Raw genomic sequence first — 115,343 nt, 5'->3', positions numbered from 1 at the left:
CGACCAGATGGAACCGCGCGTCCTGGCGGCGATCTCCCGCGACCCCGGCCTGATGGAGGTCGCGGGCCGCGAGAGCGACCTCTACCAGTCGGTCTCCGACCACGCCTTCTCCGGCGACCGCGACCAGGCCAAGCTCGCCGTGCTCGGCGCGGTCTACGGCCAGACCTCGGGCGATGGTCTGAAGAACCTCGCCGCGCTGCGCCGCCGCTTCCCCAAGGCGGTGGCCTACGTGGACGAGGCCGCGCGCGCCGGCGAGGAGGGCCGGCTGGTGCGCACCTGGCTGGGCCGGACCTGCCCGCCCGCCGCCGGAGCGGGCGAGGACGCCGCGGAGGAAGCGGGCATCCCCGTCGGCGCGGACGACTCCGACGGCCGGGACGGACACGGGGACGGGCAGGGCGGGCAGGGGGACGGGCAGGCGTGGGTCCCGGGTTACGCGTCCACCAACTCCCGTGCGCGGGGCCGCTTCGCGCGGAACTTCGTCGTGCAGGGCAGTGCCGCCGACTGGGCCCTGCTGCTGCTCGCCGCGCTGCGCCGGGCCTGCGCGGATCTCTCGGCCGAGCTGGTCTTCTTCCAGCACGACGAGGTGATCGTGCACTGTCCGGCCGAGGAGGCCGACACGGTCGTACAGGCCATCAGGGAGGCCTCCGACCTCGCCGGGCGGCTGACGTTCGGCGAGACACCGGTGCGGTTCCCGTTCACGACAGCGGTGGTGGAGTGCTATGCCGACGCCAAGTGAGGAGTCGTGGCCAGGAGTTCAGCTCTCCAGGAGGGCCCGCAGTTCCTCCTGGAGAGCGTGCTCGTCCGTGCCGTCCAGCGCCGCGAGGGCCGCGCGCCAGGCCTCGTACGCCTCCGTCCGGCGCCCTTGCCCGCACAGCAGAAGACCGTGCTGGTGGCGGGCGAGACCGCCCATGTAGCGGTCGGCACGGGCGTCGGCGCGGCGCAGCAGCTCGGCGCACTCGCGGGCGGCCCGCTCGGACTCGCCCAGCTGCCGCAGCGCGCGGACCAGGCCGAGCCGGGTCTGGGACTCGCCGTGCCAGTCGCCGTGGCCGCCGAGAATGCGCAGGCTCTCCTCGAAGTGCTGGGCGGCGGCGCCCGGTTCGCCGAGGGTGAGGTGGGCGTAGCCGATGTTGCAGCGCGCCGAGTGCTGCACGATGACCGCGCCGATCGCGTCCCCGATCGCCAGCGAACGCCGGTGCTGCTCGATGGCGGCGCGCGGGTCGGTGTGCTCGTACAGGTTGCCGAGGTGGCTGTAGGTGACGGCCTCGCCGTAGGGGTCGTCGAGCTGCCGGGAGTACTCCAGGCTCTGCCGGAGCGCGGCCTCGGACTCCGCGAAGCGGCCGAGCCCCTCCAGCAGCAGTCCGCGGTTGTTCAGGCAGCGCCGGATCCAGGAGAGGTTGCCGAGCAGGCGCCAGATGTCCAGGGCCTGGTCGGTGAGGGCGAGGGCGTCGTCCAGCCCCTCGCGTCCGCTCACCGCGCGCAGCAGCGCCGCGCTGTCCTCCCCGGTCAGCGGGCCGAGCGGGAATCGGCGGGCGCCGTCGAGGGCGGTCAGCGGGGAACGGCTGGTGACGATCACCGCGCAGCCGGGGCCGGCCGGGAGCAGGGGCCGTACCTGCGCCGCGCTCGCCGCGTCGTCCAGGACCAACAGGACCCGGGCCGGGGCGAGCATCGAGCGGAGCAGAGCGGAGGCGGCGTCGGGGTGTTCGGGGATGGAGAGGGGTTCGACGCCCAGGTCGCGGAGGAGCGCGGAGAGTGCCTGGGTGGGGGTGAGGGGGGCGACTCCGGGGGTGGCGCCGTGCAGTTTCACGTGTGGGCCTCGCGGACTGCTGGGCGATCCGTTGGCGGGTCCTGATGTGATCATTCCATCGGATCTGGTCCGACGGCACGCGCGAATGTCGCGCAACTCGGGGGAGTGTCGCCGCAGACCGGATCCGGGGACGTCTTTTGGGCCCCGGTCGGCGGAGGTGAACGACCGGGGCCCCGTCCCGCACCTTCGAGTCCCTCTGTGTCCGTCAGATGACAGGCGGGCGTCCGAGACGGGTGAGGTGCCACACCGTCCGCCAGCGCATGGGGCGGCGCTCGCCGGCCGGCTCCCGCAGCCCTTCCACGAACCCGCCGAACCAGGCACGCAACCCCGCCGCCGACCGGGTGCGGGCGAGGGTGAGCAAGGTCCACACCGCGAGGTGCACCGGAACGAGCGGCAGGGGCAGCCGGCGCCGGACGAGCCAGACGCGGTTGCGGGCGTTGACGCGGTAGTAGATGGCATGCCGGGACGGTGAGGTCCTGGGGTGCTGGAGGAGCAGCTCGGGGACGTAGCGGATCTTCCAGCCGGCGTCGGCGGCCCGCCAGGCGAGGTCGGTCTCCTCGTGCGCGAAGAAGAACGCCTCGGGCCAGTCGCCGGTCTCGGCCAGCATCTCCATCCGGAAGGCATGACCGCCGCCGAGGAACCCGGTGACGTAGCCGCCGCGCATGGGGTCGGATCTGCCCACCCTCGGCACGTGCCGCTGCTGGGTCTCGCCGTGCTCGTCGGCGATGCGGAAGCCGACGATGCCGAGGCGCGGGTCGGCCGCGTACAGCTCGCCGACCCGCCGCAGCACGTCGGCTTCGACGAGCAGCCCGTCGTCGTCCAGCTCCACGACGACGTCGACGTCGCCGTACGCGCGCAGCCGGGCCAGGGCGACGTTCCGGCCGCCCGGACAGCCCAGGTTCTCCTCGACGTCGATGGTGGTGACCTCGCCGGGCAGGGAGAGCCGCCGCGCGAACTCGGGCAGCCGGCAGCCGTTGCCGACGATCACGATCCGGGAGGGGGCCACGTCCTGTTTGGCCACGGACTCCAGCAGGGCGTCGACCTCGTCGGGACGGTTGCCCATGGTCACCACGGCGACGGCGATCCTCGGCTGCGCCACGCCCCTCACCCCATCCGGCCGGCGGCGGCACCCTGCCCTGACCGCGGGGCGCCCACCGTTCACCAAGATGTTGCCTCAGATCCCTCGGTTCATCTGACGCTCATTCACTTGGACGCCCCTTTGCCGAGGTTTTGTCCACACCATTCCTTGCGGGGTCACCCGGATCGGAGCACCATCCTCGCTCCCCCGCCCGGACGCCCCTCCCCCGCCCCGCACGAAGCAAGTCCGGGAGCCTGCGCCCGCGTCACAGAACCGGTTCGGGAGCCGGTACCTCGTCGACGAAACCGTGCTCGGCGGGCCACGTCATCCGCGTCGCCCGCTGAGCGAGCCACCCCGAGACACGTGGGCCACCGTTGACCGCGACGCCCTCGCGCACCGTCCGCACGTGCTCGAATCCCTGGCGCCGGTAGTACGCCTGCAGCCCCTCGTTGGTCGTCCAGGCGTCCAGGCGGAGCCACTTCGCGCCTCCGTGGAAGGCCCGGTCGCCGGCCCAGTCCAGGAGCCGGCCGCCGAGGTTCCGGCCGGCGTGGGTGCGGGCCACGGTGAGCTTGTTGACGAAGAGGGACGATTCCCGGAGCTCCTGCTCGGACCACAGCCCGGCCTCCGCTTCCGGAGTCAGCGTGATCGTCGCGGCGGTGACGTCGCCGTCCCGCACCATGAAGACGGTTCCGGCCTCGACGGCCGCCAGCAACTTGGGGGCGGGGTAGGGACGCTGCCACTGATCCGTACCGAGTCGCGACAGCCAGGCCGCCGCCTCCTCGCGGAAGGCGAGCAGCGTGGAGACGTCCTCGGGGCGGGCGGGAAGGATGATCATCGGGGCTCGTTCTCACTGCGGGCGGACAGGTCGCCGATCTCGTAGTTCATGCGGTTCAGATCCCCCCGGAACGTGGTGACGGTGCAGCGGACCGGCCGGTCCGCCGAGTAGCCCGTGCGCGTCCAGAGCAGTACCGGGACACCGGCGCCGATCTCCAGCAGGCGCGCCTCCTCGGGCGTCGGCATGCGGGCGGCGATCTCGTCGAAGTACCCGATCTGCTCGATGCCCCGAGCGGCCAGATAACGCGTCGTGCCCTCGTCGATGTCGCCCGGTTCGGCGAGCCGGGGTGCCTCCTCCGCCAGCCACGACGGATAGAAGGTCGCCTGGGTGGACCAGGGGGCGTCGTCCACGTAGCGATGACAGAACCGCAGTACCGTCGTCGCCCCCGCCGGGATCTCGAGCCTCTCGGCCACCTCCTCGGAGGCCGGCAGCATCTCGACACGGAAGGTCTGATGCGGACGCCGGCCCACGTTCGTGACGTCCGTGTTGTACGCGTCGCCGTTCTGCGGGAACGTCAGGTTCTCGAACCGCGACGCGTTCAGCTCGAACACCTCGTGCGCCCTGACCTCGTAGCCCAGTCCCTGGCTCGACGTGATCAGGCCCTCGCCGACCAGCAGGCCCAGTCCGTTGCGGACGGTGTTGCGGGAGGCGTCGAAACGGTGCTGCAGCTCACTCTCGGAGGGCAGCCGAGATCCCGGCGCGTGCGTGCCGTCGGCGATCTCGCGCCGCAGGACGTCGGCCACCTGCCGGTACTTCGGCTGCGTGCTCATGTCGCCATCATGACCCACTCATGCAACTTGTTGGTACATGCGGTACGGAAATCCTTGACTCTCACTGTGCGTGGGAGCAGGATTACGGCATCAGCTTGTACCAACAAGCTGAGCGGGTGGTGCAACAGGAGGTACGACGCCTCCACGCGCGCCGCCCGCACCGACCAGAGGGAGCCACATGTCCACCGTTCAGTCCTGCTGCCGCAGCCGCGGCCGGCCCGAGCCGGCCGCCGCAGGATCGGACGCCCGTCGTATCCGCCGGGATTCCTTCGGAGTGATCACCGAAGGGTTCGCCCCGGCCGGCCGCACGGTCGAACCGTCCCTGAGGGGAGGTGCCGCATGAGTGCCACCTACCCGGACCCGTCCGCCGCCCACACCGAAGTGAAGGCGGAGATCGCGCAGACCGCCAGCAGGACCGCACCACCGCCGGCGCCCCTCGGGGCGGCGTCGACCGGTGCATGGCCGATCGCCCGCGACCTTCCGCCGACCCTGCCCGTCACCGCTACGAGCGGTGTCGGCATGGCCGTGCTGGTCGCCGCCGAGCCGCTTCCGCGCTCGCCGCGCCCGAACAGGGGCGACCGGCACGGCTCCCTGCTGTAGACCCCGTTCTAGGCCCCGTTCCACCACTTGGTGAGACCTTGGCGGACGCGCACTCGTACCCCGCTCCCGAAGAGGCGCTCGCCCGATCCCCCGGTTCCGCGCGACGGACCTGCCCTCCGGCCCCGTAGAGCAGACGACGGATTCACCCACGGAGGGGACGGCACAGTGACAGCGCGTGCGCTCAAGGGGGCACTGAGGGGTGCCAGGGGTACGGCGATCGCGGCGGCGGCGATGGCCGCGCTGACCGCGTCGCAGGCGCCGAGGGCGGTCTCGGTCGAGGCCGCGGAGCCCGCACGGAGGGCGGCACCCGCCGGGCACGACCTCAGCGTGTCCGGCGACACCCCGTACCGCACCGCTCTTCCCCCGCTGCGGACGCGGAAGAAGGGCTCCGCGCAGGGAGTCACGGGCGGCGGCGCCCTGCCCGCGAGCGTGTTCGCCGCGTACCGGCGTGCCGAGGAGGAGCTGGCACACAGCGCGCCACGCTGCCGGCTGCGTTGGCAGCTGCTGGCCGCGATCGGCCAGGTGGAGTCCGGGCAGGCGCGGGGCGGCCGGGTGACCCGGGACGGTACGACCGTGACGCCCGTCCTCGGCCCGCGGCTGACCGGCGGCGCCTTCGCCGTCGTGGCGGACACCGACGGCGGCGCGTACGACGGGGACGCGGTGTACGACCGCGCGGTCGGCCCGATGCAGTTCATCCCGTCCACCTGGGCTCGCTGGGGAGCGGACGGCAACGGCGACGGACGGACGGATCCGAACAACGTCTACGACGCGGCGCTCGCCGCAGGCCGCTACCTGTGCGCGGGCGGCCGTGACCTGTCGTACCCAGCCGACCTGGACCGGGCGATCCTGGGCTACAACCACTCGGACGTCTATCTGCGCACCGTCAAGGCGTGGTACGCGTACTACCTGACCGGGCACCGCGTGGTGCCGGACGTGTCCGACGGATCGCGGTCGGACCGGCCGAAGCGACCGAAGCCCTCGCCGCCGAAGCCGTCGGACGACCGGAAGCCCAGCCCTGGTCCTTCGCGCACGCCGTCGGCGCCGCCCACCTCACCCTCCCCCGGCCCGTCTCCCGAGGCCGGCGTCCCGGAGGAGTCCCGAACACCGCTGGTTCCCGTCCCCGAACCGACCCTCACGCTGCCCGGCGGCGGTGTGCTGTCCGACACGGGGCCGCTGACCACCGGCAACGGCTGGAACACGATGGGCGTCTCCCCCTCCACAACTGCCACTACTCGGCGGTAATGTCGCCACCGTCGGAAGCACGGGACCGGCGGGTGAGTGCGAAGGGGCTCTCATGGCGACGGACATGCCTGCGGACACAGCGGCCGCCGACGAGCGTTGGCAGCGCATGTGGAGCCATCGCGAGCAGCTGCTCAAGGTGGCCCGGCGGCGATCCATGAGCCCGGAGGACGCCGAGGACGCCGTTCACGAGGCGATGCTGCGAGCCGCGGAGCGCCCCGACCTCGACGACGACCGGCTCGGCGCCTGGCTGACGACGGTGACGATGCGGCTGTGTGTCGACCGGTACCGGCAGGTCAACCGCGAGGCCGAGGTGGGCAGCCGTCCCACACTCGTCGCGCCGGGCCCGGTACCCGTCGAGGAGGCGGTGTGCGACCGGGCCGAGGCGAAGTGGCTCGCCATGCGCAGCGGTGAGCTGCCCGCCCGGCAGGCGGAGGCGCTTCGGCTGAGGTCCGAGGACCTGGACGTGAGCCAGGTCGCGCTGCGGATGGGGCTCAGCTACCGGACCGTCGAGTCGCTGCTCGCCCGGGCCCGGCGGACGCTGCGCGCCTCGCTGGCCGGGACGCTCGGGCTGGCGCTGTTCCTGGTCGGGCGCGGGCGGCTGCGCGGGGGCGGCCATGCCCAGGCGGTCGCGGTCGCCTCGACGGCGGCGACCCTGGTGGTGGCGGGGTTCGTGCTGCCGTACGCGCTGGACGGGGGCGGAAACGGGAACGGTCCGGCACCGCGGCCGGCCGTATCCGGCGACGCGCAGGTCCTGGGCGGCGAGGCCACGGGTCGGGGGCGCGCCCCCGGGACGCGCGCCCCCTCGCCCCTGGCACCCGGGGCTCGGGGCCGGAAGCCCTCACCCACCGGGGGAACGTCCTTGCCGACGCGGGTGCCGGTGCCGTCCCTGCCGGAGGTGTCCGCGTCCCCGCTCCCGGAGCTGTTGGTGCCGCAGGTTCCACAGGTGCCCGAGGTGCCGAAGGTGCCGGGCCTGCCGACCGCCGTACCGGGCCTGCCGACCAACGTGCCGGGCCTGCCGACCGCCGTGCCGGATCTGCCGACCGCCGTACCGGGCCTGCCGACGAGGTCGTCCGCCTCGTCGGTCCCGTCGCCTCCCCCGACCTCGGCCGTACCGGCCGCTCCGCTCTCCGTCCCCGCCCCAGCCCCAGCCCCAGCCCCGGGGACGCCTTCGCGCACGCCGTCGCCGAAGCTGCCGTAGCGCCCCGTACACGCGTCCGCAAAAAATTCTGCGTCCGCCGCGACGGACGCCCCTCCCCTCCCCGTAGAGCAGATGTCGGAGCTGCTCCCTGGGCGAAGGACGGAATCGGATGGGTGTCGAGATCTGTGTGGAAGGGCTGACCAAGTCCTTCGGCCACCAGGTCATCTGGCAGGACGTCTCGCTGACGCTGCCCGCCGGTGAGGTCTCGGTGATGCTCGGCCCCTCGGGGACGGGCAAGTCGGTGTTCCTCAAGACGCTCGTCGGGCTGCTGAAGCCGGAGCGGGGCTCGGTGAGGGTCGCGGGCCGGGACATCACCCGCCTGCGCGAGCACGACCTGTACGAGGTGCGGAAGCTGTTCGGCGTGCTGTTCCAGGACGGCGCGCTGTTCGGCTCGATGAACCTGTACGACAACATCGCCTTCCCTCTGCGCGAGCACACCCGCAAGTCCGAGAGCGAGATCAAGCGGATCGTCCTCGAAAAGATGGACATGGTCGGGCTGATCGGCGCCGAGGGGAAGCTGCCCGGCGAGATCTCCGGCGGTATGCGCAAGCGGGCCGGGCTCGCCCGCGCCCTGGTCCTCGACCCGGAGATCATCTTGTTCGACGAGCCGGACTCGGGCCTGGACCCGGTCCGCGTGGCCTACCTCAATCAGCTCATCGTCGACCTCAACGCACAGATCGACGCGACCTTCCTGATCGTCACCCACGACATCGCCTCGGCCCGCCAGGTCCCGGACAACATCGGGCTGCTGTTCCGGCGCGAGCTGGTGATGTTCGGGCCCCGCGAGGAGCTGCTGGCCAGTGACGAGCCTGTCGTACGGCAGTTCCTCAACGGCCGGATGCAGGGGCCGATCGGCATGGCGGAGGAGAAGGACGCGGCCCAGGTCGAGCAGGAGCTGGCCCAGATCGACGAGGGCGGCCCGGCCGACGTGCTGACTCCCCGCCTGCTCCCCAGCCCCGGCATCACCCGCCCGCCCCGCTGGGAGGCGATCGCGAGACGCGAGGCAGAGCTGCACGGGACGGGGGTGACGGGCACATGAGGCTCTCCCCGACGGGTGCGCTCCGGCACTCGGGCAGCCTCTTCGCGATGGCGCTGGACGTCGTCCGGTCCCTCCCTCGACGGCCCTTCCAGGCGCGGGAGTTCATTCAGCAGGCGTGGTTCGTCGCGAGCGTCACGATCCTGCCGACGGCTCTGGTCTCGATCCCCTTCGGGGCGGTCATCGCGCTGCAGATCGGCAGCCTGACCCGGCAGTTGGGCGCGCAGTCCTTCTCCGGTGCCGCGTCCGTGCTCGCCGTGCTGCGGGAGGCCTCGCCGATCGTCACCGCGCTGCTGATCGCGGGCGCGGGCGGCACGGCGATCTGCGCGGACCTCGGGGCGCGCAAGATCCGGGACGAGATCGACGCGATGCAGGTGCTCGGCATCGACCCGATCCACCGGCTCGTCGTACCGCGGGTGCTGGCGTCGATGGTGGTGGCCGTGCTGCTCAACGGCCTCGTCTCGGTGGTCGGTGTCGCGGGCGGCTACTTCTTCAACGTCGTCCTCCAGCACGGGACGCCGGGCGCCTACCTGGCGTCCTTCACCACCCTCGCCCAGCTGTCCGACCTGTGGGCGGCCGAGATCAAGGCGCTGGTGTTCGGGGCCATCGCGGCGATCGTCGCCTCGTACAAGGGGCTGACGGCGCAGGGCGGTCCGAAGGGCGTGGGCGATGCCGTCAACCAGTCCGTGGTGATCACCTTCATGTTGCTGTTCGTGACCAACTTCGTGATGACTGCCGTGTACTTCCAGGTCGTCCCGCAGAGGGGTTAGCCGATGAGACCGCGAGAACTCCTCGCTCGCCCCTTGCGCTCACTCGAAGAGCTGGGCGCCCAACTGTCCTTCTACGGACGTTCTCTGGCCTGGACGAGCCGCACCCTGCGCCGCTACAAGAAGGAGATCCTGCGGCTGCTGGCCGAGGTGAGCTTCGGGCGTGGCGCGCTCGCCGTCGTCGGCGGCACGGTCGGCGTGATCGCGTTCCTGTCCTTCTTCACCGGCACCGAGGTCGGCCTCCAGGGCTACGCGGCCCTCAACCAGCTCGGCACATCCAACTTCGTGGCGTTCCTGTCGGCGTACTTCAACACCCGGGAGATCGCCCCGCTGGTGGCCGGACTCGCCCTGTCCGCGACGGTCGGCGCCGGGTTCACCGCGCAGCTCGGTGCGATGCGGATCAGCGAGGAGACCGACGCGCTGGAGGTGATGGGTGTCCCGTCGCTGCCGTTCCTGGTGACGACGCGGATGATCGCCGGCTTCGTCGCGGTGATCCCGCTGTACGTGATCGGGCTGCTGTCCTCGTACCTGGCCGCCCGCACCATCACCACCGGCTACTACGGGCAGTCGACCGGCACGTACGACCACTACTTCCACCAGTACCTGCCGCCCGTCGACGTGTTCTGGTCCTTCGGCAAGGTGATCGTCTTCGCCCTGCTGATCATCCTGGTGCACTGCTACTACGGCTACCACGCGAGCGGCGGCCCGGCCGGTGTCGGCGTCGCGGTGGGCCGGGCGGTGCGGACCTCGATCGTCGCCATCAACGTCCTGGACTTCTTCCTGAGCCTCGCGATCTGGGGCGCCAACACGACGGTACGGATAGCGGGGTGAGGGCGGTGCGCATGCACAGAATGAGACTCAGGCTGTACGGCATCGCGTTCCTCGCCGTGCTCACGCTGCTGCTGTCGCTCGCGGTGGCCGTCTACCAGCAGGTGTTCACCGCCGTCGTGCCCATCACTCTGGAGGCCGACACCCTCGGCAACCAGCTCGATCCACGCGCCGACGTCAAGCTGCGCGGGCTCCTGGTCGGCGAGGTGCGCGAGGTGCACGCCGACGGAACGAAGGCGACCCTCGACATCGCGCTCAAGCCGCAGTACGTGTCGTACATCCCTTCGGACGTGCACGCGCGGCTGCTGCCCAAGACGCTGTTCGGCGAGAGGTACGTCGACCTGGTCGCGCCCGCCGGCGCTGCGCACGCGTCGGCTCGGCCCATCCGTGCGGGCGACGTCATCACCCAGGACCGCACGAAGGTCGGCATCGAGGTGCAGCAGCTGATGAACGACCTGCTCCCGCTGCTTCGCACGGTCAGGCCGGGTGAACTCGACGCCACGCTCTCGGCGTTCGCCACCGCGCTGGAGGGCCGCGGCGACCGGATCGGCGACAACCTCACCCGGGTCGAGGGCTATCTGCGCCGCCTCAACCCGCACATGCCCTCCCTCAAGGAGGACATCACGCGGTTCGCGGACGTCGCCGAGGTGTACGGCGACGCCGCGCCCGACCTGATGCGGATCCTGCGCAACACGGTCACCACCAGCCGGACGATCGTCGAGAAAAGGGGCCAGTTGGCCTCGGCTCTGCGCGCGACCGCCTCCGTGGCGGACACGGCGAACGACTTCCTGTCCGAGAACGGCGACCGGCTGATCACCCTGGGCCGGGTCTCCCGCCCCACGCTGGAGCTGTTCGCCCGCTACTCCCCCGAGTATCCGTGCCTGTTCCAGGGCCTGGTCCGGCAGGAGGAGGCGTCGGAGGACGCGTTCCGGGGCGGCGAGATGCGGATCACCCTCGAGGTCGTCCGGCCGCAGGGTGCCTACCGGCCCGGTGAGGAGCCGTTGTACGGCGAGCGGTCCGGCCCGAACTGCCGCGGCCTGCCGCATCCGCAGGTGCCTGGGCCGAAGCCCCATCTCGACGACGGTACGTCGGCCGGAGGTTCCGGCGGCCCACTCCCCGGAGGTGTCGACGTGTCCGCCACCCGGGCCGAGCAGCGGGCCGTCGGCTCACTCGTGGCCCCCGTCATGGGCGTCCCCGCGGACCAGGTGCCGCCCGTGGCGACCCTGCTGTTCGGGCCGCTCGCGCGCGGAACGGCGGTGAGTGTCGTATGAGCAGGTCAGGAGCCCGGCAGGCCGCCGCCCCGCTGGTCAAGTTCAGCCTCTTCGCGCTGGTCACGATCGCGGCGACGGCGCTGCTCGCCGCCACCATCGTCAACTTCTCCTTCACCCCCAAGGACACCTATCACGCGGTGTTCACCGACGTCACCGGGCTGGAGACCGGCGACGACATCCGGGTGGCCGGAGTGCGGGTAGGGGAGGTCGAGGGCATCCGGATCAAGGACCGGACCCTGGCGGAGGTCACGTTCACCGTCAGCGCGGACCGACCGCTGCTCGCCGGGACCCACGCGGTCGTCCGCTACCGCAACCTGGTCGGGCAGCGGTACATCGCGCTCACCGAGGGCACAGGAGACGTCACCGCCAGGCTGCGGCCGGGCGGCACCATCCCGCTGTCCCGGACCCAGCCGGCGCTGGACCTCAACGCCCTGCTGAACGGCTTCAAGCCGCTGTTCGCGGCGCTCAGCCCGAGCGACGTCAACCAGCTCGCCACCGAGATCGTCCAGACCCTCCAGGGCGAGGGCGGCACAGTGAACAGCCTGCTCGCGCACACGGCCTCGCTCACCAGCACCCTCGCCGACCGCGACAAGCTGATCGGATCGGTGATCGACAACCTCAACACCGTCCTGGCGACGCTCGACAAGCGCGGCTCCCGCTTCTCCGGGCTGCTCACGCAGCTGCGTCGGGTGGTCTCGGGGCTGTCGGCCGACCGCAGACCCATCGGGGCGTCGCTGGTGAGCATCGGCGACCTCACGGACGTCACGTCGGGACTGCTGAAGGACGCGCGTCCACCTCTGAAGGACGACATCGCCGGGCTCGGCGATCTCACCGGAACGCTGAACAAGAACGAGAACACCGTGGAGGGCGTCCTGAAGCGGCTGCCGAACAAGCTCGAGAAGCTGACGGGGACCGCCTCGTACGGCTCGTGGTTCAACTTCTACCTCTGCGACTTCGACGGCCGGATCGTGCTGCCGAAGACCAAGCAGGTGATCACCCCGGAGCTGCACGTGGCGCGGGCGAGGTGTAACGGATGAGCATGCGCGTCAGACGGCGCGATGGCCGCCGCCCCGAGCCGCTGGTGAGGGTCCGGGTCCTGCCGCCCAAGCTGCCCAGACTCCCCAGGCTGCTGCCCAAGCGCAAACCCCGCCCCGAACCCCTCGTGAAGGTACACGTCCTGCCGCCCAGGCTGCCCAAACTCCCCAGGCTGCTGCCCAAGCGCAAACCCCGCCCCGAACCCCTCGTGAAAGTACGGGTCCTGCCGCCCAGGCTGCCCAGGATCCGGCTCAAGCGCCCACGCCTGAAGCCCTTCCGTGAGCGCGACCCGATCGTCGTCGGCGCCGTCGGCCTCACCGTCCTCGCACTGCTCACCGTTGCCGCCTTCAACGCAGACAGCCTGCCGCTGATCGGCGGCGGCGACACCTACAGCGCGGCCTTCTCCGAGGCCGGCGGGCTCAAGCCGGGCGACGAGGTACGGATCGCCGGGGTCAAGGTCGGCAAGATCGAGGGCGTCGACCTGGACGGCGACCACGTCAAGGTGACCTTCGAAGTGAAGGGCCACCCGGCGTTCGGTACCGACACGGGTGCGTCGATCCGTGTCAAGACGATCCTCGGCGCGAAGTACCTGGCCCTGTACCCGAAGGGGCCCGGCCAGTTGAAGCCGGGCAGCGAGATCCCGCTCCGGCGGACCGTGTCGGCGTACGACGTCGTCCAGGCCTTCAGCGACCTGACGACCACCACCGAGGAGGTCGACACGGACCGGCTCGCGAAGGCACTGGACACGATCTCCGTCACCTTCCAGGACTCCCCCGAGGAGGTGCGGGCGTCGGTCAAGGGACTGTCGCGGATCTCCCGGACCGTCGCCGCCCGTGACAAGGCGCTGCGTGGGCTCCTCGACCATGCGAACGGAGTCACCAAGGTGCTGGCCGGTCACACCAAGGACTTCTCCGCGCTGGTGAAGGACGGTGACGCCCTGTTCAAGGAGATCGGCAAGCGGCACGCGGCGATCCACAAGCTGCTCAAGAGCTCCGCACTGCTGGGCATCGAGCTGTCCGGCCTGGTCGACGACAACAGCAAGGAGATCGGGCCCGCTCTGAAGAACCTCAACACCTTCGTGACGATGCTCGAACGCAACCAGGCGAGCCTCGACCGCAGCGTCCGGCTGCTCGCCCCCTACGTACGGCTCTTCACCAACACCCTGGGCAACGGCCGCTGGTTCGACTCCTACGTCCAGAACCTGGTCGCCGCCCCGGTCACGCCACGGACGGGAGGCACCCGGTGATCCGCAGACTCCTGGCCCTGTTCACCGTGCTCGCGATCGTCGTCGGTCTCGCCGTCGTCCTCTGGCCGGGCCCCGGCCCCGTCCGCGTCACGGCGTACTTCCCGCGCACCGTCGGCATCTACCCCGGCTCCGACGTCCGCGTCCTCGGCGTCCGCATCGGCGAGGTCAGGAAGATCACGCCGGAGGGCGGCCGGGTACGGGTGGAGCTGGAATACGACCGGGGGCGCAAGGTCCCCGCCGACGCGCAGGCCGCCATCGTCAACTCCTCGGTGGTCAGCGACCGTTACGTGCAGCTGCTGCCGGTGTACCGCAAGGGCTCGGTGCTGCGGGACGGAGACGTCATCCCCGAGTCCCGTACGGCCGTCCCCGTCGAGCTGGACCGGATCTTCGACAGCCTGCACACCACCGCCGAGGCGCTCGGCCCGAACGGTGCCAACAAGAAGGGCTCACTGTCCCGGCTGCTCGGGGTGAGCGCGGACAACCTCCAGGGGCAGGGCGAGAACCTCAACCAGACGGTGGAGGACCTGTCCCAGGCGGTCACCACGCTGTCCGACGGACGCGGCGACCTGTTCGGGACCGTGCGGAACCTCCAGGTGTTCACGGCCGCGCTGGCGGCGGACGACACCAGCGTGCGGGCGTTCAACACCGATCTCGCCGACGTGGCCGGGCAGCTCGCCGGGGAGCGCAAAGATCTCGCGGCCGCGCTGAAATACCTTGCCGCCGCACTCGGCGACGTGTCCGGCTTCGTGAAGGGCAACAAGAAGGCGCTGACCTCGGACGTCAAGGGCCTGGCCAAGGTCACCAAGGTTCTCGTCACCCAACGGGACGCTCTGGAGGAGCTGTTGACCGTCGCCCCCACGGGCCTGTCGAACCTGCAGAACGCCTACAACCCCGCCGCCGGCACCCTCGACACCCGCAACAACGCGCAAGCCCCGCAGGATCCGTCGTCCCTTCTCTGCTCGATCCTGAAGACGGCCGGCGAGGACCACGACAACTGTGCCGGGCTGAAGAAGCTCTTCGACTCCCTGCCCAAGGTCCCGTCGGCCCCGGCCCCGGCGTCGACGGGCACGGTCGACAAGACCCTCGGCGGAATTCTGGGGGCACCGGCATGAGCGTGCGGCGCAAGGGGCGGGTGGCCGCCTGGACGGCGGTCGGCTCGCTGCTGCTGACCGGCTGCGAGTTCAACGGCTGGTACGACGTACCGCTCCCCGGCGGCGCCGCCTCGGACGGTCACGCCTACCACGTCACCGTCGAGTTCCGGGACGTCCTGGACCTGGTGCCGCAGTCGTCGGTCAAGGTCAACAACGTCACCGTCGGCGCGGTCGAGAAGGTGGAACTGGACGGCTGGCACGCCCGCGTGCGGCTCAGGATCGCCGACTCGGTGAAGCTGCCCGGCAACGCGGTCGCCGATCTGAGGCAGACCAGCATGCTCGGCGAGAAGTACGTCGCCCTGTCCGCGCCGGCCGGCACACGGCCCGTCGGACGGCTGCGCGACGGCGACCGCATCCCGCTGTCCCGCAGCGGCCGCAACCCGGAGGTCGAGGAGGTGCTGTCGGCCCTGTCCGCGCTCCTCAACGGCGGCGGGGTGGCCCAGCTGAAGACGATCACCGTCGAGTTGAACAAGGCCCTCAGCGGCCGCGAGGACCGGGTCAGGTCCCTGCTGAAGCAGCTCGACACGTTCCTCGGCGGTCTCGACGACCAGCGGGCGGAGATCGTGCGCGCGTTGAAGGGCGTCGACCGGCTCGCGAAGCGGCTGAAGAAGGAGAAGAAGACGATCGCCCTCGCCGTCGACACCATGCCGCCCGCCCTGAAGGCCCTCGCCGACCAGCGCAAGGACCTGACGAAGATGCTCACCGCCCTGTCCGGGCTCGGCAAGACCGGCACCAAGGTGGTGAACGCCTCCCGCGACGACACCGTCGCCAACCTGAAGAAGCTCCGGCCCATCCTGCAGGAGCTGAACAAGGCGGGCGACGACCTGCCCAACTCCCTCGAAATCCTCACCACCTACCCGTTCCCGCGCAACGCGACGGACGCCGTCAAGGGCGACTACGTCAACCTGAAGATCACCGCCGACCTCGACCTGGCGGACCTCTACGGCAACGTCACCGGCAAGCCCGGCAAGGGCGGGAAGTCCCCAGCCCCCGGGACACCGCGTCTTCCCGGCGTCCCCACCCCCACCCCCCTCCCGTCCGTCCCGTCCCTGCCGGGCACCCCGTCCGTGCCCTCCGCGCCCGCCGTGCCCTCCGCGCCCGCCGTTCCCTCGACGCCCTCCGACGGCAGCACGCTGCTGTGCCCGCCGGTGTGCACCGCCGCCTACGGCGCCGGGGGCGGCTCGCTTCGCCTCCCGTCAGGGGTCGATCCCGGCCTCGCCGAGCTGATGCTGAAGGGGATGCTGTCGTGATCACACGTACGGTCAGAGCCCAACTGCTCGCCTTCGCGACCGTCACCGCCCTCGGGGTGTCGTACGTCGGCGCCCGGTACACGGGCCTGGTGGACGACGTCCTGCACCGCGGGTACACCGTGCGCGCCGACTTCGCCGAGTCCGGGGGGGTCTTCCCCGGCGCCGAGGTCACCTACCGGGGGGTGCCGGTGGGCCGCGTGGGCGATCTGCGGCTTACCGGGTCCGGGGTCTCGGTGGCGCTGAAGATCGAGGACGGCGCCCCGAGGATCCCCGCCGACACGCTCGCGGTGATCGCCGACCGTTCGGCGGTGGGCGAGCAGTACGTCGACCTCCAGCCACGGCGGTCGGGCGGGCCTTACCTCATGGACGGCAGCCCGATCCCGCGCAGCCGCACCCGGACCCCGCTGCCGGTCACCGACCTGGTCCTCAGCCTCGACCGGCTGGTCAACTCGGTCGACAAGGACGATCTGCGGGTCACCGTCGACGAGCTGGGCAAGGCGTTCGCCGGCACCGGACCGAACCTGAGCCGGCTGGTGGACTCCGGCGACGCGCTGGTGGAGTCGGCATCCGAGTCGCTCCCCCAGACCGTCTCGCTGATCGAGGACTCGCGGAAGGTGCTCAGGACACAGGCCGACCAGGGCTCGGCCATCAAGTCGTTCTCCCGTGACCTGGCCACGCTGACCGAGCAGCTGAAGTCGAGCGACGGCGATCTGCGCCGGCTGATCGGCACCACCGCGCCCGCCGCGCAGGAGGTCAGCTCCCTGCTGAAGTCCACCCGGCCGCACGTGCCGGTCCTGCTGGCCAACCTCGTCAGCGGCGGCCAGATCACCGTGGCCCGGCTGCCCGGCGTCGAACAGGCCCTGGTCACGCTCCCGCTCAATGTCGCGGGCAGCTACACGGTCATCCCCGGCGACGGCACCACCCACTTCGGGCTGACCGTGAACGCCGAGGACCCTCCCGCGTGCACCCAGGGCTACGGCACCCAGCGGCGCGACCCCGCCGACACCGGCACGCGCCCCGCGAACACCGACGCGCGCTGCACGCTGCCGCGCGGCAGCAAGACCTCGGTGCGCGGAGCGCAGAACGCGCCCGGCGCGACAACCGGTCGGTACAGCGCCGACCAGGCGGCGTTCGTGGCCCCCTACGACCCGGAGACCGGCACCGTGACCGGCCCGGACGGAACGCCCGTCGAGATCGGCTCGACGGGCGGGGAACAGACCGTGTTCGGAAAGGAGTCGTGGCAATGGCTGCTCGTGGGACCGATGGCATGAGGGGCGGACGCATGAGGCTGCTGTCGGCGGGGCTCGTCGCCGCGACCGTGCTGACGACCGTGCCGTGCGTCTGGCTGGGCCTGAATCTGTCCGACCAGCGCGCGGCGGAGCAGCGCCGTCAGGACATCCTGGCGGCGGCCCGCCAGTCGGCGCTGAGCTTCACCTCGCTCGACTACCGGCACTACGACCGGGACAGTGGCAATGTGCTGAAGGGCGCCACCGGCGAGTTCAAGAAGGAGTTCGCCGCGCAGACCGCACAACTGACGAAGCTGGTCGCACAGAACAAGTCGGTGTCCGAGGGGCAGGTCCTGGAAGCGGGCATCGTGTGGTCCGACGCACGCTCGGCCCGGGTCCTGGTCGTGGCCGACAGCAAGGTGACCAACACCGCCGCGCCCGAGGGCCAGGCGCGCACCTACCGGCTCCAGCTCGACCTCGCGCGCGTGGACGGCCGCTGGCTGACCTCCGACGTCGCGTTCGTGGGCTGACCCTGAGGCCATCGATGAGGAGAGACACCGTGGCGAACCCGACCTCCCGCACCCGCGGCACCGGCTCGCCGGCCCGCCGCACCATGACCGCGGCCGCCCGAGCGGCAGCCAAGCGCGCCGGGCGGCCCGCGCGCCCCGAGCGCGGTGGCCACCAGGAAGAGCAGACTCTCTCCGGGCGCACCCTGCTCGTCGAGCCCCCGGCGAACGGCTGGGAGGACCCGCCGGAGCCCGAGTCGCTCGAATCGTTCGAGGGGGAGCCGGAGGACGGCGCGCCCCCGCGCAAGGCCGGGTGGAGCGTGCTCACCGCGGTGCTGGGCGTCGTCCTCGTGGCGGCCCTGGTCGCGGCCGCCGTACTCGGGTGGCAGTACCGGCAGGGGCGGCAGGCGGAGCAGGCCCGCGGCGAGGCCCTCGCGGCCGCGCGGAAGGCGGCGCCGGTCGTGCTGTCGTACGACTACCGGCACCTGGACCGGGACTTCTCCCGGGCCCGTGCCCTGCTGACCGGGCACTTCCGCGACCAGTACGGCAAGACCACGAAGGCGGTGGTCGCGCCGACCGCGACGAAGTACCACGGCGTAGTGAAGGCGACCGTGGCCACACCCGCCGACGGCGGCGCCCCGGCGGCCTCCGTCGTGTCGGCCACTCCGGATCGGGCCGTCGTCCTGCTCTTCGTCAACCAGGTCACCCGGAGCACTCAGGTCGCGGAGCCCCGGCTGGACCTGAACCGGGTGCGTATGACGCTCACCCGTACCTCCGACAGCTGGAAGGTGAGCGGCGTCGACGCCCTCTGACCAGGCCCCCGTAAGTGCCCTCGCGCAGTCGCGCGGGGGCACTTCTTCGTGGGGAGTGGGGATCCCCAGCCGTCCGACCGGGCCCTTGGCGGCCGGCCGTTCGGCGAGTGCCACCACGTCGACTCGGCCTGCTGCGAAAAGATTTCGGTTTCTCGCGACGGACGCCGCCTGCCTGCCCGTAGAGCAGACGAAGGCATCACCCTCACCGCCACACACCACCATCCTTCGTCCTACTCGCGAACCCACGAGGTACCTGTGGCTCTCCTCTCCGCACTCCGTCTTCACCACCACCCGCGGTCGCGGGCGCGTCTCGCCGTCGGGTTGCTGGCGCTCGTCGCCGGAACCCTGCCGAGTGTGGCTGCCGACGCCGCCACCCCACCCTCCGGATCGGTCAGCGGCACCGCGCCCACGACCACGTGGAGCGCCGGTCCCTTCGCCGTCCCGAATCTCTCCGGCACCGCCGGGACGGTGAGCTGCGGGACGGCGCAATCCTGCGACGACTACGCCCTGAAGGTGTCGGTGCCCGCGGGCTACGACGCCGGTCACAGCCTGCGCGTCGACGTCAGATGGCCGAACTCCGCCGCCGACTTCGACCTGTACGTCCTTGATGCGGACGGCCGAGAGGTGGCCGCCTCAGCCTCTTCCAGTGACCCCGAGACCGTGCTGCTTCCGGCGGTGTCGGCGTCGTACACCGTGCGCGTGGTGCCGTACGCGCCGCTCGGCGACAGCTTCACCGGCGCCGCGAGCCTGGTCACCGCTCCGCCCGATCCGCCGCCGAGTACGGCCACACCGCCGACGTACGCGAACTCCTGGGCACCCGACGGCATCACGGACGCGCACAACGCCGGTGAACCCTCGATCGGCGTCGACCGTGCGAGTGGCGCCGCGATGTTCCAGGCGTACACGTCGACGCTCAAGGTCACCTACGACAGCGCCGGTGCCGCCGCGTGGCAGGACAAGAGCGCGAGCGCGGCCAACGGCTGCCCCCAGGGCAGCACCACCAGCCTCGACCCGATCCTCTTCACCGACCCGGTCACCCACCGCACCTTCGAGTCGCAGCTCGCCGGCAAGACCGCCCTGACCTGCTACACCGACGACGACGGTGAAACGTGGACGCCGACGGGCGGCTCGGGCATCAACTCCGGTGTGGACCACCAGACCATCGGTGGCGGTCCCTTCGCCCCGGGTGGTCCGGGCGCCCTCACGCCGTACCCGAACGCCGTCTACTACTGCTCCCAGGACATCGCCGACGCCTCCTGCGCGGTCAGCCGGGACGGCGGTCTGACGTACGGGCCCGCCGTCCCGATGTACTCGCTGCTGGACTGCGGCGGCCTGCACGGCCATGTGAAGGTCGCCCCGGACGGCACCGTGTACGTGCCCAACAAGGGCTGCGGCGGCCATCAGGCCGTGGCCGTCTCCGAGGACAGCGGGCTGACGTGGACCGTCCGCGAGAACCCGTCCAGCACCCCCGGTGACTCGGACCCGAGCGTGGGGATCGGCGCCGGCGGGACTGTGTACATGGGCTACCAGAACAGCGACGGCACCGCGCGGATCGCCGCCAGCCACGACAAGGGCAAGACGTGGCTGTACGACCAGAACGTCGGCGCGCCCCTCGGCATCAGGAACATCGTCTTCCCAGCCGTGACCGCGGGCGACGACAACCGCGCCGCCTTCGCCTTCCTCGGCACCACCACAGGTGGCAACTACCAGGACACGGCCGGCTTCAAGGGCGTGTGGCATCTGTATGTGGCCACCACCTACGACGGAGGCCAGTCCTGGGTCACCGCCGACGCCACCCCCACCGACCCCGTCCAGAAGGGGTCGATCTGCACGGGCGGCACCACCTGCGGCCAGGACCGCAACCTCCTGGACTTCGCTGACGTCACCATCGACGCCCAGGGTCGCGTGCTCGCCGCCTACGCGGACGGCTGCACCGGCACCTGCGCGACCGGAGGGGCGCAGAACTACGACGCGCTGGCCTCCATCGCCCGCCAGTCCTCCGGCAACACGCTGTACGGCGCGTACGACGCCGTGGTCCGCGGCAAGCACAAGAAGCCCGAAGGAAGCCACTAGATGAAGCCATCGCCCTCGGCTGCCGTACTGGCAGGCGCGGTCCTCAGCCTGGCCGCGGTCACCGGATGCTCGGCGGCGGACAAGCACGCCGAGCGCCCGGAGGCGACACCGTACGCGGCGGAGCGGGCAAGCGATCCGCCGGCCGGGAATGCGGCCGGCGCCGCGCCGGGCGGCTGTCCCACCGCCGTCTCACTGCCGCTCCCCAAAGGCTTCCCGGAGAACCTGCCGGTGCCCGACGGCGCGGTCGTGACCTCGGTGGAGCACCGCACCGGCGGCCGGCTCGTCGTCGCCACCGTCGTACGGGGCGGCTTCGACACCACCCTGGCATTCCTGCACAAGCAGCTCCCCAAGGCCGGCTACATCCCCGGGGAGGGAGAAGTGGAGGAGGACGACGCCGAGTCGAACTTCTCCTCCACGACCGTCCGGGGCCGCTGGACCCTGCGGAAGATGTCCGACTGCAAGGGAGGGGTGTACCTGACGTACCTGACGTCCACCGTCTCCTGAACCCGGGCCGGCCGAGCCCTCTTCCCGGCCGGTGAAACTGCGAGGGGCCACCTTTCGTGACGAGCGGCACCACGTGCGCCGTTGACCCAAGGGTGGCCTCTCGGACGGGAAGACCCCTCACCCATGTTGGACCCAGGTTCGGACCCATCTGGCCGTTTCAGAGCTCGAACGACAAGTGGTTGAGACCAAAAGTCGATCAAGGGAACGACAGAAGACCAGGTCATGGGTTAACAGACCTGGTCTTCAGTGGAGCCGCTTTCGGGATTCGAACCCGAGACCTACGCATTACGAGGGTCTGCAAGATCGTGACGATGGATGCCGCGCCGTAGCACTGGATCCTGTTTTCGCTGGTCAGCGGCGTGCGACCGAGAGGCACGTGCTCGTCCTGTCCGACCCGTGCCACCCTGTCCGCTCACGCACGGCTCACGCACGCTGGTCGTTTCACCGCTTCGCCGCAGAGGATCTGGAACATCTGGGCCATCGTCGTTCTGTAGCCTTCCGGCTCGGAGAACTGGGATGATGGCACCCCACAGCACGCGACCGGGATGGGAGGCAGCAGATGGCGTACTCGACCCGCATGGCTGCCGCCCTCTCGGGAGCGACGGTCGGACAACTGCGCACGTGGCGGCAGGATCGTGGCAACGGGCCGATCCTCCAACCCGAGCTGGCGGCCAGGCCGGCCCTCTACTCCTTCCGTGACGTACTCGCGCTGCGGGCATTCGCCCACCTCCGCCAGGACGTGTCGCTCCAGAAGATCCGCGCAGCCCTGGCCACCCTGAGGAAGATCGGGGAGGTCGAGCACCTGTCCAGCTACTCCCTGGTGGCCGAGGGCGACTCCATCGTCCTCGCCGGCCACGATGACCATGGCACCGATCTGGTCAAACGCCCTGGCCAACGAGTGGTCGCCACCATGGCCGACATCCTGCAGGAGTTCGCTCCCAGAGCCGGCGTCGTCGTCCCCCACCTGCTCCAGCCGAAGCAGCACGTCACTGTCGACCCCGAGACCCAGGGCGGACAGCCCGTGATCACGGGCACGAGGATCCCCTTCGACACCGTCGCGGAGCTGATCGAGGACGGCATCCCGCCGGAGGAGATCGCCGACTACTACCCCGGCGTCACCGCTGACGCAGCGCGTGACGCTGCTTCCTTCGCGCTCTACGTGGACAGTTACAGCACGGGAGCGCGCGCTGCCTGATGCGGATCCTCATCGACGAGAACGTCCCCGTACAGGTGCTGGAGATACTCAGACGGATCCTGCCCGGACATGAGGTCAAGCACGTCAGCGAGATCAAGTGGGCGGGCAAGAAGGATCTCGCGCTTCTCCCCGATGCCGCGAGAAAGGGCTTCGACATCTTCCTGACCAGGGATGCCCGACAGCTGGAGGATCCGTCGGAGACGGAGGCCATCAAGAAGTCGGGCATGCACCACATCCGCTTCAGCCAGGCGCACAGGGGCATGGCCGGTCTGGGCCTGGCCATGGGTGCGGTGGTAGCGGCCATGCCCCTGATCGTCGGTGAGCTCAGCGAAGCAGACACCCAGCAGCTGATTCACATCAAGGGCTTGAACCCGGTGAGCAAGCACCGTTTCGAGCGTGTGGACCCGTCCGTGTCACCGCCGTCCTACTGGCCACGGTAGACGAGCGACGCTTCCCGCCGCATACCCGACGTGGCGGGAAGCCATGACGACCACCCGGCTCGGGGCCGGACGGCAATCCTTCTGGTGCAGAGCCGGCAGGAGGGTGCGTCAGTCGTCCGGCATACCGGGATGGTCGGCGCTCACTCAGTCTTCTTGTCGCCTTGCTCGTCGTTCCCGCGCAGACGACGCGCTCGCTCGGCGATACCGCTGGAGAGCTTGTTCTTCACCGAGTTGGCCCGGTCGAGGGTCTCGTTGCCAAGGCTTCGGGCAGCACCAACACCTTTTACTCCTGTTTCCAACGCTTTGTCCCTCACCTCCAGGGCAGCTTCCGCCCATCGCCTCGCCTCAGATGAGTCGCCACCGGACTCGATTCCGAGCCGCACGTGAAAGTCATGGACGCCAGTCGCGACCTGGTTGCTCGACTGGACCACAGCCGGGGACGTGGTCGGGTGCAGCAACACCTTGGCGTTGGCCACGCCAGCAGCGGCGTTCATCCTGGCCAGCAGAGTTTCGGTGCTCCGCGAGATGTGCTCCAGCCGGTCCTGCCGGGCGGCCTTCAGGCCGAGGCGATGCCCGTTGAGCTCATCGGGGGACGCGTCCAGCACCCTGTCGAGTTCCAGTACGGCGATCGCGTCCTGCAACTGGAAACAGCGAGCCAAAACGGCGAGCCATTCTCGAACGATGACCTCAGCCTCCTTGACCATCGTGGCGAGATCGCCGATCTTGGTCTGGCGCTCCATGTTCTCCGCGAGCGCGTCGAGTTGACGCAGCGCATACGCCTGCGTCTCCGCGATCGTCGCCGGCGCGGCGTGCACCTTCGACCAGGTGACCTCGTCGACCCTGCCCCGCTTCTCTCGGATGGTCATGGCTTCCTCGATCACGAAGCCCACTCCGATCATGCGGGCCAACACAGCGTCCTTCTGGGCACGCAGTACGTCGTCGACCTTCTTATCGATCGCGGCGAGATAGTCAGTGATCTCGTCCATGGTCTGTTGCATCGCAACCTGCGCCATGAACTTCCCGGCGTTGGCAAGAGTCGCCGGGTTGGACAGGAGCGATCGGGGCGCCTGCGCGAACTCGAGGAATCCCTTGATCTGACCCTTCTGCCCCTTCAGCACACCCGTGCTGAGCCCCGTCTTCGCTCTCTCCCTCAGGCCGTACTTCTTCAGAAGCAGCGCCGACTTCGGGGTCAGCTTCACCCAGTGAGCGGAGTTGGCGACGAACTCCGATCCTGCCTCTGCGACTGCAGCACCCGTAGCGATGACGGACTTGTACCATCGCGGTCCGAGGCTCTTGGACGGCAGTCCCTCCGAAGCTAGGAAGATTTCGACATCCTTCGCGCTCCCGATGACTGTCAGCCCATCCCCGTCGCTGATCAGCTGAATCTCGTTGTCCATGGTCCGCTCCTGAAGTGGCTTCTCGCCGTCGAAGGTGGTCGGGGTTCGCAGAGTGATCGCCGGGCCGCGGCCGAGGTCTTCCGAAGGCGGGAGACCTCGGCCCCGACCCGGTCGGGGCGGGTGCACTGCTCTTGCGCCGACGTGGCCGCGCGGGCTCAGCTGTCCGGCATACCGGTGGTGGCCCACTCGTCGGCGAAGTGCTCCATCTGCTTCAGGACCAGCTTCACCGCCTCCGCACGGCGGTCTGGCGGGTAGCCGTGGCGGGCCAGCAGGCGCTTGATGGCGCTGCGGAGCCCGGCACGGACCGGCTCGCGGGCGATCCAGTCCGGCTTGAGCTTCTTCTGGACCTCCGCGACGAGGTCACGGGCGATGCTCGCCAGAACCTCGTCGCCCATGAGCTCCTGAGCCGAGTCGTGCTCTGCGACGGCGTCGTAGAAGGCGAGCTCACGCCAGTTCAGCGGCGGCTCGAACTTCTCGCCGCGCCTGGCGTCTTCGACCACTTCCTTGGCCATCTCGACGAGCTTGGCGATGAGTTCGGCGCTCGTGTACTGCTGCCGCGTGTACCGGATCATGAGGTCCTGCAGGCGGTCCGAGAAGGCCGTGCGGCGGACGATGTTGTGACGCGTGACCTCGCGCATCTTCTGCTCGATGAGCCGCCGCAGTGCCTCCGCCGCGAGGTGGGGAGTGTCGCTGCCCTGGAGCTTGGCGACGAGCGCGTCATTGAGGTGCGTCAGGTCGGCCATCTCCAGGCCGGCCTCGGCGAACAGGTCCGATATCCCGCCGGTCTCGACCACGGACGAGGTCAGCTGGGCGAGGTACAGCTCGACATCGCGAGCTACCGGTAGGCCGCGGGCTTCGCGGTCCGCCGCGTCGAGCTTGGCCATATAGGCACGGACCTCGACGAAGAACTGGATGTCTCGGCGCCAGGTCGGGTGATCCGGGAAACGCTCACCGATGTTCGTGGCACTGGCGGACAGCGCGTAGAAGCGCTCCAGGCGGTGGGAGTGGTCGCGGAAACGCCGGCCGACGGTCTGGCGCGGGTCGTCGAGCTTCTCCGGGTCGTTGCCGGGGGTACGCGGGTTCCGGAGGTACTCGGCGGCCCCGCCAGCGGCGTTGACGAACGCCTTCGCTGTCGGCTGTTCAAGACGCGCACGCCAATTGAAGCCGCGCAGGATGTCGCTGAGGATGTCGTACTCGTTGCGCAGCTCGTCCAGTGCGCGGTCGAGGTCCTGGCCGAGGGTGCGGTCCTCCTGGTCGGCGTCTGTGTACTCGGCGATCGCCTTCTGCAGGTTCTCCGTCAGCGGCGCGTAGCCGACAAGTAGACCGTCCTCCTTGCCGCGGAAGCGGCGGTTGACCCGGGCGAGGGCCTGCATCAGGTTGGCGCCCTTGAGCGGACGGTCCAGGTACATGGTGTGGACCGGCGGGGCGTCGAAGCCGGTCAGCAGCATGTTGTTGACGATGAGCAGCTCCAGCTCGTCGTCGGGGTCCTTGGCCCGGTTGATGACCGCCTTGCGCTGCCCGTCGGGCAGCGCGTGGTCGAGCAGGTGGTCCTCGTCCTTGCGGGAGTTCGAGGAGAAGACGATCTTCATCGCGCCCTTGGCGGGCTCGTCGCTGTGCCAGTCCGGCCGCAGCTCGCGGAGGGCGTCGTAAACCTTGACGCAGATCTCACGGGTCGCGCAGACGACCATCGCCTTGCCGGCTGCCCCGCCCTTCTCGGAGACGCCGACGAACGGCTCCATCCGCTCTCGCCGCTCCTCCCAGTGCGCCACTAGGTCCTCGGCGAGATCCCTGACACGGGCCGGCAAGCCGTACATGGCATTCATCGTGGCGACGGCCGTCTCGACCCGGCGACGTTCGGTGTCGTCGAGACCGTCGGTGATGCGGTCGGCCTCCTCGTCGATCTTCGTCGGGTCGACGTCCTTGCCGAGGACGAGCTTGATGACCCGGCCCTCGTGGAAGACCTTGACCGTCGCGCCGTCGTCAGCGGCCCTCTTGAGGTCGTAGATGTCGATGTAGCCGCCGAAGACCTGGCGGGTGTTGCGGTCGGCCTCGGAGATCGGCGTCCCGGTGAAGGCGAGGAGCGTGGCGTGCGGGAGGGCGTCGCGGAGGTGACGGGCGTAGCCGTCGAGGTTGTCGTAGTGGCTGCGGTGGGCTTCGTCGACGACGACCACGATGTTGCGCCGGTCGGAGAGCAGCGGGTGGTCGGCCCCCGACTCCTTCTCTTCCTTGGTCTTACCGAACTTCTGCAGGGTGGTGAAGAGGATGCCGCCGGTCCGCTTGGCCGCGAGCTCCTCCCGCAACTTGGCCCGGGTCGCAACCTGGAGAGGCGTCCCCGGGAGGATCTCACTCTCCAGGAAGGTGGAGTACAGCTGGTCGTCGAGGTCGTTACGGTCGGTGATGACGACCACGGTCGGGTTAAGCAGGGCCGGGTCGCTCATCACCATCGCCGTGGTGAGCACCATCTCCTCGGACTTGCCCGAGCCCTGCGTGTGCCAGACGACACCGGCTTTCCCGTCTCCGGCTGCCGCTTCACGTACCTTCTCCGCGGCCCGGGTCACCGCGAAGTACTGGTGCGGCTTCGCGATGCGCTTCATCCGCTTGGATGGCACGAAGTTGATGAAGGACCGGCAGAGGGAGAGGAAGCGAGGCTGGGCGAACAGCCCGTGCAGCGCCAGGTTCTGGCCCGAGTCGGCCACTCCGTCGCCGTCCGCGGTGAACGGGTCGACGCGGGCCCCTGTCTCGTCCGTGTTCCACGGCGCGAAGTGCTCGTACGGAGTGAAGGGCGTGCCGTACTTCGCCGTGATCCCGTCGGAGAGCAGCACCACCGCGTTGTAGCGGAAGGCGGTAGGGAACTCCTTCACGTATCGGGAGACCTGCGAGTGCGCGTCCTGAAGCGTGGCGTACTCATCGCCAGCGCGTTTCAACTCCAGCACGGCGAGCGGGAGTCCGTTGACGTACAGGACGATGTCGAAGCGGCGCCGCTTCTCGCCGTCGACGACGGTGACCTGGTTCAGCGCGCGATAAGTGTTCCCGTCCGGGTCCGCCAGGTCGACGAGGCGGATGGTCGGGTTGTGCTCGGCACCGTAGGCGTCGGTGTAGACGACGGAACGGATGCCGGTCGTCAGGTAGCCGTGGGCGGTGCGGTTCTCCTCGTACGTGTCCTGCGACTCCGGGGTCGCCGCGGCGGCGACGGCGTCGCGTACGGCATCCGGGGGCAGCTCGGGGTTGAGCCGCTCGATCGCCTCATGCAGGTCGGGGTAGAGGATCAGGTCGTCCCAGGACTTACGGTGCCCGGAACCGGGGGCGAACTCGTTCCCGGCGGCCGGCAGCCAGGCCAGCTCGGCGAGCTCGTCGAGGGCGAGGATTTCCCAGTCGGCTTCCAGGGGGCGGCGGTTCTGGCTTCTTCTGCTTCCGCTCTCATCATCGTGCGTCATGTGTGGTCCTCGACAATCTTCTCGGCGTCTTTGACGCGAAGGCGGCCGGACATGAGCTGGGGGAGGAGGGTGTCTCGGAGCGTGGCGAGTGCACGGTTCTCCTTGGCAGCCTGAGCGGCAGCGGCGTGCAAGGGCGCAACCATCCGAGCGAATTCTTCGACTTGCACCGTGTCAGGTAGCCGGATCTGCATGGCTTTGAAGTTCTTGCGACTGAGCTCAAGGAAGGTGGAGCCATTTGCAAGACTGATCATTTCGTCCACTCGGGAGCGCATCTCATGCAGGAGCCACCACCGCATGCCCTCGTTCGGCGGGAGCACCACGATGAACCCCTGGTTCACAGCCGCAGGTACTTGCGGCAGAGCAAAGGCACCAATCGTGGCACGCGAGGTCATGAAGATCGATTGCGGGGGGTAGAGCTGAGAGGCACAGTTTTCGAGACCGAGCTCCGAAATTCTTCGGCTGGTCTCGAATAGATACGGGGACGGGAGAGCTGTCACGTCGGACGGCGTTGTCCAATGCACTTCGCCGCCCCAGTATTCATCTACCGTGGTGCTCGGAGTGCCGCCACCGGAGACGGAAGCAACGGATCCGAAGGTCTCCTGGCCGACCTCCAGTCCGCTGACCGCTCGGGTGAACTGTGCGTCGGCCAACTCGACGGTCGTGGCAGCGATGCGGTCGTTGACGGCGATCTTGTCATCCAAAGATCCGAGCAGGGAGACGATCCGATCCTGCTCTCCGCGGCTGGGGATGCACACATGGAAGGCTTTGGCCTCGGGGTAGTAAACAGTCTGGTGGGTCGTTCCGTGTGCGAACCGCCGGACGGAGTCCTGCTCCATCACCAGAATGTAGTGGAGGTAGCGAGATGAGATCTGCGGCCCGCACACCCAGTTGATGAAATCCTGGCTCGTCGCCATTGGAACACCCATGGTGACCACATAGCCCACCGATGCCGTTCGAGACAAGCAGACAGTACCGGCCGGAAGCAATCGGGCGGATGAGTTGTCCAGGCCAGCCTGAGTGATGGTTTGCAGGGTGGATGCAATGACTCGCCCATGATTTCCGGTCGCATCCTTGATGCCGATCCATGGAACGTCGCCATCCCAGTACTCGGCGTGCCGACGGCTTGGAGTGTGACCGCTCTCCAGACGAGCCATGTCTGACAACAGAGTCCACATGAAGCCAGAAGGTGCCGGAATGCTAGGTTTACCGACGCTCAATGCCCACTTACCAGGGATGATCCCTGTTGTGGCGGCGCGTCCCCCCGTAGTTGTAGTGGTCCTAGCCATGGAGGGCCCCCAACTGCTCCCGGACCGTCTCCTCAAGCTCCGCCGACTGCTCGAACAACCCGAACAGCTCCTTCGTCAGCGTGGAGATCCGTGCCGCCACGGCCTCCGCGTCCTCCTCCTCTGCCTCGACTGCCCCTACGTACCGCCCCGGCGTCAGCACGTACCCATGCTGACGGATAGTGTCCAGGTCGGCCGAGAAGCAGAACCCCGCCTCATCCGCGTACGTCAGCCCAGCCTTCCGCGCCGACGCCGTCCCCCGCCATGCGTGATACGTACCGGCGATCTTCGCGAGGTCGGCCTCTGTCAGGAACCGCTCCGTCCTGTCCACCATCTCGCCCATGTTCCGGGCGTCGATGAACAGGATCTCGCCTCGCCGGTCGCCCAGGCGCTTCTCGCCCTGGGGCGTCTTGTCCTTGGCCAGGAACCACAGGCAGGCCGGGATCTGTGCCGTACGGAACAACTGCGACGGCATGGCCACCATGCACGCCACCAGGTCGGCCTCGACCAGCGCCTGCCGGATCTCGCCCTCGCCGCTGGACTGCGTGCTCATCGACCCATTCGCCAGGACGATGCCGGCCGTCCCCCTCTCCCCCAGCTTGGAGATCATGTGCTGGAGCCATGCGTAGTTAGCGTTGTTCTTCGGCGGGACGCCGTACCGCCACCTCGGGTCGTTCTCGTCCCTCGCCCACTCCTTGATATTGAAGGGCGGGTTGGCCATGACGAAGTCGGCCTTGAGGTCGGGGTGCTTGTCGTCGGCGAAGGTGTCGCCCCAACGGGCGGCGAGGTTGCCGTCGATGCCGTGGATGGCGAGGTTCATCTTGGCCAGGCGCCATGTACGTTCGTTGAGCTCCTGCCCGTAAACGGCAATGTCGGCCTTGTGGCCGCGCCCTTGGTGCGCCTCGATGAACTTGGTCGCTTGGACGAACATGCCACCTGAGCCGCAAGCCGGGTCGTACACGCGCCCCTCGTAAGGCTCCAGGATCTCGACAATCAGTCGGACAACAGACTGAGGTGTATAGAACTCCCCGGCCCGCTTGCCCTCGGCCCGCGCGAAGTTGCCGAGGAAGTACTCGTACACCTCGCCCAGTACGTCCTGCGCGGGCTTGTCGCCGCTGCCGCCGAAGCGGGCGTCGCTGATGAGGTCGACGAGTTCGCCGAGGCGCTTCTGGTCCACGTTGTCGCGGTTGAAGATCTTTGGCAGGACGCCCGTGAGCGAGGCGTTCTCGCGCATGACGGCGTCCATCGCGTCGTCGAGGAGCTTGCCGACGCCCTGGCTCTTGGCGTGGGTGGCGATCCACGTCCAACGGGCGGTCTCCGGCACCCAGAAGACGTGGGCACCGGTGTACTCGTCCCGGTCCTCCAGGAAGTCGTCCATCCGGTCCTCGGTGATGCCGTCATCGGCAAGTTCCGCGGCGAGCTCGGAGCGACGCTCGTCGAAGGCATCGGAGACGTACTTCAGGAAGATCAGACCAAGGACGAACTCCTTGTACTGCGCGGCGTCGATGGAGCCACGCAGCTTGTCAGCAGCCTTCCAAAGGATCGCCTGGATCTCCTTGGCGGTGGAGGCGCTGAACAACTCCGCCTGATCGGTGGGCTTCTTCGCAGCGGTAGCCATAGGGCAGACCGTCTCCTTCAGTCGTCGGTTCCGGGGAGGTTCTGGAGGGTGAGCGTGCCGTCGGCGATACCGGCGGCGGTGAGGCGGATCAGGTCGTCGAGAGCGTCGGACTGCTCCCGCAGGAGGCGCGCGCGGGTCTCGATCTCCGTGAGCACGGCCTCGAAGCGCTCGGCTTCGAGCCGGCTCAGGTCGGGGATGAGGAGGTCTTCAATGCCGCGCGAGGCCCGCACCGCGCCACTGGTACGCGCGTACTCGACGGCGGCCGCCCGCAGCAGTGCTGCGAGTACCCGTGGCAGCACCGGCGGGTCGGCGTCGGGGTGGACGCGGAGGATACGGGCCGGGGCAGCCACCAGCGACAGGCCCGCTTCGTCGACGTAGGTGCCGAAGCGGGGGCTCGTAGTGACGACGATGTCGCCCGGCTCGGTGAACAGGGCGTGTTCGTAGCCGGTGAGGAGGACTCCGCGGTCGATGCGGCGTTCGCCCGGGCGTGCGATGCCGAGGACCTCGTCGGGGGTGAGCACGGTGTAGTGGCCGTCTTCCGTGAGGTGTTCGTCGGCGAAACGGTGCCCGGGGCGTCGGCGCAGGCGCCGGTCGTCGAGGAGCCGGCGGACGGTGGTGCGCCGCACGGGCTGGTCGTCGGGGCGCAGCACGACCTGGGCGCTCAGTGCCGTGCGCAGGTCGGCGCGCTGCCGGGCTTGCTCGTGCAGCTCCGTCAGGCGCTGCTCCAGGGCGCTGATGCGGACCGGACGCTCGATGACGCCCCGGGTGTAGCGGGCCATGGGCGGGCGGTGCTGGGTGGTGAAGGCAGCGCCCGGCCGGTCATCGAGGTCCTTCGCGGGAACGATCACCGCGTGGCGGGGTTCGTGGCGGCGGTCGCCGCGCCAGGGGGCGGCGCGCCAGATGGCGATGTCCTCGGCGAGCACGTCAAGGACCGTGTCGGTGAGCGGCTGCGCAGAGTAATCGGCGAGGAGGACCAGGCCCGTGCGGTGTTCCGCCGAGGTGCGGGCCAGCACCCAGAGGGCGGTGCGGTAGCCGGGACGGTAGGGGAACGCGCCGTCGGGCAGGCTCACCGCGGCCTTGAGTAAACCGTCCCGGAGGAAGGACCGGCGCAGACGGTCGGCCTCGCTGTGCCGGGGGAACGGGCGTACGAGCACGTCGGCGGGGCCGAGAACGACGGCTGTCGAGCCTTCGTCGAGGTAATCGGTGAGTGCCTGTACCTGTTCCAGGACGACCTGTGGGCTGCGGTTCTCCCCCGACTCGTAGGGGAGGACGGAGACCAGCAGATGGGGATATCCCCAGTCGTCGACGGGCAGGTCCTCCCCTTCGGTGACGCCGAGGTCGAACTCGTTCACGCCTCGGACGAGCATCCGGCGGCGGACCAGGCGGGCCCGCACCGGGTCGGAGTCGGCGGCAAGGTAGGTGTGGCCGGAGTCCTCGGCGGCCCGGGCGTGCAGGGCGGCGAGCAGGTCGCCGGAGCGCGCGTGCGGGGTGGCGACGACGGAGCCTTCGTCGAGGGTGTCGACACCGGACAGGGCAGCGAGGGCGCGTACCACGGCCGGGGTGGGCTCGTCGGCGGCCAGTTCATGGGAGCCGAGGCGGCGGCGGGCCTCCAGGACCCAGTCGAAAGCCTCGGCGGGGGTGTAGGCGGCCTCGGTCAGCTCGTCGGCCAACGCGGCTAGCTCGGGACCGAGGCGGTCCGACTCCGGGACGGCCTTCAACTCGGCCGACATGTGTGTGTCCTCGGGATCGAGCTCGTCGGCCTGGGTGAGGACCGCGTCCCAGCTCTGGCCCGAGAGAGGAACGTCAAGTTGTTGGCGCAGGCAGATCAGCGCGGTCAGTGCCCCCACCAGGACGGAGGCGGAAAGGGCAGGCGTCCGCCAGGCGGCGAGGGTGTACAGGGCCAGTTCGGCCTGCAGGCGGCGGGGTTCGGCGTTGCCGCGACCCGTCGTCGTCAGCCAGTCGACGACCGCGCGGGCGTCGAACAGGGGTCGCCCTTCTTCGTGGGCTACGGGAGCGGGAAAGTCGGGGTGCCTGCGGCTCCAGGTGGTGGGGACGGGCCGACGCACCTGGGCGAGGGTGGCGATTTCCGCATATGTGATCCGCCAGGCCGACGGCTCGGGCACGATGGGCGACACGGCCCCTTCGCGTGTGCTGGTCACTCGCTCCACTCCCCCTTCCGTACCGGTCCTGTTCAGGCATCCTCGCCGGCCGATCAGCGGACCCCGAGGCAGGCAGAACCCTACAGCGAAGGGGAAAAGGGCAGGAGAGGAAAGCTGATAACCCCGGTTATCAGCATCTCCAACGGATTTTCGAGCCTGCCGGTCTCACTCTGGTGCTCGTTCGGCGCACCGACACCCGGTGCTCGCCGCAGTCGCGATCCGGAGGTCTCCCCATGGCTGACATGTCCTCGATGCCGCCCGCCCACCAGCCGTCGGAAGGCATGGGCGCCGGCCCCGGCTGGGCAACGGTGCCTCCGCAGCCGACGCTGCACACGTTCACCCAGCCGCCCGTGCCGGGCCTGCCGCCCGCCGGGCGCACGCCCTCGCGGCGCAAGGTCTGGCTCACCCACGGCGCGACGGCGCTCGTCGCGCTGATCTTCGGTGCCGCGATCGGTGGCGGCCGAGAGTCCGGCGCTACGGCGGGCTCCTCGGGTCCCGCCCCGGCCGTCACGGTCACCAAGGCCGCCGCGGGCGAACCGAAGCCGGCCGTGACTGTCACCGAGACGGTCAAGGCGACGGTCACCGCCAAGCCGAAGCCGGTGAAGAAGTCCGGCCCCCCGAGCAGCTTCTCGGGCGAAGGCCAGTACCTCGTGGGCGAGGACATCCAGGCCGGCACCTACCGGACCTCTGGCCCGGAGAAGGACAGCATCATCCCTAACTGCTACTGGGCACGCCTCAAGAACGCCTCCGGCGAGTTCGACGCGATCATCGCCAACGACAACATCCAGGGGCAGGGCCGCGTCACCGTCAACAAGGGCGAGTACTTCAAGACCAGCGGCTGCCAGGACTGGCAGAAGGTCGGCTGACGTCGAGGAGTCTCCCTCCCCGGCCGCCTGAGAGGTGTCCCGTCACGGCGCTCTCACGCGGACGGAGGCCGCCCTTCGAACAGACGGCCTCGAGTACACCCTCGGTGGCTGACCGCTGACGGGGAACCGCCCACTGGCGCATGTGCGACGCGCGCACGCCATCGGCGACCGACCGCCGCCCCTGTCGACTTCGCCATCTCCGACATCTCTGGGTGCCGAGCTCATCGAAACCGACACACGCGGATAACCCGACGCCCCCGCAGCACAGCTGTTGCGCCACCTCCCAGTCAAGTACCGGATCAAGGAGCACTCCCATGACCAGTTCGGAACAGAACGAGCCTGCCGCGTCACCTTCCGCGCCCCTCGCCCCACAGGCCCCTGCCGCCGAGTCCGTGCCGCTCGCGGACCTGGTGGAGACACTTCTGGCTGCCGCGCCCCTCGCCGAACCCGTGAAGGCACTCCTGACCGAGGCACTCGGCTGCGCGCAGACCCCGGGGAACTCGCCCATGGGACGGATCTTCCTCGGCTCCGTCTCTGTGGAAGGTTTCCGCGGCATCGGCCCCCGGGCCTGGCTGAACCTCAGCCCCCGCCCGGGTGTCACGCTCGTCGTGGGCCGCAACGGCTCGGGGAAGTCCAGCATCGCCGAAGCCATCGAGACAGCGTTCACCGGCACGAACATGCGTTGGCTCGGGCAGGACGCGACGCGCACCAGCAACTGGCGCAACCTTCACGACGGGGCCAAGACGGAGATCGAGGTCAAGCTCGCCGTCGAGGGCGACTCCGGCCGGAGCACGCTCACTCGCGCCTGGACCGGCCACGACATCACGGACTGCGTGGGCACGTTCCGGCGTCCGGGACACGGCGCAGTCCCCCTCGACCAGGCGGCGTGGAAGCAGGCCCTGACGGACTACCGTCCCTTTCTGTCGTACGTAGACCTCGGCCGCATGATCAGCGGCAAGCCCTCCCAGATGTATGACTCCATCGCCACGATCCTCGGACTCGGGCACCTGAGCGCCGCGTACAACCACCTTGGGCTGCAGGAGAAGGCGCTGGGCGACGCGGTCAAGGCGGCGAAGAACGAGCTGCCGGAAATCACGGCCGCGCTGTACGCACTCGAGGACGACGAGCGTGCGGTCCAGGCGCTCGTCGCCATTGAGACGAAGGGCCGGCCTGACTTCGAGGCGCTGGACGGACTCGTGGCGGGCCTGCCCTCCGACGATGACGGTCTCCTCGCCGAACTGCGTGCCGCGGTCGACATGCGGGGACCTGACCTGGAGCAGGTCGGAGCAGCGGTGGACCGGCTGCGCGAGGCACTCGCCGGAGTCGAGGACGTGCGTCTGAGTGGGGCCGAGGACGCGTTGCAGCGCGCCGGCCTGCTGGAGAAGGCCCTGGCCCACAGCAACCGTCATCCCGACGAAGGGTCCTGCCCGGTCTGCGGCACGGAACGGGTCCTCGACGCCGCGTGGGCCGCCGACGCCGGTACCCAGATCGCCCTGCTCCGGCAGGAGGCGAAGACCGCCGAGGACGCGCGCAGCGAACTGCGGTCGGCGGCACGGGCGGCTCAGAACCTCATCGAGACGCCTCAGCGGATCCCGGCCGCCCTGACCGATCCCTGGAACGAATGGCTTGCCTGCCGTGCGATCAGCGATCCGGCTCAGCTCGTGCAGCGCTTCCACGACACCGCCTTGACCCTGGCCGACGCCTGCGCCGCCGTGAAGGACAACGCCGTCCGGGAGCTGGCGAAGCGGGACGAACGGTGGCGTCAGCTCGTCACGCGCCTGGCGAACTGGACGGAGAAGGCCCGCACCGCGGCGGACGCCGAGCCCCGACTCGGCCATGTCAGGAAGGCCCGCACCTGGGTCAAGACGCTCACCGCGGAGCTGCGGGAGAGGCGTATGGAGGGCTTCACCGGCCACTCCCAGCGCATCTGGGAGAAGCTTCGCCAGGAGAGCGACATTGACCTCCAGTCGGTGAGCCTCCAGGGCAGCGAAAGGGCCAACGTCCGCAAGCTTGTCATGGGCGTCACCGTCGACGGGGAGGAGGCTTCGGCGCTGAGCGTCATGAGCCAGGGAGAGCAGCACTCTCTCGCGCTGTCCTTGTTCCTGCCCCGCGCGGCCACCGCCGACAGCCCGTTCGGCTTCATCGTCATCGATGACCCCGTGCAGTCCATGGACCCGGCCAAGGTCAACGGGCTCGCCCAGGTCCTGCACGAGCTCGGCGAGCACCGGCAGGTGGTCGTGTTCACCCACGACACCCGGCTTCAGCGCGCTTTCACGACCCAGGAGCTGCCGGTCACGGTGTTCGAGGTCGAGCGGGGCAAGGCGTCCAAGGTGAACGTCAAGGCGGTGACCGATCCGGTCCGCCAGGCGATCGCGGATGCCAGGGCTCTCGCCAGTACCGAGAGTCTTCCGGAGGCGGCCCGCACCCACGTGCTCCCCGCACTGTGCCGGATCGCGCTGGAGAACGCCTTCGTCGAGGCGGCCTGGGTCCAGCACCTCCGCTCCGGGGGCTCCGAGCACGATCTGCAGTCCGCCGTGGCCGACGCGGACAAGCTCATGAAGATGGCCGCGCTGGCCTTCTTCGGCGACATCGGCCGCACCGGCGATGTCTACCGGGAGCTCCGCACCCGTTGCGGCCCGCGTGCGGTGGACCTCCTCAAGCAGTGTCAGAGCGGTGCCCACGCCACGGGAACCCGCATCGCCGACGCGCACCGCTTCGTGACCGAGATCAGCGAGCTCGCGCAGAAGGTGCGCAAGACGGAGGTGGCAAAGTGACTGGCGCCGCAAGTACTTCGATCGACGAGCTGCTGCTGACAGCCGACCAGTTGCTCTCCGACCCCAGCGTCGAAGCCTCGGCGGCCGGTCGGCACCGTGGAGCCTCCCTCGCGCTGCGGACCGCCCTGGAGATCGCGGTCGACCGCACGCTCGACGCCGCGATGCCGGGACTGGCCGGTATCAACGCGCGGGCGAAGATGCTCTGCCTGCGCTGCTACACCGCCGCGACGACCGCTCGCCGGGCCAACGCCGTCTGGTCGCACCTCTGCCTCGGGTGCCACTACCACCAGTACGAGATCGGACCCACCAAGGACCAGGTCCATGCGTGGCGCGCGGAAGTCGGCGAACTGGTACGGGAATTGCCCCGTTGACCAGATATTCACAGCTGGCCCATGTGTCTGATAAGTCTTTTGCCGGGGGCCGGGCATATGCCCGGCGCGCGGCGTCTCTCGGGGCGCCGCAGGGGGAGGGGACGTACATGCGCACCACCATGCGCGACGAGATCATCGCCGTAGAGCAGAAGGCGGTGGACCGCGCCTACGACTGCTACGAGAAGCGGCTGGCCGAACTGAGCGGCGGCTCGGTCGCCTCGGCATCCGCCAGCGGCAAGGACAGCGTCGCCAACCAGAAGGATGCCGAGGCGAAGGCCGCGGAATACGGCGGCCTCGGGGACGCGTCGCTGATCGTCAGCCGTGTCGATGTCCAGCCCGGCGAAGAGTCGGAAACGTACTACGTCGGCCGCCGAGCCGTTTCCGACGTCGAGACCCGCGAGACCGTCGTAGTGCTGTGGACCGCCCCGGTGGCGGAGAAGTGGGCGAAGGCCCTGCCCGAGGCGCCAGGTGAAGTGCTCCTGCGGAGACAGTTGCGCTGCGCGAAGAACGTCGTCGAAGCGTACGTCGATGACATCTCCGCCGTTTCTCCCGCCACGCCGTCTGTCATCGATAGCACCGAGCCCGAAGCGGGGGTCCAGGACGATTCCAAGGTCGTGGCGTCCGAGACGCCGGCGGTCCCGCCAGCTCCCACCCCGTCCGATGTCGCCCAGCTCCATCGGCAAAGACAACAGCCGCTCGATGACTTCCTCCTGCGAGAGCTCCAGCGCTCCCGCAGTGGCAGCATGCGGGACATCGTCGAGACCATCCGCCGCGATCAGATGGATCTCGTCACCGGATCTCCCGCCGACATCCTTGTCGTGCAGGGCGGCCCGGGCACCGGAAAGTCCGCCGTCGGTCTGCACCGCGTGACGTGGCTCGTCAACAACGACCACTTCAAGGCGCAGGACGTCCTGGTCATCGGCCCGCACGAGCGCTTCCTCGACTACGTCGGCCAGGTCCTCCCGACCCTCGGCACCCGGAACATCAACGCGGTTCAGGTGAACCGCCTCTGGGACGGCGATGTCCTCGGCACTGACACCCCCCGCGCGCGACTGGTCAAGTCCGACGACCGCATGGCCGCCGTCCTGCGCCGACGCGTGGAACACGAGTGTCGCCCCGACGCGATCGACGAATTCACCACTACGCCTTCGTACAAGGACGCCAAGCCCGAACTCGCGGTCACGGCTGGCAGTACCACTCTGCGTATCCCGCGTTCCGAGGTTCTCGTCCTTCTCCAGGAGGCACGCGAGGGCGACGGCTCCTACCGGGAGCGCCGTAACCGCTTCCGCAGTCTGCTCGTGGACCGCCTGCTGCAGGAACTCGTTGCTCTGGCCCCACGCCGCAGCCAAGGAGACACGATCCGCCGGGACCTGGAACGCAACCGCCAGGTCGAGCGGCTGATCGAACGCGTCTGGCAGTCGCCCGGTGACAGGGAAGCCCTCCGAAGCCTCTACGACTCCCCCGAACTCCTGCGTACCTGCGCCGACGGCGTCCTTGCCCCGGAGGAGCAGGCAGCCCTTCGCCGTCCGAGGGCAGCCACGGCGGACGCCGACCTCTGGACCCTCGACGACCGCGTCTGCCTGGAAGAGCTGCGCTACCTCATCACCGGAGAGACTCCCCAACGCTACGGGCACATCGTCATCGACGAGGCCCAGGACCTGACCCCCATGCAGGCACGCTCACTTCGCCGACGCATCGCGGTCAACGGCTCCATGACCGTACTCGGCGATCTCGCCCAGGCCACGGGTCCGCATGCCTACGCCGACTGGGACCGCCTCGGCACTCTGCTGTCCGACCACGGCGACTGGCACGTCGCCGAACTGAACACCAGTTACCGCGTACCGGCGGAAATCATGGAGTTCGTCGCACCTCTGGCTCGCAAGATCTCCCCCTCGCTCCCCTACCCGCGGGCGGTGCGCGAAGCGGGCGCCGACAGCGTCCGGACCCTGGCAGCCGAACCCTGGACGCTGCTCGACGAGACCGTCACTCAGACGACCCGGCTCGTCGGCACCAGCGACGGACACACCCTGCGCCGAGTGGCCGTCATCGTCCCCGACGACTCCGGCTGGCTCGACGAAATCAATCGTCATCTCGACCAGACCGCCGGCCTCACCGAAGAGCACCGTGCCACCGTGTCAGTTCTCGCCGCCGCCCACGCGAAGGGCATGGAGTACGACCACGTCCTCGTCGTCGAACCCGCCACCATCGCCGACCGCGGACCGGCTGGGCTGCGCCAGCTCTACGTCGCCCTCACCCGAAGCACCCAGAGCCTGACCGTCCTGCACACCTCCCCGCTCCCGGATGCCCTCATGGACACCACCGATACTCCCGGGCCTGGAACCACCCCCACCGAGCCGTCGATGGCGGCCGCTGACGTCCCCGAGATCGGCACCGACATTCGTGTCCGCGTCCTCGACCGGGGTACAGGCGGCCGCTACAAGGTCAAAGCGCTCTCCCCGCCGGTCAAGGTCCCGCTGATCCTGACCGTCCGCCACGGATCGACTCCGCCCCGCCCCGGCGAGAAGCTGGACTGCTGGGTCTTCGCGCAGGAGAGGAACCACTGCCTGCTCACGACGGACCAGCGTGGACGCCAGCCCATCTCGGCGAAGATGGCCGAGCGCTACCTGGCGGCGCTCGGCGTGTTCGACGAACTGACCGCCGACGGCGTCGCCCTACCGGAGAACGCCCGTGAACGGCTCTCCGAGCTCAAGGGCATGGCCAACCGCGTACTCCGCCGCGACCAGGCGGACTGGGTGGACGTAAGACGAGTGCTCGGCTCACCCGACAGACAGCGTCTGAACCTCTTGCGTGACCTCGCCGCCGAAACCAATCGCGCCCTCAAGGACGACAGCCTGGACGTGAGTCGTCTCCGCGAGAACCTGGCGCGAACGGACTGGTCCCCCTCTCTGGCCCAGGCCCGGGAGACGCTTCAGCACCGCATGACCACCTTGACCGAGCCGACAGCCGAGACCACACCCACACCCTCCGCACCGCAGCCCGAGCAGGAAGCAACCGAGCCCATGGCATCCGCCGAGGACACCGCCGTAACGACACCGTCCGCGACGAATCTTCTGCACACGCTGGAGACCACCGCGGCCGCCGACCGCACGTGCAAGAAGCACGAAGCGGTGCGCCACGCCCTGATGTCGGCCTTGTTCGAGGCCGACGAACAGGCGACGTCATCCCAAGTCGTAGATGTCAGCCGCACGGCCGAAGATGGCGACTTCCTATACGAGATCCTCGGCGCCGGTCACTCCGCCTACACCGACCTCCGCTCGGGTGCCGCCCGCCTCCTCGAGATCAACCACACCCTGGCCGCCCCCGCCGACCGTCTCTACCTGGTCCTCACCGAGCCGCCGGCCGAGGACTGGTCCGCCGAAACTCTGCTCGCCGTCTACGGTGTCCACCTCCTCTGGCGCACCCACCTCGGCTGGGGCGGCCGGGACAAGGATGCCGCCCTGGGCTCGGCGCAGCCGTAGGCGCCATCGGTCTAGATTGATCACTTTGGCAGCGTGAAGGAACGATGCCCGGCGCAGAGTGCAGCGGGAAGGGTCACTCGACCCGCCCCGCAGCCCCGAGCACACAGCTGACCGCCGCACATTAGGGTGCGGGATGTGCAGCCGCCTCTGGTTCTCTTCGACCTCGACAACACCCTCGTGGACCGGCGGGGAACGCTCGCCGACTGGACCGCAGGGTTCACCGCCCAGCACGGCCTGGGGGACGAAGATCAGGCGAACGTCCTAGACATGGTGGCCGAGCGGGCCTATCCGTCCACCTTTGACGTGATCCGCACTCGGTACCGGCTACCCATGTCGACTGCGGAGTTGTGGCGTGCGTACTGCACCGACATCGCGGCCTTGGTGTCGTGCCAGGCCGAGGTCCTCAACGGCTTGGAGGAGTTGCGTGCGGCTGGCTGGCGGGTGGGGGTGGCGACCAACGGTGCGGCGGATATCCAGCGCGCCAAGCTGCGGGCCACCGGTATCTCCGAACGCGTGGACGGCGTCTTCGTCTCCGAGGAGGCCGACGCGCGCAAACCGGAGACCCTGCACTTCGCCCTGGCGGCGGCCCGCTGCGGCACCGTGCTGGGCGACGGTGGCTGGATGGTCGGGGACAACCCGGTCAACGACATCGGCGGCGGACGCTCCGCAGGGCTGCGCACCATCTGGATCGGCAACGGCCGTTCCTGGCCGCCGGACGATCCCGGCCCGGACCACGTGGTGCCGCATGCACGCGCCGCCATCGACCTGCTGCTTTTGCACTCCGTCGACCACACAAGGACCGCGGCATGACGAGCACCATTGGGCTGTTGCACCCCGGCAGTATGGGATCCGCCTTCGGCTCCCAGCTGCGCGCGAGAGGCCACATCGTGCTGTGGTGCCCCGACGGACGCAGCGATACAACCCGCCGCCGGGCCGAGCGCGCGGGCCTCGAAGCCGCGGCGCTGCCCGAGCTTGTCTCCCGCTCCGATGTGCTGCTCTCTCTATGCCCTCCCGCCGCAGCGGAGGAGACCGCCGGCCAGGTAGCCGAGCTCGGCATGTCCGAAGCGGGCACGATCTATGTCGACGCGAACGCCATCTCGCCGTCGCGCGTGGTGAATATCGCCGACAGCCTGGCCCCGATGCCGGTCATCGATGCCGCGGTGGTCGGATCGCCTCCGGTGGGCGGCAAGTCCCCGACGCTCTACCTTTCCGGCGCCGTCGAGCAGGCCGACCGGATCGCCGAACTTTTCGCCGGCACCGATGTGCGGACCCACGTCCTGGGCGACAGCATCGGCAAAGCCTCCGCACTCAAGCTCGCGTATTCCAGCTACCAGAAGGTCTCCCGGGTGCTGGCTGCCGTGGCCTACGGGGCGGCGGACACGTACGGGGTCGCGGACGAGCTGCTGCTGATCGCGGCCAAGCGCACCCGCAGCTACCTCGTGGAGACCGACTACATCCCGAAGACCGCTGCCCGCGCCTGGCGTTGGGGCCCAGAGCTTGAGGACGTGGCGGCCCTTCTCGCCGACGCCGGGCTGCCGGACTCCCTTATGCACGCGGCTGCCGCGACGCTTGCCCGGTGGGACGGGAACAGAGACGAGCGGCTGGATATCGCTGAGGCCCTGGAAGCTCTGCGCCTTGAGCGGGACCCGGACAACCCGAGTTGAGCAGGTCGCATCCGCTGGGGCGCTGACGTCCTGGCCGTCAGGGGCGAGGTGGCGTGGTGCGGACGATGTCGTCGATCCTCTGTGCGGTTTCATGGGGTGCCGTCACGTCCGTTTCCACGCGCAGTTCCCACTGAGCCTGCCGATGAGCCGCAAGATCGGCCTGAGTGGCGTCCCACGCGGCCAGCCGGGCCGCCGTGTCGGTGTCACCCCGCTGTGGTGAGCGTCGAGCGGTGGTCTCCTTGGAGCACCACAGCAGAACGCGCACCCAGTGTGCCGGGTAAAGGGCGGTCACCTGCTCCATCCCCGCCATCTGGCCGAGGTGGACGACGGGGGTCCTGCCGCCCTCCATGGCCTGGTCGAGGCCGGGGCGGTCGACGACGTAGATGTTGCCGTACCGGTCATTGCGGTAGATGACATCGCCGCGTGCCTCCAGGGCCGTCAGCTGCTCCGACGTACCCATCCGGTAGCCCTTGGTCTTCCCGGTCCCGATCTTCAGTCGGGTGAACGGCACGTACCGCGCGTCAAGTTCGGTGAGCGCCGCCGTGATCGTGTCCTTGCCCGCCGCCGGCGGCCCGTACAGCAGGATGCCCTGCCTCATTGGAACACCGTCCCGAAGACCTGGCGCACCTGGTCCGTGAGCGATATCGCGGAGCCGAGACGGTTGTCGACAACCAGGTGCGGCACGACGGGCCGCAGCTCAAGATCGATCCCAGCAGCGTACGTGTCCCAGTTCTGGAGTTTCCAGCTGTCCCGGGCCGCGGACCGGAAGCTGATGTACTCGTGCATCGTGTCGAGGTCGCACTGAATCCAGACGACAGCGACGGTGACGCCACGTGCTTCGCAGCGGTTGATCAGGCGCCGCATCCACCGAGGGTCTGTGGTCTCGGCGATGAAGGGCGCGGAGAGGACGGTGCTGATCGCGCAGTCGACGTTCGCATACGCGGTCTCCAGCAGGCACTGGTACTCCAGCGGGCGGACCTTCTCCCGGTAGAGATCGGTGTGCCGGTCGTTGGGCTCGCTGCCCATTTCAACAAGGAGGCGCTCGACGAGCGGACGCGTGATCGGGTCCTTGTCGAGGACGGGCCATCCAGTGAGTTGCGATACGAAGCGGGCGAACTCCGACTTCCCGCTGCCCGCGTAGCCGCCGACCATCATCAGCGTCGGCCGGTTCGGATCACCGCCGGTGTGACGCCGCTTCCAGGCGTCAAGGATTCGCTGCTGGACGCCCAGACCGTCGGCGTCCTCCGCGCTCGGCGCCAGCTGGTGCAACGCCCGTTCCACGGCCAGGACGTGGGCGCCGTTCTGCGGTTCGCTCGACGCGGTGAACTTGAGCTTCGTGGCCTCGTCGGGCAGAGCGTTACGGAAGCCGAGCTCGGGCTCGGTCGCGCGGTACAGAAGGCAGTACGCGCGACGATAGTGCGGTCCGGGATAGACCTCTCCCTGCTCGTGCTGCCACAGCGTCTGAAAGTTGGCGGCCGGCACCGTGAGCCCCGCGGCCCGGGCCACCTCGCGCAACTGCTCACCCGCGCCTTCGAGCGTCAGGCCGTGAGCTTCGCGTTGTTGTCTCAGCTTGTCTGGGCGCCACCCCGGGCGACTCTTACCCACCGCACCTACCGCCTGCCCATCCCTGGTCATGATCCGGAGCCTAAGTCTGCCGGTCATGAACCCGTGTATAAGCGGATGTTGAAAAGTCAGGTCGCCCGGCCATGAGCTGCTGATGAGCAGCTTCAGGAACGGCTTGTGATACTCCGCACAGCTCCGAGCCGCTGTCATGGTCACACCGACGCGGTCGTCCCAGTACCCGCCTCGGTCTCCAGTAATCGTCCGAGATCGGAGGGGGTTCCGTAGTGGCTGTCGATGTTGCTGTCCTGCTGCTCCTCGGCATCGTGATCGTCTTCTTGTGCCGCGGAGGTGGGCTCAAGGCGGGTCACGCCGTTGTGTGCGCGGTTTTCGGTCTGTATCTCGCCGGGACCCGCAACGTCGGCCCGTTCGTGAAGGACGTCACGGCGTCGGTCGCCAGCTTGCTGTCAGGGCTACGGCTGTGAGCGCGCCGACGGCATCACCGAACCCTGGCGACCCAGCGTGGCCTCCACCTGGTGACAGTCAAGTCCTCCTTCTTCATCTGTCGGACGCCCGAGAAGGCGTCATCTGGCCGCAGCCCAGCCAGCCAGAGAGTTCGGTTCTGCACGAGATCACCGATCTACCGATGGAGCCTCACCATGCGCTATCCGCCGACGTGCACCTCCATGTCGACGAGCCTGTCCGCGCCCGCCACACATCCAGTGGGCGACGTACTGCTTGGCCCTTCACCCCAGCGGAGTTCTGCTGCTCCGGCTCCACGCGCGACCGCAGTGATACTCGATCTATTCGGCACGCTCGTCGCAGCCCCGAGTGTGGTCGAGCGCAGGGCTGCCGCTGCCCAGTTCGCTGCGATCCTGCGCGTATCCCCGGCGGTCGCCGAGTCGATGCTGTCCGACAGTTGGCAGGCGAGGCACGACGGGCAGATGGCGTCCACCGCCGAGGTGGCACTTCACCTCGTCGCCCGCTGCGACGCCTCTGCGGCCTGTGTGGATGAGCTGGAAGTGCTCCTGGCCCGGCTCGCCCATGTCCGTCTCCAGGCCGATGTCTCTCTCCTGCGGGCGCTGGAGCAGCTTCGGCGCGGTGGCACCAGGCTGGCCGTCCTCAGCGACGCGTCCCCGGACATCGCCGAAGCATGGAGCGCAAGCGACCTCGCGCCACACTTCAACGCTGTCGTGTTCAGCTGCCGGGCGGGTGCGGTGAAGCCCGACCGTCTGCTCTTCCGCGCGGTCCTCCGAGACCTCGGCGTTGCCCCGCAGCAGGCCCTCTACTGCGGCGATGGCGGCGGTGACGAGCTTGCCGGCGCAGAGCGGGCCGGCATGCGTGCCGTGCGCGTGGAGCGTCGGGGCGGGCCGAGTGGCCTCGCGTTCGGCGAGACCGCTTGGTCCGGCAGGGCGATACCCGACGTGGAAGCTCTCCCCACCTTGCTGGACAGATGGGGGCAGCGGTGACCGGCCCGTACGCGTGGGCAGTTGAGAACGGAGTCCTCTGCCGACTCCCCGCTCCGGTCGCCATGTCCCCGGCACGCGACACGACGATCATCGAGACGCGCTTCACGGGATTGTGCGGAAGCGACGTTGCGAAGCTCAATCACCCGTGGCAAGGGCGATTGCCGGAACCGTGGTACCCCGGGCACGAGATCGTCGGTGTCGACACGGAGACAGGTGACTGGGTCGCAATCGACCCGCTGGTCTCCTGCCGCTCGTGCCACTACTGCGACCGTGGCCATGTCCACCTCTGCCCACGACTCCAACGCATCGGGTGGGATCTTCCCGGAGGTCTCGCCAGCTGCGTGCGGGCGCCCCGCGGCAGCATCGTCCCGCTTCGCCACCTGCACGATCGCGCGCACGGAGTCCTCGCCGATCCCATGGCGGTGGCCCTGCACGGAGTCCGCTGCGGGCTACGTATGCCTATGGGGCGGCTCGGCATCATCGGGGGCGGCGTCCTTGCGGTGTGCACGGCCATCTGCGCGGCAGAGGCGGGGTGGGACGTGCACATGCTGGTCAGGGAACCCTCGCGGTCGCATCAACTGCGCTACGTCCTCGACCAGCACATCACTCTCCACTCTGCCGAGCTGCCGGCGTGCGACGCCGTCGTGGACGCCGCGTCTGGTCACAGCGATGCCCCCATACGCCAGGCGCTGAAGGCTGTTCGTGACGGGGGAACGGTTCTCGTCCAGAACGCCTACGCGCCCCGCGTCGTTCTCTCGGTCCCCCTCCGGGACGTCTTCCGTCGCTCGATCACCCTGCGCGGCTCCTTCTCGTACTGCCGCGCGGACGGCCACGACGACTTTCAAGACGCCATCGACGTGATCGCCAAGGGCGGCGATTGGGCCGCCCTGATGACCCGAGATCGATTCCCCCTCGGCGAACTGCCGCAGGGACTGGCGGCCCTGGACAACGAAGCCCGTCATCGCCCCTTCAAGGTCCTGCTCACATCCGACACGTGACGGAAGGAGCCCACGCCATGGCGGTCACAACGCCATTGCTGGCCCACAAGATCAACTCACCGGCCAACATTCCACCCCAGGACGTCCACGACGGGATCACGCGCATCCTCGCCTTACCGGAGGGCCACACGCGCGACGCGATGCTGGGAAGCGTCCTGACGGGACTGCTCCTGCGGGGGCCACGGCTGGAGGAGGTCGAGGCAGCTGTCCAGGCCGCGACAGCCCTGGACCGAAGCGGCTGGGACTTCCATCAGCCGCCGGAAGGTGTGCGGTTCGTCGGCTACACAGGCAGTGGGAAGAAGACCTTCAAGACGATCAACCTCAGTACCGCCGCCGCGCTGGTGGCGGCCACCGGGGGAGCACACGTCGCGAAGCTCGGATCGCGCAGTGCGTCGTCGAAGACCGGGTCCCGCGACTTCATCGACCTCGTGGGCGCGACGAGCGACACGGTGCCGCACCAGGAGATGGTCGACATCACGGCGGAGACCGGCTTCGGGTTCTTCTCCATCGAGAACCGCGTGCCCGAGTTCGACCGCCGTTACGGCGGCAGGTTCCAGGCCGTGCACGCCCTCAGTCTGGCGTTCCCCGCCCTCCTCAGCCCGGTCACATGCCCCGCCTACGTGTACGGCCTCTCGCACCCCGCGGTCGGCGCTTCCGCCCGGCTGCTCTCCAGACTCGGCCTGCCCGACGTGACGGTCATCAACTCCAGCCTTGGCAAGGCGGTCCAGGTCGACGAACTGATCCCCGGAAGCACCGTGCGGGCCTGCCGCATCAACGCTGGCGACGAGGACCTGACCTTCAACGACGAGGTGCGCAAGGGCGCGTCCTCGATGCCGCAGGACCTGATGTCCGTCACCCAGCACGAGGACCCTCGGGAGAACGTCGCCGCCGCGATACGCGTACTGGCAGGCCATGACACCAGTCAGGCGCGGAACGCGGTCGCCCTCAACGCGGCTTTGCTCATGGTGATGTCCGAGGCGGTGCCCACCGTCCAATCCGGCATCGACACGGCACTCACGATCATCGACGCCGGCGCGGGTCTGGACACGCTGCAGCAGTTCGTACGCCTCACCGGCGGTGCCCCGGACAAGCTCCGCTCGCTCCTTCGACCCGTGTCCCCGACAGCCCTCCTGGTCAGCCCTGGCAACAAGGAGAAGGCCCCATGCTGACGCACGACGAACTCGCGATCGTTCACCTGGTCCTCAACACCGACTGCAACGCCTGGGACCTGGCACCGACCAGCGCCTCACCGGGTGTGTGCCGGTTCTGCTACCGGGAGCGTAACCGGGTCAAGACGGACCCGGACACCGTCCGGAGGGTCATCGACCAGGTCCGCGCCGAGTCCGAAGCCCACCGGGTCGTGTTCACCGGCGGCGACCCCGTGATGCCCTACGACAACCACCTGGAGGTCGCCCTCCGGCACGCGCAGGAAGCCGGCTTCGAAACCAATCTGCACACCAACGGGCTGCTCCTGAGCGACCGTTACGCGGGGGTGCGCGACCACGTGACCCTCTACTCCCTGGCCATCGACGGTCCGGAGGCGGACTCGGCCGACTGGTTCCGCGGGCAGGGCTACTTCGAACGGTTCCGGTCCAACGTCGAGTTCCTCGTCGCCGACCGGCGCCGACTCGCCTTCAACACGTTCACCACGGCCGCGTCCGTGCGGGAGCTGCCGCGGCTCGCGGAGTTCGTCACCGGCATCGCTGACCGCACGGAGGTCGAGTACTGGCTGATCTCCCAGTACAGGCCCATCGGCCGTGCCAGCGCGGGCAAGGCGGAGCTCTACGGCTTCGAGCGGGATGACTTCGTCCGGGCCGTGGACGGGGTGCGCGGCGCCGTCGCCCCAGTGGAGATCTTCGCCCAGCCCACGCGGGCGCCCGAGGACCCATACCCGTTCCGCGTCTGGGTCCTCGCCGACGGAACGGTCACCGCGGACCTCGGCAGCGTCGCCGCACCTCGCAACGCCGTGATCGGCGACCTGCTGGCCGACGGCTTTGAGCCGCTGGTCCGCCGAGCCTTCGCCCTACGAGAGCAGCCTCAGTTGGAGGGGATCGCATGAAGTTCGACACCGCGTACTACGAGAGCGTCATCGACCAGCACCAGTACGAGCACCTTGGCCTCGGCACCATCGACTTCGCCCTCGCGGGGATGAGCCCCGGCGACCTGCACACGAAGTGGGTGTGCCACACCGGTGCGCGGGAGTTCGCGGACGCCGTCTCTGGGGGTCAGCCGGCGATCGTCACCACGGGCGTCGGACTCGGCGGCCCGCCGCACGCCGGCACCCTCTTCCAGCTGCTGCGCGCGGTCAAGCTCCAGCAGTGCGGACTCGACGTGCAGATCGTGCTCGGCGACCTCGACTCCTACAACGCGCGTCGCACGCCGCTGGACGCGGTGCGCCGCCTGGCCGACCAGTACGAGGAGTTCGCGCTTGGGCTCGGCTTCGACCCAGGGCGCGGTGTACTGCGTCGGCAGGAGGGCGAGACCGATGTCATGGCCACCGCGTTCCTGCTCTCGCGCCACCTGGACGATGACGACTTCCAGTGGGCCGAGGAGGACCTCGCCGGGCTCTACCGCAACCACGGCGTCTTCGACCACCTCAACTACGGCATGAAGCAGGCCACGTTGCTGATGGCCGCTGACTTCGTGCACTTGCTGCGCGAAGGACGGCACGTGCTGGTGTCCCTGGGCGTCGACGAGCACAAGTACGTCGCCCTCGCCCGGCGCGGGGCGGAACGCTGGGGTCTGCCCGCAGATCGGCTGGCCGGCATCTACACCAAGATGATCCCGGGCCTCGGGGGCCTGCCGAAGATGAGCAAGAGCATCCCCGGCTCCGGAATCGACGGCTCCATGCCCGCCGAGGACATCAGGGCCCTGCTGGCAGCGGACACCGACTCGGCACCCTCCGAGGACGGGTCGGCCCTGCTCCAGATGTACGCGTGTCTGCCCGAGGTCGGCCAGGCGGAGTACGACCGCGCCTCCGCCGCGCGACGCGCCGGAGACCGGGAGTGGCGTGTGATCCGCGAGGAGCTCGTCGAGCGACTGATCACGCTGTTCTCCTGCTGGCCGAAGTAGCAGGCCCCCTCCGAGGGAGCGCCGAACTCGCGGCCGTAGCAGGCCGTGTGCCCTCTGCCGCACCACACACCCGAGCAAGCAAGGAGTCTGACTGTGCACGCGGACACCACGACCACATCACAGCCCCTGACCGGCCCCGATGCCCCGCAGCCCCCGGCCCTCTCCGAGTCCTCGCAGCCGGTAGGCGGCCCCGAGACCTTCTTCATTCGCCGCGGCTATCGCAGCCGGAGCGAGGTCGAGTACTTCCTTGACGAGACGGACGACACCGTCACCTGGCAGCCCGACGTGTACCCCTACGCCGCCGAACGGGCCAAGGAGCTCGGCCGTGACGTCGTGATCGACATCGGCTGCGGGCAGGCGGGCAAGTTGGCCTCGCTCGCCGCCGAGCACCCCGACTGGACTTTCGTCGGCGTGGACTTCGGGGACAACCTGCGCTGGTGCCACGACAACCACCCCTTCGGACAGTGGGTGGAGGCGGACCTCGAATCGGCAGAGCGGCTGCCGCTCGACCCGGATTTCGTCCGCCGGTCGGTGGTGATCTGCTCCGACGTGATCGAGCACCTGGTGGACCCGGCCCCGGCTCTGTCCCTCATCCTGGGCCTGCTGCGGGAGGGCAGCGCCGCTGCCGTCCTGTCCACACCGGCCCGTGAGTGCCGCAGCGGCTACGACACCCCTGGACCGCCGCGCAATCCCAGCCATGTTCGGGAGTGGGCAAGCGACGAGTTCCAGGCGCTGCTGCGGGCGTCCGGATTCGAGATCCACTACGCGGGCCTCACCCGAAGCGACGACGCCTCCAATGGTCTGTCCACCCAGCTGCTCCTCGTCGGCGTGGGAGGGGCGGAGGTGGGAGAACAGTGACGGCGGTTCCCCGGTCCAGGGGCCTGCGTGTCGTTCACCTGCCGGCGCGTACCCCGTACGCGTGGAAGCTCCAGAGCCCTGACTTCCACATCCTGAACGGGACAGAGATTCCCACGGGCGAGACTGTGCCAGAGGCGGTCAGCGCCGCATGGCTCCTCGAACACGGCCCTCTCACGTGGCTCGACGTCCTGCACCTGCACCACATCGACTTCGAGGACATCGCCACCCTGGAGCGCCTGCTCGACGCGTGCCTGGGCTACGGGGTCAACGTGGTCTTTACCGCCCATGACACCCGGCCCATGGTCGGCAACGCCGAAGGCTTCGTCGAGCGGCTGCGGCTGCTCCGGTCTGGCGAGGTCCGCTGGGTCTGTCTCACTGAGGGATCCGTCACGAAGCTGACGGAGGTCCTCGGCGAGCGGGTCACTGCAACGGTCATCCCCCACGGATACGTCGCTGCCCCGGAGTCGCTTGCTGACCTGGAGCGCGAGGCGAGGGGCCCGGGGGCCAGGTACCTCATGTTCGGTGCCTCCCGGGCCAGCCGGGACCAGTTGTCCACCATGGCCAACTGGAGCCTGGGGATCACGGATCCCCACAGCACGCTCCACGTCCTCCTGCGCGCGTTCAGCCCCGCAGACTTCGCTGAGGCCGGCCGTGCCCCGCTGCTCCTGGAGACGGCCCGGCACGATCCCCGTATCCGCCTCACCATGCGCCCGTATCCCACGGACGACGAAGTGGTCAGAGCCGGGCTGGCTTCGGACTCCCTGCTGCTGCCGTACCTCTGGGGGAGTCACTCCGGGCAGCTGGAACTGGCCTTCGACCTGAACCTGCTTCCGGTCTGCTCCCTCACAGGGCACTTGCCCGAGCAGTACGAGCGGCACAAGGAGCTCGTCGAGGAACCCGAATGGTTCGATTGGTCGCAGGGGCATCCCAACCTCTTCGGAGAGAAGTTCCTGACCGCGCTGGAGAAAGCGGCAGCACGGCTCGGCTCCAGGCCCCGCCGCCTCGACCGCGAGTTCCTCGACTACAGGACACAGGAACACATGACGATCCTGGACGACTACGCCCGCGTGTACGGGGGTGACCGGTGAGCGCCCCTCCGCGTATTTCGTGCGTGATCCTGTGCCACAACTACGGCCGATATCTCGACCAGGCCATAACAAGCTGTCTGGAACAGGAGCCTGGAAACTTCGTCCTTCACGAAATCATCGTCATCGACGACGGATCCAACGACGAAACTGAGGAGGTATGCCGTCACCACGAAAAGAACGTCAAGGTCATCCGGAGGAGCCAGAAAGGTTTCGGCCAAACCTTGACCGACGCTTTTCTCCTCAGCACAGGTGACTGGGTGGCTCCGCTCGACGCCGATGACTGGTTCCACCCATCGAAGCTCCGTACGTGCGCCGAGGCGATGACGGGTGAAACGCTGTTCATCGAGCACTGGGAGAACGTCGTCGACTCAAACGGAAACCCCAAGCTGAAAGACCCGCACCCGGGCGGAAACACAAGCACGTTGGTGGTCCATCGCGAGGCTGCTCTCAGCCTCCTGCCGGTGAGCAACGAGATCTTCTTCCACGCGCTGCGCGAGGCCGGCCGCGGTGCCGTCCTCCAGGACCCGTTGACCTTCTATCGGGTCCACTCGCACAGCATGACCGACCGAAGTACGCCGGGCCTGTCGCAGGATTATCGGGCCGAGGTGTGTCTGGGACTCTCGGATCGGCTCCGCATGATGGATAAGAACCCTCCCGCCTGGGCGACCACTCGCCAGCTCAGGGGGATCTCCCAGCATTTCCGTGTACTCGCTTCCGGGCACAGAGTGGAATCCGCCCTGCAGCGAAAGAAGCACCTCCCCGCCATGATCTTCCTTCCGGGGATGCTCATCGCCACGCTCCGAGCCCGAGACCCAATAGCCCCGTGGCTCCGCTCCCTCTCCAGTGCGATCGTGGGCCGGCCGCTGGTACAGCTCTCGACGACCCAGGGAGAGCGGGCTGAACCGTGATCATTTCGGTGATGCGACGGGGGTGGCAATGATAAAATCGCCGCTTCCAATCCCTACTGGTCAGGCCAGTTGTCCGACCCAGGAGCGTATAAGCGCCATGAGCCGTTTGAGCGAGTCTGTCACCCGTGTCATGCACATCCTCGATGGGGCGGACCTGGGCGCGGACTATACGGCCGCGCAGCTGCTCAGCGAGACAACGGCACGGCGCTCCCTGGACCTCTCCGACCTCTCCCCCGAGGAGCAGGCCGCACTGGTCGAGGGGCGTGCGAACCACCTGATCCCCTCGGCCGCGGTACTCGCCGAGAAGATCGAAGCCGCGCAGGCCGCCGGACGCCCGTTCGTCGTCAAGTACGGCATCGACCCGACCTCGCCCGACGTCCACCTGGGCCACGCGGTACCGATCATCATCGCCAGCCGGTTCCAGCGGATGGGCCACCACGTCGTCTTCATCATCGGTGACGTGACGGCCAAGATCGGTGACCCGTCGGGACGGTCCTCGGATCGACCGCCGCTCACCGATGAGGACATCGCCCGCAACCTGAGCGGCTACCAGCAACAGGTCACGCCGTTCATCGACTTCGAGCGTGCCGACCTGCGCTTCAACGGCGAGTGGCTGAACAAGGTCACCCTGCCGGAGCTCGTCGGGGTTCTTGCCCGGGTGCCGGTCTCCATGTCGCTCCAGCGCGAGGACTTCCGCACCCGGCTCGCCGATGGCCATGGGCTGTCCGTCGCCGAGTTCGTCTACTCCGTCGTCATGGCCTGGGACTCCGTGGCCATCGACGCCGATGTCGAACTCGGCGGTGTGGACCAGCTGTTGAACCTCCAGATGTGCCGCAAGGTCATGGAGATCTCGGAGCAGGACCCCGAGGTCGTCATCACCACTCCTCTCATCGAGGGCACCGACGGCACGGGCACCAAGATGAGCAAGAGCAAGGGCAACTACGTGGGCCTGACGGCGTCGCCTGATGACGTCTACGGCCGGCTGATGTCCATCCCCGACCACCTCACCGAGCCGTACCTCCAGCTGCTCACCGAGTGGACGGACGACGAGATCCGCGTGGTCACCAAGCGCCTGGAGGAGGGGACCGCGCACCCGATGGCGATCAAGCGCATCCTCGCCGGCGAGGTGGTGGCCGCCCTCCACGGCCTGGACGCTGCTGCCGCCGCTCGCGCGGAGTTCACGGCGCGCTTCTCCAAGCGCTCTTTCGCGGACACCCAGAACCTCCCCGTCGTCTCCCTGAAGGACCACGCCGAGGACACGCTCGGGGCGCTGATCAGCCGCACGCTGGACTTCGCTCCCAGCATTTCCGCCGTGCGCCGTGTGGCTCAGCAGAAGGGCCTCCGTCTGATCCGCGAGTCGAACGGAGACCAGCAGCCGACGCCACTCACGGAGGCTTCTGTTCAGCAGACGCTCGGCGAAGTCGTCGGCGAGATCGGCGCGCTCGAAGGTGCCGAGCTGTACCTCAAGGTGGGCCGCAAGGTCGCCCGCATCGACGTCTGAGATCAGGCGCGGCGCCGACTCACCTTCGTGAGTCGGCGCCGTTCTGTTTGCCCACAATGCGACCCGCCAGCCGCGCGATCAGGCCACGGGGCAGGGGTTCTGACTCACCTTCTGCTGCTTCTGTGCTTCGCGACGCCAGCAATAAGAACGGGTTCGCTGCAGGACAGGGGCCATGGTTGTCGGTGGCAAATAGTAGGTTCTCGGGCGGGTAGGACTACGGGCCGGGAGAGGCGCTGATGGCGGGCGATGCCGTGGAGGAGTGTTGCTTTCGAGGGTGTGGGCGGCCAGGGCACGCCCGGAGAGACGGTGTGCTGTTATGCAAGACGCACTATGAGCAGGCACGTACAGGCCGCCCGCTGAAGCCGATCAAGGCGAAGGCGAAGGCGGGCCAATATACGGGGTGCCGGTTCGACGATCCACAGTGCGACCGGCCGCATTCCTCTGATGGGTACTGCTCCACCCACTACCAGCAGAAGAACGACGGTAAGCCGCTCACCCGTATTCGTGGCTGGAGGTCTCAGGCGGAGTGGGGGCCGCTATGCCGGTATGGGGCTTGCAGGAGCGACCCCCATTCGCGGGGGTTGTGCATCGTGCACTACGGGCGGGGGATATCGCAGTTCGCCCGAGACGCGATCCTCGCGCTGCAGAGCGGGCGCTGCCTGTGCGGGGTGGTCGATCCGGGGCCGGAAGGCTGGGAACTCGACCATGCTCATGACTGCGCGGCAGGCCACCGGCCAACGAACTACTGCGTGGCCTGTGTACGCGGCCTGCTGTGTGTGCCGTGCAACCGGCGTGCGATCGCCTGGTACGAGGGCGCATGGATGAGGCAGGAAGGCAACGAGCCAATCCCGGTCCTTGAGGGTTGGATCAGGCGCCGAATCCGCTTCCACGGCGAGCCGGACTCGGCAGATGTGAAGGTGAGCTACATGCCGCCAGCGCCAGTCCGGGAGCGAACCCCAGAGCTGACTCTGTACACGGCTGGGAACGGATAGCACCCTCATCGGCGTCGACCCGAGGGAGATCATCGACGTCATCGCTCGAACGGATCATGAGGCCCAACCGTGGCTCAGGGGAAGCAGACCGGCCTGGTGCGCGTCGCGCTGCTCAGTGATCCACTGCGCGACCTGGTCTATGGATTTCGTGACTGGTTGGTCGGTGGTGTCGATCCGTTGAGTGCACCATCGGGGGTCATCGGCTTGCCAGCTCGTCCAACGGTGCCAGGCCATCTCGGGCCAACTGTTGTCGATGATGACGTCGGGCCGGTAATGGAGGTCGAGGGCGTGCTTCCGGTGCCATGCGGCCCAGCCGAGGAAGGCGTCGACTGCCGGAGCATCCCACCGGCCGGGGTCAGGCGCTGGCCGAGGCCGTACGCGCCAGAAACGGACTGGCCCCTGAGACAGCACCCAACCCCAGGCCAAGGCGTCCTTCACCTACGCTGGTGGCGGCAACTCCGAGCTGGCCGAGGAGCTGTACAGCGACACCGCGACGAAGCTGTCCAAGGGCATTGGGAAGATCTTCGATGCGATGATCTCCTGCCCCACGTACCAGGCGGTGTCGGGCAACACCGTCGTCACCGTGGGCACGCAGGTGACGCCCGCCCCTGACCTGGGCGACGAGCAGTGGAGCCAGCTGCTCACCTACTCGATCGGTGGGCAGCGCAGCGTCGTCAAGCAGACGGCGATCCGGATCGGCAACGTCCTTGTGCTCGTCTCGGGCGCGCCGGGACTTGTGGACGCCAACCTGGAGAAGGCGCTCGACAAGGCCGAGGCAGCCTTGTGACCACCCTGTCGGCGTCGTTCGGCGCCGGCGCGCATGACTTTGTCGCCGTGTTCGCCGATTCCCTCAGTTCCAGGGCCTCCCACGCGGTGAAGCCGGGCCTCCCAGTCGGGGGAGTCCGGCTTCGTGCTGCGGTGCCTTGTTCTGGTGTCTCCCCGCGCGTCACCGCCCGCAGCTGAGATCGTGATCAGCGCCGCCGTCCCTGTGACGGCTGCGGGGCCGGGGTGGCTGCTGCCGTGTGCTCTGGAGCGTCAGGTCGCTGTGTTGTTGCGATGCCGACTCGTGTTGTGCTGCGGGCCTGTGCTGCGTCGCGGGCTCGTGCGCTGGGTGCCGGCCTTGCGCTGAGGCGTTGGATGCGCCAGGTCAGTACTCGTGCGGGGCGGCGGGCGTCGTCCAGGGCGCGCTGGTTGGCGATCTGCTGGAGGAGCCGTTCCGGGTCGTGTCCGGCTGCTTCCGCCTGGGCCAGGGCGACGGTGAGAGCTGCGAAAGCGGGGTCTTCGATGATCTGCTCCGCGTGCGCGGGCACGACTTGGCGTAGGTGGCGGATCTGCCGCTCCACGGCCTGCTGGGGTGGCTGGCGCTGCGCGAGGGCGGCCAGGGGTGCGGCTGCGGCTTGGTCGTAGGCGGCCTGGAGGTGAAGCAGTGTCTGCTGGGCGGCGGCGACCTGCTGGTCGTGGTGGCGGAGCTGGTGCCAGCGGGCGGCGGCGATGACCACGAGGATCGCCGCGTCGAGGAACATCGCCAGGATGGCGCCATCCTTGGGGGCGGGCTCGCGGACCATCGCCCGTACGGCGCCGCGCAGAGCACGAGCGTGGTGGTGTTCGGCGCGGATGCGGGAGCGAGTGGCGCGCTCGAACGCGATCGCCGCATCACGCAGTTGGGGCCGCAGGGCCTGTGGAGCGAGGAGCGGGAGGGCGTCAAGGGCTTCACCGAAGGCGGCGAGGTGGGCCTGGGAGGCTTCGTCGTCGGTCTGGTCGAGGTGGTGGGGGATGCGTTCGGTGGCGGCGGTGGCCTGGTACCAGGGGTTGGGCCTGCGCCGGCCCGGCTGCCCAGCGGGCTGCGGGTCGATGTTTTCCAGGCGCTTTTGGATCTTGGGGAAGGAGAGGTCCGGGGAGAGTTCGTAGCCGGAGAACCAGACGGGCTCGTGGTCGGCGGTGGTGGTGTCTTCGGCAGCGACCTTGTACCCGCGCACATCACCCGAGGGGAAGTACACGACCTCGACGAGCACGCCGTCGATGTGGCTCAGCAGGTGGACGAACTCCTCGACGCTGGAAGCAGCGGCCACGGCGGTGCGCACAGTGGTGCGCAGGCGTTCACGGGCGGGCTTCTTGTGGCCGGAGCGGCGAGCCTTCTCCTGCTCGGCGCGAGTGGGCCGCTTGGCGGCGGTGCGGTCACCGCGTACGACTCGAAAGAGGCCGTATTGCTTCTCGATGGCGGCGAGTTCGCGGTCGGCGGTGAGGTAGTCGTTCCAGTGGCGAGCGGTGCTCAGGTCGCCGCGGACCTTGGTGCCGGCGATGTGGATGTGGTCGGGGGCGTGGCGGACGGCGACCCACCGGCAGCCGTCTGGGTCACCGTCCGGCGCGATGCCGGTGGCCGCCACCACCCGGCGTGCGATGTCGGCCCACTCCTCGTCACTGAGAAGGCGGTCACTCTCGGCAGCGCGGATCGAGCAGTGCCACACGTACTTCTCGGGCGCGCGGCCCAGGCGCCGGGCCTGCTTGACGTGCAGGTTGAGGTCGGCCACGAGGAGCTTCTTGGTGGCGTCGAAGTCGTCGGTGCGGCCGGGGTCGGGGGCGAAGCCGTCCCAGGAGGCGACCAGGTGCGGGTCGGTGTGGTCCATGGCCTTCTTCGTGTCGAACAGGTACCGGATCAATCCGGCGGTGTCTTTGCCGCTGCTGATCTTCGCGATCATCGGGCCGCCTTCTTAGCGACGGCCTGGTTCGCAGCTGCCGCGATGTGGCGAACGGTGGCGCCGACCGCGGTCAGGGTCTGCTCGGCCTGGGCCAGGAGGGCGGTATCCCCAGGCTGTGGATGACCACCGGAGTTGAGCTTCTTGGCGATCTGGTTGATGTTGTGGCCGATCTTGGCGACCTCGCCACGCAGGGCGGTGAGCTCGTCGATGTAGTCGTCGAGCGGGGTGCGCTGGCCGGGCAGGGCGAGGTCGCCGTGGACGTGGGCCATGACGACGGCGCCGACGTAGTGGGCGCCGGCGATGTTCAGCGACCGGGCCATGCGCAGGATGTCGACCTTCTCGTCGACGCTGTAGCGGGCATCGACACGCTCCTTGCGGTGGCCGTTCGGGTCAGGCTTACGGCGGCGGGCGACACGGTGCAGCGCGGCGGCTTCGGCGGCACGCGGCAGCTGGGCGGCGGCGGTGTCAGCGGACTGTTCCCTCTCGGGTGCCCCCTGGTGCCCGAGGTCCTCCGCCACCCCCGGGGCGGAGGCTTCCCCGTTGCGGCCGTCCCTGGACGGTCCAGCGGGATACCTTGCTGACGCGTCTGGGGCTGGGGTGGTGGTCATCTCCTGCTGGTGCGTAGGGGGTTCGTGGTGCTGGTTGCGCATGGGAGTTTCTCCGTGGGGTGTTGATGGCTGGTCAGCGACCGGACGAACTCGTCCCATACCTGTTAGGGCAAGGACGGGTGGAGCGGCGATGTCGGGTTGACTCGTTGCGGGGCAGTCGCTCGTCCCCGCGCTGACCTGCGCGGGGACGAGCGATGCGAGTTACGCCGGAGCGATGGAAGCGCCAGCGGCGGTTTTGTCGAGGTCGTCCTGCCGCTGAGATGCGGCCTCATCGAGTTCGGCCTGCAGGACGTCCTTGAGCTTTTCCGCGTCGGCCCTGCCGATGGGGAGGCCCTTGCCACGGATCGTCGCTTCGATGTGGCGGCGCGAGGCACGGTCTCCGCGTCCCAGTGGCGCGGTGCGGGCGATCGCGAGGTACTCATCGGGCACGGTGCTGGGCTTCTGGTCTTCCGGCTCGGAGGAAGACTGCGGGGGTTCCGGCACAGTGGCGGCGCCCTGCGCCACATCGGCAGAACCTCGCGCCACGTCGGCCTGACCGTCCGCCACGTCGAGAGCGGCTGGCTCCGGGAGACCGTTGTGGCGTTCGGTGGCGTCGGTTGGGTCGGCGACGAGTTGGTGGATCTGCCGCATCAGGACCCCGAAGGCCAGCAGTGCGGCGGTCGGGGGAACCGCGGCGACCACGTAGTCGAGGTGGGGCACGGTGCTCGCGTTGCCGGTGCCGCTGACGCCGGCCACGTTGAGTGCGATGGAGCCGACCGAACCGGTGGCCGTGAGGGCGATGGCCCATCCGTCGGTGACCCGGCGCAGGCCCGCGCGGAGCATCAGCAGCTCGCCCGCGATGATGAACGCGTCCAGGGTCGCGGGCCAGGCCCACTGGCGGACCGGGGAGTTCCCCAGCCCGTGCTGTCCGGCGACCTCGGCGAGGTGTGCGTACGAGAGCCAGAACCCGCCGGCGGTGAGGGCGATGATGACGACTCCCGCTGCGCCGAGTGCGTAGCGCTCGGCAGCTTGCTTGGTCATCACTTGCCGCCCGTGAGCGCGGCGTGGATCAGGGTGCAGGCGGCGGTGCCGAGGGGGAGGATCGCGGCGCGATCCCGCCCGGTCGCCAGGTGGGAGGTGGCGCGATGGGTGGGGATGGCGAGGGTGGTCAAGCGGGATTCTCCTGCGGTGTTGGCGTGGTCCGTCTTTGCCGTCTTGGCCGTTGCAAGCGCAGGTCAGGGCCGGTACGGCAGGGGGCGCGACGTTCCGTCTTGGCGGTGCCGTCGCGCCTTTGAGGCACGCACGGGCGGTGACGGCTGCGGTTCGGTGGCTATGGACGGATCGGATCCGTCTTGGCGTCCCGGCCGCATGCGCTGTGACCTGCGGTGATACGGCGAGGACGCCCGGGACGGCACAAGACGGAAGCGGGCGGCGTCCCGGCGGGCAGCGACGACCGCCATGATCGTGTTGCCGTCCTGGCCCCGGTTGCCGTCTTGCCCGTATGCCGTTTGACCTGCGGGATTACGGTAGGGACGGCAAGGACGGCAACCGGGGCGGGGAGGGGGCTCAGCCCTCGCTGCGGGCGGGCTCGGCGTTCACTGAGTGAACGGTGGGGCAGTAGCGGCGCCACGCGTCGAGGAACTTGTTGCGCGTGTAGCCCTTGCGCTGGGTGCCGTCGGCAAGGCGAACGTTGCCGGGCCTGATGTCGAAGTCGCGCAGCAGCGAGCCGAGCTCACGCGGGCTCAGTCCGTTTCGGCCCCACTCTGCCCAAGGACCTTCCAGGTCCTGGCGCAGGTGGTGCAGAAGCTCGTCGGTGGAGAGGCTGTCGACCTCGCGCTGGGCGACGAAGACCCGCCGGATGTCAGCCAGGATCCGCGCAGAGCTGGGGTGGTCCTCCTCGGCCGCCGCTTCGGCTGTGACCATCTGCGCGCACGCTGTGCGGGCGAGGCGTGACCAGGGGCCTGCGGCAAGGTCGGCGACGATCACCAGGGGCTCCCAGGTGTCGGCGGCGCGGTCCTCCACCGGCATCGCCGGTTCCAGGTCGGCGGCCTCGTCGAGCAGCGGCCGTGTCCATGCGGCGATGCGGTCGCGCAGGTCGTGGAGGGCCGGGGTGTCGCGGCGGGAGCGGAAGGGCTTGACGCTCTCGCCCTCGGCCCGGCGGCGCATGCGGATGACCACGGATCGGTCCATGATCGTGTCGGGCAGGTCACCGATCCCTGCGAGGGCGGCCATCGCGAAGGTGGCGAACCGGTGAGGCGTGTGGTCGTTGCCGACGACGCGGGTGACGTACCGGTTGCGCTGGTGGCCGGCGTTGAGCAGGCCGCGCATCTCCTCGTTCTTCTCCGCCATCTTCGGGGTGCCGAAGATGGTGTCGGCCTCGTCCACCAGCAGGGTGGGTGGTTCGTCGGTGATGGAGCGGAAGATTGCCGCCGGAGTGGTGTTGATGGTGAGCATCGGCTCGTGGACCGTCTCGGTGAGCACGTCCAGGAGCCGCGACTTGCCGCATCGCTTCGCCGGCCCGACCACCGCCAGGCGCGGGGCGTGCTGCCACGCGGGCTGCAGGTGCGTCGCGGCCACCCACAGCGTGACCGCGTCCAGCGCTTGTGGGGAGGGCAGGATCACGAACTGAGCTATCTGGGCACGCAGTTCGTTCAACAGCTCGGAGCCGTACGTCGGCTCCGGATCCGGCACCGCTTCCTCTGCGGGCTGGTCCGCCGGGTCATTCTCCGGCGCCGTGTCACCGGCCGCTGGGGCGGCTTCGGGCGCGGGGCCGGGTCGGCCGGGCACCGCGACCGTCGGCCATGCGGCATTGCCGGGTGCGGATTTGCCGGGTGCGGAATAGGGCTCGGGTGTCGTAGGTTGCACAGGGCAGCTCCTTATCCGGTGACGTCGGGCATGCAGGCCCGACTCACGCAGGTCGTTCGTTGGAATGCGGGCAGTGGAGTGTGCGGAGCCTCCGGCGTTGGCGCGCCGGGGGCTTTCTCGCTTCCTTGGCCGGGGCGAGGGAACACGGACAGTACGTCCACGTCCGGCCACAGTCCAGCGTTTCTGTGTCAGCTCAGCGCAGAAGCGTCTGCTATGGGGTCGGGCGGTCATGCGGCCAGGCCGAGCAGGTTCAGCAGGTCGGCGGTCACGACGCGGTACGCCTTGCCCAGCCGCAGGACCTTGCAGGGGTACTGACCGCGCTTGGCCAGCTCATAGCCCTTGCTCCGCCCCAGCCCGAGAGCCCGGTTGCCGGTGTCCAGGTCAACGGCAGCGGGCAGGGCCAGCAGCTCCGCTCGCGTCATGCCCTTGGGCTGCTCGGCGGTCTCGTTGTCGCGCATCCAGCGCTCCGTTCATGAGTGAGCCCTCGGCGAACGCGGCATCACGTCCGGCTCCAGGCGATCACTAACCATCATCGGGAAGCTAACGTGTCTCCATGACACAACGCCGTTTTGATCCTAGAGATAACGAGGACGACGTCCCGGAGTGGGTGGATCAGGTGATGGCCACGGTGGCCGCCGAGGTCCGTAGACGAAGGAAGGAGTTGCGCATGAGCGCCCAGGACCTGGCCGACCGCTGCGCGGAGATCGGCCATCCGATCCCGCGCAACGTGATCGCCAACATGGAGTCCGGCCGCCGCGCCAACCTGCCTCTGGTCGACGTCCTCGTCCTCGCCGAAGCCCTGCGGACCTACCCCATCTGCCTGCTCTACCCCGTCGGCTACGTCGACCGAGTCCAGCGCCTTCCCCTGCAGCACTCCGACCCGACATGGGATGCCATGCGCTGGTTCACCGGCGACAGCGAGGACTTCGGCATGGAAGACGACATGCTCCGCTCCTTCCGCGCCCACGTCCGCCACCAGCGCGCCGCCCTGGCCGCCCTGAAAGGCGAGAAACACGAGCGCTGGAAAGCCGAGACGGCGCCCAACCAGGCCGAGCGCGAGGAAGCCATGCTCGCCCAAGCCGACTACGCCGAAAGGGTCTTGGAAGCCAAGTACCGGCTCCGCAGCGCCCGCGCCTTCATCCGCGAAGACGGAGGCACACCACCGCACCTGCCACCAGAACTCGCCGACGTCGACCCACCCGTCGGCAACACCGATGAGGAGAATGATCTTTGAAAGGTTCCACCCACCGCCGCTGCTACTGCCGCGACGCCCACACTGGTAAGCCGCTCGGTAAGCAGTGCCCGAAGCTCTCCAGCCGCAAGCACGGCTCGTACTCCATACGCCAGGAGCTCCCGCCCCGCGCCGACGGCACCCGCCGCTCCTTCAGCCGCGCCGGCTACGAGAGCCTCAAGGCGGCCCAGGCCGACCTCGACCACATACGCGCGCTGCTCGGACTCGCCGATACCGACGACCCCGAAGGCATGGCGCTGATCGCCGCCATGCTGGAGGAGGTCGGCGACGAGAAGTCGCCACTGCCGGATGTCGAGGAGACCCGGCGGCGCCTGAAGTCCGGTCAGGACCTGATCGGCCGCCTGACCGTCGGCGAGTGGCTCGACCGATGGCTCGACGGCAAACGCATCCGCAAGTCGGGACTCAGCCGCTACGAGACCGATATCCGGTTCCACTTGAAGCCTCGGATCGGCCACCACCGTCTCGATCGGCTGCGCGTGAGCCATCTCAGCGAGATGTTCACGGCCATCTCCGACGCCAATGCCGAGATCCTGGAGCAGAACGCCCAGCGCCGTGCCACGGTCGAGGAGTTGGCCACCGTGCCGTGGAAGGGCACAGACAACCGCGCCCACCGCAAGGTGATGAAGACGGCGATCGACGCCATGCCGCCGTTCCGGCGTGTGACCGGTCCGGCTACCCGGCTGCGTATCAAGGCCACGCTGCGGTCTGCGTTGAACGACGCGATCGGCCAGCAGATCCTCACCTTCAACCCGGCGGCGCACGTCGAGCTCGACCCCGTGCGCAAGCCGAAGGCCCTGGTGTGGACCGACGCACGGGTCGCCAGGTGGGAGCAGACGGGTGAGAAGCCCTCCCCTGTCATGGTCTGGACGCCCGAACAGACTGGCGCGTTGCTCGACTTCCTCGCGGAGGACCGGCTGTACGCGATGTGGCACCTGATCGCCTTCCGCGGCCTGCGGCGGGGCGAGGCATGCGCGCAGCCCTGGTCGGAGACCAACCTCGATGACCACTCCCTGACCGTCTCCTCCCAGCTCGTCCAGGACGGGTGGGAGGTCGAGACCTCCGAGCCCAAGACAGACAGCGGCTTCCGCGTGGTCGCCCTCGACGACGACACCGTCAACGTCCTGAAGCGGCACCGCGAACAGCAGGACGCGGACCGCGAGGAGTGGGGATCAGCCTGGGTCGAGACCGGCATGGTCTTCACCCAGGAAGACGGCTCCTGGCTCCATCCCGGGAAGGTGACCGACCTCTTCGAGCGCCTCGTCGCCGCCTCCGGGCTCCCGCCGATCCGGCTGCACGACCTCCGGCACGGGGCGGCCACGCTCATGCTCGCCGCCGGCATCGACGTGAAGATCGTGTCGGACACGCTCGGGCACAGCGACACCCGGATCACGCGGGACATTTACCAGAGCGTCCTGCCGCAGGTCGGCAAGAACGCGGCTGAGGCCACCGCCAAGCTGGTCCCGCTTCAGCGGAAGACCGAGGCGGAGGAGGCCGCCCGTAAGGCCGCCAAGAAGGCCAAGGGCAAGGCGAAAGCCGAGGCCAGGGCCAAGAGGAAGGGCAAGCGGAAGAAGCCCAAGAAGTAGGGCACCGGACCGCTCCGCTCACGCATCGCTCACGCAAGCCATCTCGCGGCACCCCGGCCGTGTGACGCGTCATGCCCCGAGTAACACAAAAGGCCAGGTCACGGGCTATGTGACCTGGCCTTTGCCGGAGCCGCTTTCGGGATTCGAACCCGAGACCTACGCATTACGAGTGCGTTGCTCTGGCCATCTGAGCTAAAGCGGCACGCCGTCCGCACCATGGTGCGATCAGCAACGTCGGTAAGTCTACACAGTTTCCCAGGGTGCTTCGTACCGGCCCAGGAGCGGTGCGATCCGGGGCCGGCGGGGGGCGTCAGGAGCAGTGCTTGCCGCGAGCGGGCGGGGCCCCGTGGAGGAGATAGGTGTTGATCGCCGAGTCGATGCAGGTGCTGCCGCGGCCGTAGGCGGTGTGGCCGTCACCGACGTAGGTGAGCAGTCGGCCCGAGGAGAGCTGGGAGGCCAGGGCCTGGGCCCACCGGTAGGGGGTCGCCGGGTCTCGGGTGGTGCCGACGACCACGATCGGGGCCGCGCCCCGCGCCGCGATGCGGTGCGGCTCGCCCGTGGCCCGCACCGGCCAGTACGAGCAGTTCAGCGTGGACCAGGCCAGGGCCGCGCCGAACACCGGGGACGCCTTCTCGAACGCGGGCAGGGCCTTCCTCACCTGCTCGGGACCCGTGAAGGCCGGCGGCAGGTCCAGGCAGTTCACCGCCGCGTTGGCGCTCATCAGGTTGCTGTAGCTGCCGCCTGCGCCCCGCTCGTAGTAGCTGTCGGAGAGGGCGAGCAGACCGGTGCCGTCGTTGTCCTTCATGGCCGAGGTCAGTGCCTGGCGCAGCTGCTCCCAGGTGCCCTGGTCGTACATCGCCGCGATCACGCCGGTGGTCGCGAGCGCCTCGCCGAGCTTGCGTCCGCGCGCGTCGCCCGCCGGCAGGGGGTGGGCGTCGACCTTGCGGAAGAAGGCCTTGAGGTGGTCGCCGACCTGGCCGGGTGTCGTACCCGGGCCGCCGAGGGGGCAGCCGGACTGCCGTACGCAGTCCTTCGCGAACGCCTGGAACGCCGTCTCGAAACCGGCCGTCTGCTCCAGGTTGAGCTTGCGGGCGTCGAGGGAGGGATCCATCGCCCCGTCCAGCACCATGCGGCCCGCCCGCTCGGGGAACAGCCCCGCGTACGTCGCCCCGAGGAAGGTGCCGTACGACGCGCCCACGTAGTTCAGCTTCCGGTCGCCCAGCAGCGCCCGCAGGATGTCCATGTCCCGCGCCGACTCGACGGTGGAGACGTGCCGCAGCAGTCGCGCCGAGTGCGCTCCGCAGCTCTCCGCGAACTTCTTGTCCGCGCCGACCAGCGCGTTCGTCTCCTTCTGGTCGTCGGGGGTGACGTCCGTCTGCGTGTACGCGTCCATCTCGCGTCCGTCGAGGCATACGACGGGCTCGCTGCGCGCGACGCCCCGCGGGTCCACCGCGACCATGTCGTAGTGGGCGCGGACCTCGGCCGGGTAGCCGATGCCCGCGTACTGCTGGAGGTAGGCCACGGCCGAGCCGCCCGGACCGCCCGGGTTCACCAGCAGCGAGCCGAGCGGCTTGCCCTTGCCGGTGGCCTTCTTGCGGGCGACGGCGAGCTTGACGTCCCCCGAACCGGGCTTGGCGTAGTCGAGTGGCGCCTTCATCGTCGTGCACTGGAAGCCGGAGACGCCGCAGCTGCGCCAGGTGAGCTTCTGCGTGTAGTACGGCGAGAGCAAGGACGGCGTCGTCTGCGGCAGTGCGGCCAGCGCCGCCTCCGCCGTACCGCCCACCGACGTGTTCGAACTCGAGCTCCCGGAGGAACAGGCGGAGATCAGCAGCGCGGCGGCCGCGAGGAGGGTCGTCGTGACGCGTGCCGTGGCTCGGGCGCGGGTCCGGGTCGGGCGGGGTCCGGGGGCGCGGAACAGCGCGGCGGCCGGAGCGACCCGGGGCGACCGGAGCGTCCGCGGGGGCCGGGCGGAGCGGCGGGGGGATGGCCTGGTGTCCATCAGACGAGCGTAACCCTGAGCGATGAAATGAATGCCGAACGTACGGACGGTGGCCTCGTACGGGGGACACCGTCCGTCAACCACGGTACGCGTCTTCACCCCGCCCGCGAGGCCTCGCCGCACAGGCCCGGCCCACGCCACGGCTACCCCGCCCGCAGGGCCATCGTCATCGCCTCCACGGCCAGCAGCGGGGCCACGTTGCGGTCCAGGGCCTCGCGGCAGGCGGCGATCGCCTCGATGCGGCGCAGGGTGGACTCCGGCGAGCTGCCATGGGCGATCCGCTCCAGGGCATCCTCGGCGTCCTCGTTCGCGATCGCGATACGGGAGCCGAGCTGGAGGGCGAGGACGTCGCGGTAGAAACCGGTGAGGTCACCGAGGGCGACGTCGAGGCTGTCGCGCTGCGTACGCGTTCTGCGGCGCTTCTGCATGTCCTCGAGGTCCTTCATCACGCCCGCCGTACCCCGCGGCATCCGGCCCCCCTGGGCCGCGCCGAGCGCCGCCTTCAGCTCCTCCGTCTCCTTGCCGTCCATCTCCTCGGCGAGCTGCTTGGCGTCCTCGGATGCCGCGTCCACCAGCTCCTGGGCCGCCCTGAGGCAGGCGCCGACCTCGTCGAGACGCAGGGGCAGCTTGAGCACGGCGGCGCGGCGCTCACGGGCCGCCGCGTCGGTGGCCAGGCGGCGGGCCCGGTCGACATGGCCCTGGGTGGCGCGGGCCGCGGCCTCGGCGACCGGGGGTTCGATGCCGTCGCGGCGTACGAGCATGTCGGCGACGGCGGCGACAGCCGGCGTGCGCAGGTTCAGGTGGCGGCAGCGGGAGCGGATGGTCGGCAGGACGTCCTCGATGGAGGGGGCGCACAGCAGCCAGACCGTGCGGGGAGCGGGCTCCTCGACGGCCTTGAGGACGGCGTTGGCCGACTTCTCGTTCAGTCGCTCGGCGTCCTCGACCAGGATGATCTGCCAGCGGCCGTTCGCCGGAGAGGTGAACGACTTGCGGACCGTGTCCCGCATGTCCTTCACCAGGATCTCGGAGCCCACGGCGGCGACCGTGGTGACGTCCGCGTGGGTGCCGAGCAGCGCGGTGTGGCAGCCGTCGCAGAAGCCGCAGCCGGGGACTCCGCCGAGGGCGCGGTCGGGGCTCACGCACTGCAGGGCGGCGGCGAAGGCCCGCGCCGCCTGGTTCCGGCCCGCGCCCGGCGGGCCCGTGAACAGCCAGGCGTGGGTCATCTTCGACGCCTCGGGCAGCGGTCCGTCCGCAGCGGCGGCCGTGACGAGAGCGTCGGCGTCCCGCGCGGCGGCCTCGAGCGCCGCGCTCACCTTCTCCTGCCCGACGAGGTCGTCCCACACGCTCATGGGTCACGCCGCCCTTCCGTCACTTTCCGCCTTACGGGATCCATTGTGCGGGTGGCCACTGACAACGAGGACCGGCGTGGGCGCCCGACAAGTGGGGTGGGTGAGCCAGGTGGGACGCATTGGGGCGAATTTGAACGAATTTGAACGAATACGGAGCGGCGCCCGCCGAAGCACATGTGCTCCGGCGGGCGCCGCCCGACGTCCTGGCTCAGTTGTCGCGCTCAGAGTCCGCGCTCGGCATCCGTGCTCAGCCGCGTCGGCCCCGGCCCCTCCCGCGGCGGCCCGGGTCCTCGTCGTGGTCGCCGTACTCCCGCTCGTCGTACGAGCCCAGCAGCTCGTCCGCCAGCGACGGAAGGTCGTCCAGCGGGGTCTCCTCGGCCCAGTCGGGGCGCGGGCGGCGCCGGGGCTCACCGTCGGAGCCGAGCTGCGGCATCTCGCGGGTGCGGTCCTCCGAGCCGTCGGGGCCCACGGCGGTCTGCTCGTCCCGGAAGAAGCCCTGCGGTATGCGGTCCGCCGGGGCTTCGCCCCGGACGGGAGGCAGGACGGCCGTCTCGTCGGCGGCAGCGGAGGGCATCTGCGGCAGGACGGTGGTCTCGTCGGTCGAGCCCGGAACCACCGGCGGCAGCACCGTGGTCTCGTCCGCCGCGCCCGGGGTGGCCGGCGGCTGCGGCAGCTCCGCCGTCACCTCGGAGTCGGAGCCCGCGCGTCCCGTGCCGGTGGCGGGCTCGGCATCCGTGCCGTGCTCCTCGCGCACCGGCCGCAGCACGGTCGTCCTGTCGGAGTCGGACTCGCCCGTTCCCGTCTTGCCCGCGCCCGTCCGGTCCGTCCCCAGAGACACGACCGGCGTCGGAACCGTCTCTTCCGTGCCGTGCGGGACCATCGGGGTCGTCACGGTCGCCGCGTCCTGTGTCACTCCCGGGACCGCCGGCTGGGGTGCGCCCGGGCGGCGGGCTGCCGCGTCGGCCGCCGACGCGGCCTCGGCCGCCTGCCTGCGGGCCTGCTCCGCGCGGAGCAGGGCCTCCTCGGCCTTGCGCTGCTTCTCCAGGCGCATGGCCTCGGCCTCGGCGCGCAGCCGGGCCTCCTCCTCGGCCTGCTTGCGCCGCCGCTCCTCCTCGGCCCTGCGGCGGGCCTCCTCCTCGGCGCGGGCCTTCTCCTCGGCGAGCAGGCGCTTGCGCTCCTCCTCGGCACGCCGGTGCGCCTCCTCGGCACGCCGCCGGGCCTCCTCCGCCTGCCGTTCGGCCTCGCGGCGCTGTGCCTCCTCCAGCTCGCGCTGCTTGCGCTCCTCCTCCTCGGCGCGCAGCCGGGCCAGCTCCTCCTGGCGCTCACGCTCCAGGCGCTCCTCCTCGGCCTTGCGGGCGGCCTCTTCCTCGGCCTTGCGGCGCGCCTCCTCCTCGGCCTTCTTCCGGGCCTCTTCCTGGGCCTTGATCTCGGCCTCGGAGAGCGGCAGCACGGTGTCGAGCCGGTGCCGGATCACGGTGGTCACGGCCTCGGGCTCCTGACCGGCGTCGACCACCAGGTAGCGGCCGGGGTCGGCGGCGGCGAGGGTGAGGAAACCGGCCCGCACGCGCGCGTGGAACTCGGCCGGCTCCGACTCCAGGCGGTCCGGCGCCTCCGTGAACCGCTCGCGGGCGGTCTCCGGGGGGACGTCCAGCAGGACGGTGAGGTGCGGGACGAGCCCGTTGGTCGCCCAGCGGTTGATGCGGGCGATCTCGGTCGGGGACAGATCGCGGCCGGCGCCCTGGTAGGCGACGGACGAGTCGATGTAGCGGTCCGTGATGACGACCGCGCCGCGCTCCAGGGCGGGCCGTACGACGGTGTCGACGTGCTCGGCGCGGTCGGCGGCGTACAGCAGCGCCTCCGCGCGGTGCGACAGGCCCGCCGAGGACACGTCCAGCAGGATCGAGCGCAGCCGCTTGCCCACGGGGGTGGCCCCCGGCTCGCGCGTGAGCACGACCTCGTGGCCCTTGGCGCGGATCCACTCCGCGAGGGCCTCGGCCTGTGTGGACTTGCCGGCGCCGTCGCCGCCCTCCAGGGCGATGAAGAATCCGTTCGCCGCCGGGGCGGTGACCGGGTCGTCGCCGCCGAGCAGCGCGTCCTTGAGGTCCTGCCGCAGCGGGATCCCGGAGCGGTCGTCGACCTTGGCGAGCACCAGAACGGCCACCGGCAGCAGCAGTGCGCCGACCAGCATCAGCGTGAACGAGGCGCCGCCGTGGGCGAAGACGAACCTGCCGTTCTCCAGCCGGTGCCGGCCGATGAGTCCGGCGACCACGGGGGCGATCAGCGCACCGAGCGCCATGCAGACACGGACCACCGCGTGCAGGTGCTCGGTGACCCGCGCCCTGCGGTATTCCTCGGTCTCCTGGTCGAGCAGGGCGTGCCCGGTGTTCGCGGCCACACCCGCGGCCACACCGGCCAGTGTGACGATCAGCAGGACGGTGGTGACGTCCGGGACCAGTCCGGCGGCCAGCAGGGCGATGCCGGCGAAGGCGATCGCGAGGGCGAGGAGCCGGCGGCGTGAGAGCGAGGGCAGCAGCGCGGGCGCCGTGCGGATGCCGACGCCGACACCACCGGTCAGGCCGAGCACCAGCAGGCCGTAGAGGACCGGGCCGCCGCCCAGGTCGGTGGCGTGCAGCACGCACACCGCGACGGCGGCCGCGATGGCACCGGCCACGGTGGCAGAGGCGATGACGAGCAGCGGAACCGCGCCCGTACGGCCCTTGTCGACGCCGGAACCGGTGCGCGGGCGGCGCAGGCCCTCGAGCGGGGACCGCGCGCGCGGGGTGCGGGCGCCGGGCAGCTCCAGGGCCGTCAGCACCGACAGGGACGCGGCGAACAGACCGGCCGCCACGTACGACGCGAGGGCGGCCTGGTGCTGGTCGAACCAGGCGACGCCGGTGCCGAGCAGGTTGTTGAGCAGGGCGGCGACGACCAGGGTGGCGGCCGCCAGCGGGATGGCCAGGAAGCTGGTGCGCAGCGCGAGGCGGCGCAGGGCGTCCAGGTGGTCCGGAAGCGGCCGTACCGTCGCGCCCTCCGGGGGCGGCGCGGGCAGCAGGGCGGGGGCCGCGCTCTCCCGGCACACCGTCCACAGCCGCTCGGCGACACCGCCGACGAAGGCGGTGACCAGCAGCACGGCGAGCGCGTTGTCCGGGGTCCAGTCGATCCACAGGGGCGCGACGATCAGCAGCGCGGCGCGCAGGGCGTCGGCGCCGACCATCGTCCAGCGGCGGTCGAGCGGGCCGTCCTGGGCGGTGAGCGTGTTCAGCGGGCCGAGCAGGACGGCGCCGAAGAGCAGGGTGGCGAGGACGCGCGCGGCGAAGACCGTCGCCACTGCGAACGCCACACCGCGGTAGCCCCCTCCGAACGCCCCCTGCGCGATGGCCGCCTGAAGAACGAGGACGACCAGCACGAGCAGCGCCAGGGCGTCGCCGACACCGCTCACCAGTTGTGCGCTCCACAGGCGCTTCAACTCGGGTCGGCGCAGCAGTGAACGGACGGCGCGCTCGCGGGAATCCGCGACCAGGGCGTCGTCCGGTGCTGTGGTGGTGGCCGTTGGCTGCTCGGCTCGCGTCATGCGTTCAGCCTATCGGCAGCCACCGACACCACGGCCCCGGTCTCCGGACCCGAGCCCACCCCGAGACCAAAGCGATGCCGGGACGCATCTGCGAACCGAAGCGACGACGGAGACGACAGCGACGGCAGAGACAACAACGACGCGACCGCGCGAGGCCGACGAACCCTGGAGGGCCGCACCCGGCGCAGTCCCCACGTGAGCAGGAGTCACAGAACCGCGCACGAGGCCGGAGCCGCAGAGCCGACGCGGCCTGCGGTTCCGACCCCCTGTCGGAGCGGGACCTCAGTCCTCGGCGCCGGACGCCGCCGTCTTCTTCGCGGCGGCGGTCGTCTTCTTTGCCGTGGTCTTCTTGGCCGTCGTCTTCTTCGCGGCCGCCGTCGTCTTCTTCGCCGCCGTCTTCTTGGCGGCGGTCTTCTTCGCCGGCGCGGCCTTCTTGGCCGTGGCCTTCTTCGCCGTCTTCTTGGCGGGCCCCTTCGCACGCTTCTCGGCGAGCAGCTCGAAGCCGCGCTCCGGGGTGATCTCCTCGACGCTGTCACCGGAGCGGAGCGTCGCGTTGGTCTCGCCGTCGGTGACGTACGGACCGAAGCGGCCGTCCTTGACCACGACCGGCTTGCCGGAGACCGGGTCGTCGCCCAGCTCCTTCAGCGGCGGCTTGGCGGCGGCCCGACCGCGCTGCTTCGGCTGGGCGTAGATCGCCTGGGCCTCCTGAAGCGTGATCGTGAAGATCTGGTCCTCGGCCGTCAGCGAGCGCGAGTCCGTGCCCTTCTTCAGGTACGGGCCGTAGCGGCCGTTCTGCGCGGTGATCTCCACGCCGTCGGCGTCGGTGCCGACGACACGCGGCAGCGACATCAGCTGCAGTGCGTCCTCGAGGGTCACGGTGTCCGGCGACATGGACTTGAAGAGGGAGGCGGTGCGCGGCTTGACCGCGTTCTTGCCCGTCTTCGGGGTGCCTTCGGGGAGGATCTCCGTGACGTACGGGCCGTAGCGGCCGTGCTTGGCGACGATCTGGTGGCCGCTCGCCGGGTCGGTGCCCAGCTCGAAGTCACCGCTCGGCTTGGCCAGCAGTTCCTCGGCCATCTCGACGGTCAGCTCGTCCGGCGCCAGGTCGGTGGGGATGTCGGCGCGCTGGTGCTGCTCGGTGTCCTTCTCGCCGCGCTCGATGTAGGGGCCGTAGCGGCCCACCCGCAGCACGATGCCGTTGGCCACCGGGAACGAGGACACCTCGCGCGCGTCGATCGCGCCCAGGTCGGTCACGAGTTCCTTGAGGCCGCCGAGGTGGTCCCCGTCGCCGTTGCCGGCGTCGGCGGCGCCCCCGACGCCCGTCTCCTCGCCGAAGTAGAAGCGCTTCAGCCAGGGCACGGACCGGGCCTCGCCGCGGGCGATGCGGTCGAGGTCGTCCTCCATCTTGGCGGTGAAGTCGTAGTCGACGAGCCGGCCGAAGTGCTTCTCCAGGAGGTTGACCACGGCGAAGGACAGGAAGGACGGCACCAGGGCCGTGCCCTTCTTGAAGACGTAGCCGCGGTCGAGGATCGTGCCGATGATCGACGCGTACGTCGACGGGCGGCCGATCTCGCGCTCTTCCAGCTCCTTGACCAGGGAGGCCTCTGTGTAGCGGGCCGGGGGCTTGGTGGCGTGGCCGTCGACCGTGATCTCCTCGGCGGACAGCGCGTCGCCCTCGGAGACCTGCGGCAGCCGGCGCTCACGGTCGTCCAGCTCGGCGTTCGGGTCGTCGGCCCCCTCGACGTAGGCCTTCAGGAAGCCGTGGAAGGTGATCGTCTTGCCGGAGGCGCTGAACTCGACGTCGCGGCCGTCGGCCGCGGTGCCGCCGATCTTCACGGTCACGCTGTTGCCGGTCGCGTCCTTCATCTGGGAGGCGACGGTCCGCTTCCAGATGAGTTCGTAGAGCTTGAACTGGTCGCCGGTCAGGCCGGTCTCGGCCGGCGTGCGGAAACGATCGCCCGAAGGGCGGATCGCCTCGTGCGCCTCCTGGGCGTTCTTGACCTTCGCGGCGTAGCTGCGCGGCTGCGGCGGCAGGTAGTCGGCGCCGTACAGCTGCGTGACCTGCGCGCGGGCCGCCGCGATCGCCGTTTCGCTCAGCGTCGTGGAGTCCGTACGCATGTACGTGATGTAGCCGTTCTCGTACAGCTTCTGCGCGACCTGCATGGTGGCCTTCGCGCCGAAGCCGAGCTTGCGGCTGGCCTCCTGCTGCAGCGTCGTCGTACGGAACGGGGCGTACGGCGAGCGGCGGTACGGCTTGGACTCGACGGAGCGCACGGAGAAGCGGGTGTTCTCCAGGGCGGCTGCGAGGGCGCGGGCGTTCGCCTCGTCGAGGTGGAGGGTGTTCGCGCTCTTGAGCTGTCCGAGGGAGTCGAAGTCGCGGCCCTGCGCGATCCGCCTGCCGTCGACGGCCTGCAGGCGGGCGACCAGCGACGACGGGTCCGAGGAGTCCCCCGCGCGGCCGGTCGCGAAGGTGCCCGTCAGGTCCCAGTACTCGGCAGAACGAAAGGCGATGCGCTCGCGTTCCCGCTCGACGACGAGTCGCGTGGCGACCGACTGGACACGGCCGGCCGACAGGCGCGGCATGACCTTCTTCCACAGGACCGGCGAGACCTCGTAGCCGTAGAGGCGGTCGAGGATGCGGCGGGTCTCCTGGGCGTCGACGAGCTTCTGGTTGAGGTCGCGCGGGTTGGCGACGGCCTCGCGGATCGCGTCCTTGGTGATCTCGTGGAAGACCATCCGCTTGACCGGGATCTTCGGCTTGAGGACCTCCTGGAGGTGCCAGGCGATCGCCTCGCCCTCCCGGTCCTCATCGGTGGCGAGGAAGAGCTCGTCGGAATCCTTCAGAAGGTCCTTGAGCTTCTTGACCTGCGCCTTCTTGTCGGCGTTGATCACATAGATCGGCTGGAAGTCGTGTTCGACGTCCACACCGAGGCGGCGGACCTCACCGGTGTACTTCTCGGGCACCTCCGCGGCGCCGTTGGGAAGGTCGCGGATGTGCCCGACGCTCGCTTCGACGACATAGCCGGGGCCGAGATAGCCCTTGATCGTCTTCGCCTTGGCGGGCGACTCGACGATGACGAGTCGACGGCCGCCCTGTGCGGTCTCGCTGGTCGGGGACAACTTCGCTCTTCTCTCCGGTCGACGCTGTGGCCTCCCCAGGGCCTTTGTCCCGGGGTCGCAACGTGCTGCTGGCTCGTGTGACGCTGCGGAGTGTGACGGTACATCCCGCCCCCGTGTCAAACGGGAAAAGCCCACAACGGCCACTCGAACGGTAACCCGACTACCGGCATTCCTGCCGCCCGGAGTGCACGGCAGGTCTTCGCCCATGTCCGGAGCGCGGTGCTCCGATTACCCGGGCGGAAGCACGCCCGCCGATGTCAGAGGCGGGTGAGGCAGTACGCGCCGAGCCCCAGCGCGACGATCGCGGAGGTCCCGGCGAGGGTGGCCGATGCGATCTGGTTCACACCGTGCGCGACCGGCTCACGCCGGCGGACCCGGGTGCAGGTCCACACCAGCAGAGCGCCTCCGAACAGGGCGAACATCACTCCCGCGAAGATCGCCGGTCCGCTCTCCACCGCGCCCGCCCTTCCGCGCCGTCGCCCGTGTGCCCGGCGAGGAGCGTGGCACGCGCGGAAGTCGGGCGTGCGACATCGGGGTGAACGCAGAGCCGACGCGTGATCGAACTGGCGAGCGGCCACAGTCGCGCCGTATCGGGCGCCCGTCATTTTCCGGCCGTTTTCCCGGCGGCGGCGTGTCCCGGCCCGTGCCACCGGCATACGACGAAGATCCGTGCGTGGCTACGACGGCGCGGGGATGCCGGGTACGACGGCCGGAGCAGCCGCCGCGGCCCGGCCCACGCGCCGGTCCCGACTCACCTGGCCGGCTCGAGGAAGCCCTGCTCCACCAGCAGCCGGATCTGCGCCGGCGTACGGTCGCGCAGCAACACCGGGTCCTCTCCGACGAGTTGCGCGATGGCGTCCAGGATGCGGCCGGCGCTGAGCGTGCCGTCGCATACGCCCGCGAAGCCCGCGCCGACCGTGTCCACCTTCGTGGCACGGCGCATCCCGCGGTGCTGGCGCAGCACCACGTGCTCCGGGTCCTCGGCGCCGGGCAGCCCGACCTGCTCCTGGACCACCTCCGCGGTCAGCCTGAAGTGGCCTTCGAGCAGGGCCGCGTCGTCGTGGTCCCGGAGGTAGTCGAGGCGGTCGAAGTGCGCCCGGATCGCCTCCCCGAGAGGCTGCTCGACCGAATGCGGCCACTCCTCCACGGTGATCGAAGGCTCGGCCGCCCCGGTCCTGCGCAGGGTGATCCAGCCGAAGCCGACCGCCTTCACCTTGCGCGCCTCGAACTCGTCGAGCCAGGCGTCGTACCGCGCCTCGTACTCCGCCTGATCCCCGCGATGGTCGCCGGCGTCCCTCAGCCACAGCTCGGCGTACTGCGTGATGTCCAGTACCTCGCGCTGCACGATCCAGGCGTCGCACCCGCGTGGCACCCACGACCTGAGTCTGTTCTGCCAGTCCTCCCCTGCCACGTGCTGCCAGTTGGCGAGGAACTGCGCGAACCCGCCCTCGTTCAGCCGTTCCCCTGCCTGCTGAACGAGCGAGCGGCACAGATCGTCCCCGCCCATCCCGCCGTCCCGGTACGTCAGCCGGGCACCCGGGGAGATCACGAACGGCGGGTTGGACACGATCAGATCGAAGGTCTCGTCGTCCCGGACCGGTTCGAACAGCGAACCCTCGCGCAGGTCGGCGGCGGGCGCCCCGGAGAGGGCGAGGGTGAGCGCGGCGATGTGCAGCGCGCGCGGGTTGAGATCGGTGGCCGTCACGCGCGTGGCGTGCTGCGCGGCGTGCAGTGCCTGGATGCCGGAGCCGGTGCCGAGGTCGAGGGCGGAGGCGACCGGGGTGCGGACGGTGATGCCGGCGAGGGTCGTGGAGGCGCCGCCGACGCCCAGGACGACCTCCTCGTCCCGCTGTCCGACACCGCCCGCGCCGCCGACGGCGCAGCCCAGGTCGGACACGATGAACCAGTCCTCGCCGTCCGGGCCGCCGTAGGGCCGTACGTCCACGGTCGCGGCCACCTCGTCGCCGCCGACGCGCGTGAGCCATCCGGCCTCCAGGGCGTCGTCGGCCGGCAGAACGGCCGCCACGCGCGCGTGGGGCACCGGTTGCTGGAGCAGGAACAGCCGCACGAGCGTCTCCAGCGGCGTGTCGCCGCGGGTCGCCCGGAGCGCGGGCACGGTCTCGCTGCGGGCCAGCGCCGCGTACGCGGGGGCGCCGAGCAGGTCGAGCAGGCCGTCCGCGGTGAAGGAGGCGGAGAGAAGGGCGTCGCGCAGGCGGGCGGCGACGTCGGGCCGGTCGGAGGCGGGCAGGAGGGCGGGGCCTGAGTCAGTCACGCCCCCATTGTGGCCCGCGCGGGCGGCCGGAGGCTGCCTGAGCGCGGGCGTCTGGCGGTGGTCAGCCGGTCTTCGCCGACGGCGACGCGTTGACCTTGCAGCTGGGCTGCTTGGCGATCGCGTCCTTCACGTCGCCCTGCTCCAGGCGCTTGAGCGCCGCCGTGCCGCTGCTGCTCTGCTCGCCGATCTGCTTGGTCTGGTCGGCGACGTCGTGCAGGCCCTTCGCGAACTTGCCCTGGTCCTTGGTGTCGAGCCCGTCGACCTCCTTCTTGAGGTCGGCGTACGACGTGGAGAGGCTGTTGAGGTTCTTGACGGCGTCCTGCTGCTTCTTGGCGCCGCCGTCCACGCCCGGAGGCGTTCCGGCACCGCCGATGGCGGAGGCGATCGCCTTGTAGGCCTCGGACATGTCCTGGAAAGCCTGCGCGTACGTGGCCTTGGCGGTCTTGGGCGGCAGGTTGCTGTCCGTGGCGATCTTGGCGATCGAGGCGTTCGCCGCACGGATCTTCGCGTCCTGCGCGGGCACGGCGTCGCACACCGTCTTGGCCCAGGCCACCAGCTTGGGGTCGGGGCCGCTGTCCTTGCTGCTGCATCCCGACAGCGCCACTACCAGTACCGCACCGCCGGACAGTGCGGCCGCGAGCTTCTTGTTCACCGGATTGGTCCCTTCCATGGCTCTCGGCTCACGGAATCTACACGGCGGACCGACAGCCTCCACCACCGAACGCACTATAAGTACGATTTGCCACTCTCTGCACCAAGAGAGAGAAGACTCACGACGCCGACGAGCCTCCACACGCGAACGGGCGGGCGGCGCGTCAACACGCGCCACCCGCCCGTCCGTTGCACAGGCCCTCCGTGGACGGCCTACGAAACCACCGCCGCATCAGCCGAGTTGGAGACCCGCTCGGATCCCTCCTCGTCGTCGCCGACGGCGATGCCGCGCCGCTTCGAGACGTACACGGCGATCACGATCACCAGGAGCGCGAGGACCGCGATCAGGATCCGTACGCCGATGCTCTTGTCGCTGCCGTAGGAGAACTTGATCACCGCGGGCGCGATGAGCAGCGAGACCAGATTCATGACCTTCAGCAGCGGGTTGATCGCCGGGCCGGCGGTGTCCTTGAAGGGGTCACCGACGGTGTCGCCGATCACCGTGGCCGCGTGGGCCTCGCTGCCCTTGCCGCCGTGATGACCGTCCTCCACCAGCTTCTTGGCGTTGTCCCAGGCACCACCGGAGTTGGCGAGGAACACCGCCATCAGCGTGCCCGCGCCGATCGCGCCCGCGAGATAGGAGCCGAGCGAGCCGACGCCGAGCGTGAACCCGATGAAGATCGGCGCCATGACGGCGAGCAGACCGGGCGTGGCCAGCTCCCGCAGGGCGTCCTTGGTGCAGATGTCGACGACCTTGCCGTACTCGGGCGTCTCCGTGTAGTCCATGATCCCGGGCTTCTCACGGAACTGCCGCCGCACCTCGTAGACCACCGAACCGGCCGACCGCGACACGGCGTTGATGGCCAGTCCGGAGAAGAGGAAAACGACCGCCGCGCCCGCGATGAGTCCGACGAGGTTGTTGGGCTGCGAGATGTCCATCGACAGGCTCAATGGCGCCCCTGGCCCGGTGAGCTTCGCCCCGACGTCCTGCACGTTGGTGGTGATCGCGTCCCGGTACGACCCGAAGAGCGCCGAGGCCGCGAGGACCGCCGTGGCGATGGCGATGCCCTTGGTGATCGCCTTGGTGGTGTTGCCGACCGCGTCCAGGTTGGTGAGCACCTGCGCGCCCGCACCCTCGACGTCGCCGGACATCTCGGCGATGCCCTGCGCGTTGTCGGAGACCGGCCCGAAGGTGTCCATGGCGACGATCACGCCGACCGTGGTGAGCAGGCCGGTGCCGGCCAGGGCGACCGCGAACAGCGCCAGCATGATCGACGTACCGCCGAGCAGGAACGCGCCGTACACGCCGAGGCCGATGAGCAGCGCGGTGTAGACGGCCGACTCCAGGCCGACCGAGATGCCGGCGAGGACGACGGTGGCCGGGCCCGTGAGGGAGGTCTTGCCGATGTCCCGTACCGGACGGCGGGTGGTCTCGGTGAAGTAGCCGGTCAGCTGCTGGATGACGGCGGCGAGCAGGATGCCGATGGCGACCGCCACCAGGGCGAGGATCCGCGGGTCGCCGGCCTTGCCCCGGATCGCCGCGTCCGTGACGCCGTCGAGGTCGGAGTACTTCGACGGCAGGTAGACGAAGACCGCGATCGCGACCAGCGCGAGGGAGATCACCGCGGAGATGAAGAAGCCGCGGTTGATCGCCGTCATGCCGCTGCGGTCGGAGCGCCGGGGGGCGACCGCGAAGATGCCGATCATGGCGGTGAGGACGCCGATGGCCGGAACGAGCAGCGGGAAGGCGAGTCCGGAGTCGCCGAAGGCGGCCTTGCCGAGGATCAGTGCGGCCACCAGGGTGACGGCGTAGGACTCGAAGAGGTCGGCCGCCATGCCCGCGCAGTCGCCGACGTTGTCGCCCACGTTGTCGGCGATGGTCGCGGCATTGCGCGGATCGTCCTCCGGAATGCCCTGCTCGACCTTGCCGACCAGGTCGGCGCCGACGTCGGCGGCCTTGGTGAAGATGCCGCCGCCCACACGCATGAACATCGCGATCAGGGCGGCGCCGAGGCCGAAGCCCTCGAGCACCTTCGGAGCGTCGGCCGCGTACACCAGCACCACGCAGGAGGCGCCCAGCAGGCCGAGCCCCACCGTGAACATGCCGACGACGCCGCCCGTGCGAAATGCGATCTTCATCGCGGTGTGCGAGACGGTGGTGAGATCCTTTTCCGGTTCGCCCGGCGCCGGGGTGGCTTCCCGGGCCGCCGCGGCGACGCGCACATTACTGCGCACGGCGAGCCACATGCCGATATAACCGGTGGCCGCCGAGAACACCGCGCCGATCAGGAAGAACACCGATCGTCCGGCACGCTGATTCCAGTCGTCCGCGGGCAAGAGCATGAGCAGGAAGAACACGACGACGGCGAAAACACCCAGCGTGCGCAGCTGCCGGGCGAGATACGCCTTGGCGCCTTCCTGGACCGCCTCGGCGATCTTTTTCATGCTGTCGGTGCCCTCGCCCGCCGCCAGCACCTGACGCACCAGGACGCCCGCGACCGCCAGGGCGGCCACGGCGACCGCCGCGATCACCGCCACGATGATCCGGTTGTCGTCGGTCAGGACCGCGGCCGCGAGGGTTGTGGGGTGGTCCAACTGATGAGGGGTAGAAAGCCCCGCCATTCGTCCTCCTTGACGCTTGGGCTGAGCTCAAGATGTGGACGGATTGTAGGTACCCCCGAGTGATCTAAACAGGGGACGGTAAACAGAAATGGCCTTCGTGCCCACTTCAGCAAATGATCGAGGTCACGTCACAGAACCCGAAAGAGGTAACGCCCCAAAGGCATTGACGGCCACATTGATGCTTGATCAAATTATCAGGGTATTGATCGTGAATTCATTCACGAATTCCGGGGCGACGGGAACAACAAGAAAGGCCCTGCTCAGCAGGGCCCTTCGAGGGTGTGGTGCGCGGCGCTTCGGGCGCCGTGCGACACGGGCGGACGAGGCCGGTGGGGTCAGACGAGTTCGGCGGCCGGTGGAGCGGTCGGCCAGGACATGCGGATCAAGCCGCCGTTCTCGCCCGTGGTGACCTCCACGTCGTCCACGAGACCACTGATGACCGCGAGGCCCATCTCGTCCTCCTCGGCCTCCACGTCCGCGTCCGCGGCAGCCCCGCCGGCCACCCGCTCGGCGGGCACGGCGTGCGGGGCCTCGTCGCCGACCTCGATGGAGAACTGCTTCTCCTCCTCGATCAGCGCGACCTTCACCGGTGCGGTGATGTCGTTGATCTGGTGCAGCCCCACGGCGCGGGAGCAGGCCTCGCCCACGGCGAGCCGGACCTCGTCCAGGACGGCCTCGTCCACTCCGGCCCTGCGCGCCACCGCTGCCGCCACCAACCGGGCGGTCCGGACGTGCTCGGGCAGCGCGCTGAAGCGGAGTTCGACGGTGGCCATGCATCCCCCTCGCGGCTATGGGCGTGCTGTGCGGGGGCGGGGCCGCCGAAAGCCCGCACCCCCTGATGAACTTCCGTGCCCCGGACCCACCGGCCCGGGGCGGGACCGGCCCGATCCGGGCCGCAGGTCGGCCCGGACCGGTGAACGGTCCAGGAATCAGTCGGTGGCCGCCACCGCTTCCTCGACCGAGGTGTGGATCGGGAACACCTTGGTGAGACCGGTGATGCGGAAGATCTTGAGAATGCGCTCCTGGTTGCAGACCAGGCGCAGTGAGCCCTCGTGGGCACGTACTCGCTTGAGGCCGCCGACCAGCACGCCGAGTCCGGTGGAGTCGAGGAAGTCCACGCCCTCCATGTCGACGACGAGGTGGAATGCCCCGTCGTTCACCAGCTCGACCAACTGCTCGCGCAGCTTGGGCGCGGTGTATACATCGATTTCGCCACCGACCTCGACGACCGTACGATCGCCGACGGTACGGGTCGACAGGGACAGGTCCACGGATCCTCCAGCACCTTGCTATCGAGCGGTCGCCCCTTAAAGGACACCTTGGCTCACGGCCCCCGGGACGCTCGCCAGCCGCGATGGCATTCAATCACTTACTGGCAGGCGTGCACGACGCCTTGGCCCCATTGTCCGTCACGCCAGTGACACACTCGGTGCCGATGGCCAAGAATCACCGATCCGATCGATCCCCGGCAGACCCGGCTTCGCGCCCGTCTCCGGGCGTGGTCCTGGACCGACTCGCCTCGGGGCCGAGCCGGTCTGCGCGCATCACTCATACGGAGCACTTGCCCCCGCGCGCGGGCCGCCATGCCGTCTGGCCTGACCGGATTCGCTCCGAGGTGATCGCCGCCGTGCGGTCCCACGGCATCGAGCACCCGTGGGCGCACCAGGCGCTGGCCGCGGAGCACGCCCTGGACGGCGACTCGGTGGTCGTCGCCACCGGTACCGCCTCCGGCAAGTCCCTCGCCTACCTCGTCCCGGTCCTGTCCGCGCTCCTGGACGGCTCCGAGGCCCCCAACGGCCGCGGCGCCACCGCCCTGTACCTGTCCCCCACCAAGGCGCTCGCCGCGGACCAGTGCCGGTCCGTGAAGGAACTTTCACAACCCCTCGGCACGGCGGTGCGCCCGGCGGTCTACGACGGCGACACCCCGTTCGAGGAGCGCGAGTGGGTCCGCCAGTACGGCAACTACGTCCTCACCAACCCCGACATGCTGCACCGCGGCATATTGCCCTCCCACCCCCGCTGGTCCTCCTTCCTGAAGTCGCTCAAGTACGTCGTCGTCGACGAGTGCCACACCTACCGGGGCGTCTTCGGCTCGCACGTCGCCCAGGTGCTGCGCCGACTGCGCCGGCTGTGCGCCCGCTACGGCGCGTCGCCCGTGTTCCTGCTGGCCTCCGCGACCGCCGCCGAGCCCGCCGTCGCCGCCCGTCGGCTGACCGGCCTGCATGTGGTCGAGGTCGCCGACGACGCCTCCCCGCGCGGCGAACTCCTCTTCGCCCTGTGGGAGCCCCCGCTCACCGAACTTCATGGCGAGAAAGGTGCGCCCGTTCGGCGTACCGCCACCGCCGAGACGGCCGACCTGCTCACCGACCTCACCGTGCAGGGCGTCCGCTCGGTCGCCTTCGTCCGCTCCCGGCGCGGCGCCGAGCTGATCTCGGTCATCGCCCAGGAACGGCTGGCCGAGGTCGACCGCTCCCTCGTCCGGCGGGTCGCGGCCTACCGCGGCGGCTACCTCCCCGAGGAGCGCCGCGCACTGGAGCGGGCCCTGCACTCCGGCGAACTCCTCGGTCTGGCCGCCACGACGGCCCTGGAGCTGGGTGTGGACGTCTCGGGGCTGGACGCGGTGGTGATCGCCGGATACCCGGGCACACGGGCCTCACTGTGGCAGCAGGCGGGCCGCGCGGGCCGCTCCGGGCAGGGCGCCCTGGCGGTCCTGGTCGCCCGTGACGACCCGCTGGACACCTTCCTCGTCCATCATCCCGAGGCCCTGTTCGACCAACCGGTGGAATCGACGGTCCTTGACCCCGACAACCCCTACGTCCTCGCCCCGCACCTGTGCGCCGCCGCCGCGGAGATCCCGCTGACCGAGGAGGACCTGGAGCTCTTCGGCCCCGCCACCGAGGAGCTGCTGCCGCAGCTGGAGGCCGCGAAGCTGCTGCGCCGCCGGACGAAGGCATGGCACTGGACGCGCCGGGAACGGGCCGCCGACCTGACCGACATCCGCGGCTCGGGCGGGTCGCCCGTGCAGGTCGTGGAGGCCGGCACCGGGCGCCTGCTCGGCACGGTCGACGCGGCCGCCGCGCACTCCACCGTCCACGAGGGCGCGGTCCATCTGCACCAGGGCCGCACCTACCTGGTGCGCTCCTTCGACCTGGAAGCCTCGGTGGCCCTGGTCGAGCAAGCCGACCCGCCCTACTCGACCGTCGCCCGCGACACCACGTCGATCTCCGTCCTGGAGACGGACGTCGAGATCCCGTGGGGCTCCGGCCGCCTCTGCTACGGCTCGGTCGAGGTCACCAACCAGGTGGTCTCCTTCCTCCGCAGACGTCTGATCACCGGTGAGGTGCTGGGCGAGACGAAACTGGACCTCCCTCCTCGCAAGCTCCGCACGCGCGCGGTGTGGTGGACGGTCACCGAGGACCAGCTCGACGAGGCCCGGATCAACCCGGAGATCCTCGGCGGCTCCCTGCACGCCGCCGAGCACGCCTCCATCGGCATGCTGCCCCTCTTCGCGACGTGCGACCGCTGGGACATCGGCGGGGTCTCCGTCCCCCTCCACCCCGACACCCTCCTTCCCACGGTCTTCGTCTACGACGGCCACCCCGGCGGCGCGGGCTTCGCCGAGCGCGCCTTCCACACCGCCCGCGCCTGGCTCGCCGCCACCCGTGAGGCCATCGCCTCCTGCGAGTGCGAGGCCGGCTGCCCGTCCTGCATCCAGTCCCCCAAGTGCGGTAACGGCAACGATCCACTGCACAAGAGGGGGGCGGTACGGCTCCTCACGGTGCTGTTGAGGGGAGCGCCGGAGGAGAAGCCGGTGGAGGCTGAGGACGAGCCGGGGGAGGCGGCACAGGCGGAGAAGCCGGTCGAGACGGGTGAGAAGCCGGGGGACGCGAAGGAAAAGCCGGGGGACGCGGAGGAAAAGCCGGTGGAGGACCCGGGCGCGCGGCCTGCGGCGGGGTGAGCCCGGGTGGTGGCCGGGTCCTCCGTGCCGCCCGACGGCTCAGGCCGCATCGGTGGTGCCGGTGCCGTCGCCGGCACCGCCGGCCCCGCTCTGGCCCTGACCTCTGCCGTGAACGGTCCCCGTCCCGACCCCGCCGTCACGTCCGAGATCTCCCCGACGACCACGCATCGCGCCAGCCGCGCTCCCTGGGCCGCCGCCACCTGCTCCGCCCGGGCGCAGGCCCCCGCACTGCCCTCGGCCCAGTGGTCCGCCGCCGCGAGCGCCGCCAGGTCCGCGGCACCGGCCGCCCGGTGCCGGACGACGACGGCGTGCCCGAGGGCGAGCACGGCGCCGAAGACCGCGCACAGCACGGCGATCGCCCCGAGGCTCCAGATGGTGGCGGACCCTCGGTCGGCGTGCCACTGGCGGCGGAGAAGCCACCCGCGGCCGGAACGCTGTCGGCCACCGCCCAGGCGCCGGTACCTCATGGTCCCGCCTCCCCCGCCTCCGCAGCTCTCTCTGCCTTGCCCTGAGCGCCCACATCCGCCCCTGACACCCGCTCATCCGCCCCTGGCACCCCCTCGCCCGTCCCCGAGCCCGGCGCACCCGTCCCCACGGCGTCCTCCGCCGCGGCCACGGCCTCCTCCCGCACCTCGAACGGCAGCCCGGTCAGCACCGGCGGCTTGGCCACCACCGTCACCCGGACCTGGTCCCCCACTCGGGTGACGGCCACCCGTGCCCCGCGCGGTGCCGCCTCCCGGGTCACCCGTACGACCGCGTCGGGCGGATCCTGCCGGGCGGCGGCCCGGGCGCCCGTGCGAGCGGCGTCCACGCACTGGATCTGGGCCGCCACCGCGAGCAGCCCCCAGACCAGCGCCATGGTGAACGCCACCAGCACGGACAGCACCATGGCCGCCTCCGCGGTCACGAACCCGCGGTCCCTCCCCCGCTCACATCCGCGCACTGAGGGCTCGCTTCACGATGGCCTGCAGCTCCGCCTTGACCTGGCCACTGGTGACGACCTCGTAGAGCAGCAACGCGAACCCGACCGCCGCGACGATCCCCATCGCGTACTCGGAGGTCACCATGCCCGCGTCCCTCCGACACCGCTCCCGAAGGAACACCCACACCTTCCCGGCCCTCTCTCGCATCTCAAACTCCTTTCGTTTCAACCCTGTTGTCACTGTTGTTCTTGTTGTTCCTATTGTTCGTGCCATCACTGATGCACCTGCCGCGCCTGCTGTCCCTGCCGCCATGAGGCCCGTGTCGTCCTCAGCCATGCCGTTCCGTCAGCCACCACCCCCTCCCACCACACCGCCCGCGAGACCGAGCACCACGGGCAGTACGCCCACGGCGATGAAGGCGGGCAGGAAGCACAGCCCCACCGGCGCGGAGATCATCACGGCCGCCCGGCGGGCCCTCGCCGTGGCGGCTCGTGCACGTTCCGCGCGCGCGTCGGAGGCGAGGCGGGCTGCGGGGCCCGCCGCGGGAAGCCCGGACTCGTCGGCCCGCTCCAGCAGCCGCGCCAGGGCCCCGGCACCAGGCAGCACGGTCAACCGCCGCCAGCCGTCCGCCGGTTCGCCGCCGAGCCGCACTTCCGCCGCGCCCCGCGCCAGCGCGTCCCCGACGGGCCCGCCGAGGGCCTCCCCCACCGCGTGTGCGGCGACGACCGGTCCGGCACCGGCCGCGATGCACGCGGCCAGCAGCTCCGCGGCGAGAGGGAGTTGGCGCGCGGCTGCCGCGGTGTCGATCTCCTCGGCACGGCTCGTCGCCCAGCCCGCCGCCCGGCGACGCCGCCACTGCCACAGCCCTCCCGCCGCCCCCAGCCCCAGAAGCACCCCGGCAACCCCGCCGACCAGCACCCACGCCCCGCACGCCACCCCGGCCGGCGGCAACCACCGCCGTACCGCGGCGGTGACGTCGACGGACGGCCTCGACGCGGCCATCTCCAGGGCCAGCAGTTCGGCCACCCGACGCCGTGCCCGGCGCCGCCGCCTGGCCAGCTCGATCCGCCGGACCGCCCAGCCCAGGGCCAGCAGCGCGGCCAGAGTCATCCCCAGCCTGTGGACGACGTCCCCGCTCATACCGCCTCCGCTCCCCGTACGATCCGGGCCGACCACCACATCCCGGCGCCCTCGAACACCGCTCCGGTCACCAGGCAGCCCAGTCCGGCCCCGGTGTGCAGCAGCACCCGCAACGGGTCGGCGCCCATGGCCGAGCCGAGGAGCAGTCCGAGAGCGGGAAGAGCGGCCAGCAGCAGTGCCGTGGCACGGGCGCCGGACAATTGGGCGCGCAGGTCAGCGCGTTGGTCCCGCTCCGCGCGCAGGGCGGCGTCCAGCCGGTCGAGTCCGGCGGCGAGTCCCGCGCCCTGGTCCACGGCCACCCTCCAGCACGCGGCGAGCCCCAGCAGGCCCTCGGCGCCCGGCTGCCGGGCCGCGACGGCGAGCGCCCCCGGCACGTCCCCGCCGAACCGCGCCGCGGCGACCACGGCCGCCTGCGCGTCGCCGAGCCCGCCCGAGTCCCGCGCCGCCCGCAGCAGCGCCTCGCCGGGCTGCCGTCCCGCGCGCACCTCACCGGCGAGCGCCCCGCACAGGGTGATGACCGCGTCCGTCCGGTGCTCCCGGGCGCTCCTCGCCTCCCGGGCCAGCCGCGCCCGGCGCAGCACCGGCACCCCCGCCGCACCGACGACGACCGGAATCACCGACGCACCCACCAGCCCGAGCAGCAGCCCCGCCGCGAGCGACCACCACTCGGTCCCCAACCGGCCGCGCAATCTACGCAGTTCACCCAGGGCCCATTCCCAGGAGGGAGGGCCGGTCGCCACCACCCCGCCGCCCGCGAGCAGCAGCCGCGCCCGCCGCACTCCGTGATGCCGCCCACCCAGCAGCCATCCCGCGACCCCGAGGCCGGCCAAAGCTGTGACCAGCCCCGTCCCACTTGTCATTTCCACCACTTGCCGCACTTCCATCACTCCTCCTCGCGTCCCTCTCGCCACACGCGCCGAGCGCTCCCAGCACCGCCTGCACCCGACTCCCTTTCGAACTCGCCGCGCAGCAGCTGCCTCAGTCGCTCCCAACCGCGTTCACGGGCGAAGGCCCGCTCGCCCCACCGCAGCGCCGGAACCGTCCGCACCAGCCCCGAGGCATCCCGCTCCAGCACGTGGACCTCGGCGATCCGGCGCCGTCCGGACCGGTCCCGTACCAGGTGGAGCACCACCGACAGGGCGGCCGCCAACTGGCTGTGCAGCGCGGCCCGGTCGAGCCCGGCCGCCGTGCCGAGCGCCTCCAGGCGGGCGGGGACGTCGGCGGCCGCGTTGGCGTGCACGGTGCCGCACCCGCCCTCGTGGCCGGTGTTGAGCGCGGCCAGCAGATGCACCACCTCGGGGCCGCGCACCTCGCCGACGACCAGCCGGTCGGGCCGCATCCGCAGCGCCTGCCGCACGAGGTCCTCCAGGGTGACCAGGCCGGCGCCCTCCTGGTTCGCGGGCCGGGTCTCCAGCCGTACGACGTGCGGGTGTTCCGGTCTCAGCTCCGCCGAGTCCTCGGCGAGCACGATCCGTTCGCCCGCTCCCACCAGGCCGAGCAGTGCGCTCAGCAGGGTCGTCTTCCCGCTGCCGGTGCCACCGCTGACCAGGAAGGACAGCCGGGCCGCCAGCAGCGCCCGCAGGATCCGCTCTCCGCCGGGCGGCACGGTGCCGGCCTCGACCAGTTCGTCGAGGGTGAACGCCCGGGGCCGCACCACCCGCAGGGACAGGCAGGTGCAGCCGACGGCCACCGGGGGCAGCACCGCGTGCAGCCGGGTCCCGTCGGGCAGGCGGGCGTCGGCCCAGGGCCGGGCGTCGTCGAGCCGGCGTCCGGCCACGGCGGCCAGGCGCTGGGCGAGGCGCCGTACGGCCGCGGCGTCGGGGAAGGTCACCGGTGTCGGTTCCAGGCCGCCGCCGCGGTCCACCCACACCCGGTCCGGCGCGGACACGAGGACGTCGGTGACGCTCGGGTCGGCGAGCAGCGGCTCCAGCGGGCCGGCGCCGACGAGTTCGGACCGCAGGCGCTCGGCCGCGCCGAGGACCTCGGCATCGCCCAGCACCCGGCCCTGTTCGCGCAGCGCCTGCGCCACGCGCGCGGGGGTTGGCTCGGCACCGCTCTCGGCCAGTCGGCGACGGACGCCGTCGAGCAGTGCCGCGCCGTCGGCCCGGTCGAGTCCGGGGAGGGTCATCGTGCGGCTCCCGTCTCGACGAGCGCCTGCTCCCAGAAGGTGGCGCAGAACCGGGCCAGCGGGCCGCGGCCGCTCGCGCCGGGCGGTTTCGTCGTACCGTGCGGGCGCAGCGGCGCCGGTTCGACGGGAATGTCGCCGACGAGGGGCAGGCCGAGCAGGCGGGCCACCTCGCTCTCGTCCAGTCCCGGCGTGTACGGCCCGCGTACCGCCACCCGCAGGTCGCGCACGACCATGCCGACGGCGGACGCCACCCGGCCGGCCGCCGCCACGGCGCGCAGTTCGGCCGGGACGACGAGCAGGGCCAGGTCGAGTTGGGCGAGGGCTTCCGCGACCCCGTCGTCCAGGCGGCGCGGGAGGTCGACGACGACGGTGCCGCCGCGCCGCCGGGCGGCGGCGAGCACCGCGCGGACGGCCTGGGGCGCGATGGCGACGCAGTCGCCGCGGTCCCAGCTGAGCACCCGCAGCGCGTGCAGTTCGGGCAGCGACTCCTCCAGGGCGCCGCCGCCGACCCGGCCGCGCGAGGCGGCGAAGGCGGGCCAGCGCAGCCCCTCGGCGCTCTCGCCGCCGAGCAGTACGTCGAGTCCGCCACCGAGCGGATCTGCGTCCACGAGGAGCGTGCGCAGTCCTTCGCGCGCCGAGGTGACGGCGAGCGCGCAGGCGAGCGTGGACGCGCCGGCCCCGCCCCGGCCGCCGATGACGCCCACGGTGAGGGCCGGACGGCCGACGCCCTCGGCGACGTCGGCGATGCGGTCGACCAGCCACTGTTCGCCGTCCGGCAGCATCAGGACGTGGTCGGCGCCGATCTGGACGGCCCTTTTCCACACCCCGGAGTCGTCCTGGTCACGGCCGACCAGCACGACTCCGCGTCGGCGGGTGGCCCCGCGCACGCGGCGGGCCGCGTCGTCGCCGACCAGGACGAGCGGGGCCGCTTCCCAGCCGCCGCCGTGTTCGGGTACGCCGTGGTGGACCTCGGGTGTGGCTCCCGCGGCCGCGCAGAGGCGCAGCAGGTCGTCGAGGAGTGCGGCGTCCTCGGTGACGATGAGCGGCCGTCCAGGCCGGTCCGCGGCGGCCGGTGGCGGGTCGTGGGTGACGGTTCCGGTCACGTGTGCTCCCCCTTCGCTGCTTCTTCCGCGCAGCCCCGAGGGCCCCGCGATTCCCAAAGTTGTGAAGAACCGGCAACCGCCGTCATATGAGCGGTCGGCAGAAACCGGCCAAACGCGCCCGGCAATCGGAACCGGCCATGAACTCGCCGCGGTCGAGCGCGCTGGAATCACGGTGCGGCAGGCCCGGAAATCTTGTGGATCTTGGTGGAAAACTGGGGACAACTCGCCCCCTGTGAATATCGCCGTCACCCATACCGGTGGCCTCCGTACTGACCGTGTGCGACTCCCGTAGAGCAGTACGACGATTACCCTCAGTAATAGATCATGGGCATGACAAAAGAAGCGCCGTAGCGACACGCTTCCGGCACCGAGTCGAGCGGAGAGGAAAGAAAACGCACCCGGACATGCGACGACCCCCGCCGGGGGGGAGAGCGGGGGTCGTCCCCACGGCCGACTCGGGGGGGGAGGAGTCGGGCCGGGTTAGCACGGTCGCGAACGATCCGTGACTTCCATGGTGTACCCGAGAGCCTTCTCAGGCAAACCCACGCGCCCCACCTTACGCCGAATGGTGGGCGCCTATGCTCGGGGCGTGGAAAACCACTCCTCGCCCCGCGCAGCAGCCTTCTTTGACCTGGACAAGACGGTCATTGCGAAGTCGAGCACGCTCACCTTCAGCAAGTCCTTCTACCAAGGCGGACTGATCAACCGCAGGGCCGCGCTGCGAACCGCATATGCCCAGTTCGTCTTCCTGGTCGGCGGCATGGACCACGACCAGATGGAGCGCATGCGCGAGTACCTCTCCGCGCTGTGCCGCGGGTGGAACGTGCAGCAGGTGAAGGAGATCGTCGCCGAGACGCTGCACGATCTCATCGACCCGATCATCTACGACGAGGCCGCCTCCCTCATCGAGGAGCACCACCGGGCGGGCCGCGACGTCGTGATCGTGTCCACCTCGGGCGCAGAGGTGGTGGAGCCGGTCGGCGAGCTGCTCGGCGCGGACCGGGTGGTGGCCACACGCATGGTCGTCGGCGACGACGGCTGCTTCACCGGCGAGGTGGAGTACTACGCCTACGGCCCGACCAAGGCCGAGGCGATCAGGGAACTGGCCGCCTCCGAGGGGTACGACCTCGACCGCAGCTACGCCTACAGCGACTCGGCGACCGACCTGCCGATGCTCCAGGCGGTCGGGCACCCGCATGCCGTGAACCCCGACCGCGCGTTGCGCCGCGAGGCCGTCGCGCGCGGGTGGCCGGTGCTGGCGTTCCGCCGGCCGGTTCCGCTCAAGCAGCGCCTGCCCACGTTCTCCGTGCCGCCCCGCCCCGCGCTCGTCGCGGTGGCGGCCGTAGGAGCGGCGACCGCCACCGCCGGCCTCGTCTGGTACGCCAGCCGGCGCCGCGGCACGACCGCCTGACCGATTCACCCCTGTTTGAACCCGAAAGTAAAGAAGTACAACCAGGGGTTCCGGTTGTTCCTGGCTTGCAGTAGAAAGGACTCAGCGGCCCGCGAGACCAAAGGACATCCGAGAGGATCACCTTCCACTACGCACTTGGCCCCACGGACCCCGCATGAACGCAGGGCACCCACGCGACGTCGACCCGTCGATTACGGGCCTGCCGCACCAGGTGACGGGCAAAGTACCCGACCTGATGGGCAACATATCGAGGACGCTTGGTAACCCGGTGAGCATGCCAGCGGCGGTACGAGGACTCGTACCGCCGCAACCCTGTGCGGGCCCCCTTCCGGGGCCCTCTTTCATACCCGCGTGCCCGCCCGGGCTTCCGTGGGCTTCGCGCTCGCTCAGGCTGCTCCGCGCTGCAGCGCCTCGCACACCGCCGTCGACTCGCGCGCACCCAGCTCGACGGCCCTGCCGCAGTGGGCGATCCAGGCCGCCATGCCCTCGGGGGTGCCGGAGACGTACCCGTCCAGCGCGGCGAGGTAGGAGGCGCGGCCCAGTTCGGCGTACCCCACCTCGGCCGGGCAGACCGCCTTCGGGTCGAGGCCGCTGCCGATCAGGACGATCCGTTCGGCCGCGCGCGCGACCAGGCCGTTGTACGAAGTGAAGGGGCGCAGTGCGAGCAGTTCGCCGTGTACGACGGCCGCCGTCACCAGCGCCGGTGCCGAGCTGCCCGCGATGACCAGATCCGCCAGCCCGTCCAGCCGACCGGACATCTCCTTGGCGTCCGGCAGCGCCAGTTCGACCAGAGGCTCCTCGACCGGTTCGCCCGGATGGCGCGGTCGGCCGACCTCGTCACCGCCGACTGCGGCTGCCACCAGGTGCAGCCGGGCCAGCACCCTGAGGGGAGACTGCCGCCAGATGGACAGCAGCTGGCCCGCCTCCGCGGTCAGCCGGAGGGCGGCGCCCATCACCCGCGCCTCGGCATCGACACCGAAGTCGGTGCGTCGGCGCACCTCCTCCAGGGCCCAGTCGGCGCCGGACAGCGCAGCCGAGCCGCGCGCCGCGCGCAGCGCCGCCTCCGAGGTGATCTCGTTGCTGCGGCGCCGCATGATCCGGTGCCCGTAGACCCGGTCCACGGCCTTGCGCACGGACTCAACGGACTCGGTCACACCGGGCAGCGAGCCCAGGGCCGCGAGCGGATCGGCGGCCGCGCCTGTCGTACTCATGAGTACGACAGTACGCGCCCGCCCCTCGCCCGGCGTCCAGCCCCCAAGGAGCTTCGCCCCGCGCCCTATTGCCGCACCCCACGAAGGAGTGGTCTTCTCCACTTTCACTGACACATACAGCTATCACCCGACTACTGTTCGTGAACATGAAAATTGCTTTCGTCGGGAAGGGCGGCAGCGGCAAGACCACGCTCTCCTCCCTCTTCATCCGCCATCTCGCGGCCGCCGGCGCGCCGGTGGTCGCCATCGACGCGGACATCAACCAGCACCTGGGCCCCGCGCTCGGCCTCGACGAGTCGGAAGCGGCCGCACTGCCCGCCATGGGCGAGCGGCTGCCCCTGATCAAGGACCACCTGCGCGGCTCCAACCCGCGCATCGCCTCGGCCGCGACGATGATCAAGACGACCCCGCCGGGCGAGGGTTCGCGACTGGTGCGGGTGCGGGAGCCCAACGCGGTGTACGACGCCTGTGCGCGGCCCGTGGAACTCGACGGCGGCGCCGTCCGTTTGATGGTCACCGGCCCCTTCACGGACGCCGACCTGGGGGTCGCCTGCTACCACTCCAAGACGGGAGCGGTGGAGCTGTTCCTGAACCACCTCGTCGACGGCCCCGACGAGTACGTCGTGGTCGACATGACAGCGGGTTCGGACTCCTTCGCCTCCGGCATGTTCACCCGCTTCGACGTGACGTTCCTCATCGCCGAGCCGACCCGCAAGGGGGTCTCCGTCTACCGCCAGTACAAGGAGTACGCCCGCGACTTCGGCATCACCCTGAAAGTCGTCGGCAACAAGGTCCAGGGGCAGGACGACATCGACTTCCTGCGCGCGGAGGTCGGCGACGACCTGCTCGTGACGGTCGGGCACTCGGACTGGGTGCGCGCCATGGAGAAGGGACGCCCGCCCCGGTTCGACCTCCTGGAGGAGACCAACGTCCGCGCCCTGCACGCCCTTCGGGCGGCGGCCGACGCGACGTACGAGCAGCGCGACTGGGAGCGCTACACGCGCCAGATGGTGCACTTCCATCTGAAGAACGCCCAGTCGTGGGGCAACGAGCGCACGGGGGTCGACCTGGCGGCGCAGGTCGACCCCGGGTTCGTGCTCGGCGAGAGTGTGGCAACCCTCGCCTGAGACCTACTGCTTGACGGCCGGCGCCCCGGGCACCCCCTTCGGCGCCGGCGCCGGGCGGCCGGAGAGCAGGGACGCCCAGCCCTGCCGCGGCGCCTCGCCCACGTCCAGGGTGCGCAGCTTCGCCAGTGTCTGCGGGTCCTGGGCGTCCAGCCAGTCGACGAGCTGGTGGAAGGAGACACAGCGCACCTCGGGTTTGTTGCACACCTCCTTCACCACCTCGTCGACGGCCCTCATGTACGTGCCGCCGTTCCATGACTCGAAGTGGTTGCCGATGATCAGGGGCGCGCGGTTTCCGTCGTAGGCCCGGTAGAAGCCCTGGAGCAGGCCGTCCCGCATCTGGTCGCCCCAGTAGTCGAACTTGTCGGGGTCACCCTGGGTCTGGGTGCCGGACTGGTTGACCATGAAGTTGTAGTCCATGGTCAACTGCTCATAGGTGTGGCCGGGGAAGGGGACCAGCTGCATCGACAGGTCCCACAGGCCGTTCTTCTTCTTGGGCCAGACCTGGTCGTCGACGCCGCTGGAGTCGTAGCGGAAGCCCAGGTCGCGGGCCGCCTTCACGAAGTTCTTCTGCCCTTCCAGGCACGGGGTGCGGGCTCCGATGAGTTCCTTGTCGTAGTCGAAGGGCAGCGGTGCCGCCCTGGTCAGTCCGGTGTTGCTCTTCCAGCTCCGCACGAACTGCTTGGCCTGGGCGATCTCGCTCTTCCACTCGTCGACGGACCACTCGCCGACCCCGCCGTCGGGACCGCAGAAGTGGCCGTTGAAGTGGGTGCCGATCTCGTTGCCCTCCAGCCAGGCCAGCCGTACCTGCTTCACGGTGTCGGAGATGCCCTGCTGGTCGTTGAAGCCGATGTCGGAGCGGCCCGGCGAATGCTGCGGCGGCTTGTAGAGGTCGCGTTTCTCCTCGGGCAGCATGTACACGCCGCTGAGGAAGAACGTCATCTTCGCGTTGTTCTCCTTGGCGACCTTGCGGAAGTGCGAGAACAGCTTCTGGCTGTCCTCGCCCGAGCCGTCCCAGGAGAACACCACGAACTGCGGTGGTTTTTCACCGGGCTTCAGCCGCTCGGGGGTGGGCAGGTGCGGCTGAGCACCGGTGAACGCCGTGGATCCGTCACCGATCAGACGGACCACGCTCTGCGGGGCCGGCATCCCCCTCTGCGGGCCGGACGAACCTTCCTTCGAGCCGTTGGAGCCGGTCGCACAGCTGGCGAGCGACGCGGCACAGGCCGCGGCGGCGACGGCGGCGCCGACAGCGATCCTCTGGGTGGCGGCCATATTCCGCCCACCTTCTTCCTTCTCTCGGGCGGCCGCCGACTCTCAGGCGGACGCTGACGAAGGCTTTTCTCGCGTTCTGCCGGGGTTGTGCCGACAGCGCCGCCAAGGTCGCACGGGGCCGAGAAGGAATTAGTACGACAAGCCGATGAAATGCCCGCTTCATCCGAGCAGGTGATCATTTGCGCCATTTGCCCCGAAAAGCTATTCCGAGCCTTTACTCTCCATTACAGTTCATTTACTGAGAGTTGATTCATCCCGCCGCTGCACGCCGTGACCCACGGCCGCGACCACCCCTTCTCGCTCTCTCGGCGAGGAACCCCCCAGTCCGCGACCGCGCTGCCCCGGAGGAGACGGGAACATGTCAGCCTGCGCACCCCCTCGTATCCAGCACCACCCACCCCGCGACACCCCACCCGCCCGGCGGCGCCGCTTTCGCGTCGCGGGCGCCGACCTGTCCGCGTCCCTCGCGGTCTTCCTCATCGCCCTGCCGCTCTCCCTCGGCATCGCCCTCGCCACGGGCGCCCCGCTGCAGGCGGGCCTGGTCGCCGCAGCCGTCGGGGGACTCGTCGCCGGGCGGCTCGGCGGCTCCCCGCTGCAGGTCAGCGGGCCCGCCGCCGGTCTCACCGTGGTCACCGCCGACCTGATCCACCAGTACGGCTGGCGGGCGACCTGCGGCATCACCGTCCTCGCCGGCCTGGCCCAACTCGGCCTCGGCTGCCTGCGCGTGGCGCGCGGCGCGCTCGCCGTCAGCCCGGCCGTGGTGCACGGCATGCTCGCCGGCATCGGTGTCACCATCGCCGTCGCCCAGCTGCACATCGTCCTCGGCGGCAGCCCGGACAGTTCCGTCCTCGCCAACCTGCTGGCCCTGCCCGCCCAGTTGGCCCACCTCGACCCGGCCGCCGTGTCGATGAGCGCGCTGACCCTGACGCTTCTGCTGGCCTGGCCCCGCCTTCCCGGTCGTGCGGGCCGGCTGTTGCGCAGGATCCCGGCCGCCCTCGTCGCCGTCACCGGGGCCACCGTCACCGCGGCGCTCACCGGCCTGACCCTGCCCCGGGTCGACCTGCCGTCCTGGCGCAGCCACGCCCTGGCCGGACTGCCCGAGGGGCCGGTGCTGGGCATCGCCGCCACTGTGGTCACCACCACCCTGGTGTGCAGCGTCCAGTCGCTGCTCGGCGCGGTCGCGGTGGACAAGCTGATCGCCGCCCGGCCCGCACCCCAGGCGCTGGTCGGCCGCTCCGATCTCGACCGCGAGCTGCTCGGCCAGGGCGCCGCCAACATCGTCTCCGGGTCGCTCGGCGGACTGCCGGTCGCGGGCGTTGCCGTGCGAAGTTCGGCGAATGTGAACTCAGGTGCCCTGAGCCGGAACTCCACGATGCTGCACGGCGTTCTCGTAGTAGTCGCCGCGCTGCTGATGGTCCCGCTCCTCGAGCGGATCCCCCTCGCCTCGCTCGCCGCCCTGGTGATGGCCGTCGGCATCCAGATGGTGTCCCTGCACCACATCCGCACGGTGACGCGCCACCGCGAAGTGCTGGTGTACGCCGTCACCACACTCGGCGTGGTTTTCCTCGGCGTCCTGGAGGGCGTGTCCCTCGGGGTCGCCATGGCGGTCGCCGTCGCCCTGCACCGCCTCACCCGCACCCGGATCACGCATGCGGAGAAGGGAGGAGTCCATCACGTACACGCCCGAGGCCAGCTGACGTTCCTCGCGGTGCCCCGGCTCAGCAGAGCCCTGCATCTCGTACCCCAAGGCGTCCACGCCGTCGTGGAGTTGGAGGGGTCGTTCATGGACCACGCGGCGTACGAGTCATTGCAGGACTGGCGAACCGCCCACACTGCGCGGGGCGGCACCGCCGAGCTGGTGGGCCGGCGCGGCGGAGTCGGGACCGCCACCACCGCGGCCGATTCGGCGGTATGCCGGTGCCGGCCATGGACGCCATGGCGCAACCACCAGTGCGCGATGCCGTCCGGCGGCGTGGCAGGTGGTGCTGCGGCGGGCGGAAGGGACTGTGCGGACGGTACGGGTGCGAGCTCGGGGAGCTCCCGCACCGGCCCTGACGGCCCCGGTGCGGAGCCGGGCGCGCCCGGAAACACAGGGCCGAGCGCAGGCGCGGGCGCGGGCACGGCCACGGGCGCGGGCGCGGGCGCGGACAGATGCACCGGCACGAGCACCGGGGCCGTCACCGGGATCAGCGCCGGGGCCGGAGCCGGGGCCGGAGCCGGGGCCGGGGCCGGCGGAAGCACCCTCGCGCCCGCCGAGACCGGCACCGGCCCGGGCTCCGACACCAGCCCCGCTGCCTGCCCGGACCCCGGTACCACCACCAGCACCGGCGCCGTCACCCCCGACCCCACCGACACCGCCACCGCCACCACCGGAACCGTCACCACCACCCACCCCCACCCCATCCCCCACGAACTCGCCCGTGGCATCAGCTCGTTCCAGCGGAACACCGCGCCACTGGTCCGGGACGAGCTGGCGCGGTTGGCGCGGGAGGGGCAGCGGCCCTCGCAGCTCTTCCTCACCTGTGCCGACTCCCGCCTCGTGACGTCGATGATCACCTCCAGCGGTCCCGGCGACCTGTTCGTCGTCCGCAACGTCGGCAACCTGGTGCCGCCGCCGGGCGAGGAGCACGGGGACGACTCGGTGGCGGCGGCCATCGAGTACGCGGTGGACGTGCTCCGGGTGCGTTCCATCACGGTGTGCGGGCACTCCGGGTGCGGGGCGATGCAGGCACTGCTCGCGGGCGACCCCGGGGGTGTCATGACCCCGCTCAGGCGGTGGCTGCAGCACGGGCTGCCGAGCCTGGAGCGGATGGCCGGCGACCGGCGGGCCCTGCCCCGGCTGGCCGGACGGCCAGCGGCCGACACGGTCGAGCAGCTGTGCCTGACCAACGTGCTCCAGCAGCTGGACCACCTGCGGGCGCACGAGTCGGTCTCGCGGGCGCTGACGGCCGGCGCGCTGGAGCTGCACGGGATGTACTTCCACGTGGGTGAGGCCCAGGCATACCTGCTCCGCGGCACGGAGGGCGATGCGGTATTCGAAGATGTGATGGAAGAAGTGAAGGGCACGGAGGAGGCGCTCGGTCCGGCGTGAAGCCGCAGCTCACGACATCGACCGAAAGGTCTAAACCAATTTCGAGTCCACCCTTGTCATCGACCCCCCGTGTCTGATGAGGTGTGGCCGGGGACACAACGGACACCCTGGGAAAGGGAGATGTCGTGAGCAACGAAAGCCTGGCCAACCTCTTGAAGGAGGAGCGACGCTTCGCGCCGCCTGCCGATCTGGCCGCGAACGCCAACGTCACGGCCGAAGCGTACGAGCAGGCCAAGGCTGACAGGCTCGGCTTCTGGGCCGAGCAGGCCCGCCGGCTGACCTGGGCCAAGGAACCTACCGAGACGCTGGACTGGTCGAACCCTCCGTTCGCGAAGTGGTTCAAGGACGGCGAGCTGAACGTCGCCTACAACTGCGTGGACCGGCATGTCGAGGCCGGGCACGGGGACCGGGTCGCCATCCACTTCGAGGGAGAGCCCGGCGACAGCCGTGCGATCACCTACGCGGAGCTGAAGGACGAGGTCTCCAAGGCCGCCAACGCGCTCCTGGAGCTCGGCGTCCGCAAGGGCGACCGGGTCGCCATCTACATGCCGATGATCCCGGAGACGGCGATCGCGATGCTGGCCTCGGCCCGCATCGGCGCCGCCCACTCGGTCGTCTTCGGCGGCTTCTCGGCGGACGCGCTCGCCACCCGCATCCAGGACGCGGACGCCAAGGTCGTCATCACCTCCGACGGCGGCTACCGGCGCGGCAAGCCGTCCGCGCTGAAGCCGGCCGTCGACGAGGCGATCGACAAGGTCGACAACGTCGAGCACGTGCTGGTCGTACGCCGTACCGGGCAGGACGTGGCCTGGAACGGCGAGCGGGACGTCTGGTGGCACGAGCTGGTGGAGCGGCAGTCCGCCGAGCACACCCCGGAGGCGTTCGAGGCGGAGCACCCGCTGTTCATCCTCTACACCTCCGGTACGACGGGGAAGCCGAAGGGCATCCTGCACACCTCCGGCGGTTACCTCACCCAGGCGGCATACACGCACTGGGCCGTCTTCGACCTCAAGCCGGAGACGGACGTCTTCTGGTGCACGGCCGACGTCGGCTGGGTCACCGGGCACTCGTACATCGTGTACGGACCGCTGGCCAACGGTGCGACGCAGGTGATGTACGAGGGCACCCCGGACACCCCGCACCAGGGCCGGTTCTGGGAGATCGTCGAGAAGTACCGGGTCACGATCCTCTACACCGCGCCGACCGCCATCCGTACGTTCATGAAGTGGGGCGACGAGATCCCCGCTCAGTTCGACCTGAGCTCGCTGCGGGTCCTCGGTTCCGTGGGTGAGCCCATCAACCCCGAGGCGTGGATCTGGTATCGCAAGAACATCGGTGCCGACCGGACGCCGGTCGTGGACACCTGGTGGCAGACCGAGACCGGCGCGATGATGATCTCGCCGCTGCCGGGCGTCACCGAGACCAAGCCCGGATCCGCCCAGCGCGCGCTGCCCGGCATCAGCGCGACCGTCGTGGACGACGAGGCGAACGAGGTGCCCGACGGCGGCGGCGGTTACCTGGTCCTCACCGAGCCGTGGCCGTCGATGCTGCGCACCATCTGGGGCGACGACCAGCGCTTCCTCGACACCTACTGGTCGCGGTTCGAGGGCAAGTACTTCGCCGGCGACGGCGCGAAGAAGGACGACGACGGGGACATCTGGCTCCTCGGCCGCGTCGACGACGTGATGCTCGTGTCCGGGCACAACATCTCCACCACCGAGGTGGAGTCGGCGTTGGTCTCGCACTCTGCGGTCGCCGAGGCAGCCGTCGTCGGCGCCGCCGACGAGACCACCGGCCAGGCCATCGTGGCCTTCGTCATCCTGCGCGGCACGGCGTCGGAGGACGAGAAGCTGGTCGCCGAACTGCGTGACCACGTCGGCGCCACGCTCGGCCCGATCGCGAAGCCCAAGCGGATCCTGCCGGTGGCGGAGCTGCCCAAGACCCGCTCGGGCAAGATCATGCGCCGTCTGCTGCGAGACGTGGCCGAGAACCGTCAGCTCGGTGACGTCACCACGCTGACGGACTCCGCGGTCATGGACCTCATCCAGGCCAAGCTCCCGGCCTCGCCGAGCGAGGACTGACCGAGGACCGGGCTAGGACTGAGCTGGGCCCAGGCGGTACTGGCCGAAGGGGCGCCCGGCGTGCACACGCCGGGCGCCCCTTTCGTACAGCACTGAACCTCGGCCGATCCCCCCGCCCGCGCCTGGGCGGATGCATCCGACGTCAACCTTAGGTAAACTAAACAAAGCCCTCGACGCGACAAGTCCCCCGAGGGACAGGAACCTCAAGGTGTGCCGGGAAGTCTGGTCGGCAAACGCTCCGTCATGCCCACCACCGGAGGTCTCCACCGTGACCGCGCACCGCACCCCGAACACCGCCCGCAAGGTCCTGGGACGCCTGTCCCTGCCCGAGCGGGCCATCGTCGCGGATGCGCTGCGCACCGAGACCGTCGGCGGCGTGCTGCTCCTCGTCGCCGCCGTCACCGCGCTGATCTGGGCGAACATCCCCGCACTGCACCACAGCTACGAGTCCGTCAGCCACTTCCACCTGGGCCCCGGCGCCCTCGGTCTGAACCTCTCCGTCGCCCACTGGGCCGCCGACGGCCTGCTCGCCGTGTTCTTCTTCGTCGCCGGCATCGAGCTCAAGCGCGAGTTGGTCGCCGGCGACCTGCGCGACCCCAGGGCGGCCGTGCTGCCGGTGGTGGCCGCGCTCTGCGGGATGGCCGTACCCGCCCTCGTGTACACGCTCACCAACCTCGTCGGACACGGATCCGCGCAGGGCTGGGCGGTGCCCACCGCCACCGACATCGCCTTCGCGCTCGCCGTCCTCGCGGTCATCGGCACCTCGCTGCCCAGCGCCCTGCGCGCCTTCCTGCTGACCCTCGCGGTCGTCGACGACCTCTTCGCGATCCTCATCATCGCGATCTTCTTCACCGACCGGATCGACTTCGCCGCGCTCGGCGGGGCGGTCGCCGGACTGGTGGTCTTCTGGCTGCTGCTGCGCAAGGGCGTACGCGGCTGGTACGTGTACGTGCCGCTGGCGGTCGCGATCTGGGCGCTGATGTACAACAGCGGCGTGCACGCCACCATCGCGGGCGTGGCGATGGGCCTGATGCTGCGCTGCACCACACGCGAGGGCGAGCAGCACTCGCCGGGCGAGCACATCGAGCATCTGGTGCGGCCGCTGTCGGCCGGGCTCGCGGTGCCGCTGTTCGCGCTGTTCAGCGCGGGCGTTCCGGTCTCCGGCGGGGCGCTCGGGGACGTGTTCACGCGGCCGGAGACACTCGGGGTCGTCCTCGGGCTGGTCGCCGGCAAGACCCTCGGCATCTTCGGCGGCGCCTGGCTGACCGTGCGCTTCACCCGCGCCTCCCTCGGTGAGGGCCTCGCCTGGGCCGACGTCTTCGCGGTGGCGGCCCTCGCCGGGATCGGCTTCACCGTCTCGCTGCTCATCGGCGAGCTGGCCTTCGCCGGCGACGCCGTGCTGACCGACGAGGTGAAGGCGGCGGTCCTCACCGGATCGCTCATCGCGGCCCTGGGCGCCACGGTGCTGCTCAAGATCCGCAACACCCGGTACCGCGGCCTGTGCGAGGACGAGGAGCGCGACGAGGACCAGGACGGCATTCCGGACATCTACGAGCAGGACGACCCGGCGTACCACCTGCGCATGGCGGGGATCCACGAGCGCAAGGCAGCCGAGCACCGGCGCATCGCCGCCGAAAAGGCCGCCGCCGCGCGCCACGGGCGTGCGGAAGTGCCGGGCGGGGCAGGCGACGAGGACGGTCGTCCGGCATGATCTGACGAGACGGTACAAATCAAGACGGCACCAAACCTCAGAGGGAGAACGCGATGAGTGCACCCGACGGCACCCCGGTCGGCGCCGAACGCAGCCTCGGCCAACTGGTCGCCTCGGCGACGACCGAGATGTCGGCGCTCGTGCACGACGAGATCGCGCTGGCCAAGGCACAGCTCAAGCAGGACGTGAAGCGCGGCGCGGTCAGCGGCGGTTCGTTCACGCTGGCGGGCGCGGTGCTGCTGTTCTCCCTGCCGATGCTCAACTTCGCGCTGGCGTACGGCATCCGCACCTGGAGCCACTGGAACCTGGCGATCTGCTTCGTGCTCTCCTTCGCGGCCAACGTCCTGGTCGCCGGCCTGCTCGGCCTGATCGGTGTGGTGTCCGCCAAGAAGGCCAAGCGGAGCAAGGGCCCGCAGAAGGTCGCCGCGTCGATGAAGGAGACCGCGGGCGTGCTGCAGAACGCGAAGCCGCACCCGCGCCCGGAGCTGCCGCGGGACCGGACGCCCGAGGCTGTGGCACGCTCGTCCTCATGACGGAGCCAGCCGCCGCAGCGGCCGTACGGATCGACATTCCCTCCGGGGACAAGGTGACGCACCGGGACGTCGCCGCCAACGGCGCGCGCTTCCACATCGCCGAACTCGGCGACGGCCCGCTGGTGCTGCTCCTGCACGGCTTCCCGCAGTTCTGGTGGACGTGGCGGCACCAGCTGTCCGCGCTCGCCGACGCGGGGTACCGGGCGGTGGCCATGGACCTGCGCGGTGTGGGCGGCAGCGACCGCACCCCGCGCGGGTACGACCCGGCCAACCTCGCCCTGGACGTCACCGGTGTGATCCGCTCGCTCGGCGAGCCGGACGCCGCGCTGGTCGGCCACGACCTGGGCGGCTATCTGGCGTGGACGGCCGCCGCGATGCGGCCGAAGCTCGTACGGCGCCTCGCGGTCGTCTCGATGCCGCATCCCCGGCGCTGGCGCTCCGCGATGCTCCGGGACGCCCGGCAGACGGCCGCCAGCTCGTACATCTGGGGCTTCCAGCGGCCGTGGATCCCCGAGCGGCAGCTGACCGCCGACGACGGCGCGCTGGTGGGCCGGCTGATCCGCGAGTGGTCGGGGCCGCGGCTGCCGGAGGACGAGGCCGTTCAGACGTACCAGCGGGCCATGCGCATCCCGTCCACCGCGCACTGCTCGATCGAGCCGTACCGCTGGCTGGTGCGCTCGCTGGCCCGCCCGGACGGCATCCAGTTCAACCGCAGGATGAAGCGGCCGGTGCGGGTGCCCACGCTGCATCTGCACGGCTCCCTGGACCCGGTGACCCGCACCCGCAGCGCGGCCGGCTCGGGCGAGTACGTCGAAGCCCCGTACCGCTGGCGCTTGTTCGACGGTCTCGGCCACTTCCCGCACGAGGAGGACCCGGTGGCCTTCTCGACGGAGCTCGTCAACTGGCTGAAGGATCCCGAACCCGATCGGTGAGCGGACCGGTGCGTGGAGTATCCGGTTCCCGGGCGGTTCCTGGACACTTGTCCGTCGAACGGCCACATGCCTGCCGCATAGGCCAATTGGGCGGCGTGGAGGCGGTTATCGACCTTGGGGCAGGGGCAGACGTCGAGGTATGGGCTGGACGCACGACTACAGTGACGCACCCCGCAACCGCCGTTCCGCCGCCGTGGGTTCCTCCCGGCGCGGTTCCCCGCAACTCGCGGAGGCGGACCCGAGGGTGGGGATTCCGCGTATCCTGCGCCGCCGGGCCCGCTGGGTCTCGGTGCGGCTGCGTCACCCGCGCGGCTGAACACCCGCTCGGGCAGCAGTCAGCCGGGCGTCCCTTCCCGCTCGCACGGCACGTTCCCGCTCACAGGGCACAGCTGTCGGTGCCCACCTGCTGGTTCGCCGTGCGCCCCCGGTCGATGTCCTGCCGGATCTCGTCGGCGGTGAGCGCGTAGCCGGTGTCGGCGTCGTCGAGGGACTTGGCGAACACCACGCCGTAGACCTTGCCGTCGGGGGTGAGCAGCGGGCCGCCGGAGTTGCCCTGGCGGACGGTCGCGTACAGGGAGTAGACGTCGCGGCTGACCGTGCCGCGGTGGTAGATGTCCGGGCCGTTGGCCGTGATGCGTCCGCGTACGCGCGCGGAGCGGACGTCGTACGAGCCGTTCTCCGGGAAGCCGGCGACGATCGCCCCGTCCCCGGTGGCGGCGTCCGGCTTCGAGAACGCCAGCGCCGGCGCCTTCAGGTCGGGCACGTCCAGTACGGCGATGTCGCGCCGCCAGTCGTAGAGGACGACCTTGGCGTCGTACCTGCGGCCCACGCCGCCTATCTGCACGGTGGGCTCGTCCACGCCGCCCACGACGTGCGCGTTGGTCATCACACGCCGGTCGCCGAAGACGAAGCCGGTGCCCTCCAGGACCTTGCCGCAGCTGTGCGCGGTCCCGGTGACCTTGACGATGGAGCGCTTCGCGCGGGCGGGGACCACGCTGTGGGCGAGCGCCGGGTCGGGCGGCCGGACGTCCTTGATCGGCTCGTCCGAGAACGGGCTGAAGACCTGCGGGAAGCCGTTCTGCGCGAGGACCGAGGTGAAGTCCTTGAACCAGGTGTCGGCCTGTCCGGGCAGCGCCTCGGAGACCCCGATCAGCACCTTGGAGTTGCGGACCTCCTTGCCCAGCGTGGGCAGGGTGGTCTGGGCGAGCGCGGAGCCGATCAGCCAGGCGACCAGGAGCATCGCGACAACGTTGACGAGGGCGCCGCCGGTGGCGTCCAGGGCGCGGGCCGGGGACCAGGTGATGTGGCGGCGCAGCTTGTTGCCGAGGTGGGTGGTCAGGGCCTGGCCGACGGAGGCGCAGACGATGACGACGACCACGGCGACGACGGCGGCGGTGGTGCCGACCTCCGCGTTGCCGGTCAGGGCGTCCCATACGACGGGCAGCGTGTACACGGCCACGAGGCCGCCGCCGAGGAATCCGATCACCGACAGGATGCCGACGACGAAGCCCTGGCGGTAGCCGACGACCGCGAACCACACGGCCGCGACCAGCAACAGGATGTCCAGCACGTTCACTGCTTCAGGCCTCGCCTACTCACTCCGGTCCCAGCGGCTCGGCCGGGGATCCGGGGGTCGGTGGCGAAGCCGCCGGTGTCACGGCCCCCGAAGAAAGACAGCACGGACGACACCCTGTCATGACCGCCAGTCGAGCGGGACCTGCTTGTCCCTGTCCCAGGGGCGCTCCCAGCCCGCGAAGTGCAGCAGGCGGTCGATCACTCCGGCCGTGAAACCCCAGACAAGGGCCGATTCGACCAGGAATGCCGGGCCTTTGTGGCCGCTGGGGTGGACGGTGGTGGCGCGGTTGGCGGGGTCCGTGAGATCCGCCACGGGGACCGTGAAGACGCGCGCGGTCTCGTTCGGGTCGACGACGCCGACCGGGCTGGGCGCGCGCCACCAGCCGAGCACGGGCGTGACGACGAAGCCGCTGACCGGGATGTAGAGGGCGGGCAGGACGCCGAAGAGCTGGACGCCCGCCGGATCGAGGCCGGTCTCCTCCTCGGCCTCGCGCAGCGCGGCCCTGAGCGGCCCGTCGGCCCCCGGGTCGCCGTCCTCCGGGTCGAGGGCGCCGCCCGGGAAGGACGGCTGCCCGGCGTGCGAGCGCAGGGAGCCGGCACGCTCCATCAGCAGCAGTTCGGGGCCCTGCTCCCCCTCGCCGAACAGGATCAGCACCGCGGACTGGCGCCCCGACCCGTTCTTCGGCGGAAGGAAGCGGCTGAGCTGGGTCGGCTCGACCGTCTCCGCGGCCCGCACCACCGGCTCCAGCCAGTCCGGCAGACCCTCCTTGCTCAGCGTCACCGCTCCGTCCTGCGTGTCCCGTACGTAGCCCATGGCCACCCCCGCTCTGCCGAGTCCAACGCCCGAGGGCACCGAGATCGTTCCGTCTTCCGGCCCTTCCGTCATCCGGCCCCCAGGGGCGGGGCCGCCTTGCCGCCCGCGTCGAGATAGGCCTGCGGGGGCTTCAGACGCTGGCCGGGGAAGCCGCCCTTCTCGTACTTCAGGAGCTTCGCGGCCTTCTCCGGGTCGGTCTCGCCCTCGCCGTAGGCCGGGCAGAGCGGGGCGATGGGGCAGACGCCGCAGGCGGGCTTGCGGGCGTGGCAGATGCGGCGGCCGTGCCAGATCACGTGGTGGGACAGGTCGGTCCAGTCCTTCTTGGGGAACAGCTCGCCGACGGCGGCCTCGATCTTGTCGGGGTCGGTCGCGTCGGTCCACCGCCAGCGCCGCACCAGCCGCTGGAAGTGCGTGTCCACGGTGATGCCGGGCCGGCCGAAGGCGTTGCCGAGGACGACGAAGGCGGTCTTGCGGCCGACGCCGGGCAGCTTGACCAGGTCCTCCAGCTTTCCGGGCACCTCGCCGCCGAAGTCCTCGACGAGGGCCTTGGAGAGCCCTGTCACCGACCGGGTCTTCGCCCGGAAGAAGCCGAGGGGGCGCAGGATCTCCTCGACCTCCTCCGGGTTGGCGACGGCCAGGTCCTCGGGGGTGGGGTACTTCGCGAAGAGCGCCGGGGTCGTCTGGTTGACGCGCAGGTCGGTGGTCTGGGCCGAGAGCACTGTGGCCACCAGGAGCTGGAAGGGGTTCTCGAAATCCAGCTCGGGGTGGGCGTACGGATAGACCTCGGCGAGCTCGCGGTTGATCCGGCGCGCGCGGCGGACCAGAGCGGTACGGGACTCGTTGGCGGGCACCTTGGCGCCTGGTACCTTTTTTACAGATTTCACCGATTTACTACTTCCACTGGACGCCTGTTCGCCCACAGCGGAATCCCGACGTACCGTCACCCGCCGAGCCCCCTTGGACTGTGCTCTCACCGGCGATTTGGACACCCGGCCAGCCTAGAGCCCGCCACCGACATCCGCCCCGGACCCGGAAGATCCGCCCCCGATTGGACCCCTGCCGCTTACCTCGGGACACCTGTGCGGCATCCTTGTGACAGATCACACTGTTTGGACCGTCCGGCAAAATGGGGAGCACGGTCCCCTGGTACCAACGGGGAGCAAGATCCCCTGAGCAGGTCGACAAGGAGAGAACTCGTGGACGACGTTCTGCGGCGCAACCCGCTCTTCGCGGCTCTCGACGACGAGCAGTCCGCGGAGCTTCGCGCCTCCATGAGTGAGGTGACTCTCGCGCGTGGCGACTCCCTCTTCCACGAGGGCGACCCCGGAGACCGGCTCTACGTCGTCACCGAGGGCAAGGTCAAGCTCCACCGCACCTCACCCGACGGCCGCGAGAACATGCTGGCCGTGGTCGGCGGCGGCGAGCTGATCGGCGAGCTGTCGCTGTTCGACCCGGGTCCGCGCACGGCGACCGCCACCGCGCTGACCGAGGTCAAGCTGCTGGGCCTGGGTCACGGCGACCTCCAGCCCTGGCTGAACGCGCGCCCCGAGGTGGCCACGGCGCTGCTGCGCGCCGTCGCCCGCCGGCTGCGCAAGACCAACGACGCCATGTCCGACCTGGTCTTCTCCGACGTGCCGGGCCGTGTGGCGCGCGCCCTGCTGGACCTGTCCCGCCGCTTCGGCGTGCAGTCCGAGGAGGGCATCCACGTCGTCCACGACCTCACGCAGGAGGAGCTGGCCCAGCTGGTCGGCGCGTCACGCGAGACGGTGAACAAGGCGCTGGCCGACTTCGCCCAGCGCGGCTGGCTGCGCCTGGAGGCGCGGGCCGTGATCCTGCTGGACGTGGAGCGGCTGGCCAAGCGGTCGCGCTGACACCGCTCTCGGCCGTACGACACCGGGGCCCGCTTGCCTGTGCAGCGGGCCCCGCCGTCATGTCCGCCGTTCCCGGGGCTGCGCCCCAGACCCTCGCTCCGGCCCTTGACGGGCGTCGTCCCCGAACACCGCGTCCCCGAACGCCGGACGGGCTGCTCCGGCGCCGGCCTGCGCCGAAAATACGCGACGTCCCTCCCCTCCCACAGGACACAGTGGGCCGCATGACCGACCCTCACCGGCCGCCCGTCCCCCACGGACTCGACGCGCAGGGCCACATCGCGCGTGAAGGCTCCCTCGCGCGCGTGCCGGACGCGTTCCGCCCGGTCGTCGACGCCGTCCGCGACCGGCTGCCCGGCCTCCTCGGGACACGGCTGGACAGCGCCTACCTGTACGGGTCGATCCCGCGGGGCACCGCGCGCGTGGGGCGCAGCGACCTGGATCTGCTGGTGACCCTGCGCGAGGAGCCCGAGGAAGCCGACCGGGAAGCCGTACGCGCCCTCGGGGAGGCGCTCGACACGCAGTTCGCACAGATCGACGGCGTGGGCACGCTGCTGTACGGCCGGGCGCGGCTGCTGAGCGACCTGGAGCGGCACGACCTGGGCTGGTTCCTCGCCTGCCTGTGCACACCGCTGCTCGGGGACGATCTCGCCCGGCGGCTCCCCCGCTACCGGCCCGACTCCCTGCTCGCCCGGGAGACGAACGGCGACCTGGCCCGGTGGCTGCCCCGCTGGCGCGAGCGGATCGCGGGCGCGGACGACACCGAGGAGTCCCGGCGCAGGCTCGTCCGCTTCATGTCCCGGCACCTCGTACGCACCGGCTTCACCCTCGTCATGCCCCGCTGGAACGGCTGGACGAGCGATCTGCGCGAGATGGCCGAGGTGTTCGGCGCGTACTACCCGCGACGGGCCGAACAGCTGCGCACGGCCGCCGGGTACGGCTACGAGCCCGTCGGCGACCGCGACGTCCTGCGGACGTACGTGGACGACCTCGGCCCCTGGCTGGCGGAGGAGTACGCACGCGTGCACGGCGTGAAGACCCCGCGCCCGGAGGGCTGGGACTAGGGCCTGCCCTCGGGGTGCGGAGGGATCCGGTCGACCGGGTGTCAAGCGTCCTGACGGCCCCGCAGCCCCGGCGGGATCCGGAAGACGGCCCTAGATCAGCCCGTGCTCGGTGAGGTAGTCCAGCTGGGCCCGTACCGACAGCTCGGCCGCCGGCCACAGGGAGCGGTCGACGTCCGCGTACACGTGGGCGACGACCTGGGCGGGGGTGCGGTAGCCGTCCTCGACGGCGGTCTCGACCTGGGCGAGGCGGTGGGCGCGGTGGGCGAGGTAGAACTCGACGGCACCCTGGGCGTCCTCCAGGACCGGCCCGTGGCCCGGCAGAACGGTGTGCACGCCGTCGTCCACGGTCAGCGAGCGCAGCCGGCGCAAGGAGTCCAGGTAGTCGCCCAGGCGGCCGTCGGGATGCGCCACGACGGTCGTGCCGCGCCCGAGGATGGTGTCGCCCGTCAGCACGGCCCGGTCGGCCGGGAGATGGAAGCACAGGGAGTCCGCGGTGTGCCCGGGGCTCGGTACGACCCTCAGCTCCAGCCCGCCGAGCGCTATCACGTCCCCGGCGGCCAGGCCCTCGTCGCCGAGCCGCAGCGCCGGGTCGAGGGCACGCACGCGCGTGCCGGTCAGTTCGGCGAAGCGGGCGGCGCCCTCGGCGTGGTCGGGGTGGCCGTGGGTGAGCAGGGTGAGGGCGACGCGCTTGCCGGCCTTCTCCGCGGTGTCGACGACGTTGCGCAGGTGGACGTCGTCCAGCGGGCCCGGGTCGACGACCACGGCCAGCCCGGAGTCCGGCTCGGCGACGATCCAGGTGTTGGTGCCGTCCAGGGTCATCGCGGAGGCGTTGGGCGCCAGCACGTTGACGGCGCGTTCGGTGGCGGGTCCGGAGACGACGGTGCCCCTCGGCTGGCCGGGCAGGGCTGCTGCGTCGGTCATGCGGGGCCTCCACCGGTGCGCGGAGCGGACGGGATGTGCTTGGTGAACTCGTCGTGCCCCGGCCAGGACAGCACGATCTCGCCGTCCTCCAGGCGGGCGCGCGCGATCACCGGGGTCATGTCGCGCTCGGGCGCGCCGGCGAGTGCCTCGGCGGCGGTGCGGAACGGCAGCAGCTGACGCAGGGTGGCGATGGTGGGCGGCATCATCAGCAGCTCGCCCTTGTCGTAGCCGGCGGCGGCCTCCCCGGGCCGGGTCCACACCGTGCGGTCCGCCTCCGTGGACACGTTGCGGGTGCGCTGGCCCTCCGGGAGGGCGGCCACGAAGAACCAGGTGTCGTAGCGGCGGGCCTCGAACTCAGGGGTGATCCAGCGGGTCCACGCGCCGAGCAGGTCGGAGCGCAGGACCAGGCCCCGGCGGTCCAGGAACTCGGCGAAGGACAGCTCGCGCGCGACCAGGGCGGTGCGGTCCGCCTCCCAGTCGTCCCCGGTGGTGTCACCGACGACCGAGTCGGGGCTCGGTCCGGCGAGCAGGACACCCGCCTCCTCGTACGTCTCCCGCACGGCGGCACAGACGATCGCCTGGGCGCCGGTCTCGTCGACGCCGAGCCGGTCGGCCCACCACGCGCGCGTGGGGCCCGCCCAGCGGACCTGCCGGTCGTCGTCCCGGGGGTCCACACCGCCGCCGGGATACGCGTACGCGCCTCCGGCGAAGGCCATGGAGGCGCGTCTGCGCAGCATGTGGACGACCGGACCGGCCGGGCTGTCCTTCAGGAGCAGCACCGTGGCCGCGCGCCTGGGGGACACCGGTGTGAGGGTGCCGTCCGCGAGTGCGCGGATGCGGTCGGGCCACTCCGGGGGGTACCACTGACCGTTCGCCATGGCCGGAGGCTATCCCGTGTAGGGCGAATGTTCGAGAGGTGCCCGAGGTCAGAGGGGCTTCGGAGGCCGGTCGGGAGTCCCCCGTGGTCCGGCCCCAGAGGTTGTCACTCGGAAGCTGCCGCCCAGGGGCCGCACCCTGGCGCCGGCCCAGAGGCCGCAGTGGCTCACGGTGGCTACGGAACCAGCTCGACCTGGATCTCGACCTCCACCGGCGCGTCCAGCGGGAGCACCGCGACGCCCACGGCGCTGCGGGCGTGCACGCCCTTCTCGCCCAGGACCTCGCCGAGCAGTTCGCTGGCGCCGTTGACGACACCGGGCTGCCCGGTGAAGTCGGCGGCGGAGGCGACGAACCCGACGACCTTCACCACGCGCGCGATGCGGTCCAGGTCGCCGGCCACGGACTTGACGGCGGCCAGCGCGTTCAGCGCGCAGGTGCGGGCCAGGTCCTTGGCCTCCTCGGGGGTGACCTCCGCACCCACCTTGCCGGTGACCGGCAGCTTGCCCTCCACCATCGGCAGCTGGCCGGCGGTGTAGACGTACACGCCGGACCGCACGGCCGGCTGGTACGCGGCCAGCGGCGGTACGACCTCCGGCAGGGTCAGGCCCAGTTCGGCCAGTTTGGTCTCGACCGCGCTCACGCCTGCTTCTCCCGCTTCAGGTAGGCCACCAGCTGTTCGGGGTTGTTGGGCCCGGGCACGACCTGGACGAGCTCCCAGCCGTCCTCGCCCCAGGTGTCCAGAATCTGCTTCGTGGCATGGACGAGCAGCGGCACGGTTGCGTATTCCCACTTGGTCATGGGCCGACTGTATCCGCTGTGACCGGCGGGACCGGCGGACGGCCTGAGCGGGGTTTATCCACAGCCTCGCGCGTGACAGTCGGCCGGACTGGTTAGTCTCGAAGGCGTGAGCAGGCTCCAGGTCGTCAGCGGCAAGGGCGGGACCGGCAAGACGACGGTCGCCGCCGCACTCGCGCTGGCCCTCGCGACCGAGGGGAAGCGGACGCTTCTCGTGGAGGTCGAGGGCCGGCAGGGAATCGCACAGCTCTTCGAAACCGAGGCATTGCCCTACGAGGAGCGCAAGATCGCGGTCGCCCCCGGGGGCGGGGAGGTGTACGCCCTCGCCATCGATCCCGAACTGGCCCTTCTGGACTACCTCCAGATGTTCTACAAGCTCGGCGGCGCGGGCCGGGCGCTGCGCAAGCTCGGCGCGATCGACTTCGCCACCACCGTCGCGCCGGGCCTCAGGGACGTCCTCCTCACCGGGAAGGCCTGCGAGGCGGTGCGCCGCAAGGACAAGTCGGGCAGGTTCGCGTACGACTACGTCGTCATGGACGCCCCGCCGACCGGTCGCGTCACCCGCTTCCTGAACGTCAACGACGAGGTGGCGGGCCTGGCGAAGATCGGCCCGATACACAATCAGGCGCAGGCCGTGATGCGGGTGCTCAAGTCGCGGGAGACGGCCGTGCACCTGGTCACACTGCTGGAGGAGATGCCGGTCCAGGAGACCGCCGACGGCATCGCCGAACTGCACGCGGCGCGGCTGCCGGTGGGCCGGGTCATCGTGAACATGGTCCGGCCCCAGGTGCTGGACTCGACCGACCTGGACCTCGTGCGGTCCGTGCCGCGCACGGCCGTGGCGCAGTCGCTGTCGGCGGCCGGGCTCGGCGGGGCGCGGCGCGGCGGGAAGGCGGAGCAGCTGGTGGACCCGCTGCTGCGGCAGGCCGCCGAGTACGCCGAGCGGTACGCGCTGGAGGAGGAGCAGCGCGGGGTCCTCGGTGAACTGGACCTGCCGCTGCACGAACTGCCGCTGTTCGCCGAGGGAATGGACCTGGCGGGCCTGTACGAACTCGCCACCGAGCTGCGGAAGCAGGGGTTGTCATGAGTCCGGACCCGGCCGAGGCGCAGGACGCCGCCCGCGCTCGTCTCTCGCCCGCGCGTGTGCTCGACGTCGACCCGCTGCTGGACGACCCGAACACCCGGATCGTGGTGTGCTGCGGTTCCGGCGGGGTCGGCAAGACGACGACCGCGGCGGCCCTCGGGCTCCGGGCGGCCGAGCGGGGCCGCAAGGTGGTCGTGCTCACCATCGACCCGGCCAAGCGGCTGGCCCAGTCGATGGGCATCGACTCCCTCGACAACGTGCCCCGGCGGGTGAAGGGCACCGACGGCGAGGGGGAACTGCACGCCATGATGCTCGACATGAAGCGCACCTTCGACGAGGTCGTGGAGGCGCACGCGGACCCGGAGCGGGCGGCCGCGATCCTGGCGAACCCCTTCTACCAGTCGCTCTCGGCGGGCTTCGCGGGCACGCAGGAGTACATGGCGATGGAGAAGCTGGGCCAGCTGCGGGCGAGGGACGAGTGGGACCTGATCGTGGTGGACACCCCGCCGTCCCGCTCGGCGCTGGACTTCCTGGACGCGCCCAAGCGGCTGGGGTCCTTCCTGGACGGCCGGCTGATCCGTCTGCTGACGGCCCCCGCCAAGCTGGGCGGCCGCGCGGGGATGGCGTTCCTGAACGTCGGCATGTCGATGATGACCGGCACGCTGGGCAAGCTGCTGGGCGGCCAGCTGCTGAAGGACGTCCAGACGTTCGTGGCCGCGATGGACACCACCTTCGGCGGCTTCCGCACGCGCGCCGACGCCACGTACAAGCTGCTCCAGGCCCCCGGTACGGCGTTCCTGGTGGTGGCGGCCCCGGAGCGGGACGCACTGCGCGAGGCGGCGTACTTCGTGGAGCGGCTGGACGCGGAGGACATGCCGCTGGTGGGTCTGGTGCTCAACCGCGTGCACGGCAGCGGCGCCGACCGGCTGTCGGCCGAGCGGGCACTGGCCGCCGCGGAAAATCTTGAGGAGCCCCGCATTGTGGATCAGGGGGGCGGGAAAGCTGGACTTCGTAACTCTCTCGACACGTACGGCAGTTCAGAGACTCCCGCTTCCGGAACACCGGCTCCCGACGACGGCTCCCCCGCCACGGACACGGAGCGGCCCACTACCGAGCGGCCCGACACGGACAGCACCGGCGCAGAGCGGTCCGACACACAGCGATCCGGCGCAGAACGGTCCGCCACACAGCGATCCGGCACAGAGCGGTCCGACACAGAGCGGTCCGTCGAGCAGCTCACCGCAGGCCTGCTGAGACTGCACGCCGAGCGCATGCAGCTGCTCTCACGCGAGCAGCGCACGCGTGACCGCTTCACCGCCCGCCACCCCGAGGTGGCGGTCGTCGAAGTGCCCGCGCTTCCCGGTGACGTGCACGACCTCCCGGGCCTGCGCGACATCGGCAAGCTGCTGGCGGCGGGGCGTACGGAGCTGTCGTAACGGCAACCGCCGTCACCGAGGCATGCGTCCCGGAGGCATGCGTCACGGCAGCCTTCGCTCACCCCGCGTCGCCGCCGCGGAGATGACCCGAAGGCACATGCCCGACCGTTGCTTCCCGCGGCTCTCGCCCGGCCGGAGTGGCCCTCGGTCTATGCCGGAGGGCAGTGCCCTCAGCTCACCGCCGCATAGTTCGCGTACACCTCGTCGTCGTCGAGGGGCACGATCCCCGTGCCTCGCTCGTACTCCGAGCGGGCGGTCTCCAGCAGCCTGCGCCAGGAGGTCACGGTGGGCCGCCGGCGCAGCAGTGCGCGGCGCTCCCGCTCCGTCATGCCTCCCCACACGCCGAATTCGACGCGGTTGTCCAGCGCATCGGCCAGGCATTCGGTGCGTACCGGGCATCCGGTACACACCGCCTTGGCCCTGTTCTGCGCTGCTCCCTGAACGAACAGTTCATCCGGATCGGTAGTGCGGCAGGCGGCCTGCGCACTCCAGTCGGTTACCCAGCCCATACCGGCGCCGTCCTCTCCCGAATCGAGGCTCCCCCACGGCGGCAGCGGCATATTCACCGCCGCCAGTTGAGGACGTTACGGAAGGTGGGGACAGCGCAACACCCCCTTCGGGCCCAATCTTGAATGGCCCGAACGGACTATGGGTAAGCGGCAGATCACCCGCGGGAGTGAGCTGGCGACATACGCGACCATCCCGGCAAACCGGGACAGCTGCGATGTGTCACAGCGGACGCCAGGTGACACACGAGGCGGATTCGGACACGCCCCCATCAGAAAATCGGGGTACTTCCGGAACGATTCGGGGTCGCCGGACGTATTGATACGTGGCCGCACTGCTGTGACAGTTGAGAGCAGCTTAGGCCAAGGCCTGTGCGCGTGTCCGGAGAATGAGAACGTCCGCGTCGCACTGTGGCGAACATCCCGAGAGAGAGCCGCTCCCTCGGAACGCTCAGGAGTACGGATTAGGCTGCCCCCATGCCAAAGAAGCGCTCGGGCGGTGGCCTGTCCACCACGCAGCAGGCCGCCAAGTTCCTCGGTGTCAGTGTGCTCGCGGGAGCCGTGATGGCGGGCATCGCGCTGCCCGCGGCCGGAGCGCTGGGCCTCGCGGCCAAGGGCTCGGTCCAGGGCTTCGACGAGATCCCCGCCAACCTCAAGAGCCCCCAGCTCAGCCAGCGCACGACCATACTGGACAGCCGGGGCAACCAGATCGCGAGCGTCTACTCCCGCGACCGTACGGTGGTGGAGCTCAAGGACATCTCGCCGTACATGCAGAAGTCCATCGTCGCGATCGAGGACTCGCGCTTCTACAAGCACGGCGCGATCGACCTCAAGGGCGTGCTGCGCGCCCTGAACAAGAACGCGCAGAGCGGCGGGGTCTCCCAGGGCGCCTCCACGCTCACCCAGCAGCTGGTGAAGAACTACTTCATCGAGGAGGCCGGCGACGACCCGACGAAGGTCGCCGAGGCCACCCAGCAGACCCTCGGCCGCAAGGTCCGCGAGCTGAAGTACGCGATCCAGATCGAGGAGAAGCTCGGCAAGAAGAAGATCCTCGAGAACTACCTGAACATCACCTTCTTCGGCGAGCAGGCGTACGGCGTCGAGGCCGCCTCCCAGCGCTACTTCTCCAAGCACGCCAAGGACCTGAACCTGCAGGAGTCGGCGCTGCTGGCCGGTATCGTGCAGTCCCCGAGCCGCTACGACCCGGTCAACGACGAGGCCGAGGCCACCAAGCGGCGCAACATCGTGCTCCAGCGCATGGCCGAGGTCGGCGACATCTCCCCGGCGGAGGCCGACCGGGCCAAGAAGGCGCCGCTCGGGCTGCACGTCAGCCAGCCGCAGAACGGCTGCATCACCGCCACCCGGGGCGCCTCGTTCTTCTGCAAGTACGTCGAGCACGTCTTCCTCACCGACCCGGCCTTCGGCAAGACCCGCGAGGACCGCTCCAAGCTGTGGAACAAGGGCGGCCTGACGATCCGTACGACCCTGGACCCGCAGGCCCAGGACTCGGTGCAGGCCTCCCTCAAGCAGCACATCAACCAGTCCGACACGGTCGCCGCGGCCTCCACCCTGGTCGAGCCCGGCACCGGCAAGGTCCTGGCGATGGGCCAGTCGAAGCCGTTCGGCTACGGCAAGGACGAGACCGAGTACAACTTCTCGGTCGACCGGGCCATGGGGGGCTCCAACTACGGCTTCCCGACGGGTTCGACGTTCAAGCCGTTCGTGGCGGCGGCCGCGATCGAGGGCGGCAAGCCGGCGACCCAGGAGTACGCGTCGCCGTACAAGATGAACTACCCGAGCCCGGTCCAGCGGTGCGACGCCAACCCGTACGTCAACACCAAGAACGAGACCGTGGAGAACGAGAACGAGTCCGAGAAGGGCCCGTACCGCATGAAGGAGGCGATGGCGAAGTCCATCAACACCTACTTCGTGCAGCTGATCTCCGACATCGGTCTGTGCCCGGTGGTGAAGATGACCGACGCGCTGCACGTCGTACAGGGCGACGGCTCGAAGCTCCCGGAGACCCCCGCCATCGCCCTCGGCTCCATCGGCCTGTCCCCGCTGACGATGGCCAGCGCGTACGCCACCTTCGCCTCGCGGGGCATGTACTGCACGCCGGTCGCCATCGAGTCGATCACCCAGAAGGTCGGCAACGAGCAGAAGTCGATCCCGGTGCCCAAGTCGACCTGCTCGCGCGCGATGAGCGAGAAGACCGCCGACACCGTCAACACCCTGCTGCGCGGCGTGATCGACTCCGGCACCGGCCAGGAGGCGGGTCTGACCGACCGCGAGAGCGCGGGCAAGACGGGTACGACCGACGAGCGCAAGAACGCCTGGTTCGTCGGCTACACGCCCAACATGGCCGGCGCGGTCTGGGTCGGCAGCGCCCGGCAGAACGTGAAGATGACCCAGATCAGCATCGGCGGCGTCTACCACGACCAGGTCTTCGGCGCCGACGTCCCCGGCCCGATCTGGAAGGACGCCATGACCGGCGCCCTGTCCGGCAAGGACGCACCGGGCTTCAACCTGGTCGACATCCCCGACGACGACCACGGGGACGGCCGGGGAAAGGGCGACCGGGGCAATCACCGGGGGGACACGGGCGGACTGATCGGGGGACTGATCGGCGGGGGAACGAACGGCGGTCCCGGTGACACCACCGGCGGCCCGAACCCGAACCCGAACCCGACCTTCACCCTCCCCGGGAACTTCGTCCAGGGACAGGGGAACGGAGGGAACGGGCACGGAGGGGCACGGGGCTGACCTTCCCGCCCGCGCCGGACGGCCATGAACACGGCGGCCGGATGCCGACGCGGTCGTCCAGGAGGAGCTCGCCGAAGACCGGCGCCGCGAGGAAG

The 115,343-nt window shown here is 70.2% G+C and carries 93 protein-coding genes, 1 tRNA gene and 3 pseudogenes (1 of these 97 running past the window's edge); 51 read left to right on the top strand and 46 right to left on the bottom strand.

From position 1 onward, the window contains the following. Positions 1-736: the 3' end of a bifunctional 3'-5' exonuclease/DNA polymerase gene (locus ACWD5D_RS22105; RefSeq protein ID WP_451374432.1), read on the top strand. It extends 992 nt beyond the left edge of the window; the window shows 736 of its 1,728 coding nt (coding positions 993-1,728); its start codon lies off the left edge, out of view; the stop codon is at positions 734-736. 18 nt (positions 737-754) lie between these two features. Here the strand turns inward: ACWD5D_RS22105 and ACWD5D_RS22100 are convergent. The 4 genes and pseudogenes from ACWD5D_RS22100 to ACWD5D_RS22085 form a co-directional block, all read right to left on the bottom strand. Continuing rightward, positions 755-1,807: pseudogene (locus ACWD5D_RS22100) on the bottom strand (tetratricopeptide repeat protein); the annotation flags it as partial. A 202-nt stretch (positions 1,808-2,009) separates the two neighbouring features. Next, a complete protein-coding gene (locus tag ACWD5D_RS22095; protein WP_451374431.1) occupies positions 2,010-2,903 on the bottom strand; it encodes a glycosyltransferase family 2 protein in 894 nt (297 codons plus the stop codon). 244 nt (positions 2,904-3,147) lie between these two features. Then, positions 3,148-3,717 carry a GNAT family N-acetyltransferase gene (locus ACWD5D_RS22090; protein ID WP_451374430.1) on the bottom strand — a complete coding sequence of 190 codons (570 nt, stop codon included), beginning with the start codon at positions 3,715-3,717 and terminating at the stop codon, positions 3,148-3,150. Further along, positions 3,714-4,487 (bottom strand): GntR family transcriptional regulator, encoded by a 774-nt coding sequence (locus ACWD5D_RS22085; RefSeq protein ID WP_451374429.1) that lies wholly within the window; start codon positions 4,485-4,487, stop codon positions 3,714-3,716. The genes ACWD5D_RS22090 and ACWD5D_RS22085 overlap by 4 nt, the downstream gene beginning before the upstream one ends. A 339-nt stretch (positions 4,488-4,826) precedes the next feature. On the opposite strand from ACWD5D_RS22085, the gene ACWD5D_RS22080 reads away from it, so the two are divergent. The 18 genes from ACWD5D_RS22080 (at position 4,827) to ACWD5D_RS21995 (ending at position 22,867) form a co-directional block, all read left to right on the top strand. Next, positions 4,827-5,087 (top strand): hypothetical protein, encoded by a 261-nt coding sequence (locus tag ACWD5D_RS22080; RefSeq protein WP_451374428.1) that lies wholly within the window; start codon positions 4,827-4,829, stop codon positions 5,085-5,087. 165 nt (positions 5,088-5,252) lie between these two features. Continuing rightward, positions 5,253-6,329 carry a lytic transglycosylase domain-containing protein gene (locus tag ACWD5D_RS22075; RefSeq protein ID WP_451374427.1) on the top strand — a complete coding sequence of 359 codons (1,077 nt, stop codon included), beginning with the start codon at positions 5,253-5,255 and terminating at the stop codon, positions 6,327-6,329. Between the two features lie 52 nt (positions 6,330-6,381). Next, positions 6,382-7,527 carry a sigma-70 family RNA polymerase sigma factor gene (locus tag ACWD5D_RS22070; RefSeq protein ID WP_451374426.1) on the top strand — a complete coding sequence of 382 codons (1,146 nt, stop codon included), beginning with the start codon at positions 6,382-6,384 and terminating at the stop codon, positions 7,525-7,527. A 109-nt stretch (positions 7,528-7,636) separates the two neighbouring features. Next, entirely contained in the window at positions 7,637-8,566 is a 930-nt protein-coding gene (locus tag ACWD5D_RS22065; RefSeq protein WP_451374425.1) for an ABC transporter ATP-binding protein, read from the top strand. Next, on the top strand, positions 8,563-9,333 hold the full coding sequence (locus ACWD5D_RS22060; protein WP_030177999.1) for an MlaE family ABC transporter permease: 771 nt from the start codon (positions 8,563-8,565) through the stop codon (positions 9,331-9,333). The genes ACWD5D_RS22065 and ACWD5D_RS22060 overlap by 4 nt, the downstream gene beginning before the upstream one ends. A 3-nt stretch (positions 9,334-9,336) precedes the next feature. Then, positions 9,337-10,161, top strand: a complete 825-nt coding sequence (locus tag ACWD5D_RS22055; RefSeq protein WP_451374424.1) for an MlaE family ABC transporter permease — start codon at positions 9,337-9,339, stop codon at positions 10,159-10,161. Between the two features lie 11 nt (positions 10,162-10,172). Next, the gene (locus ACWD5D_RS22050) at positions 10,173-11,429 is read left to right on the top strand and encodes an MCE family protein (protein ID WP_451374423.1); all 1,257 of its coding nucleotides are present in this window, start codon (positions 10,173-10,175) and stop codon (positions 11,427-11,429) included. Further along, complete coding sequence (locus ACWD5D_RS22045) at positions 11,426-12,466, top strand: MCE family protein (RefSeq protein ID WP_451374422.1); 1,041 nt, start codon at positions 11,426-11,428, stop codon at positions 12,464-12,466. Before ACWD5D_RS22050 ends, ACWD5D_RS22045 begins: the two co-directional genes overlap by 4 nt. Before the next feature lie 221 nt (positions 12,467-12,687). Next, a complete protein-coding gene (locus ACWD5D_RS22040; RefSeq protein WP_451374513.1) occupies positions 12,688-13,710 on the top strand; it encodes an MCE family protein in 1,023 nt (340 codons plus the stop codon). Next, a complete protein-coding gene (locus tag ACWD5D_RS22035) occupies positions 13,707-14,822 on the top strand; it encodes an MCE family protein (RefSeq protein ID WP_451374421.1) in 1,116 nt (371 codons plus the stop codon). The genes ACWD5D_RS22040 and ACWD5D_RS22035 overlap by 4 nt, the downstream gene beginning before the upstream one ends. Next, complete coding sequence (locus ACWD5D_RS22030) at positions 14,819-16,111, top strand: MCE family protein (RefSeq protein ID WP_451374420.1); 1,293 nt, start codon at positions 14,819-14,821, stop codon at positions 16,109-16,111. Before ACWD5D_RS22035 ends, ACWD5D_RS22030 begins: the two co-directional genes overlap by 4 nt. Beyond that, a complete protein-coding gene (locus tag ACWD5D_RS22025) occupies positions 16,108-17,382 on the top strand; it encodes an MCE family protein (protein ID WP_451374419.1) in 1,275 nt (424 codons plus the stop codon). Before ACWD5D_RS22030 ends, ACWD5D_RS22025 begins: the two co-directional genes overlap by 4 nt. 11 nt (positions 17,383-17,393) lie before the next feature. Continuing rightward, the gene (locus tag ACWD5D_RS22020) at positions 17,394-17,867 is read left to right on the top strand and encodes a hypothetical protein (protein ID WP_451374418.1); all 474 of its coding nucleotides are present in this window, start codon (positions 17,394-17,396) and stop codon (positions 17,865-17,867) included. Between the two features lie 29 nt (positions 17,868-17,896). Continuing rightward, a complete protein-coding gene (locus ACWD5D_RS22015) occupies positions 17,897-18,655 on the top strand; it encodes a hypothetical protein (RefSeq protein WP_451374417.1) in 759 nt (252 codons plus the stop codon). A 354-nt stretch (positions 18,656-19,009) separates the two neighbouring features. After that, positions 19,010-20,728 carry a sialidase family protein gene (locus tag ACWD5D_RS22010; protein WP_451374416.1) on the top strand — a complete coding sequence of 573 codons (1,719 nt, stop codon included), beginning with the start codon at positions 19,010-19,012 and terminating at the stop codon, positions 20,726-20,728. Beyond that, positions 20,729-21,232: a hypothetical protein gene (locus ACWD5D_RS22005; RefSeq protein WP_451374415.1), complete on the top strand. Its 504-nt coding sequence runs from the start codon at positions 20,729-20,731 to the stop codon at positions 21,230-21,232. A 559-nt stretch (positions 21,233-21,791) separates the two neighbouring features. After that, the gene (locus ACWD5D_RS22000) at positions 21,792-22,427 is read left to right on the top strand and encodes a DUF433 domain-containing protein (RefSeq protein ID WP_451374414.1); all 636 of its coding nucleotides are present in this window, start codon (positions 21,792-21,794) and stop codon (positions 22,425-22,427) included. Next, positions 22,427-22,867, top strand: coding sequence for a DUF5615 family PIN-like protein (locus tag ACWD5D_RS21995; RefSeq protein WP_451374413.1), 441 nt, complete (start codon positions 22,427-22,429; stop codon positions 22,865-22,867). Before ACWD5D_RS22000 ends, ACWD5D_RS21995 begins: the two co-directional genes overlap by 1 nt. 140 nt (positions 22,868-23,007) lie before the next feature. On the opposite strand, the gene ACWD5D_RS21990 is transcribed toward ACWD5D_RS21995, so the two are convergent. From ACWD5D_RS21990 to ACWD5D_RS21970, 5 genes are all read right to left on the bottom strand, one after another. Beyond that, complete coding sequence (locus ACWD5D_RS21990; RefSeq protein ID WP_451374412.1) at positions 23,008-24,264, bottom strand: hypothetical protein; 1,257 nt, start codon at positions 24,262-24,264, stop codon at positions 23,008-23,010. 155 nt (positions 24,265-24,419) lie between these two features. Next, complete coding sequence (locus ACWD5D_RS21985; RefSeq protein ID WP_451374411.1) at positions 24,420-27,698, bottom strand: type I restriction endonuclease subunit R; 3,279 nt, start codon at positions 27,696-27,698, stop codon at positions 24,420-24,422. After that, entirely contained in the window at positions 27,695-28,852 is a 1,158-nt protein-coding gene (locus ACWD5D_RS21980; protein ID WP_451374410.1) for a restriction endonuclease subunit S, read from the bottom strand. The genes ACWD5D_RS21985 and ACWD5D_RS21980 overlap by 4 nt, the downstream gene beginning before the upstream one ends. 124 nt (positions 28,853-28,976) lie before the next feature. Further along, positions 28,977-30,599, bottom strand: coding sequence for a class I SAM-dependent DNA methyltransferase (locus ACWD5D_RS21975; protein WP_451374409.1), 1,623 nt, complete (start codon positions 30,597-30,599; stop codon positions 28,977-28,979). A 17-nt stretch (positions 30,600-30,616) separates the two neighbouring features. Next, positions 30,617-32,758: a hypothetical protein gene (locus ACWD5D_RS21970; RefSeq protein WP_451374408.1), complete on the bottom strand. Its 2,142-nt coding sequence runs from the start codon at positions 32,756-32,758 to the stop codon at positions 30,617-30,619. A 233-nt stretch (positions 32,759-32,991) separates the two neighbouring features. Between ACWD5D_RS21970 and ACWD5D_RS21965 the strand changes: the two genes are divergently transcribed. The 6 genes from ACWD5D_RS21965 (at position 32,992) to ACWD5D_RS21940 (ending at position 41,912) form a co-directional block, all read left to right on the top strand. Next, positions 32,992-33,624, top strand: a complete 633-nt coding sequence (locus ACWD5D_RS21965) for a hypothetical protein (protein WP_451374407.1) — start codon at positions 32,992-32,994, stop codon at positions 33,622-33,624. A 314-nt stretch (positions 33,625-33,938) separates the two neighbouring features. Continuing rightward, positions 33,939-36,398 (top strand): AAA family ATPase, encoded by a 2,460-nt coding sequence (locus ACWD5D_RS21960; protein WP_451374406.1) that lies wholly within the window; start codon positions 33,939-33,941, stop codon positions 36,396-36,398. Beyond that, the gene (locus ACWD5D_RS21955) at positions 36,395-36,769 is read left to right on the top strand and encodes a hypothetical protein (RefSeq protein WP_451374405.1); all 375 of its coding nucleotides are present in this window, start codon (positions 36,395-36,397) and stop codon (positions 36,767-36,769) included. Before ACWD5D_RS21960 ends, ACWD5D_RS21955 begins: the two co-directional genes overlap by 4 nt. A 107-nt stretch (positions 36,770-36,876) precedes the next feature. Next, positions 36,877-40,248 carry a HelD family protein gene (locus ACWD5D_RS21950; RefSeq protein WP_451374404.1) on the top strand — a complete coding sequence of 1,124 codons (3,372 nt, stop codon included), beginning with the start codon at positions 36,877-36,879 and terminating at the stop codon, positions 40,246-40,248. A gap of 135 nt (positions 40,249-40,383) precedes the next feature. Then, complete coding sequence (locus ACWD5D_RS21945; protein ID WP_451374403.1) at positions 40,384-41,058, top strand: HAD family hydrolase; 675 nt, start codon at positions 40,384-40,386, stop codon at positions 41,056-41,058. Then, positions 41,055-41,912 carry a DUF1932 domain-containing protein gene (locus ACWD5D_RS21940; RefSeq protein ID WP_451374402.1) on the top strand — a complete coding sequence of 286 codons (858 nt, stop codon included), beginning with the start codon at positions 41,055-41,057 and terminating at the stop codon, positions 41,910-41,912. The genes ACWD5D_RS21945 and ACWD5D_RS21940 overlap by 4 nt, the downstream gene beginning before the upstream one ends. A 37-nt stretch (positions 41,913-41,949) precedes the next feature. On the opposite strand, the gene ACWD5D_RS21935 is transcribed toward ACWD5D_RS21940, so the two are convergent. The 3 genes from ACWD5D_RS21935 to ACWD5D_RS21925 all read right to left on the bottom strand — a co-directional run bounded on the left by ACWD5D_RS21935 (position 41,950) and on the right by ACWD5D_RS21925 (position 43,843). Beyond that, positions 41,950-42,510: a phosphotransferase-like protein gene (locus ACWD5D_RS21935; RefSeq protein ID WP_451374401.1), complete on the bottom strand. Its 561-nt coding sequence runs from the start codon at positions 42,508-42,510 to the stop codon at positions 41,950-41,952. Next, the gene (locus ACWD5D_RS21930; protein WP_031037661.1) at positions 42,507-43,547 is read right to left on the bottom strand and encodes an AAA family ATPase; all 1,041 of its coding nucleotides are present in this window, start codon (positions 43,545-43,547) and stop codon (positions 42,507-42,509) included. The genes ACWD5D_RS21935 and ACWD5D_RS21930 overlap by 4 nt, the downstream gene beginning before the upstream one ends. 140 nt (positions 43,548-43,687) lie before the next feature. Then, positions 43,688-43,843, bottom strand: coding sequence for a hypothetical protein (locus tag ACWD5D_RS21925; RefSeq protein WP_451374400.1), 156 nt, complete (start codon positions 43,841-43,843; stop codon positions 43,688-43,690). Positions 43,844-44,263: 420 nt separating this feature from the next. Here ACWD5D_RS21925 and ACWD5D_RS21920 point away from each other — a divergent pair, with 420 nt between their 5' ends. The 11 genes from ACWD5D_RS21920 to ACWD5D_RS21870 all read left to right on the top strand — a co-directional run bounded on the left by ACWD5D_RS21920 (position 44,264) and on the right by ACWD5D_RS21870 (position 55,145). Continuing rightward, a complete protein-coding gene (locus ACWD5D_RS21920; RefSeq protein WP_451374399.1) occupies positions 44,264-44,941 on the top strand; it encodes an HAD family hydrolase in 678 nt (225 codons plus the stop codon). Next, entirely contained in the window at positions 44,926-45,939 is a 1,014-nt protein-coding gene (locus tag ACWD5D_RS21915; protein WP_451374398.1) for an alcohol dehydrogenase catalytic domain-containing protein, read from the top strand. Before ACWD5D_RS21920 ends, ACWD5D_RS21915 begins: the two co-directional genes overlap by 16 nt. A gap of 17 nt (positions 45,940-45,956) precedes the next feature. Then, a complete protein-coding gene (locus tag ACWD5D_RS21910; protein WP_451374397.1) occupies positions 45,957-47,108 on the top strand; it encodes a hypothetical protein in 1,152 nt (383 codons plus the stop codon). Then, positions 47,102-47,998 carry a radical SAM protein gene (locus ACWD5D_RS21905; RefSeq protein WP_451374396.1) on the top strand — a complete coding sequence of 299 codons (897 nt, stop codon included), beginning with the start codon at positions 47,102-47,104 and terminating at the stop codon, positions 47,996-47,998. The genes ACWD5D_RS21910 and ACWD5D_RS21905 overlap by 7 nt, the downstream gene beginning before the upstream one ends. Further along, complete coding sequence (locus ACWD5D_RS21900; protein WP_451374395.1) at positions 47,995-49,011, top strand: hypothetical protein; 1,017 nt, start codon at positions 47,995-47,997, stop codon at positions 49,009-49,011. Before ACWD5D_RS21905 ends, ACWD5D_RS21900 begins: the two co-directional genes overlap by 4 nt. A 93-nt stretch (positions 49,012-49,104) precedes the next feature. Then, positions 49,105-49,869 (top strand): class I SAM-dependent methyltransferase, encoded by a 765-nt coding sequence (locus ACWD5D_RS21895; RefSeq protein WP_451374394.1) that lies wholly within the window; start codon positions 49,105-49,107, stop codon positions 49,867-49,869. 125 nt (positions 49,870-49,994) lie between these two features. Then, a complete protein-coding gene (locus ACWD5D_RS21890; RefSeq protein ID WP_451374393.1) occupies positions 49,995-50,957 on the top strand; it encodes a hypothetical protein in 963 nt (320 codons plus the stop codon). Beyond that, positions 50,954-51,865, top strand: a complete 912-nt coding sequence (locus ACWD5D_RS21885; protein WP_451374392.1) for a glycosyltransferase family 2 protein — start codon at positions 50,954-50,956, stop codon at positions 51,863-51,865. The genes ACWD5D_RS21890 and ACWD5D_RS21885 overlap by 4 nt, the downstream gene beginning before the upstream one ends. 97 nt (positions 51,866-51,962) lie before the next feature. Further along, positions 51,963-53,366: a tyrosine--tRNA ligase gene (gene tyrS / locus ACWD5D_RS21880; RefSeq protein ID WP_451374391.1), complete on the top strand. Its 1,404-nt coding sequence runs from the start codon at positions 51,963-51,965 to the stop codon at positions 53,364-53,366. 236 nt (positions 53,367-53,602) lie between these two features. Further along, positions 53,603-54,358, top strand: coding sequence for an endonuclease domain-containing protein (locus ACWD5D_RS21875; RefSeq protein WP_451374390.1), 756 nt, complete (start codon positions 53,603-53,605; stop codon positions 54,356-54,358). A 532-nt stretch (positions 54,359-54,890) separates the two neighbouring features. Continuing rightward, positions 54,891-55,145 carry a hypothetical protein gene (locus ACWD5D_RS21870; RefSeq protein WP_451374389.1) on the top strand — a complete coding sequence of 85 codons (255 nt, stop codon included), beginning with the start codon at positions 54,891-54,893 and terminating at the stop codon, positions 55,143-55,145. 184 nt (positions 55,146-55,329) lie between these two features. Here ACWD5D_RS21870 and ACWD5D_RS21865 read toward each other — a convergent pair whose 3' ends face one another. From ACWD5D_RS21865 to ACWD5D_RS21840, 6 genes are all read right to left on the bottom strand, one after another. Continuing rightward, positions 55,330-57,054: a relaxase/mobilization nuclease domain-containing protein gene (locus ACWD5D_RS21865; RefSeq protein ID WP_451374388.1), complete on the bottom strand. Its 1,725-nt coding sequence runs from the start codon at positions 57,052-57,054 to the stop codon at positions 55,330-55,332. Further along, positions 57,051-57,704 (bottom strand): MobC family plasmid mobilization relaxosome protein, encoded by a 654-nt coding sequence (locus ACWD5D_RS21860; protein WP_451374387.1) that lies wholly within the window; start codon positions 57,702-57,704, stop codon positions 57,051-57,053. The genes ACWD5D_RS21865 and ACWD5D_RS21860 overlap by 4 nt, the downstream gene beginning before the upstream one ends. Before the next feature lie 159 nt (positions 57,705-57,863). Next, positions 57,864-58,682: a DUF2637 domain-containing protein gene (locus tag ACWD5D_RS21855; RefSeq protein ID WP_451374386.1), complete on the bottom strand. Its 819-nt coding sequence runs from the start codon at positions 58,680-58,682 to the stop codon at positions 57,864-57,866. Continuing rightward, positions 58,682-58,813 carry a hypothetical protein gene (locus tag ACWD5D_RS21850; RefSeq protein ID WP_334457073.1) on the bottom strand — a complete coding sequence of 44 codons (132 nt, stop codon included), beginning with the start codon at positions 58,811-58,813 and terminating at the stop codon, positions 58,682-58,684. The genes ACWD5D_RS21855 and ACWD5D_RS21850 overlap by 1 nt, the downstream gene beginning before the upstream one ends. Before the next feature lie 394 nt (positions 58,814-59,207). Then, on the bottom strand, positions 59,208-60,506 hold the full coding sequence (locus tag ACWD5D_RS21845) for a DUF3631 domain-containing protein (RefSeq protein WP_451374385.1): 1,299 nt from the start codon (positions 60,504-60,506) through the stop codon (positions 59,208-59,210). A gap of 227 nt (positions 60,507-60,733) precedes the next feature. Next, positions 60,734-60,964, bottom strand: coding sequence for a hypothetical protein (locus tag ACWD5D_RS21840; protein WP_101399825.1), 231 nt, complete (start codon positions 60,962-60,964; stop codon positions 60,734-60,736). A 95-nt stretch (positions 60,965-61,059) separates the two neighbouring features. Here ACWD5D_RS21840 and ACWD5D_RS21835 point away from each other — a divergent pair, with 95 nt between their 5' ends. Together ACWD5D_RS21835 and ACWD5D_RS21830 are read left to right on the top strand one after the other, a co-directional pair. Next, the gene (locus tag ACWD5D_RS21835) at positions 61,060-61,740 is read left to right on the top strand and encodes a helix-turn-helix domain-containing protein (RefSeq protein WP_451374384.1); all 681 of its coding nucleotides are present in this window, start codon (positions 61,060-61,062) and stop codon (positions 61,738-61,740) included. Continuing rightward, positions 61,737-63,341, top strand: a complete 1,605-nt coding sequence (locus ACWD5D_RS21830; RefSeq protein WP_451374383.1) for a tyrosine-type recombinase/integrase — start codon at positions 61,737-61,739, stop codon at positions 63,339-63,341. The genes ACWD5D_RS21835 and ACWD5D_RS21830 overlap by 4 nt, the downstream gene beginning before the upstream one ends. A gap of 128 nt (positions 63,342-63,469) precedes the next feature. Here ACWD5D_RS21830 and ACWD5D_RS21825 read toward each other — a convergent pair. The 11 genes from ACWD5D_RS21825 to bldG all read right to left on the bottom strand — a co-directional run bounded on the left by ACWD5D_RS21825 (position 63,470) and on the right by bldG (position 80,196). Continuing rightward, positions 63,470-63,543: transfer RNA gene (locus tag ACWD5D_RS21825), tRNA-Thr, on the bottom strand. A gap of 108 nt (positions 63,544-63,651) precedes the next feature. Further along, positions 63,652-65,340 carry an alpha/beta hydrolase gene (locus ACWD5D_RS21820; protein ID WP_451374382.1) on the bottom strand — a complete coding sequence of 563 codons (1,689 nt, stop codon included), beginning with the start codon at positions 65,338-65,340 and terminating at the stop codon, positions 63,652-63,654. Between the two features lie 143 nt (positions 65,341-65,483). Next, positions 65,484-66,689, bottom strand: a complete 1,206-nt coding sequence (locus ACWD5D_RS21815) for a DNA polymerase III subunit delta' (protein ID WP_451374381.1) — start codon at positions 66,687-66,689, stop codon at positions 65,484-65,486. A gap of 247 nt (positions 66,690-66,936) precedes the next feature. Beyond that, positions 66,937-70,260 carry a dTMP kinase gene (tmk, locus tag ACWD5D_RS21810; protein ID WP_451374380.1) on the bottom strand — a complete coding sequence of 1,108 codons (3,324 nt, stop codon included), beginning with the start codon at positions 70,258-70,260 and terminating at the stop codon, positions 66,937-66,939. A gap of 282 nt (positions 70,261-70,542) precedes the next feature. Then, on the bottom strand, positions 70,543-73,380 hold the full coding sequence (topA, locus tag ACWD5D_RS21805) for a type I DNA topoisomerase (RefSeq protein WP_451374379.1): 2,838 nt from the start codon (positions 73,378-73,380) through the stop codon (positions 70,543-70,545). 257 nt (positions 73,381-73,637) lie between these two features. Continuing rightward, positions 73,638-73,835 (bottom strand): hypothetical protein, encoded by a 198-nt coding sequence (locus ACWD5D_RS21800; protein WP_451374378.1) that lies wholly within the window; start codon positions 73,833-73,835, stop codon positions 73,638-73,640. Between the two features lie 296 nt (positions 73,836-74,131). Beyond that, a complete protein-coding gene (locus ACWD5D_RS21795) occupies positions 74,132-75,652 on the bottom strand; it encodes a DUF7059 domain-containing protein (RefSeq protein WP_451374377.1) in 1,521 nt (506 codons plus the stop codon). Between the two features lie 61 nt (positions 75,653-75,713). Next, a complete protein-coding gene (locus ACWD5D_RS21790; RefSeq protein ID WP_451374376.1) occupies positions 75,714-76,322 on the bottom strand; it encodes a small secreted protein in 609 nt (202 codons plus the stop codon). A gap of 194 nt (positions 76,323-76,516) precedes the next feature. Further along, positions 76,517-78,925: a sodium-translocating pyrophosphatase gene (locus ACWD5D_RS21785; protein ID WP_451374375.1), complete on the bottom strand. Its 2,409-nt coding sequence runs from the start codon at positions 78,923-78,925 to the stop codon at positions 76,517-76,519. A 335-nt stretch (positions 78,926-79,260) separates the two neighbouring features. After that, a complete protein-coding gene (locus ACWD5D_RS21780; protein ID WP_451374374.1) occupies positions 79,261-79,698 on the bottom strand; it encodes an ATP-binding protein in 438 nt (145 codons plus the stop codon). Positions 79,699-79,854: 156 nt separating this feature from the next. Then, a complete protein-coding gene (gene bldG / locus ACWD5D_RS21775; RefSeq protein ID WP_100827485.1) occupies positions 79,855-80,196 on the bottom strand; it encodes an anti-sigma factor antagonist BldG in 342 nt (113 codons plus the stop codon). Between the two features lie 83 nt (positions 80,197-80,279). On the opposite strand from bldG, the gene ACWD5D_RS21770 reads away from it, so the two are divergent. Next, positions 80,280-82,883: a DEAD/DEAH box helicase gene (locus ACWD5D_RS21770; protein WP_451374373.1), complete on the top strand. Its 2,604-nt coding sequence runs from the start codon at positions 80,280-80,282 to the stop codon at positions 82,881-82,883. 50 nt (positions 82,884-82,933) lie between these two features. Here ACWD5D_RS21770 and ACWD5D_RS21765 read toward each other — a convergent pair. The 7 genes and pseudogenes from ACWD5D_RS21765 to ssd all read right to left on the bottom strand — a co-directional run. Next, positions 82,934-83,335, bottom strand: a pseudogene (locus tag ACWD5D_RS21765) (Rv3654c family TadE-like protein); the annotation flags it as partial. 131 nt (positions 83,336-83,466) lie between these two features. After that, positions 83,467-83,826: pseudogene (locus tag ACWD5D_RS21760) on the bottom strand (TadE family type IV pilus minor pilin); the annotation flags it as partial. Beyond that, entirely contained in the window at positions 83,813-84,013 is a 201-nt protein-coding gene (locus ACWD5D_RS21755) for a DUF4244 domain-containing protein (protein ID WP_451374372.1), read from the bottom strand. The gene ACWD5D_RS21755 and the pseudogene ACWD5D_RS21760, both read right to left, overlap by 14 nt. 138 nt (positions 84,014-84,151) lie before the next feature. Beyond that, positions 84,152-84,946 (bottom strand): type II secretion system F family protein, encoded by a 795-nt coding sequence (locus ACWD5D_RS21750; protein ID WP_451374371.1) that lies wholly within the window; start codon positions 84,944-84,946, stop codon positions 84,152-84,154. Next, positions 84,943-85,806, bottom strand: coding sequence for a type II secretion system F family protein (locus ACWD5D_RS21745; RefSeq protein ID WP_451374512.1), 864 nt, complete (start codon positions 85,804-85,806; stop codon positions 84,943-84,945). The genes ACWD5D_RS21750 and ACWD5D_RS21745 overlap by 4 nt, the downstream gene beginning before the upstream one ends. Positions 85,807-85,829: 23 nt before the next feature. Further along, a complete protein-coding gene (locus ACWD5D_RS21740; RefSeq protein ID WP_451374370.1) occupies positions 85,830-87,074 on the bottom strand; it encodes a TadA family conjugal transfer-associated ATPase in 1,245 nt (414 codons plus the stop codon). Then, a complete protein-coding gene (gene ssd / locus ACWD5D_RS21735) occupies positions 87,071-88,177 on the bottom strand; it encodes a septum site-determining protein Ssd (protein WP_451374369.1) in 1,107 nt (368 codons plus the stop codon). Before ssd ends, ACWD5D_RS21740 begins: the two co-directional genes overlap by 4 nt. A gap of 565 nt (positions 88,178-88,742) precedes the next feature. Between ssd and ACWD5D_RS21730 the strand changes: the two genes are divergently transcribed. Continuing rightward, positions 88,743-89,588 carry an HAD family hydrolase gene (locus ACWD5D_RS21730; protein ID WP_451374368.1) on the top strand — a complete coding sequence of 282 codons (846 nt, stop codon included), beginning with the start codon at positions 88,743-88,745 and terminating at the stop codon, positions 89,586-89,588. Between the two features lie 386 nt (positions 89,589-89,974). Here the strand turns inward: ACWD5D_RS21730 and ACWD5D_RS21725 are convergent, their stop codons facing one another. After that, on the bottom strand, positions 89,975-90,799 hold the full coding sequence (locus ACWD5D_RS21725; RefSeq protein ID WP_451374367.1) for an oxidoreductase: 825 nt from the start codon (positions 90,797-90,799) through the stop codon (positions 89,975-89,977). Positions 90,800-90,945: 146 nt separating this feature from the next. On the opposite strand from ACWD5D_RS21725, the gene ACWD5D_RS21720 reads away from it, so the two are divergent. Further along, positions 90,946-91,926: an ATP-binding protein gene (locus ACWD5D_RS21720; RefSeq protein ID WP_451374366.1), complete on the top strand. Its 981-nt coding sequence runs from the start codon at positions 90,946-90,948 to the stop codon at positions 91,924-91,926. A gap of 3 nt (positions 91,927-91,929) precedes the next feature. Here the strand turns inward: ACWD5D_RS21720 and ACWD5D_RS21715 are convergent, their stop codons facing one another. Beyond that, positions 91,930-93,198, bottom strand: coding sequence for a hypothetical protein (locus ACWD5D_RS21715; RefSeq protein ID WP_451374365.1), 1,269 nt, complete (start codon positions 93,196-93,198; stop codon positions 91,930-91,932). Between the two features lie 358 nt (positions 93,199-93,556). On the opposite strand from ACWD5D_RS21715, the gene ACWD5D_RS21710 reads away from it, so the two are divergent. The 5 genes from ACWD5D_RS21710 (at position 93,557) to ACWD5D_RS21690 (ending at position 101,546) form a co-directional block, all read left to right on the top strand. After that, a complete protein-coding gene (locus tag ACWD5D_RS21710) occupies positions 93,557-96,289 on the top strand; it encodes a SulP family inorganic anion transporter (protein WP_451374364.1) in 2,733 nt (910 codons plus the stop codon). A 125-nt stretch (positions 96,290-96,414) separates the two neighbouring features. Further along, entirely contained in the window at positions 96,415-98,370 is a 1,956-nt protein-coding gene (acs, locus tag ACWD5D_RS21705) for an acetate--CoA ligase (protein ID WP_451374363.1), read from the top strand. 268 nt (positions 98,371-98,638) lie between these two features. Further along, entirely contained in the window at positions 98,639-100,081 is a 1,443-nt protein-coding gene (gene nhaA, locus ACWD5D_RS21700; RefSeq protein WP_451374362.1) for a Na+/H+ antiporter NhaA, read from the top strand. Positions 100,082-100,134: 53 nt separating this feature from the next. Further along, positions 100,135-100,614: a phage holin family protein gene (locus ACWD5D_RS21695; RefSeq protein ID WP_451374361.1), complete on the top strand. Its 480-nt coding sequence runs from the start codon at positions 100,135-100,137 to the stop codon at positions 100,612-100,614. After that, positions 100,611-101,546, top strand: a complete 936-nt coding sequence (locus tag ACWD5D_RS21690) for an alpha/beta fold hydrolase (RefSeq protein WP_451374360.1) — start codon at positions 100,611-100,613, stop codon at positions 101,544-101,546. The genes ACWD5D_RS21695 and ACWD5D_RS21690 overlap by 4 nt, the downstream gene beginning before the upstream one ends. A 376-nt stretch (positions 101,547-101,922) precedes the next feature. Here the strand turns inward: ACWD5D_RS21690 and ACWD5D_RS21685 are convergent, their stop codons facing one another. The 3 genes from ACWD5D_RS21685 to nth all read right to left on the bottom strand — a co-directional run bounded on the left by ACWD5D_RS21685 (position 101,923) and on the right by nth (position 104,819). Further along, complete coding sequence (locus ACWD5D_RS21685) at positions 101,923-103,122, bottom strand: MarP family serine protease (RefSeq protein ID WP_451374359.1); 1,200 nt, start codon at positions 103,120-103,122, stop codon at positions 101,923-101,925. Positions 103,123-103,239: 117 nt separating this feature from the next. Then, the gene (locus tag ACWD5D_RS21680) at positions 103,240-103,935 is read right to left on the bottom strand and encodes an NUDIX hydrolase (RefSeq protein WP_451374511.1); all 696 of its coding nucleotides are present in this window, start codon (positions 103,933-103,935) and stop codon (positions 103,240-103,242) included. 68 nt (positions 103,936-104,003) lie between these two features. Next, positions 104,004-104,819 carry an endonuclease III gene (nth, locus tag ACWD5D_RS21675; RefSeq protein ID WP_451374358.1) on the bottom strand — a complete coding sequence of 272 codons (816 nt, stop codon included), beginning with the start codon at positions 104,817-104,819 and terminating at the stop codon, positions 104,004-104,006. A 312-nt stretch (positions 104,820-105,131) separates the two neighbouring features. On the opposite strand from nth, the gene ACWD5D_RS21670 reads away from it, so the two are divergent. Together ACWD5D_RS21670 and ACWD5D_RS21665 are read left to right on the top strand one after the other, a co-directional pair. After that, the gene (locus ACWD5D_RS21670; protein WP_393878857.1) at positions 105,132-105,806 is read left to right on the top strand and encodes a Crp/Fnr family transcriptional regulator; all 675 of its coding nucleotides are present in this window, start codon (positions 105,132-105,134) and stop codon (positions 105,804-105,806) included. A gap of 221 nt (positions 105,807-106,027) precedes the next feature. After that, positions 106,028-106,867, top strand: coding sequence for a nucleotidyltransferase domain-containing protein (locus ACWD5D_RS21665; protein WP_451374357.1), 840 nt, complete (start codon positions 106,028-106,030; stop codon positions 106,865-106,867). Positions 106,868-106,957: 90 nt separating this feature from the next. Here the strand turns inward: ACWD5D_RS21665 and ACWD5D_RS21660 are convergent, their stop codons facing one another. From ACWD5D_RS21660 to ACWD5D_RS21645, 4 genes are all read right to left on the bottom strand, one after another. Beyond that, positions 106,958-107,788, bottom strand: a complete 831-nt coding sequence (locus ACWD5D_RS21660; RefSeq protein ID WP_451374356.1) for an MBL fold metallo-hydrolase — start codon at positions 107,786-107,788, stop codon at positions 106,958-106,960. Further along, a complete protein-coding gene (locus ACWD5D_RS21655) occupies positions 107,785-108,666 on the bottom strand; it encodes an NUDIX hydrolase (protein ID WP_451374355.1) in 882 nt (293 codons plus the stop codon). The genes ACWD5D_RS21660 and ACWD5D_RS21655 overlap by 4 nt, the downstream gene beginning before the upstream one ends. A gap of 173 nt (positions 108,667-108,839) precedes the next feature. Next, the gene (locus ACWD5D_RS21650; RefSeq protein WP_451374354.1) at positions 108,840-109,304 is read right to left on the bottom strand and encodes a RidA family protein; all 465 of its coding nucleotides are present in this window, start codon (positions 109,302-109,304) and stop codon (positions 108,840-108,842) included. Continuing rightward, positions 109,301-109,462, bottom strand: a complete 162-nt coding sequence (locus tag ACWD5D_RS21645; RefSeq protein ID WP_003975360.1) for a DUF4177 domain-containing protein — start codon at positions 109,460-109,462, stop codon at positions 109,301-109,303. The genes ACWD5D_RS21650 and ACWD5D_RS21645 overlap by 4 nt, the downstream gene beginning before the upstream one ends. A 106-nt stretch (positions 109,463-109,568) precedes the next feature. On the opposite strand from ACWD5D_RS21645, the gene ACWD5D_RS21640 reads away from it, so the two are divergent. Next, positions 109,569-110,546, top strand: coding sequence for an ArsA family ATPase (locus tag ACWD5D_RS21640; protein ID WP_451374353.1), 978 nt, complete (start codon positions 109,569-109,571; stop codon positions 110,544-110,546). Further along, positions 110,543-111,979, top strand: a complete 1,437-nt coding sequence (locus ACWD5D_RS21635; RefSeq protein WP_451374352.1) for an ArsA family ATPase — start codon at positions 110,543-110,545, stop codon at positions 111,977-111,979. Before ACWD5D_RS21640 ends, ACWD5D_RS21635 begins: the two co-directional genes overlap by 4 nt. Positions 111,980-112,149: 170 nt before the next feature. On the opposite strand, the gene wblA is transcribed toward ACWD5D_RS21635, so the two are convergent. After that, positions 112,150-112,488, bottom strand: coding sequence for a transcriptional regulator WblA (wblA, locus tag ACWD5D_RS21630; RefSeq protein ID WP_451374510.1), 339 nt, complete (start codon positions 112,486-112,488; stop codon positions 112,150-112,152). A 474-nt stretch (positions 112,489-112,962) separates the two neighbouring features. Here wblA and ACWD5D_RS21625 point away from each other — a divergent pair, with 474 nt between their 5' ends. Beyond that, a complete protein-coding gene (locus ACWD5D_RS21625) occupies positions 112,963-115,248 on the top strand; it encodes a transglycosylase domain-containing protein (protein ID WP_451374351.1) in 2,286 nt (761 codons plus the stop codon). Positions 115,249-115,343: the final 95 nt, after the last annotated feature.

Source organism: Streptomyces sp. NPDC002520 (assembly GCF_053595235.1).
The sequence above is the reverse complement of the archived record's forward strand: the minus strand, read 5'-3'. Positions and strand labels throughout refer to the sequence as shown.

Coding starts and splice junctions, on each gene's coding strand:
- ACWD5D_RS22090 (WP_451374430.1), bottom strand. CDS start 3,717: ATGATCATCCTTCCCGCCCGCCCCGAGGACGTCTCCACGCTGCTCGCC.
- ACWD5D_RS22085 (WP_451374429.1), bottom strand. CDS start 4,487: ATGAGCACGCAGCCGAAGTACCGGCAGGTGGCCGACGTCCTGCGGCGC.
- ACWD5D_RS22080 (WP_451374428.1), top strand. CDS start 4,827: ATGAGTGCCACCTACCCGGACCCGTCCGCCGCCCACACCGAAGTGAAG.
- ACWD5D_RS22070 (WP_451374426.1), top strand. CDS start 6,382: ATGGCGACGGACATGCCTGCGGACACAGCGGCCGCCGACGAGCGTTGG.
- ACWD5D_RS22065 (WP_451374425.1), top strand. CDS start 7,637: ATGGGTGTCGAGATCTGTGTGGAAGGGCTGACCAAGTCCTTCGGCCAC.
- ACWD5D_RS22060 (WP_030177999.1), top strand. CDS start 8,563: ATGAGGCTCTCCCCGACGGGTGCGCTCCGGCACTCGGGCAGCCTCTTC.
- ACWD5D_RS22055 (WP_451374424.1), top strand. CDS start 9,337: ATGAGACCGCGAGAACTCCTCGCTCGCCCCTTGCGCTCACTCGAAGAG.
- ACWD5D_RS22050 (WP_451374423.1), top strand. CDS start 10,173: ATGCACAGAATGAGACTCAGGCTGTACGGCATCGCGTTCCTCGCCGTG.
- ACWD5D_RS22045 (WP_451374422.1), top strand. CDS start 11,426: ATGAGCAGGTCAGGAGCCCGGCAGGCCGCCGCCCCGCTGGTCAAGTTC.
- ACWD5D_RS22030 (WP_451374420.1), top strand. CDS start 14,819: ATGAGCGTGCGGCGCAAGGGGCGGGTGGCCGCCTGGACGGCGGTCGGC.
- ACWD5D_RS22020 (WP_451374418.1), top strand. CDS start 17,394: ATGAGGCTGCTGTCGGCGGGGCTCGTCGCCGCGACCGTGCTGACGACC.
- ACWD5D_RS22005 (WP_451374415.1), top strand. CDS start 20,729: ATGAAGCCATCGCCCTCGGCTGCCGTACTGGCAGGCGCGGTCCTCAGC.
- ACWD5D_RS22000 (WP_451374414.1), top strand. CDS start 21,792: ATGGCGTACTCGACCCGCATGGCTGCCGCCCTCTCGGGAGCGACGGTC.
- ACWD5D_RS21995 (WP_451374413.1), top strand. CDS start 22,427: ATGCGGATCCTCATCGACGAGAACGTCCCCGTACAGGTGCTGGAGATA.
- ACWD5D_RS21990 (WP_451374412.1), bottom strand. CDS start 24,264: ATGGACAACGAGATTCAGCTGATCAGCGACGGGGATGGGCTGACAGTC.
- ACWD5D_RS21985 (WP_451374411.1), bottom strand. CDS start 27,698: ATGACGCACGATGATGAGAGCGGAAGCAGAAGAAGCCAGAACCGCCGC.
- ACWD5D_RS21980 (WP_451374410.1), bottom strand. CDS start 28,852: ATGGCTCGTCTGGAGAGCGGTCACACTCCAAGCCGTCGGCACGCCGAG.
- ACWD5D_RS21975 (WP_451374409.1), bottom strand. CDS start 30,599: ATGGCTACCGCTGCGAAGAAGCCCACCGATCAGGCGGAGTTGTTCAGC.
- ACWD5D_RS21965 (WP_451374407.1), top strand. CDS start 32,992: ATGGCTGACATGTCCTCGATGCCGCCCGCCCACCAGCCGTCGGAAGGC.
- ACWD5D_RS21960 (WP_451374406.1), top strand. CDS start 33,939: ATGACCAGTTCGGAACAGAACGAGCCTGCCGCGTCACCTTCCGCGCCC.
- ACWD5D_RS21950 (WP_451374404.1), top strand. CDS start 36,877: ATGCGCACCACCATGCGCGACGAGATCATCGCCGTAGAGCAGAAGGCG.
- ACWD5D_RS21940 (WP_451374402.1), top strand. CDS start 41,055: ATGACGAGCACCATTGGGCTGTTGCACCCCGGCAGTATGGGATCCGCC.
- ACWD5D_RS21935 (WP_451374401.1), bottom strand. CDS start 42,510: ATGAGGCAGGGCATCCTGCTGTACGGGCCGCCGGCGGCGGGCAAGGAC.
- ACWD5D_RS21930 (WP_031037661.1), bottom strand. CDS start 43,547: ATGACCAGGGATGGGCAGGCGGTAGGTGCGGTGGGTAAGAGTCGCCCG.
- ACWD5D_RS21915 (WP_451374398.1), top strand. CDS start 44,926: ATGGGGGCAGCGGTGACCGGCCCGTACGCGTGGGCAGTTGAGAACGGA.
- ACWD5D_RS21910 (WP_451374397.1), top strand. CDS start 45,957: ATGGCGGTCACAACGCCATTGCTGGCCCACAAGATCAACTCACCGGCC.
- ACWD5D_RS21905 (WP_451374396.1), top strand. CDS start 47,102: ATGCTGACGCACGACGAACTCGCGATCGTTCACCTGGTCCTCAACACC.
- ACWD5D_RS21900 (WP_451374395.1), top strand. CDS start 47,995: ATGAAGTTCGACACCGCGTACTACGAGAGCGTCATCGACCAGCACCAG.
- tyrS (WP_451374391.1), top strand. CDS start 51,963: ATGAGCCGTTTGAGCGAGTCTGTCACCCGTGTCATGCACATCCTCGAT.
- ACWD5D_RS21875 (WP_451374390.1), top strand. CDS start 53,603: ATGGCGGGCGATGCCGTGGAGGAGTGTTGCTTTCGAGGGTGTGGGCGG.
- ACWD5D_RS21870 (WP_451374389.1), top strand. CDS start 54,891: ATGATCTCCTGCCCCACGTACCAGGCGGTGTCGGGCAACACCGTCGTC.
- ACWD5D_RS21865 (WP_451374388.1), bottom strand. CDS start 57,054: ATGATCGCGAAGATCAGCAGCGGCAAAGACACCGCCGGATTGATCCGG.
- ACWD5D_RS21860 (WP_451374387.1), bottom strand. CDS start 57,704: ATGCGCAACCAGCACCACGAACCCCCTACGCACCAGCAGGAGATGACC.
- ACWD5D_RS21855 (WP_451374386.1), bottom strand. CDS start 58,682: ATGACCAAGCAAGCTGCCGAGCGCTACGCACTCGGCGCAGCGGGAGTC.
- ACWD5D_RS21840 (WP_101399825.1), bottom strand. CDS start 60,964: ATGCGCGACAACGAGACCGCCGAGCAGCCCAAGGGCATGACGCGAGCG.
- ACWD5D_RS21835 (WP_451374384.1), top strand. CDS start 61,060: ATGACACAACGCCGTTTTGATCCTAGAGATAACGAGGACGACGTCCCG.
- ACWD5D_RS21820 (WP_451374382.1), bottom strand. CDS start 65,340: ATGGACACCAGGCCATCCCCCCGCCGCTCCGCCCGGCCCCCGCGGACG.
- ACWD5D_RS21815 (WP_451374381.1), bottom strand. CDS start 66,689: ATGAGCGTGTGGGACGACCTCGTCGGGCAGGAGAAGGTGAGCGCGGCG.
- tmk (WP_451374380.1), bottom strand. CDS start 70,260: ATGACGCGAGCCGAGCAGCCAACGGCCACCACCACAGCACCGGACGAC.
- ACWD5D_RS21790 (WP_451374376.1), bottom strand. CDS start 76,322: ATGGAAGGGACCAATCCGGTGAACAAGAAGCTCGCGGCCGCACTGTCC.
- ACWD5D_RS21785 (WP_451374375.1), bottom strand. CDS start 78,925: ATGGCGGGGCTTTCTACCCCTCATCAGTTGGACCACCCCACAACCCTC.
- ACWD5D_RS21780 (WP_451374374.1), bottom strand. CDS start 79,698: ATGGCCACCGTCGAACTCCGCTTCAGCGCGCTGCCCGAGCACGTCCGG.
- ACWD5D_RS21770 (WP_451374373.1), top strand. CDS start 80,280: ATGGCATTCAATCACTTACTGGCAGGCGTGCACGACGCCTTGGCCCCA.
- ACWD5D_RS21755 (WP_451374372.1), bottom strand. CDS start 84,013: ATGCGAGAGAGGGCCGGGAAGGTGTGGGTGTTCCTTCGGGAGCGGTGT.
- ACWD5D_RS21750 (WP_451374371.1), bottom strand. CDS start 84,946: ATGAGCGGGGACGTCGTCCACAGGCTGGGGATGACTCTGGCCGCGCTG.
- ACWD5D_RS21745 (WP_451374512.1), bottom strand. CDS start 85,806: ATGACAAGTGGGACGGGGCTGGTCACAGCTTTGGCCGGCCTCGGGGTC.
- ACWD5D_RS21740 (WP_451374370.1), bottom strand. CDS start 87,074: ATGACCCTCCCCGGACTCGACCGGGCCGACGGCGCGGCACTGCTCGAC.
- ACWD5D_RS21730 (WP_451374368.1), top strand. CDS start 88,743: ATGGTGGGCGCCTATGCTCGGGGCGTGGAAAACCACTCCTCGCCCCGC.
- ACWD5D_RS21725 (WP_451374367.1), bottom strand. CDS start 90,799: ATGAGTACGACAGGCGCGGCCGCCGATCCGCTCGCGGCCCTGGGCTCG.
- ACWD5D_RS21720 (WP_451374366.1), top strand. CDS start 90,946: ATGAAAATTGCTTTCGTCGGGAAGGGCGGCAGCGGCAAGACCACGCTC.
- ACWD5D_RS21715 (WP_451374365.1), bottom strand. CDS start 93,198: ATGGCCGCCACCCAGAGGATCGCTGTCGGCGCCGCCGTCGCCGCCGCG.
- ACWD5D_RS21710 (WP_451374364.1), top strand. CDS start 93,557: ATGTCAGCCTGCGCACCCCCTCGTATCCAGCACCACCCACCCCGCGAC.
- ACWD5D_RS21695 (WP_451374361.1), top strand. CDS start 100,135: ATGAGTGCACCCGACGGCACCCCGGTCGGCGCCGAACGCAGCCTCGGC.
- ACWD5D_RS21690 (WP_451374360.1), top strand. CDS start 100,611: ATGACGGAGCCAGCCGCCGCAGCGGCCGTACGGATCGACATTCCCTCC.
- ACWD5D_RS21680 (WP_451374511.1), bottom strand. CDS start 103,935: ATGGGCTACGTACGGGACACGCAGGACGGAGCGGTGACGCTGAGCAAG.
- ACWD5D_RS21665 (WP_451374357.1), top strand. CDS start 106,028: ATGACCGACCCTCACCGGCCGCCCGTCCCCCACGGACTCGACGCGCAG.
- ACWD5D_RS21660 (WP_451374356.1), bottom strand. CDS start 107,788: ATGACCGACGCAGCAGCCCTGCCCGGCCAGCCGAGGGGCACCGTCGTC.
- ACWD5D_RS21655 (WP_451374355.1), bottom strand. CDS start 108,666: ATGGCGAACGGTCAGTGGTACCCCCCGGAGTGGCCCGACCGCATCCGC.
- ACWD5D_RS21645 (WP_003975360.1), bottom strand. CDS start 109,462: ATGACCAAGTGGGAATACGCAACCGTGCCGCTGCTCGTCCATGCCACG.
- ACWD5D_RS21635 (WP_451374352.1), top strand. CDS start 110,543: ATGAGTCCGGACCCGGCCGAGGCGCAGGACGCCGCCCGCGCTCGTCTC.
- wblA (WP_451374510.1), bottom strand. CDS start 112,488: ATGGGCTGGGTAACCGACTGGAGTGCGCAGGCCGCCTGCCGCACTACC.
- ACWD5D_RS21625 (WP_451374351.1), top strand. CDS start 112,963: ATGCCAAAGAAGCGCTCGGGCGGTGGCCTGTCCACCACGCAGCAGGCC.